Here is a 115,343-nt window from a genome sequence, read left to right as displayed (position 1 = left end):
ATAAAAAAGTTGTAAATGAGGTGTAAATGATGAATGGAGTAATTAGCTTTTTAGCAGCAGCAGTAGTTGCAGGAACTCCCCTTCTTTTTGCAACACTAGGAGAAATTTTAACTGAAAAAGCTGGAAATTTAAATCTTGGCGTTGAAGGATTAATGCTTATGGGTGCGGTTATGGGATTTAGTATAGGATATAATACTGGAAATCCAATTATGGCTATTTTGGCAGCTATGGCAGCAGGAGCTTTTGGTGTTCTCATATATACAATTTTAACGGTTAATTTAAAAGCTAATCAAACAGTTTCAGGACTAGCTATATCTATATTTGGAACTGGATTTTCTAATTTTGTAGGTAAAAGTATAGTTGGAAAGAATATACCAGGAGGTGTTAAAAGCTTTTTTGAACCTATAAGTATACCAATACTTTCCCACATACCTTTTGTTGGACCAATTTTTTTCCATCAGGATATTTTAGTTTATCTTGGATATGCAGCTGCAATTATTATGGGAATTTATTTTTACAGGACTTATAAGGGATTAAATCTTAAAGCAGTAGGAGAAAATCCGGCAGCAGCAGATGCCGCTAGTATAAATGTAAATCTCTATAAATATATTCATATACTTATTGGTGGTGCACTTTGTGGACTTGGTGGTGCTTATTTATCACTAGCATATGTTCCCAGTTGGCAGGATAATGTTACAGCCGGTAGAGGTTGGATTGCAGTAGCACTGGTTGTATTTGCATCATGGAATCCTTACAAAGCTATTTTTGCATCTTATCTTTTTGGTGGACTTGATATCATTAGTTTTAGAATGAAAAATATGTTTATTTCTCAATATTTTATTGATATGCTCCCATATTTAGTAACTATTATAATACTGGTACTTGTATATATGAGAAAATCAAATAAAAATGCTCCGCCTAAAGCATTAGGCAATGCTTATTTTAGAGAGGAACGTTAGAAAAACATAAGAAGACAATTTAGGATGGGAGATGTCCAAGCTATGAATAATATACTTATAAAAAATGGAACCATCGTAGATGGAACAGGTTCTACACCTTACAATGCAGATATGGCAATTGAAAATGATAGTATAAGCTGCATAGGAACTAGTTTAAAAGAAAGTAAATTTGATACTGTCATAAATGCAGAAGGCAAGGTTGTATGCCCTGGTTTTATAGATACCCACAGCCATTCAGATGTAGAAATACTTCTAGATCCATATGTGGAGCCAAAAGTTAGACAGGGAATAACTACTGAGGTTTTAGGGCAGGATGGGGTGTCTACTGCTCCAGTACCTAAAAATTATATAAGTTCCTGGAGAAAAAATATAGCTGGACTTGACGGTGACAGTAAGAGGCTTAAATGGGATTGGAAAAATACAAAAGGGTATTTAGGACTTCTTGAAAAGAATAAAACAGCTACTAATGTATCCTATCTTGTACCTCACGGAAATATAAGAATGGAAGCTGTAGGACTTGAAAATAAAGTTTTGGATAAGAGAGACATAGAAAAGATGAAAGAGATAACAGAGAGGGAATTAAATGCAGGAGCTTTAGGACTTTCGTCAGGGCTTATATATATGCCTTGTGCCTATAGCGATGCAAATGAGTTAATAGAACTCTGCAAAGTAGTGGCAAAACATGACAAGATATTTGTAGTTCACCAAAGAAGTGAGGCTGGGGATATAGTAAATTCAATGAAAGAAATAATAAAGATTGGAAGAGAAAGTGGAGTTAAGATACATTTTTCTCATTTTAAAGTATGCGGCAGGAAAGACTGGAATAAAATTGATAAAATGGGAGAGCTTTTAGACGAAGCTGAAAAAGAAGGATTAGAGATATCCTATGATCAGTATCCCTATTCTGCAGGAAGTACAATGCTTGGAGTTATACTTCCTCCCTGGGCTCATGATGGTGGAACTGACAAATTGCTTAAACGACTGGAGAATAATGAACTTAGAAAAAAGATGATTGAAGATATAGAAAATGGAATTCCGGGATGGGATAATTTTATAGATTTTGCTGGATTTGAAAATATATATGTTACCAGTATAAATACTGACAAAAACAAAGATTGTATAGGAAAAAATCTTATGGAAATTGCAGACATGAGACATAAAGATCCATATAATGCAGCTTTTGATCTTTTATATGAAGAAGAAAATTCAGTAGGTATGTACGATTATTATGGAAAAGAAGAACAAGTAATAAAATTTTTAAAGAGAAGAGAGCAAAATGTGTGTACAGATGGACTTTTAGCAGGAAAGCCACATCCTAGAGTGTATGGTACATTTCCAAGAATACTTGGGAGATATGTGAGGGAACAAAAAGTTCTTACACTGGAGGATGCTGTATATAAGATGACCTATAAAGCTGCAAAAGCCTTTAATATAAAGGATAGAGGAGTATTACAGGTAGGTAAGAAGGCAGATGCTGTCATATTTTCACAAGATAAAATAATTGATAAAAGTACATTTATAGAACCGGAGCAGTATCCTGATGGAATAGATGCAGTAATTATAAATGGAAGTGTTGTGCTTAAAGGTGGAAATAGAAGCAAGAATTTAACTGGAAGAGTAATAAGAATTTAATATTTAGGGGGCATAAAGATGTTATCTGAGGAAAGAAAAAGTGAAGTAATTGAATTGTGTAAAAAGCTTATAAGAACTAGAAGTTATTCTGGAGAAGAAGAAAATGTGGCAAATGTTATAAAAGTTGCATTTAATAATATGGGTTTTGACGACTTTTTTATAGATGATTACGGCAATATAATAGGCAATATAAAAGGTAAAGAAAAGGGAAAGTCCATATTGTTTGATGGACATATGGATACTGTACCTGTAGTGGATGAGAGTGAGTGGACATACCCCCCTTTTGCTGCCCAAATTCATGATGGCAAAATGTACGGGAGGGGAACATCAGATATGAAAGGCGCCCTGTGTGCCATGATATGTGGAGTTTCTTATTTTGCTAAGGATGTTAAGAAGAAGTTTAAAGGTGACATATATGTAGCAGGAGTTGTACATGAAGAGTGTTTTGAAGGAGTTGCCTCTAGAAAAATAAGCGCTAAAGTAAATCCTGATTATGTGGTAATTGGAGAAGCATCAAACTGCAATTTAAAGATAGGACAGAGGGGAAGAGCTGAAATTTTAGTTGAAACCTTTGGAAAGTCTGCCCACTCAGCTAATCCTGAAAAGGGAATAAATGCAGTATATAAGATGAACAAGCTTATAGAGGCTATAAGAAAGTTAAAACTCAGCAGCCATGATTTTCTCGGCGATGGAATACTTGAACTTACAGATATAAAATCTTCACCATATCCAGGAGCATCTGTAGTTCCTGATTACTGCAGAGCAACATTTGATAGAAGGCTTCTTGTAGGAGAAACTAGGAAAAGTGTACTTAAGCCTATACAGGATATTATTACAGAACTTGAAAAACAAGATGAAAATTTTAAAGCTAAAGTAAGTTTTTCAAGGGGTAAAGAGATGTGTTATACAGGGGTGGAAATAGAAGGGGAAAGATTTTTTCCTGCATGGCTTTATGATAGAAAAGATGAATTTGTTAAAAAGTCTTATGATGGTCTAGTAAAAGCTGGAATTAATCCTGAAATAACTCACTATTCTTTTTGTACAAATGGAAGCCATTATGCAGGGGAAGCAGGGATAAAGGCTATAGGTTTTGGACCTTCAAAGGAAAATTTAGCTCATACAGTAAATGAATATATTGAAATATCACAATTTGAAAAAGCCGTAGAAGGGTATTATTCAATTCTTAAAGCAGTGCTTTCCTAAGTTGTAGATTTTGGATATGGTCTTTGTGCTACAAAGTGTAAATTAGGGCAGATTTCTAGAAAGGGGATATTTATTATGGAAAACAATATAAGTGATTCTATAATTAGATTTGATGCAGAAGAAAAGATATTGGGGAAAGCTAAATATATCTCTGATATAGTATATAAAGACGTTTTATATGCAAAAACGCTTCGATCTACTAGAGCAAGAGCTAAAATATTATCTATAAAGTTCCCAGAGATTCCTGAAGGATATTTTATTGTGGACAAAAATGATGTACCAGGTAAAATTGGAGATTGGCCAATTTTTGTTGAAGACGAGGTAAAATATATTGGAGAGGGAATACTCCTTGTTGTAGGGCCTGAAAAGAAAAAAGTAGTAGATATTATTTTAAGAATAGAAGTAGAGTATGAGGATTTACCTTCAACTTTAACTATGGATGATGCTGAAGAAAAAAATGATACATTTGTAGAGTACAAGTATTCAAAGGGAGACATAGAAACTGCAGTTAGAGATGCTAAATATGTTTTTGAAAATGAATATAGTACGGCATACCAGGAACATGCATATATGGAGCCACAGGGAATTGTAGGAACTTATCATGATGGAAAGATTACAGTAGAGGGTTCTATGCAGTGTCCTTATTATATAAAAGATGCAATTGTACAGGCACTTGATTTTGACTACGACAGGGTTCAGGTAAAACAGGCAACTACAGGGGGAGGATTTGGAGGAAAAGAAGAGTTTCCATCTCTTTTAGGATGTCAAGTTGCAGTTGCAGCCTATAAAACTAAAAAAACAGTGAAGCTTGTCTTTGAGAGGAATGAAGATATAAAATCAAGTACTAAAAGACACCCATCAAAAATTAAGCTAAAAAGTTATATAGATAAAAATTATAGAATAATAGGAATGGATGCAGATGTTAGATTAGACGGTGGTGCCTACTTTGGACTCTCAAATGTAGTGCTTCAAAGGGCAATTTTTGGAATATGTGGAGTATATGATGTGGCAAATGTAAAAACGAAGGGATCTGTACTTAAGACAAATAAATTAGTTAGTGGAGCATTTAGAGGATTTGGAGCACCTCAATCTACTTTTGCAGTGGAAATGTTTATAGAGTATATGGCAAATAAGCTTAAAATAAATCCAGTTGAGTTTAGAAAAATTAATTACGTAAAAAAGGGAAGTAAGACTTCTACAGGAGGAACTTATAGGGAAGATGTAGTAGTTGATAAGCTTACGGATAAAGTAGAAGAAATGTCTGATTACAATAGAAAATATAAAGAATACATATCAGAAAATAAATTGAAAGGAATCGGTATGTCTGTATTTTTCCACGGCGGTGGCTTTACTGGAAAAGGAGAAAGAGACATTATAAAGACAAAGCTGAAAGTGAGAAAAAACAAGAATGACACTGTGGAAATATTAGTATCTAATGTAGAAATGGGACAGGGCTTAGGTACTACTTTAAGAAAAATAGCAGCAGAGACAATAGGAATACCCATAGATAGAATTATATACAATAAACCAGATACGGATAGGGTACCTAATTCTGGGCCTACTGTAGCTTCAAGAAGTATATTGATAGTTGGAAGACTCATTGAAGAAGCATGTCAGAAAATTAAAGATAAATGGAATGAGAAGGATGAATTTGAAATTGAAGCTAATTACAAACATCCTGAAGAAATTTTGTGGGATGAAAATAAATTTGAAGGAGACGCATACAATACCAGTGCTTGGGGTGCAAATGTAGTAGAAGTGGAAATAGATCCACTAACTTATGAAGTTTCAGTTAAAGGTATATGGACTGCTTATGATGTAGGAAATGCCATTGATGATAATATTGTTAAAGGTCAAATAGATGGAGGTGTAACTCAGGGTTTGGGATATGCTTCCATGGAGGTTTTAAACCCTAAACAGGGAAAACTGGAACAGTCAACTTTTACAGATTATATTATACCAACAGCTGTAGATTTCCCAAGGATACATAGAGAACTTGTAAATAGCCCCTATTATAACGGACCTTTTGGTGGAAAAAGTGTGGGAGAACTGACTATTGATGGAGCAGCTCCTGCTTATGCCATTGCAGTAGAGAATGCACTTAAAAGGCATCTAAATCAAATTCCTGTAACACCGGAATCGATAATGGAGGTAATGGACAATGAAGGTAAACTTTAACTTGAATAATAAAGATGTAGAAATTGAAGCTTCAGGTGTTAAGAGACTTTTAGATGTTTTAAGAGAAGACTTTAAATTAACTGGAGTAAAGGAAGGCTGTGGACAGGGAGAATGTGGGGCCTGTGCTGTTATAATAGATGGAAAATTGGTTAATTCCTGCTGCTTTCCACTGGCAAATGTAATGGGAAGCAAGGTCTTAACTATTGAAGGGTTGAGAAATACAAAAGAATTTGAAGTACTTGATCAGTGTTTTAAGGAAGCAGGTGCAGTTCAATGTGGTTTTTGTATACCTGCTATGATAATGGCATCTTATGTTCTTCTTATTGAAAATCCAAAACCAAAAGAAGAGGATATAAGACGTGGAATTTCAGGAAATATATGCAGATGTACAGGATATAATATGATAATTGATGCCATAAAATTAGCTAGTGAAAGAGGTGAGAAGTTGTGGAAAGCTTTAAGCCAGTAAATATTAAGGACACGTTAGATATACTAAATAAAGTAGATGCAATTGTAGTGGCTGGTGGTACTGATGCTATGATAAAGAAGAGAATGGAACCGGGCTTGCTGCCTGATTTTAAAAGTAATGTAGTTTTTATAAATGAAGTAAAAGAACTGAAGAATATTGAAAGAGATGAGGACTACATATATATTGGAGCAGCATGTACCTATAGTGAAGTTTGTGAAAGTGAACTGATACCAGATAGCTTTAGAACTGTAATAGATGGCATAGCCACACCTGCTATCAGAAATGTTGGAACACTTGGGGGAAACATATGTAATGCATCTCCTGCAGCGGATATGCTTCCACTACTTTATGCTATGGAGGCACAACTTATAATAGAAAGTAAAACTCAAAAGATAACTGTCCCTATAGATGAGTTTATAGTTGGACCTGGGAAAACTTCTTTAAAAAAGGATGAAATTCTTACCTGTATTAAAATCCCAGCAAATGATCATAAATTATTTTACTATAAAAAGGTAGGAACACGTAAAGCAGCAGCTATTTCTAAGCTCTCCTTTGCTGCATTTGTCAGCATCTCCGCGGGGAAAGTTGATGATGTGTGCATTGCATTTGGATCTGTAGGATCTACAGTTGTTAGAGTAAAAAAGGGTGAAGAGGAAATTAAAAAATTGAATTTAGATAAGGCATTAGAAATTTATGGAAGTTCAATAACTCCAATAGATGATCAAAGGTCCACAGCTGTTTATAGAAAAAAAGTTTCAATAAATTTGCTTAAAGATTTTATGAAGAAAGTAGAGGAAAAGTGTAATGAGTAAAAAGGATCACTTATATTATTTAAGAAGGGCAAATGAAATTGCTAAAAATTCAAGAGAACATGGAAATACTCCATTTGGAGCACTGCTTGTAGATAAAGATGGTAATATACTTTTAGAACAGGAAAATATAGAGATAAGCACAGGAGACTGTACGGGACATGCTGAGGCTTCCCTTATGAGAAGGGCATCTCAAAAATATTCTAAAGAATTTTTAGCAGAGTGTACACTATATACTACTTTTGAACCATGTGTCATGTGTTCTGGTGCTATGTATTGGGGTAATGTAAGGACAGTTGTATATGGACTTACTGAAAAAGAACTTCTAAATCAAACGGGAAATGACAAGCAAAATCCAACTTTTGACCTCTCTTGTAGGGAAGTGTTTAAGAAAGGACAGAAAGATATTACTGTAATAGGGCCTTTTAATGAATTAAAGGATGAAATATTAAAAACTCATGAGGGGTACTGGGGGAAAAGTGATTGAAAAGCTATTTGGAAATAAAAAAACTTATAGAATGTGGACTAGGTGAAGTATCCTGTGATTTAAAACTTTCAAATGTTAATCTTGTAAATGTCTATTCTGAAGAAATATATGCTACAAGCATCTATATAAAAAATGGCAGGGTTGTGTGTATTGATCCTGACGTTAAGCTTGAAACTAAAAAATCTATAGATTGCAGTGGAAAATATGCTATTCCAGGATTCATTGATTCCCATTTGCATATTGAAACTACATTGCTTTCTCCTGAAGCACTTTCAGATGTAATAGTACCTAAAGGTACTACAACTCTTTGTGCAGATCTTATGGAAATTGCAAATGTATGTGGAATAGATGGAATAAAAGCTCTGCTTAATTCTATAGAAAAACTACCTTATAGAACTTATATTGAAATTCCATCAAGAGTACCTACAGCTCCGGGCCTTGAAACTACAGGAGGGGTAGTGGAATTAGAAGAAGTCATAGAGGCACTTAGTTGGGATGAGACGTTGAGCTTAGGGGAACTTGACCCTTCAAAAATACTGTTTAAAAAAGAAGAATATTTAAAGAAAATTGAGTCTTCGCTTAGTAGAAGAAAAATAATTAATGGGCACGCTATTGGAATAACAGGAAGAGATCTTAATGTTTATGCTGCTTCTGGTATGAGTGATGATCATGAATGTGTATCATTTGAAGAACTTCTTGAGAGAATAAGACTTGGTATGGATGTATTTATAAGAGAAGGAAGTTCTGAGAGAAATGTAGAAAAGCTCATAAAGGGAATTGTAGATAAGAAACTTTCTTTTGAACATCTTATGTTTTGTACAGATGATAAACATGCCAGTGACATAAAAAATGAAGGACACATCAATTATAATGTGAACAAGGCTATTTCTCTTGGGGTTTCTCCTATAAATGCAATTCAGATGGCAACTATAAATGCAGCAAAGCATTTTAGAGTAGAAGATGAAATAGGAAGTATTACTCCAGGAAGAAAAGCGGATATTCTGGTAGTAGAAAGTTTAGAAAATATAGAACCATACATGGTATTTTTTGAAGGTAAGCTTGTAGCTGAGCAGGGAAATTTAATTTCAAATAAAGTAAATTCAAAATATCCAGGCTGGATAAAAAATACTGTAAAATTTAAAACTCCAATAATACCAGAATCTTTTAAGATAAACTCTAAATGTAATGATACAACCTGTGTAAATGTCATAGAACTTATTAAAGATCAGATAATAAACAAGTGGATAAAGGTAAAACTTCCGGTAAAGGGAGGACTAATTCAAAATGATGTAGAAGAGGACATTTTAAAACTTGCAGTAGTTGAAAGATACGGAAAAACAGGTGGAGTTGGAATTGGATTTGTAAAGGGATTTAATATTAAAGATGGCGCACTGGCTTCTTCTGTATCCCATGATCACCACAATATAGTTTGTGTTGGAACTGATGATTATAATATGTCTATAGCAGTTAATGAAATTAAGGATATACAGGGAGGCTTTGTATTAGTAAAGCAGGGTAAAGTTATTGGAAAGATGCTTTTACCTATTGGTGGGCTTATGAGTGACCATGATGCGGATTCTGTTATAGAGGAAATTACTAATTTAAATAATCTTACACATGAGATAGGCTGCACTTTAGCTGCACCTTTTATGACATTGTCATTTATTTCCCTGCCTACTGTGCCGGAACTTGGGCTTACGGACATTGGACTCATTGACGTACTTAAACATGAAATAATTTCTACGGAAATTGGAGATAATGAGAATTAATCAAGTGGTTCTTAGATTTAGATATTTGTCACATTATTGCAAAAAATATATAGTAACAATTTATAAGATTTCAAGCAAAAAAATGGCCATTAATACAGTAGAATAGTACTGATATATGGTCATTTTTTAATTTTCAAATTTATGGAGCCAAATTAAAACTTTATACGTCATATAATGTGAAAGGAATTTTGATGGTAAAATTAAGTATACTTAATTCCAATTTTTAAAAATTGTATAGCAGGAGGAAATGTCTTGGAAGAGATGTTATTGATATATGGATGAGAAAATAGAAGAGTTAATGAACAGCTATGGAAATGACGTACTTAGAATGGCCTATCTGTATTTAAAGGACAAGTATTTGGCTGAAGATGTTTTTCAAGAGGTTTTTATAAAAGTGTATAAAAATTTTAGCAAGCTCAAAAAAAGCAGCAGCGAAAAAAACTGGATTATGACTATTACAATAAATACTTGCAGGGATGTATTAAGAATTTCATGGTTCAAGAAAGTTATTCTGTCAAAGGATGTGTATGATAATTCTTTTGTAGATATTTGTGAAAATGTAGATGACAAAGTTATAAATAAAATTCAACATGAAGAATTATTAAAACAAGTCATGGATATGCCGCGCAAATATAAGGAAATTATAATTCTTTACTATTATGAAGAGCTATCTACAAGGGACATAAGTAAGGTACTGAAAATACCAGAAGGTACTGTGCGCAGCCGGCTTTTTAGAGCAAGGACAGTATTGAAATCCAATATAGATGGGAAGATTGAATATGAGAGATAATATGAAAAATTTTAGGGATGAATCAAATGAAATTCTAAAAAATATTTGTGTTACAGATGAATTGAAAAAAAAGACCCTAGAAAGATGCAGTAATAGAAGGTCATTAAAATTAAAACCGGTTTTAATTGCATCAGCTGTTTTTGCCATTTTAATTTTTACATTTAAGGTGTACAACTTTTCTCATAAAACCGATATTGCACGTAGTTATGTAAAACCAGCTCAAAAATACGTAGACAAATCAATAAATAACGATCATAAAGGGACTAAAGATAATGAAACGTTAAAGGAAATATCAAAGGCTAATAAAACAGAAAATCCAATAGTACAGAATAAATCAAATGCAAAAAATTCAACCAAGAATGTAAGCTCAAATAAGGATACAACAATTCAAAATAAAAATATTTTGCCGCAAAATATAGATGATCACAAGGTTGAATCTCCTGGTACTAACCAGGAAAATGAAAAAGAAGATGATAAAAATCATGGGGGAGATTTAAGTGCAGTAAGACCTAGTGGAGTAGCTTCTCCAGGAGGATCCTTAAGTATAGAAGATGCTGAAAAATATTTTGAAAGTAAGGTGCTGCTTCCATCATATGTTCCAGAAGGATTTGAACTTTCAAATATATCTATTCCATGTGAAGGAGTTAAAAGCATAAGCATAAAGTATAGTTTAAATTCTAAATATTTTATAGTACAGGAAAGCAAGAACTTATCAGGATTAAAAGGTGACAAAACCTTATATATTGGTGCTGGTAAGGCTTATGTAAATTACTTTAAAGATGAACAAGCAACAAGTGTATCATGGATAATGAATAATGTGGAATACTCTTTATATGGAAATATACAAGAAAATTCCCTAATTGAAATAGCAAATTCAATTAAATGAATTATGGAGCGAAGTTTAGAATCTATGCGTCTAATAATTGAAAAAGATATTTAAAAGAGGAGGAAATTATATATGTTTAAAAAGTTATTTATACCTATGTGTTTTGCATTAACTGTGGGAGCTGTATATATGCCGGCTTCAGTAAAAGCTCAAGGGGTAGGTCAGGTTCAAGTTGCAGCAGCTAATATCAATAAACCTGAGCCTATAATTTGCAATAAGATTGATTTTGAGACTATAACCTATGATAATGCACCAAAATCTTTAACTAATGGCATAGATTCCTGTAAATCCAGTGAAGGATTTTTGTACTATTTGGATAGCAGTACAAATTACCTATATGTAGCTGTAATGAGAGGACAAAAGCCTACAGGAGGTTACGATATTAAAGTAGATTCTGTAGAAGATGTAGAAGGAAGAGGAAATATAATTGTAAAGGAAACAGATCCAGACAAAGGTGCCATATTACCTCAAGTTGTAACTTATCCCTATACTATAATAAAGGTCAAATTACCTGATTTTAGTATAAGCGTAAAAAATTCTTCAGGTAAGGTATATGATTATTTAGGTGCAGGAGAAAGCAATATAATAGGTGCTTCCTGGGCAATTGGTAATTTAGAAAATAAATATACTGATAAAGACTATATATTTATAAAGGTTAAATATGAAAGTGGAGATACTGAGCTTTTCTATGTAAAAAATAATGATGAAGGAAAAAATCAAATAAAAAGTTTAAAAGTAAATAGTACCGTAAGTATAAGATATGCACTTGGAACCCCAGAAAAGTACAATGGGGAAGCTGCATTTCCTCTAATAGATGTAAAAATGCCTGTAGATAAGAGCGTGTTTACAGATAAGGGATGGGAAGATTTAAATTCAAAAGACTATTTGAATATTCTGCGAGATAAACAATGGACGATAAAGTTTAAAAATCAGCTTAATGAACAGAACGTAAATAGTTCAAATATATATGTAGTAGATAATTTTGGAAATGTAATTCCAACAGCATTGTCTCTACAAGATGATAAGAAATCTGTAAAAGTTATTCCCTATAAAACTTATAAACTGGGACAAAAATATTACCTATTTATATCAAGCAAATTAAATAATAATACATCTTCTTTAAAAGGATATAGGATGGGTTTTCAAATATCAGATAGTATACGCATGAAGTAAAATTAATTTGAACCTCATTATTTTAAACTATAAGAGTTAAGTTATTTAACATTGATAGATTTTCTAACTTAAAAATCAACTTATACACAGGCATATTTTTGAGTTAAGAATTAATAATAAAAAATTAATAGTGAAGGATGATTTTTAGCTGTCGCAAAAAATCTTTTAATTTATACGAACCAGCAATGTCTCGCTTTAGCGAAACGAACAATCAAAAATTTAATCAAAGATTTTTTGTAGTGTAACGAAAAAAATCCACATAAACTATTAATTCTTCATTCTTAACTATTAATTAAAAATGAAGAATTAAGGTTGATTTTTGTTTAAAAACTCTATAATCCTTCTGTAATTTTTTTTATACAGTCACAAAGCCAATCTACGTAAGCATTTTCTCTCATGATGGCTCCTCGTAAAACAATATAGTCACCAAAACCAGAAGAAGGCACTTTAGATATATCCTTTCCCTTTAAAAGCTCTTCCATAGAATTTTTAAGATAATTTAATCTTTTAGTATGTTTATCTAATTGACTTTTAAATTGTTTTAATAAAGTGTCAGTGTCCATTTCATCACAAAAATAAGCTTTAAGTCTAAAGACATCTTTGGGAGTTGGCTCCAAAGGTTCATCTTTTGCAAGCCATTTTTGTAAAGATTCTTTTCCTTTTTCAGTTATAGAATATAATTTTTTTTCTAATTTTTCTCCTTGTATTACCGTTTCATATGAAATAAGACCTTCATCTGTTAATTTCTTTAATTCAGGGTATATTTGACTATGCTTAGCATACCAGAATTCTACTAATGCATCATTAAATTCTTTAGTTATATCGTATCCAGTTGATGGTTTTCTATTAATAAGCCCTAAGATTGCGTATTTTAAAGTCCTCATATATGTTAGCACCTCGTTCTTTCCATATAATCATTTTATCATGCATGAATATAAAGTAAAGTAAAACATGAAAAATCAAACATGTAAACATTGACATGATTTGTAGTAATATATATAATATAGGTAATGATAAATATGTAATCGTATTTATTAATAATTACAACAGGAGCCAACATTTTAATACTTATATTATTTAAATTTAGGAGTGGTTTTATGAATAAGTATAAAAAATTATTTGAACCAGTTAAAATTGGAAAGTGCGAAATAAAAAATCGTTTTGCACTAGCACCTATGGGGCCACTAGGACTAGCTGACAGTGAAGGAGGATTCAACCAAAGGGGAATTGATTACTACACTGAAAGAGCAAAAGGTGGTACGGGCTTAATTATTACAGGAGTTACTTTTGTAGATAATGAAGTTGAAGAACATGGTATGCCAAATTGTCCTTGCCCTACACATAATCCTGTTCAATTTGTCAGAACTGCAAGGGAAATGACGGAGAGAATACATGCATACAATGCAAAAGTATTTTTACAAATGTCAGCTGGATTTGGTAGAGTAACTATACCTACTAATCTTGGTGAATTTCCACCTGTTGCACCATCACCAATTCAACATAGATGGCTTGATAAAATTTGTCGTGAGCTTACAATAGATGAAATTAAATCCATAGTGAAGAAATTTGGAGACGGAGCTTACAATGCAAAGAGAGCTGGTTTTGATGGAATTGAAATTCACGCTGTTCATGAAGGATATCTTATAGATCAATTTGCTATTTCATTATTCAATCACAGAACAGATGAATATGGGGGAAGTTTGGAAAACAGACTTCGTTTTGCACGTGAAATAGTTGAGGAAATTAAAAATAGATGTGGAGAAGATTTTCCAGTAGTTCTCAGGTATTCACCAAAGAGCTTTATCAAAGATTTAAGAGATGGAGCACTTCCAGGAGAAGAATTTGTTGAAAAGGGAAGAGACTTAGACGAAGGAATTGAAGCCGCTAAATTACTTGTATCTTATGGATATGATTCATTGGATACTGATGTTGGATCATATGATTCATGGTGGTGGAGTCATCCGCCAATGTACCAAAAGAAGGGACTCTATAGACCATATGCTAAATTAATGAAAGAAACTGTAGATGTTTCTATTATATGTGCAGGAAGAATGGATGATCCAGATATGGCACTTGAAGCCATTGAAAATGGCACTTGTGATATGATAAGTCTTGGAAGACCATTACTTGCAGACCCTGATTATGTAAATAAGTTGAGGGCAAATAGATGTCAATCAATTAGGCCTTGTATATCCTGTCAAGAAGGTTGTATGGGACGAATTCAACATTATTCAATGATAAATTGTGCAGTAAATCCACAAGCATGTAAAGAAAAGGACAATGCACTTCTTCCTATATTAAAGAAGAAAAAAGTTTTAATAGTTGGTGGTGGAGTAGCAGGATGCGAAGCTGCAAGAGTTTTAGCACTTAGAGGCCATGAACCAGTAGTTTATGAAAAGAATTCTAGACTAGGTGGTAACCTTATTCCAGGTGGAGCACCAGATTTTAAGGAAGATGATATTGCTTTAGCTGATTGGTATGCACATACATTAAACGAATTAAATGTAGAAGTAAATTTAAATAGTGAAATTACTAAAGAACAAGTTTTAGAAGCCAATTTTGATAGTGTAATAATTGCTACAGGATCTACACCAAAAGTATTCTCGCTTGGAGACGATGCTAAAGTATTTACAGCAGCAGATGTACTTACAGAAAAGAAAGATTGTGGAGACGCTACAGTTGTAGTTGGTGGTGGACTAGTTGGATGTGAAACTGCACTTCATCTTGCTAAAAAAGGCAAAAAAGTAACTATAGTAGAAGCATTAAATAAAATACTTGCATTAAATGGACCGTTGTGTTCTGCAAACAGTGAAATGCTTGAAAGACTTATTCCATTTAATGGAATTGATGTGAAAACAAGTTCTAAAGTTAAAGCATATAAGGATGGAAATCTTGAAGTAGAGACGGAAAAGGGAACAGAAAAAATAAAATGCGATTCAGTAATACTTTCTGTTGGATATAAAGAAGAGAATTCATTATATAATGAATTAGAATTTGAAATTCCAGAAATTTATCTTTTAGGAGACGCACGAAAGGTTTCTAATATTATGTATGCTATTTGGGATGCATATGAAGTTGCCAATCACATCTAGGGTTTGTAAATGAAAAATCAACTTATATTCTGGACATTATTGTAAAAATATGCCTGTATATAAGTTGATTTTTAAGTTAGAACCACCCGTAGGTGTAAAGTTAAAATAATATATAGTTGTAGGGAAGTGATAATTATGAGTGATGATGAAAGAGTTCTTGAAATTGTAAAAAGTATGAGGCTTCAAAAAGAAGCAAAAATAGAAAAATCCAGTATTGTAGGTAAAGAGGTTTTTATTCCAACTAGAGAGGGGAAAACTCGCTGCTTAATTTATAGAGCTAAAAATAAGAGAGCAATGGCTCCAGTATTTTTTGATGTCCATGGTGGTGGTTTTGTAATGGGATCGCCTGAAAATGACGATAAATTTTCTAACTTAGTTAGAAATGAATTAGATATAACTGTTATTTCAATTGATTACAGATTAGCTCCTGAGTATAAGTGCCCAACAGACAAAAATGATGTTTATGATGTTGTAAAGTACGTAAGCTTCCATAATGATGAGTTTGGAATTGATCCTAATAATATGGCAATTGGTGGACATAGTGCTGGTGGTAATATATCAACAGTAGTATGTATGATGGCAAGGAAAAAGAACGAATTTTCTTTTAAATGTCAGATTCTTGATTATCCACCGCTTGATTTAGCCACACCAGCCAGAAAAAAGTTCTATGTAGAAGGTGCAATACCACCTGAAAGAGCTGAAATATTTGATAAATGTTATAGAAGAGAAGAATACGCTAAAAATTCATATTGTTCACCAGTATTTGCAGCTGTTGACGAGCTTAAAGATCTACCACCAGCAATAGTTTTAACTTGTGAAATAGATTCTCTTAGGGATGAAGCAGAAGAATATGCTAAAAAACTTATAAAAGCAGGGGTCGAAACAACTGCAAAGAGATTTTATGGGGTATCCCATGGTTTTGCAATTTCTAAATTTGAATTGCCTCAAAGCAGTGAAGCACATAAAATGATGATTGATGGATTAAGAAAATATTTACTAAAATAAAAGTTTGAAATCTAGATTTAAGCAGCAATGTACATCTTTTGACTTATGTTATATAATAAATTAAAAATTTGAATTGAAAATAGGAGGATGTATGATGGAGTGTCCTTATTGTAACGGAAAAATGGTTAAAGGTCATATATATGGGGATAACTATAGAATGAAATGGCTGCCTGAAGAGAAGGAATTGTTTTTAGGAATATGGGCAAAAGGTGGAATTGGATTAGGCGAAACCGGTTGGATAGGAAGACCGAAAATTAAGGCATATATGTGTAAGACATGCAATAAAATTATCATTGATGTAGAACAAAATAAGGGATAATGAAAACCAGGGATTTCATTATCCCTAGCATCAAGATGTTTAGGAAATTCGAGTTATACAAAGTAAGCTGTATTGTGTAGTATAGGGGTTAAAAATAAAAAATTAAATGCTGGAGATTCATCATCTCCAGCATAAAGTAATACCAATATGTTAGAGAAAGAATATTATAGTTTGCATGAAACTTAGATATTTAATAACTTTAACATATTAATATCCTTATACTAATAGAATGTGCAGAACCTAAAATATTATGCTGGTAATTTGAGGAGAAACATCTTTTTGTTGTTAGAAGGTATAAAAAGTTTACTATATAAGAACCTATGTATATAGGAGGTGGTAAACTTGGATAAGAAAAGAGTAAAAGAAATAATTGAATCTAAAGGAGTTATAGAGGTAAAATATAAAGATAGTCCCGTATGGCTTGAAAGTATAAATACAGACGAAGATGGTAAAATACAAGTAAAAAATTTAAATACAAATAAACATTTTAATGTAGATATTGCAGATTTGAATGAATGAGTTTATTCTAGAATGTGCTAGGTAAAGCATAAAAAAATGAAGGAGAAATCCTAAGATTTCTCCTTCATTTTTTAGTTACTTACTCTTTTTCTGTCTAGATTGTTGATTTAATTTCTTAGTTTCATCTAAATTGTTGCTATTTAAAACATTTGAAAAAGAAGATGAACTTTTGCCTGAAACTTGGGAGTTTAATTGTCTAGCTTCTTGAACATCTGGACTATTATAACCGGTAGTGCTAGCAGCACTTGACATATTGCCATGTTTGGATTGTTTATTCAATTTTTTTGCTTCTTGAAGATTTTTATCATTTTTATTCATAATAATATCCTCCTTTAGTCTAATGGACTTATATAAACATTTTAGGTTTAATTCATATTGAATTATGCTACTCTAATATTTTGTCCTTGTAGCATTAATATATACTATAGAATATTACTGACTATTTTCCAGAAGAGGAAAATACATATATTCCAAATGTATTATGGTATATATATTATTACGGAAAATTATCACAGATTCACTTAATATATTAATAAGATTTTTATTTTTTTAAATTACGAAAATAATATATTATTGAAGTAATAAGGGCTGCTAGTACTTTTACAATAAGATCTGTTGCAGTGTCTTCGAGTCCACCTTTAACCATACTAGTTTCGAATAAATAATCTCCTATAAATTCAAACATTTCCCATAGGGTGCCTAAAGTGATTGAAAAGCTAAACGCAAATATTACAGTAAAAAGGGTAAATCGTTGTTTTGTAATTTTTTCATCTTTTCTAATAATTCCTTGTGTATAATACAATCCAATTATAACTGTATAGCTGCCAAATATAATATGAAGAAATAAGTCCCACCACCAAAATCTAAAATACAATTTCTTTATTTGTCCTAGATACTGTGCAAGAAATATAAATATTAATGTTACTAATTGAAAATTAGAAGGTAATACTATTTCCTTTTTATTAGCAATGTATGTAATTATAAAAGGAAGTGTAAGACATATAATAGTTAGTAGACACAAAAGAAAGTTTTTCCATTGACCTGATACAACGCTAATAATAGATGTAACCACTAGTAGTATTTCCAAAAAAACAACTAGTATAGTTGACAGCTTATTATTTTTCATATTCATTTGAATATTACTCCCCCTAGTATTTGTAATTATAAAAAAATTATAATTATTATTTTACGTATATAAGAAATTTATATACGTAAAATAAAAGCTTAGTATAGAAAACTAAAAATGATATAGTATAAAATAGATGTCCTAGTGGAAAATTATTTACTGCAGTAATGATTTTAAAATAACCAAAATTTGAATAGAAGGTAATATTATGCAATTAGCTGCTCATGAAGTACATGATCTACACGAATTAACTATAAGTTGTGTAAATTCTATAACAAATATGGCTATGTTTATAAATACAGTTCAGGACCAGGAATTAAAATCTATGATTCAAGCACACTTTCCGGCACATATCCAGGATTATAATATAAAGGTTGAATATTTAAGTAAAACTACAGGTCCTACACAAAAATTAAATGTACCATCTTTGGTTAAAACTTTACAGGATTATACTAAGTCACCAACTAATAATTTCCCATCAATTACACCGAGAACAGATATTCAACAGATGAACGATAGAGAAATAGCAACTGCATATCTGTTAACTCTAAAAAGGGCAGGAAGGGAATATGCGTGGTCTGCTATGGAAGCTAGCAATCCTGGTCTAAGAGAATTTTTAAAGGATGCGTTTACTATGAGCTGCAATCATGCTTATGAAGTTTGGCAGTACATGGTTAAAAAAGGGTATTATCCATTAGAGCCGGCACCTGAAAGTACAATAAATACAATGTCATCTATATATAAGGAAGTTCGTCAGCCTTCATTAGTTTAGTTTTAAAAGATCAGCGTGTTATTTAATGCGCTGATCTTTTTGTAACTATTTTTAAAGTTTTACATAACATAAATTGAAGTATTTAATTTGGAGGATATTATGCATTTTGACGAATATGAATGTCCCTTTATAAATCACAATTATTGTGGATATAGGGGTGATATGAATATGCATGCCACAAAAGCTATAGCTCATATAACTGGAGGACCTTTAGCTCCTAATATAAGAGGTACTGTAACTTTTACTCAGGTACGTGGAGGAACTGAGGTTTCTGTAGAAGTAAATGGATTACCTCCTTATAGACCTGCTATGAATGGAAATCCACCGATTGGACCTCATGGATTTCATATCCACCAAAACGGTACATGTGCTGTTGGTAATCCTGAAGAACCATTTAAAGCTGCAGGAGGACATTGGAATCCAACCAATCAGCCTCATGGCAATCATGCAGGAGATTTTCCAGTTCTTTTTTCAAATAATGGTTATTGTAGAATGACCTTCTTTACAAATAAGTTTAATGTTGCTCAGATTATTGGAAAATCGGTAATCATACATGAAAGTCCAGATGATTATAGAACTCAGCCTGCTGGAGCATCTGGTAAAATGCTAGCCTGTGGTGTTATTAAGGCAATGATGTAATTAAAAGAATGCTGCTAGAAGGGTAGAGGGATCTTTTATTTGTGTGAAAAGTTTACATATGAAATATCCCTCTTTTGACATATTACCTATTTTTCAAATTATTTTTAACACCTGTAACCATGTTGACTATATTCATATAAGCTTGTTGTGTACCTTTTGTTACTATTGGTCTTCCAAAACTTACCCAATGAAGCTTTCTTGAAGTATATCCTCCTATATTCATAAGTAAATTGACAGTTGGTTTGGTGTCTACAATAATAAGTTCATTAGTATTTTTGTTAAAAATAGAGTACATATCCATAATAGCAGGTATTACTATGTCTGGAGCATATTTTCTAGCTAAAGTGTATACGTCTGCGTTAAATTCATCTTTTCCAATATAAATTAGTCGTCCAAGATCCTTTTTTTCCATTTTATCAAAGGTCGGTAAATCAAGTAATTCTTTTTTACTTGGTATTCTATCCATTGGCAGGTTCCCAATATGTATATTGGCTGCTACGGCAGTAGAGTGGGCACCTCCCACGTCATGATATATGACTATCATAATTATTTCACCTACTTTTGTGATATCATAGATTTATTATTTTACAAAAGTATAAATATATTCACAATTACGTATTTTACAATGTATTTGGTGTATGATTTCTACATATATTAAAGAGAAACATTAAAAATAGGTAAAGGAGTATTAATATGCGTCAAAAGATATTAATCATTGTTTCTGCTGTATTTGCATATTTTGCCATGCTTTTTGTAAGTTCGGCAAAAATTAATGTAATAAAGAAAATTAAACCAACCCCTAAAAAAGTAATTCATAAAGAATCACCTTATGAAAAGTATGGATATAATATAAATGCAGGTTTGTTAAAATATAAAAATAAATTGAAAAATACAAGTACCCAAAAGGTAAGAATATATTGTATAGGTGAGTCCAATACAAGAGGAGAATATTCCAGCGATGAGATAAATAAATCTTGGGTTGGTGTAATGAAATCATCACTGCAAAATCAATTTGGAAATGCAGGAGAAGGCTTTATTAGTATTTATGAAGGTGCCCTTCCTTCTGGTACTAAACCTAGATGGAAACTAGGAACAGGTTGGAGTGTTTTTGGGGCCTCTAAAGAATTTACTTCTAATGTTGGTGGTTTTGGTGGATGCTTTGGAATTTCTAATAAAAGTATTTCACCGGCAACTTTAGTTTTTACTGGAACAAGTTTGGATTTGCTGTATTCTAAAGCAAAGGATGGAGGCACAGCTGTTGCAGCCATAGATGGGAAAAAAGTAGGCTCTATAGATTGTTTAGGAGAAACAGAAAGCTTTTCACACAAAGTTTCTTATTCAGGCTTAACTAATACAAGACATACATTAGTAATAACTCCAAATAAAACATCCAATATTTTTATAGAAGGTGCAATTGCCTCATCAAGCACTACAGGAATTGAGGTAGACAAGATAGCAATTTCTAGTAAAACGGCAAGTTATTTTACTACAGATACCACAAAGAAAATTTGGAATGTATTACCAAAGCCGGATTTAGTATTACTGTCTTTTGGAATTAATGAAGCAGGACGAGGTATTTCTGTTCAAGCTTACAAGGAAAGCATGATAAACTTAGTAAGCTATTGGAACGAAAGAGGTAGTGATGTATGCTTGGTGTCAAATCAAATGCCTGCTGAGACATGGACAACAAATTGGTCTGCTTATGTTATGTCTTTATACGAAATAGCAGATGCTTATAATACAGGTGTTATAGACATTTATAAAGCTTATTATAAGGATTATATTACTGCACAAAAGGAAGGTTTGTTTGGAATGGCTAAAAACGATTATTCAGGCGGAAGTGGAACAAATACAGCACATCCTAGTGACAAGGGTTATAAATATATTGGAGACATTATATATGGTAACCTGCAGTAATTTTAATGCTTTACAACCATTTAATCTGACTATATAATTGGATAAAGAAGAAGATAAAACCAGTTGTTAATGTTTACAAGGAGTGATAAAAATGGTTAAAAATATTTTAGTACTTACAGGAAGCCCAAGAAAAAATGGTAACAGTGAAATGATGGCAGATGCATTTATTAAAGGTGCTAGGGCCAAAGGGCATATTGTAACAAAATTTGAAACAGCAATGAAAAATATTAATGGTTGTAAGGCTTGTAATACCTGCTGGAGTAAGGGCAGCGCCTGTTCATTTCAGGATGACTTTAGTGAATTAGAACCACTACTTGAAAGTGCAGATGTGATTGTATTTGTAACACCTTTATATTGGTCTGGTATGTCATCACAAATAAAAGCACCAATAGATAGACTATATGCTTATGTATCACCTAATTGCAAACGTCCACTTAAAATAAAGGAAAGTGTACTTATGATTTGTGGAGAAGGTAACGAAGATGGTATGTTTAATGGAGCAATTGAAACTTACAAAGGTATTATTGATTATCTGAAGTGGAACAATCTAGGAATAATTACTGTTCCGGGAGTCGCAGATAAGGGTGATATTGCTAATACTAATGCTTTAGAAAAAGCCGAAAATCTTGGCATGGGTGTTTCTTTTACTTATTAGAGACAAGCCTTATTTATATAAAAATGGTATTAATTATTAACTCAACTTTCACAGTTTGAAAATATTGGAAAGCAATATTTTTGAGAGGACAGAGGACAGTGAAGGAGGATTTTTCTCCGCTGCACTACGAAAAATCTTTAATTAAATTTTTAATGACTCATTTCGCTAAAGCGAAATATTGCTGACTTATATAAATTTGCAGCTGTTTTGCATTAGCAAAACAAGCCTAAAAAATGCATTATAAAATGCATTATAATAGGTACTGGCAATTTGCTAGTACCTATCTAAGCTTACCTTTTAATATTAATACCAATCGTCATAATCACCATACATGATTACAGGGAATACGAATGGCATGAAAGGTCTATGCATCATTCTACGTCTTCTTCTACGTCTGCGCCTTCTACGTCTTCTTTTAGGTCTCCCGTGTCTGTATCCGTCGTCGTCAGGATCGAAGTCGTATTCATCAGGATCTTCGTCCTCGTATTCATCATCTATTGGTTCATCATAATAAGACATTGAGTAATATGGACATATATTTTGGGAAATATCGAAGTCTTCAGGATTTTCTTTACTACTGCTGTCGCTAGTAGAATTGATATTCATGTAATGCCTCCGTGAAAATATTTATATTATATACTATGTGTAAAATTGAAATTTGTTAATAAAATATAATTATTTTATTTAGAAATTATTGTCCTTATTCGCAAATCATATTTTGACGGAATGTAAACGGAATTTTCTCCACTGACATCTTTTTTACTTCTTATGTTAATATCTGTAGGGGACAATGCAGCATGAATGTCAATTTTATCTCCAGACTTTATAGAGCCGTCTTCAAATTTATAAGTTACATTTTTACTATTAACTGATACAGAGATAGGATTCAGTTTTCCACCAGTGCGTTCATTTGTAAATATAAAATCATCACAGTACAATCCATAAATACTATCGTCTATATCTTCATCAAATGCTATTGTTACAGAGTTATTTCCCGTGGTGCTGCTTGCAAACCACAAACTGAAATTAGTTCTTGGAGGAAGCAGCATACTGTATACCTTATCCAATCCTTCTTTTAGTGTACGTCCTGCTATATCTTTAGAAATCGGATTTTCAATTGTAAGTAGTGCATTAGCTCCAGCTGACTTCACCGTGTTTATTTTTACATTATCTTGAATTCCACTAGAAAAAGTAAGAATTACTTTACTTCCGTATACAGTACCACCATCAGGAGTCATCCCTGCAACTTTAAAGTCATTTAAGTTTAAATTGTCCAGATTAGAAGTTAGAATAAACTGTACTTTCAGGTCATCACCATTGTAAAAAAATTTTACAGTATTTGAAACAAGAGATGGCCCTGTACTATAATCTCTACTTATGTTATCAACATAGGCTATTCCTGATAAAGTATTTAGAGATTTATCCTTAACATATTCTACACCTACTTTGAGTACATTATTTTCTGAAGTCCCATAGCTTAATATATAATTAGATGGAAATTTAATTAGAACATAAGTATTATCTTCACCAGGAGTAATCACTGCATTATAAGGCAATGTTTCAGTATCACCTGTACCATCTAAAAAATAATAATTTGAAGAATTTTTTAGTGAATCTATATCCATGGGTTCATTGAAAAAAATAACTATTTCTTGAGGATTATCTGATTTTTCAACTATAGCTGTAACTTTGGGATCTATGTTATCTATTCCATTGAAAGTTATAGTATAATCATCCATCACATTAGGCTTTAAGTTAGTATCAATGATATTTTTAATAACTAAAGTGTATGTTACATATGTTAAGGCATTATCTCTTATAAATTTTATATTATAGGTATTTGTATTGTCATTATTAACTCTGGTAGCAGGTATTATTTCATCAATTTTATAGCTTATGTCTCTTCCATCAGAATCAAGCAATTTATAATTTGATTTATTGGTTGCATATATATTCATTACATATTGGTTGAATTTTATATTTATTGTTTGACTGTCGAGTATTTCAAATTGTGCAATTTGTGGTTTTACAGCATTATCTTCAACTTCAAAACTTGTACTGGAATTGTCATATATGTTATTGCCATAGGCGTCTTTAATATTGTTTGAGACACTTATAATATTACTTCCAATATTAAGTAAAGAATTTATAATTTTTATTTTAACAACTTTATCATTTGATCCCTGACAAAAATCTATGGAAGAGGAAGTTAAGGCATTTCCATTTATTTTATAATTATTTATATTAAGTGCGCTTTTAGTATCCATGGATCTATTGTAAGTTATATAAATAATTCCATCTGTAGTATAATTAGCTTCTGCAATTTGAGGATTGTCCTTTAATGAATTAACATTAAAATTTATAGAAGTTTCTTCTGTAGGAAATCCTGCAGCGTCATCGAACTGTTCACCTGAGATCCCCCGGGGAATTTTAAAAGTATTGACACCTTTTTTAAGGGGTGTATCAAAATAAAGTACTACTTTCATTGACCATATGCCTGATTTTTCATAAAAAGTACTTAAGGATGTATTTAATCCAAGGCCTACTATACTTTGACCATTGATTTTCATAGAAGATAGATTATCTGTCTTTATTCTTATTGGTTCTGAAAATTCGAGTATTAGTTTATTACTGCCGTACAACGTTAGTGCTTGTATTTTAGGTGCAGTTATGTCTAGAAAGATAATTTCCTTTTCAATTTTAGGTGTTATGACATTTAAATCCTTATCTAGCACAGTGCTTTTTACAGTAAAAATTATGTTTTTATATTGTGAATACGGGTTTGCAAGGGTAACTAGTACAGTTCTATTGTCATCTTGCAGCGAAGCTGAAGATATATTGGTGGTAAGGTCAATTCCGTCAATTTGATAATTCCCAACAAATTCAGCTGTTTCTTTATTGATTTCAGTATTGAATGTAATTTTAATTTGATTTAGTCCATTTGTAGTTATTGAAACAATGTCATTGGAAATTGCATTATTTATCTTTGAGATAATATTATCAGAAATAACGTTTTTGCCACCTATGGCATTTAAGTCTGTTAAATTAGTTGCTTTATTTTTTATGTAGTTTAATGCTTCCTCTGTAGATGGGGAATTATCACCATCTACAAGCACTAATGGTGATGACCATTTACCAGCTAAAGAAGAGGCTATAAGAGGATCTGGAAAATCTTCTCCACCTGCATTTGCTATAAACAGCTTATCATTTTTTAATATATCCTGGTATTCATTTAACATATTTAAATTGGTTCCAAATCTGTTAGCTCCACCATTTACTCTTTTCACAGCACCTATTTTATTATACATATTGTCATTTAATACATTTTGTGTACCAATAACTGTAACATTTGAATTGTTATTTTTAATAAAGGTTAAAACTGGTTGCATTGAGTCGTCATCATTGTTTCCAAGTAAAAGAATTTGTCCTTTGGCTGCTGCTATAGGTGCAGCTGATAGGGCATCTGAAAATCCTTTCCCTGAAACAAGCATTACATTTAGAGGATTCACACCTAATTTGACTAATTCATTAGCAACAGATACATTGGTTTCGTATCTATTTTTTCCACTTAATTCTATTAAATTGTAACCATAATTTTTAAGTTCATCTCTTATATTTTGTGATACACAGGAGACTCCTCCTATAATATATATGTTTTGGGGTTTTAAGATGTCTAATGCAGATTTAGTATATGAATTAAGTAAGTTAGAAGTAGTTAAAAGTATAGGAGCATCTAACTTTTTTGAAAGGGTTACCCCACTTACTGCATCTGCATATATTTCACCACACACCAATACTACATTTTTGCTGCTAGTCCAATTTGTAGTTGCACTTTTAGCAGCAGTTGCATATCTATTAAATTCTCCTATCCTAGAAACCTGCCCAGAAGCAGCGTGAACTGATTTTGGTATTAAGTTTAAGAAACAAATTAGAAATAAAAATACGATATTTATTATAAATCTTCCATAACTTTTCCACATTTTACAATGCTCCTTATAAGGCATTTTCAAAGAAATAACTAGTCAGTATGCTAGCCTATTTTCTTTCAAATGCCTAATTGATTCTAAATAGTGTAACTAATTTAATTGTAATTGTAATCTAGTATCTTCACAACTTATAAAATCTAGTATAAAATCTACTATTATGAAAATGATTATTTTTTATCCAGATTATTTTTTATGAATATTTACATAATGTATATGGTGTCATATTGTTAGAAATATTGGGTAATATAATAGTGTCCTAGGGAAATGACCTTAGCGAAAATGGGGATAGTATAATTATATGTATCTATTGAAAGAGGTAAGTGCTGGTAGCTAACGGTGCTTACTTTCTTATTACAAAGCAGTAAAAAATTTAAAAACATTTATGTTTATTAGCTTATATTGCAACAAGTACTAAATATTCATTCAATTACCTGGAGTAATTTTTTTAAAAATGTAGAAACTTTAAATGTAAGCAGTAAAGTTTACTATAAAAAGGAGTGAGTACTATGACAAATAGTAATAATCCAGTAGTTCCACAAGCTAAAGCAGCATTAGATCAATTTAAAATGGAGTCAGCTAAAGAAGTTGGAGTAAATTTAAAGAATGGTTATAATGGAGATTTAACTTCAAGAGAAGCAGGCTCTGTAGGTGGAAATATGGTTAAAAAAATGATTCAGGCTTATGAACAGAATTTAAAGTAAATATATGATAAAAAATCTGTACTCTAAATTAGGGTACAGATTTTTTATTAGAATTAAGACATATTGAAAAAATAACTAGACAGTATGCTAGCCTATTTTGTATCTTTGACTTGTTATTTTGCTTCATATACCTAAGTTAATAACATTTTAATTCATAAAGTATTAAAAAAGTAAATAAATATTTAATATATTTGACACCATATTGTCACATATAATAGTTAATATTAACAATATACCGATGAAACAAAGATAGCATAATATTTTGATCCCCAATTATTATATTATGAAAGATAGGCACTGGTTATTACTAGTGCTTATTTTTTGTCCGATGACTACCTGCTCTAATACTCCCACTTCTCCAAGTTGGAGTAAAGAGCAGTTACGTCCCTGGATAACGATTTCTCCTAAAGGATAACGCATTCTAAGTACTGAAGCACTAAGAATCCTGTTAATAAGCATCAGGTGGAGTCAAAACTCCATCTGATGCCAAGAACTCTGTTTATGTAGATAATTCAAAATATATTTTGAAAGTTTATGAAATTTAATTCATTTATATATTTAAATGAATATATTATAATAATGGTAGAGGGGAGGAATGGCTTTGAAAAAAACTTATGTTTTAGACACCAATGTTATTTTGTATTCACCAGGGGCTATATTGACTTTTGATGATGGAGATGTGGTTATACCTGAAGTAGTACTGGAAGAGTTAGATGGATTTAAAAAGAATAAAAATGATCTTGGTGCCAATGCTAGGTATGCAGCTAGGCTTATAGATGACTTTAGAAAAAGCGGTAAACTTAACCAAGGAGTGGACTTGCCAGGTGGTGGAAAACTAAGGGTTGAAATGAACCACTATGATGTACAGTTGCCCCCAGCTTGGGACAAAAGCAAACCGGATAACAGAATAATACAGGTGTGTAAAGGCCTTAAAGAAAGTGGTGAAAATGTATGTCTGATAACAAAGGACATATTTGAAAGAATTAAGGCTGATATAATAAATATAGAGGTAGAAGATTTCTATGAAAAAGTTGTTCCCGAAGATGAAAGTCAGTATACAGGAAGGATAGATGTATATGCTTCAGAAAAGGATATAACAGAATTTTATAGTAACAAATATATGAAAGTTGATAAAATAACTTGTTATAATGAGGATAATGCAGAATACTTTGATCCACCTCTTTATGTAAACGAGTTTATTATAATACATTGTTTAAGTAATCCTAAACAGACTGCCCTTGGAAGATTTGACGGTAAAGAAATAGTTTCACTTTGCTTTAAGGATAGTACACCTCTTGGAATAGTTCCAAGAAATGTGGGACAGAAATTTATGTTGGAGGCACTTTTAACAAATGCAGAAAAGGCTCCACTTGTCATAATAAAAGGTCCTGCAGGAACTGCAAAAACTTTATTTTCACTGGCAGTAGGTCTCCATAGTATAATGGAAGAAGACAAAGGAAAGTATAGAAAGATGCTGGTATGCAGACCTAATGTTACTATGGATGAAGATATAGGATTTCTTCCAGGTACAGAACAGGAAAAAATATCGCCTTTTATGAGACCGATATTAGACAATCTAGAAATATTAGTGGATTCTGATGAAAAAGAAAGATATAAAAATGAAAAGGAATTAGCTGATAAAATAAGAGAATTATTTGACAGGGGAATTATAACTACAGAGGCAGTAGGTTATTTAAGAGGAAGATCTATTGTGAAAAATTGGCTTGTAATTGACGAAGCCCAGAATCTAACTCCAAAACAGGTAAAAGCAATTATAACGAGAGTTGGATCGGGTACAAAATTGCTTTTAGTAGGGGATCCAGAGCAAATAGATCAAGCTTTTTTAGATTCAAGATCAAATGGGTTGTGTTATGCTTCAGAAAAAATGAAAGGAAGCAAGTTATGTTATCAAATAACTTTGAAACATGATGAATGTGAGAGGTCTCCTCTTGCATATGAAGCGTCAAAGAGATTGTAAATAGGAAATATAATTTTTGAAATAGATCGAAAATTAAAAAAACATATTTATAATTTAAAATTCTATTCAAGAGCACTTTGGTGTTAGAAAATGGTTATATACTGAACACCAAAGTGACTTTTTTATTTAGTCCTTTATCCGATGACTACCCGCTCTAATACTCCCACTTCTCCAAGTGTGGGTAAAGAGCGGCTATGTCCCTGGATAACGATTTCTAAGCATCAGATGGAGTTTAAAACTCCATCTGATGCTTAGAACTCTGTTTATATTATATAAAGTTTTTAGTATGTTCATAATTATTTCTATTTAAAAATTTTATCATTTATTGTACAATATTGAAGGATGTATTTTTTTTAGAAAGGAAAGGTTTTAACATATGAAGAAGGGGAAAATTGAAGGCAAAAAGAAACGGCCAGTTTGGAAACTCATACTGTATTTCATATTATTTGAGTTTATATTTACCGGGATGACTGCTCCATTTTTAGTATTTTACGGTCCTTTTGAAAATGTAAAGAAAACAGTAGTAGGCGCAGCCATGACTACTTTGAGCCATCAGTACATAGCAAAGATGTTTTTATCGGATAGTGAAATACAAAAAATACTAAGTGAAAACAAACCTAAAAATATAGAAAAAGATGATTCACCTTTAAAATTTGAAAATAAGCATGATAGTAGTATAGAAAGGGAAGAAATAAGTGATGGAAGAAAGTTTAAAGGTTATATGCTTATAATACACGATCCGACTAGAGTTAAGGTAGGATACAGTAAAAAATTAGGTGTAGCTGGAGAACTTACAAGTCAAATAGCAAAAGATCATAATGCTGTAGCTGCTATAAATGGGGGGGGTTTTACAGATAGTTCTTCTAGTGATAGTGACAGTAAGTGGACGGGTACAGGAGGAAAACCTACAGGTGTACTTATGAGCGATGGCCAGATTGTTGCCAATGATATAACTGATCCTGATGATAAATCAAGAGGTGTAATGGCACTTACAAATAAAGGAGAACTTATAGTAGGACATCACAGTTTAAACGAACTGAAAGAGAGGAATGTTACAGAAGCTATATCTTTTGAACCTGCCTTAGTAGTGGGTGGAGAAGGTACCATAAAATCTGGTGACGGTGGTTGGGGAATAGCCCCTAGAACTGCAATAGGACAAAGGTCAGATGGTGCTATTTTATTTCTTGTTATAGATGGACGACAAACTAAAAGTATTGGTGCTTCCCTGAAGGATGTTCAAAATATAATGCTTCAATATGGTGCAGTAAATGCTACGAATTTAGATGGAGGTTCTTCTTCAACTATGTATTATGAAGGAGATGTAATAAACAACACTTGTGATCCTCTAGGTGAGAGATCAGTGCCATCAGCTATTTATGTAAAACCATAGAAGATTATTAGACAATATTAAAGGGGAGTAAAGGATGAAAATTTTCAAGAAAATTACTGTTTGGATAATTATATCTCTTGTAGTACAGTTTGCAGGATTGTTTTATATAAATAATTATTTTTTATCCTCTCAAACAGAGATAAAAACCAAAAAAATTGTAAAGAGTGAGCCCAAAAAAGCAGATGTTGTTATAAAGGTACCAGAAGATGCTAATAATATTAGTGTTTCCTTTGATGGTAGGTATCTGGCATATTGTGAATCAAGTGTTTTGAAAGTAGTGGATACAAAGGACGGAAATGAAAAAAATATAGAATTTAAAGATGGAGTCAAGGTATCTTTTTATAAATGGCAAAAAGATAGGGATAGAATACTTATAGCAGAAAAAGAAAGTTCTGATGACGGTTCAAAATTTGAATTATCATATTATGAAGCTGGTAAGGATATAAAAGAAAATATAAAAGCACTGGATTGGACAGATGAAAAAGCTAAAATTGATGATATAGAAGAATCTCCTTTTACCAATGTTATATATGTTAAGATGGAAAGCAGCGGGGAAAGGACAAATATATATAGAATTGACATAATGAATGAAATGCAAAAAGTAACTACAAGATCTTATATGGTAGGTAATATGGGAATATTATCTTTAGATGATAAACTTATATATGAAGATAAAGTATACAGTAAGATATATGTTACAGGCGATGATAGGTCACTTACGATAAATGGGGTAGAAAATCCTGTTTGGGTAGGAGTAGATGAAAATGACAAAATATACATAGCTGATGAAAAGGATAATAAAATATCAAATATCTACTGTGGAACTATAAATGACAGTGGAAGTAATTATCAAAACATAAATTTGGGCCAATCTGTAAATAAGAATGACGTGTTTGTTATGCCTTCAGGCAAAATATACATAAATGACAATTTAAAAGGTATTGTTACAGAAGTTACAAGTGGAAAGCAATATGTATATAAAGGAAATTTTGTGCAAATATATGAAGGCGGAATTGCATCAGTAAATGGTGGAAAGTTGCAAAAAGTAACGTTAAATTAGTAAAAAGAGGGGATGAAATTATTTGAATGAAATGATATTGGATAAGATACTTATTATACCAGGAATACTTATAGGGCTTACATTCCATGAATTTGCTCACGCCTTTGTGGCAGATAGATTAGGAGATAAAACAGCTAAATTTCAAGGAAGGCTTACTTTAAATCCATTTGCACATATAGATATTATAGGCTTTATAATGATATTACTTGTAGGGTTTGGATGGGCAAAGCCTGTTGAGATCAATCCAAATGCCTTTAAAAATAGAAATAAAGATGATTTAAAAGTTTCTGCGGCAGGTCCTTTGGCTAATTTAATAACAGCATTTTTAGCTGCACTTTTGACAGTGTTTTTATATAAATTTATCTTTTCATCTAGTAATTATAATTTAGTTTCAAATATAGTAGTTAAAATTGTATTGTATGTAGTAAATATAAATTGTATGTTGTTTGTGTTCAATTTAATACCTATACCTGGATTAGATGGATTTCATATACTAAGGGATTTGTTTCCTTCGTTTTACTATAATATATCAGATACTTTATATAGGTATCAGCTTATTATACTTCTTGTATTTGTAGCTACACCAATTGCAAATTATGTGGTAGGTATTCCATCAATGGCTATATACTCTAAACTTATGACCATTGCAAATAGTATCATCAGATAAACAGAGTTCTTGGCATCAGATGGAGTTTTAACTCCACCTGATGCTTATTAACAGGATTCTTAGTGCTTCAGTACTTAGAATGCGTTATCCTTTAGGAGAAATCGTTATCCAGGGACATAGTCGCTCTCAACGTAAACTTGAAGAAGTGGGAGTATTAGAGCGAGTAGTCATCGGATAAACAGAGGAAGATTGTAAATTTGTTTTTTATTTACAATCTTCCTATTATTTTTTGCTGTAAAGTGCAAAGTAATTGTTTATTTCTTCAAATATGGCTTGGACTCCATTACCCCAATTTGAATCTTCTGCATATTTTTTGCCTATCCACATAAAGGGGTTGTTTTCCTTTGGCCTGTCTTCCGATAGATTTATGATAGTTCTGGCAGCTATTCTTGATGAATCTTTTATATCAGTATTATATTCCTGCCAACTGTGATATACGTTAAAAGGGTTATTAGCTATTTTAGAGGCACTTGGAGTATTTACAGGTACGAAGTTCTGTTCCTGTCCTGTTATAGCAAATAATAAAACTGGATTTAAATTGAACTCTCTTGCAGTACTCATTATAGTAGAGAAATATGGATCTTTGCCTAGAAGTGAATTGCGGCTGCTTAAGTAGGATTTCAATTTATCTTCATCTATTGTTTGATATTTTAAATATTCAGGAAGATATACATTTGGGAAATTTTTTTTAGCATTTTTTAAAGTTATTTGATTAGCTAAATCTTTTAAATAGCTATTCCCACTTTCAGAAGTACTGGCTATATAAAAAGGAGTTTTAAATAGGCTTTTTTGAAAAAAAACTTGTCCTAATACCTGAGAAATTAAAATAAAAAATATAATTGAGGAAAATATTAAAAGTTTTTTATTAAATTTTAACTTGAAAGGTATAGCTGGAGCAGCTGTAGTTTCAATAGTTCTATTGGGACTAACAGGCTCAGTTATTTTGTTGTTTAGGTTTTCATCTGTAACAGGATTCATTTTTGGACTTGTTATCCCTAAATAGTTGTTTAAATCTTTTTCTTCAACTGAATTTTCTATATTTGCATTTATCCAGCGGGTAATTTCTTTTGTAAAATTTTTCTTTAAAGGTTCGATTTTAATACAGCAGAGAAATATATCATACATGAAAATTGAGGCTTTATTTTTAGAGAAGGTATTTTTTAAAGTGTTTATTTTTACAGTTTGTCTATAACTTTCTGGTAGTTCCTTTAGATTTGTATCTAAAATATGGTGTATGGTGTTGGAAAGCATTTTTGCCTTTTCGCTGGACGGAATCTTAAAATATTTTTTATTAATGTATTCTTGCATTGTTTTTATATCATCAGTGTTAATTATCTTTTTGTTTTTTAGTTCTTCTATAAAGTAATCCATAATTTTCACAACCTGAATAGTATAATATTTTACTTATTATTATCGTATATTGTAGAAAAAACTTTAATAATGTATAGAAAACAATATTTATATAATAGCATTGACAGTTTTGTAATTTAAATAGATAATTTATTTTGTGATTAAAAATTTGGAAAGGAATTTAGGATATGAGACTTAGAAAAAAATGGTGGGCTAGACCTGAAATGGAGGCTAGTTCTTTAACTATAACAGAAGTACAAAAGTATAAGGGAAAATGGAAAGAAGAGTTTAAAAATCAGAATGATATATATTTGGAATTAGGTTGTGGAAGGGGAAAATTCTTGTATACTCAGGCGTTAAACAATACTAATATAAATTATATAGGCATTGATTTAAAAGATGAAGTTTTAATATATGCACTTAAAAAGCTTCAAGAAGATGAAGTTACAAATGCAAGGATAATGCCTATGAACATAGCTCAAATTGAGGAAGTTTTCGATAAAGATGAGATAAGCAGGATATATATAAATTTCTGTAATCCCTGGCCTAAAAGAAGACAAAAGAAAAGAAGACTTACCCATACTGTATTTTTGAATAGGTATAGAAAGTTTTTAAAATTAGGTAGTGAAATATGGTTTAAAACAGATGACAGGGAACTTTTTGAAGAATCTCAGGAATATTTTAAGGAAAATAATTTTGAAATAAGGTATCTTACTTATGATCTTCACAGCAGTGATTTTACTGAAAATGTAGTTACAGAATATGAGGAAAAGTTTACTTCCCTTGGAATGAAAACTATGTTTTTAATAGCAAAGATGTTGTAACAAAATAGATTTTAATACAAATATTAAAGTCTTTTAGTGATAAAGAAATGGTGATTAAACTTGCAGATGAGAATGAATTTATAGATTAACTAAGAGAAACTTTAAAAATGGAATCATATGCTTACAATTCTGTTTATCTCCTATTTCTTTGATATATGGAGGATTAAGATATGGATAAAAATACACTGAAAAGTTTTGCCATAGAAGCAAGAAATGAACTAATAGATAAAATAAAAGTGAAGGCTCGTCAATATGGTATAGAAAAAGATAGTGTAAAAAATTCAAAAATAGTTAGCAGTGATTCTATAGTTATTAATGGAAGGACTCTTAGCAAAGATGAAAAATTACAAAGAGAAAAGCTTATAAAAGAAATAGAAATTATAAATGAAAAAGGTGAGGATGGATATAGTAGTGTAATTGAGGAAGTTGCATATACTTGGTTCAATAGATTTACAGCATTAAGATTTATGGAAGTAAATAATTATATGCCTACAAGGGTTAGACCTTTATCATCTACAACTCCAGGAAGTGTTGAGCCTGACTTAATAAAAGAAGCAAGTAATGTGAACCTTCCAGTAGATAAACAAAAAATATATGAATTGAGATTAAATAATGATATGGAAGCACTATTTAAGTATATGATAATAGTTCAATGTAATTCTTTAAACACAATTCTTCCATTTATGTTTGAAAAGATAGGACATTATACGGAATTATTGCTTCCAGATGGTCTTTTAAATGAAGGAGCTTTTATTAGAAGACTTACAGATACTAATTTTATACCAGAAAGTTATTGGGAAAATGTAGAGATTATAGGATGGCTTTATCAATATTATAATTCAGAAGAAAAAGATAGAGTTATAAAAGCTAAAAAGAAATATAAAAAAGAAGAAATTCCATTTGCTACTCAGCTATTTACACCTGATTGGATAGTTAGATATATGGTTCAAAACTCATTGGGAAGGTATTGGGTGGAATCTCATCCGGAACATAATGAATTAAAGAAAGAGTGGAAATTTTATATTGAGAACCCTAATCCAGAATCAGATTTTGAAGAAAAATTAGCTCCATATATAAATAAAGAATTAAAGGTAGAAGATATTAAATGTTTTGACCCTGCTTGTGGTTCAGGGCATATATTAGTTTATATGTTTGATGTATTATATCAAATATATGAAAAATGTGGATATATGAATAGAGAAATACCAAGGCTTATTATAGAAAATAACCTTTATGGACTTGATATAGATGATAAGGCTTATCAGCTTGCTTGTTTTGCCGTTGTTATGAAAGGAATGAAGTATAATAATAGACTTCTTAGAAGTATAGAAAGAGAAGGAATGAGTATAAATATAGCGTCTATACAAGAAACTAATGACTTAAATGAAGGAGATATAGAGTATATAGCAGGAGAGTCTTCAGGAGAAAATTATGATAAGACAAAAGCTTTTATAGAGCAGTTCAAAAATGCAAAGATATGTGGTTCACTTATAAAGATAGAAGAGTTTGATAAAGAATTTTTAGAAAAAAGATATGAGCATATATTAAATGACCCTGTAGAGGATTTAATGCAAGAGGAAAGTAGAAAAAAGGTTGTTAATATATTACCTAAATTAATGAAACAGACAAGTATAATGGTGAAAACATATGATGTTTTATCAACTAATCCTCCATATATAGGGAATAAGTACTTAAATCCTATTTTAGGAGAATTTATTAGTAAAAATTATTCAGATGTAAAGTCAGATATTTTTTCAGCATTTATTGTATATAGTTTTTCTAAAGTTAAATATAATGGTCAATTGGCATTTATGACTCCATTTGTATGGATGTTCATTAAATCATATGAAAAATTAAGAAATATAATTATTGAAACAAAAAATATAAGCACTTTAATTCAGTTGGAATATTCAGGGCTTGAAGAAGCTACTGTTCCAGTTTGTACATTCACATTAAGGAATTATGAAAGCAACATATTAGGTAATTACATTAAGTTATCAGAATTTAAAGGTGTTAAAAATCAGTCAATAAAAACAAGAGAAGCAATAGTTAATCCTGAGGTAACATATAGATTCATAATTAATCAGACCAAAATGAACAGTATACCAGGAAAGAGATTTGGGTATTGGTTAACGGATAAGGAAATAGGTATATTAAATAAAGCAAAAATAATAGATGATATTTCATTCCCTTGTACTGGAATGCAGACAGGAAGTAATAGTAAATATACAAGAGAGTGGTTTGAAGTAAAAAATGAGTCTATAAATTTTATGAATGAAAAAAATAGTAATAAATATTGGATACCTTATCAAATGGGAGGAGATGCTCGTAAGTGGTATGGCAATATTTCGAAAGTTATATATTGGAAAAATAATGGAGAAAAAGTTAGAAGTGAAAAAAGTTCAGTTATAAGAAATGAAAGATTTTTTTTAAGTTACAATGGAATAAGCTGGAAAAGAATAACATCTGGTATAAATACTATAAGAGTATTAAACAAAGGATTTATTTTTGACCAATCTGCAGATTCTATATTTGTAAAAGATGAATCAGATTTTAATTATATATTAAGTTTTTTTAACACTAAAATAATTGCTAATATTTTTGAGTTCATATCTCCAACACTGAATTTGACGGCAGGAACTGTTAAAGAAATACCAATATATATGGAGAAGAATAATAACATAAGAGATAAAATAAATTTAATTTCTCAAGAATGTATAGATATATCAAGAGAAGATTGGAATTCTTTTGAAACTTCATGGAATTTTAAAAATCACCCTATATTAATGTATAAAAATAATAATAAGATAGAGCAAGCTTTTAATAACTGGGATAGTATCACGAAAAATCAATTTTATAAGTTAAAAGAAAACGAAGAAAAAATAAATAAAATTTTTATAGATATTTATGAACTTCAAGATGAAATAACTCCAGAAGTTGAAGAAAAATATATTACTATAAGAAAAGCAGATAAAGAAAGAGAAATTAAATCATTTATATCTTATGCAGTTGGTTGTGTATTTGGTAGATATTCTTTAGATCAGGAAGGACTGGTCTATGCTGGAGGCAAGTTTGATCCTTCAAAATATAAAACATTTAAAGCTGATGAGGATAATATAATACCAATACTATCAGATAGCTATTTTCAAGATGATATAGTAGCTAAGTTTGTGGAATTTGTTAAAGTTACTTTTGGAGAAGAAAGTTTGTCAGAAAATCTTAATTTTATAGCTGAAATACTTGGCAAGAAGAGTAACGAAACAGCAAAAGATACTATAAGAAGATATTTCCTTAATGATTTTTTTAAAGACCATGTTCAAACATATAGAAAGAGACCTATATACTGGTTGTTTACATCAGGAAAACAAAAAGCTTTCAACTGTTTAATTTATATGCATAGATATGATAAAACAACTTTATCAAGAATAAGAACGGATTATTTGCATGAGTTTCAAGATAGACTTGATACAGAGAGAAAATCTTTGTCAGATGTAATAGATGGAGATTATGATACTAAAGAAAAGAATGATGCTAAGAAAAAGCTTACAGCCATTGATAAGCAAATAGATGAGTTAAAGAAATATGATGAAGTTTTACATCATATGGCAGATATGCAAATAGAAATGAACTTAGATGATGGGGTAAAAGTAAACTATCAAAAGTTTAAAGGATTGTTAAGCAAAATATAACATAATAACGTAGTAAATGAGTATATATCATTTAAAATATATGATAGAAAAAGGTGAAAATAAAGTGAGTATTGTATGTATTGGAGATAGTATAACTTTTGGTTTTAGAGTCCGCAAAACGGAAAGTTGGGTTAGTGTGTTATCTAAGAAAATAAAGGAAAATATTATTAATAAAGGTATACCAGGTAATACAACAGGCGAAATGAAGGAAAGATTTCAAAAAGATGTTGTTGAGTTTAAACCATCCAAAGTTCTAATTATGGGGGGAACTAATGACGTATTTCTAAAGACAAATATTAATGATATTTTAAAAAATATAGATATAATGGTTCAGATGTGTGAAAAAAATAAATTTGTTCCTATAGTTCTAACGCCTCTTCCAGTTAAAGATGACATTGTAGAAAAGACATGGTTTAAAGATAGGGATTATGGAGAAGTTGACCAAGGTTTGTGCAAATTGCGAGAATTGTTAGTTGAATATGGCAAAAAGAAAAATATTGGAGTTATAGATGTAGGAACGATTTTAGCTGCAGATAGTAAAATGAAAGAATATTTCTTAGATGATGGAATACATGTGTCAAAAGAGATTCATAATGAAATAGCAAAAATAATAGTTAATTCAAATATAGTACAGTATAGTTAAATAAGTGTATTTTTATTGTTTTTAGAATAAAAGAAATCTACAATTATACTAGAATATGTTGTAATTTAATAAAAATTATAGGGGATGAAATTGACATGAAAATAGATAGACTGAGCAAGGTATTGGAAAAAATGGAATCTCAAAGTGTACCGCAGCTTATTGTATCAGATCCAGCATCCATATTTTATTTAACTGGAAAGTGGATACATCCAGGAGAAAGATTACTTGTACTTTATTTAAATATAAATGGGGACAAGAAGTTATTTATAAATGAGCTATTTCCTTTAGAAGAAGATATAGGATTAGAAAAGATTTGGTTTAAAGACACAGATGATGCTGTTCAAATCATCTCAAAATATACAGACAGAAATTTACCTATAGGTATAGACAAAAATTGGCCGGCTAGATTTCTTTTGAGATTAATGGAATTGAAAGCTAGCAGTAATTTTGTAAATGGTTCTGAAATAATTGATAGAATAAGAATGTGTAAAGATAATGATGAAAGAAATTTAATGAGAGAAGCATCCAGGCTGAATGATAAGGCTATAGGCAAGTTGATAAAACTGATTCCTGAAGGTTATACAGAAAAGAAGATGGGAAAAGCTTTAGAAAATATATATGAAAGTTTAGGAGCAGAAGGATTTTCTTTTGATCCTATTGTAGCTTATGGAATAAATGCAGCTGATCCTCATCATGAGATAGATAATTCTATACTTAAAGAAGGAGAAGCTGTAACTATAGATATTGGATGTGTTAAAGATTCCTATTGTTCCGACATGACGAGAACCGTATTTTATAAATATGTTCCTGAAAATAGTAAGAAGGTATATAATACAGTTTTAGAAGCCAATAAGAGAGGAATTGAAGCAGTTAAACCTGGGGTAAGATTTTGTGATATAGATAAGGCTGCTAGAGATTATATAGAAGGTAAAGGTTATGGTAAGTACTTTACACATAGAACGGGGCACTCTATAGGAATAGAATGTCACGATTTAGGTGATGTTTCTTCTGTAAATAGCGATAAGGTACAACCTGGTATGATATTTTCAATTGAACCGGGTATCTACATACCAGGTGAGATAGGAGTTAGAATAGAGGATTTGGTACTTGTTACAGAAGATGGCTGTGAAGTTTTAAATAAATACAGCAAAGATATTATAGTTGTTGAATAATAAAAAAAGATGTAGATTTCTAAATTTACATCTTTTTTTATTACGAATGTTGATAGGATTGTTGGTATGATTGACTAACTTACTTCAGTGCGTCCCTAGCTTTTTCCACTTCAAAATCGGCAATAAAATTCTTAATGTCTTTTAATTTTGTATCCTTTGGAATGGAATTAGGTATATTAAGTTTTTTATACAGTTCATTTAAATCAACTTTAAATGCTTCAGATATTTCTTGTAAAGTCATATAACCTTTTATTTCTTCAGGGTTTATTTTAATTTCAGAAGTTTTAGTGCCAGAAGCAGTTTTAGTTTCAAGAGATATTTTAGGAGGCGTATCCTGGTATATTCCTGTAAGTTTAGTAATGCCTATTCCTCCAAAGAATAATAAAATTACAAAGGTTAAAACAAATACTGGCTTAAGGGATTTACTTTTAATTTTAAATTCTAAAGCATTTTTTTCGGGACAAGATAGTATACAAATTTGACAATTAATACATTCAGCAGATTTAATTTCTTTAAGCTCAGAAACTTTAATATTAACAGGGCAATTTTTGCTGCATAGACCACAATTAATACAGTTATCATTATTTCTTACTATTTTTGATGGACTTATTTTTGAAATTATGCCGTAAAATGCACCCATAGGACAGAGATATTTACAAAAGAATCTGTCATATAATAGAGAGCCAACTATAGTGACTATGAGTATAATAAAAGCAATTAGGTACTCGCCAGTAAGGGACGATATGCCTTCAGATATATGTCCATATGCTGCCCATGGGTCATAGGGATTCATCCACAAACCAGCAGTTTTCCATGCGAAATATAGTGTTGCTACAAGAATAATGTACTTAAGGTATCTTAAAGGCTTGTCTATATTCGATGGAATATAAAGCTTTCTTTTAAAAATTTTTTTGCCTATAATGCCAAAGAACTCTTGAAGAGCACCAAAAGGACATATAAGACCACAAAAGCTTCTTCTGAAAATCAACGCTATTAATAATGTTATGATAAGGAGAATAAAGGTGCCTGAAAATATTTTTTGTATAAATGTTCCACCAAAGATCAAGCTGTAGAGTGATTCTAAGGCTCCATAGGGACACAGTGCATGTATAGATGGTGATTTGCCACCGCCAAGCAGTTGATGGAGGTAAGCCTCAATTGTAATAAGTATCAAGAATACTGCAAGTAAAATGTAGCGCAAATTTTTTAATAATTTATTGTTTTTCATTCATTTGTCCTCCCAACATTTTTAATTTAAATTTATCATAGGAAAGTTTTCCCTTTGCAAGTTCTTCACATATAGAAGCATTATAATTATTACTTTCAATTTCATTTTTGATATTCAAAAATTCTTTTGTAGTTATTTCACATTTCGCATATCTCTCAAGAAGTATAGGGGTATAAGAATTTGAATATTTAATATCCTCAATAATAGATTTCCTTTCTATAAATTCATCGGCAGTAAGGGTACCAGAAGCATATTTTTCTTTAAGTATATCTAGGACTTTTATTATAAAGGGATTTAAAGGAGGCTTATTTTTTAATACTAAAAATATTAAAATTGAAATAATTAATAGAAGAAATATTAAAATATAAGAACCATAAAACCCTAGTCCCATATGATAGCCATGTCTCATCATAATCTCACCTCATTTTTAGACTTTGTTGGAAAAGAAATAGTTATTCTTGTTCCTTTTGTAAGTTCACTTTCTATAGAAAAATGTCCATTTAAAACTTTTACTAACCTTTTTGCAATTGAAAGTCCAAGTCCAGTTCCGCCTGCATTTGAAGTCCTTGATTTATCAGCTTTGAAAAATTTTTCACCTAAATACTGAATTTCATCTTTAGGTATACCAATCCCATTGTCTTCAATAGTTATATAAATATTTTTACTATCGGAATATGAGGATATCTTTAATTTACCTTTATTTTGTGAAAACTTAATTCCATTATCTAAAAATATTATGAGTAATTGCTTCAACTTGTCGTAATCACTAAATAGAGAAGGCAAGTTATTCTGCAAAGATAGTTGTAAATCCAAGTTCTTATTATCTATTAAGGGTTTAAGACTTCTCAAAGTATCGCTAATGAGCATATTGATGTCAAGTTCATTAAAATCAATCTCCAATTTACCAGAGTCTAATTTGCTTAAATTAAGCAAATCTTTAACCATTCTTTCAAGCCTGTTAGTTTCATTTAAGAGTGTAACGCAGGTATCTTGTATACATTCTGGTTGAGTTATTCCATCTACAATAGATTCTAAGTTGCCTTTTATGACTGTTAAAGGAGTTCTAAATTCATGGGAAACATTAGAAATAAAATCTTTCCGCATTTGTTCAAGTTTTTCCTTTTCACTTACGTCTTGAATAAGAATTACACCACCTATAACTTGATTTAAATTATTTTTTATAGGAGATATAGAAAAATTTAATACTTTATTTAGATATTCTTTTACTATAGATTTTTTAGTATTACTAGATATAGCAGAATTAAACTCTTCAATTATATTTAAATTTAGTAATATTTCATTAACTTTTGTGCCTGATTCAATGTCTTTTAAAGACAGCAGTTCTAAGGTAGATTGATTAATATTTATAATATGAAAATTTGTATCTAGAGATAAAATACCCTCGCTCATACTTGTTAGTACATTACTTAACTTAGTTTTTTCTTCAAAAAGTTTGCCTATGGTGTACTGAAGTTTTAGAGATAATAAATCAAAAGAATTTGATAATTCTCCAATTTCATCTTTCTGATATATATTTGTCTTTATTCCATAGTGACCCCTTGCTAGCTCAAGTGCGGAAAAATTTATTCTCTTTATTGGTTTAGATATATTTTTGGAGAAATAATATCCCATAAATCCAGCAAGGCATATTTCGCCTATAAGAGTTAAAACTATATATATAAAAAATTTGTTCATAGAATTTGATAAATCATATAAAGAAGAATTAAGAATTACTGCACCTATTACAGTGCTGCTGCTATTTTTTATTGGAACTGCTGTAGTCATCATGTATTCTTTATAGTAAGGGTTGTATATCTCATCGTATGTTTCTGCACCAGTGAATACTTTTTCAGTAATAGAGTTGTATACTTTTTTTACATCTGCATCGTTAATGTTAGTGAGAGCAGTATCTTTATTATTTGACGCACTTATAATATTTTTATTGGAATCTAATATCCAAAGTTTTGCATTATCAATAGAGTCTATTAAATTTATAATATTTACAAAATTTTTTTCTTTAGTGCTTTGAAACATATAAGGCCTAATAGTATTTGAAATTTCCAAAGCATGTTTTTTCATGTTATTTCTTTTAATGTCATAGATGTTGTTTTTAAATACATTTAGTGCAATAATTCCAATTAAAAGAGTTGAAACGATAACGATTGTTAAGAAGCCAAGGGTAAGTTTAAAAGTAATATTTTTTTTAAACATCTTTCACCTCAAATTTATATCCTATACCCCAAATAGTTTTAATGTCCCAATTATATTGCCCATTAAGGTGAAGTTTTGCCCTTATCCTTTTTATATGGGTATCCACTGTTCTTGGGTCTCCAAAGTAATCCACACCCCATATGCTGTCCAGTAAATCATCCCTTGAAACTATTTTGTTAGGTGAACTTGAGAGCATCCATAAAACCTCGATTTCTTTTTTGGTAAGATTAATATTTTCACCTTTTATTTTAATCGAGTAATTGTCAATGTCTAATTCAAGAGACTCATATTTAATTAGTGACATTTTGTTATTTTCAGGAAGAGTAATTCTTCTTAAGACAGCCTTAATCCTTGCTACTACTTCTCCAGGGCTAAATGGTTTTACAATATAATCATCAGCACCGGAATTTAATCCTAAAATTTTGTCGGCGTCTTCACTTTTTGCTGTTATCATTATTATTGGAGTATTTGATTTTTCTCTTATTTTATTGCAAACTTCAATTCCATCCATTAAGGGCATCATAATGTCAAGTAAGATTAACTGTGGATTATAATGGTTAAATTTTAATAATGCTTCTTCTCCATCAAGGGCAAAAATTACGGTAAAGCCCTCTTTTTCTATATAAGGCTTTAAGATTTTAATAATTTCTATATTATCATCAGCAATTAAAATATTTTTATCCATCTTGTATCACCTCGTTATCTTGGTTAGATTATATCATCTGTAATAATTAGAAGTGTGAAATAATTGTGGACTGTATTTGTTATGATTGTGATTTCATTGTAAACATATTTAAGTAAATTTTAATAAATATAACACAATTAGGACACTTTTTTATATTGAAATTTGTTTATTATCATAGTATACCCAACAAATTGAAAGTAAAATTAAGGAGGAATGAAAAGTGAAAGGAAAGAATTTTTTAGCAGCATTGGCAGTGGTGTTGGTAGTAGGAGCAAGTGCCACCGTTTATGCAGAAACAACAACTAATTATACAAATCATGGATTAGGATTTGGAAGAATAACTTCCATGAGAGGCTATGATTATGTATCTTCTGTATTAAAGGACAAACTTGGAATGACGGACAAGGAAATAACCGATGGCTTAAATTCAGGAAAGACCATGTATGATTTGGCAAAAGACAAGGGTATGACTATTGATGAATTCAGAACAGCACTAATTGAAGAAAAGTCAAAATCTATTGATGAATCAGTATCAAAGGGAACAATTACAAAAGAGCAGGGTGATTCTTTAAAAGAAAATATAAAGAATAATATAAACAGCTGTAATGGTAATACTGGTCATATGCAGGGAAATGGTATGAGGGGAAAAGGGCATAAGTAAATAAGAAATAGTATAATATGTTGATTTTGGGTTAAAAATCAAATGTATTATACTATTTTTTTATTTTCAGAAAATGTTAATGTGACTAAGTCACTTAGATATTTAAATAATTAATTTATAATAAATTCATAAAAACTAAGCAATGGAGGGGTTTAACTTGAAAGAAATTTTTAAATTGTGGAAAAAGTATTCATTTACGTTATTAATCGTATTTATATTATTAGGATTAATTGACTTGAGATTTTCAATAGCAGCGGTCATCTGTATGGCAGCGCCTATAATCGTGTCTATATTTAAGGGAAGATTCTGGTGCGGTAATTTATGCCCAAGAGGAAACTTTTATGATAATATAGTTTCTAAATTTAGTAATAAAAGAAAAGTACCTAAACTTTTAAAATCTTATTATTTTAGAATTTTAGTTGTAGTATTTATGATGACTATGTTTACATTAGGAATTAAACAAAATTGGGGAAATCTTTATGGTATTGGAATGGTATTTTATAGGATTATTGTTGTAACGACAATAATTGGTATAGTATTATCTTTGTTCTATAATCATAGAACCTGGTGTAATTTTTGTCCCATGGGAACTATAGCATCAATTATATCAAAATTTAGAACTAATAAAAAAGTACTACAAGTATCATCGAATTGTGTTTCTTGTAAAATATGCGAAAAAAAGTGTTCATTAGGAATAGTTCCTTATGAATACAAAGGTGATCTTCTGAGTCATCCTGATTGCATACAATGTGGGAAATGTGTAAGTGCATGTCCTAAAAAGGCAATAGGGCATAATAAGATTGACTTAAAATAATTGTAAGTGTATTAAAGAGGGGATGCTATATAGCAATTCATCCTCTTTTTTTGATACATTATATGTGTGACTAAATAAAATATACTTGTCAAAGATTTATATATGACAAAATCGTGGAGGAAAATAAATGGTTAATCATGATGAAAACTTAAGCAATAGGTTAAAAAATATAAAATCTTTATATAAAGCATATCCAGTATTAGAGAAAATCGATATAAATAATAATGGAATATTAAAAAGGAAAGCAACTTTTAAAATTATGTATTTTAATGAGTATGCAAAATTAATAGAGGAAACATGTCAAGGAGTTCCATTTGTCATAAAAGGGACAATAAAAATACAAAAAATTAATGAAGATGGAGATGAAACTAATCTTTATAATATAAAACAAGGAGAATTTTGCCATGAAGCTTTGAGTTGTTTGTCAAACTTGAAATCTTTAAAAATATTAGGTAAGGCCATTCAGGATTCTGAACTATGTATAATTCCATTTAACATAGTTGAAAAGTACCTTATGGAGAATAATGAGTTTTTATCGTATATATATAAAGATTTATATAATAAATTTAGTATTGTTATAGAGAATAAAGAAAGAATAATTCATGAATCTTTAGAATCAAGGCTTATCAGGGTACTTATTAATAAAGATAGTAAGATAATTTATGCAACACACAGTCAATTAGCCTTTGAGGTTGATTCGGTTAGAGAAGTTGTTAGCAGGAAACTAAAAGATATTGAAAAAAGAGGATATATAAAATTAGAAAGAGGAAAAATAGTAATACTTAAGGATTTGAACGAAATATTAAAAGATTAGATGTATTTTATGGTGGGTTAAATGCTTCAGAAGTTTTATATGTTTCAGTAAAAACAAAGAAATAAAAGAAAAATGTTGGGTCAGTAATGATACACTGTTCCTAAATTACTTAATTAGTATTGACATAGTATATGTTAATATATATTATAAGTATATAAGTATTTAATTATAAGGTTATTATATTGTGGAGGAATATGATGGATCAACAAGAAGCAAGTGTTAGAATTTTTAAAGCATTGGGACACCCTATAAGATATAAAATAGTTAAGTTTTTATATGATGGTCCCAAATGTGTATGTAAATTAAATGAACATATAGAATTTAGTCAAGCTAATTTATCCCAGCATTTAAAAATACTTAAGGAAGCCGGTATATTGTCATCTGAAAAAGTTGGCATGAATATTCATTATAGGATAAGTAGTGAAGAAATAAAAAGTATTATTGATAGTGTTGATAAATTTGCTGTTAGTTATTTGCATGATTCAAAATAAAATATCAATAAACTCAGGAGGTCAGTTATGGAAATAAAAATTTTAGGAACAGGATGCTCAAATTGTAAGAAACTTGAAGCAAATGCTAGGGAGGCTGCTAAAGAGTTCAATGGAGATGTTAAAATTACAAAAGTAGAGGATATTAAGGATATTATGAAATATGGAGTTATGAGAACACCTGCTATAGTTATCAATGAAAAGGTTAAAATGGTTGGAAAGGTTTCAAGCGTTGATGAAATTAAAAAATACATTAATGATGAAAAATAAAAATAAACTACGTTAAAACGGGACTTGACCCTATTTTAATAGGATTAGAGTCCAATATTTTAAAAGGCTATATAAGTATTTAATTATAAGGTTACAACCTAAAGGGAGAGATACCATGTTTGCACCAGTACAAATTTTTGCTGATTGGCTTATTTATAATGTATTTGGAATTGCTAAAGAAAGTAGAATTGGCAGTGCTTTAAATTTCTTTGTATTTGATACTATAAAGATATTTATTCTACTATTAATTATAATTTATGTAATAACTTTTATAAGAAGTTTCTTTCCACCGGAAAAAACGAAAAAGATACTTGCAAAGAGTAAAGGAAGTACATTTATTGGGCATGTTCTTGCAGCATTGCTTGGAATTGTCACACCATTTTGTTCATGTTCTGCAGTGCCGCTTTTTATTGGTTTTGTTGAAGCAGGAGTACCTCTTGGAGTTACATTTTCTTTTTTAATAGCTGCGCCAATGGTAAATGAAGTTGCATTAGGACTTCTTTATGGTCTGTTTGGAATAAAAATAGCTGTGATTTATGTAGTTTCTGGTGAAATAATTGCAATAGTAAGTGGTATTATAATTGGAAAATTAAAAATGGAAAAGCATGTGGAAGGATACGTTTATGAAATGCAAATGAATTCTGATTTGGAATTGCCGGATCCAACTACAAAGGAAAGATTAATTGATTCCTGGAATTTCACAAGGGATTTAATAAAGAAAATATGGATATACGTAATAATCGGTATTGCTATAGGTGGCTTTATACATGGATGGATTCCAGCAGGAGCATTGGCAAAATATGCAGGAAAGAGTAATCCATTTGCAGTATTTGTAGCCGTTGTAATTGGAGTCCCATTGTATTCCAATGCTGCTGGAGTAATTCCATTAGTTAGTGAACTTACAAGAGCTGGAGTTGCAATGGGAACATCACTAGCATTTATGATGGCAGTTACAGCACTTAGTTTGCCAGAAGCAATTCTTTTAAGAAGGGTTTTAAAGCCTAAATTATTAGCAGTATTCTTTGGGGTAGCAGCACTCGGAATAGTGTTTACTGGGTATTTGTTTAATTTTGTAATAAGATAAGTTTTATAAAACAAAGAAATAGATCTGTACTATGCACATATTGACAAAATTTAAGTAAAACAATAATATAACTATATAGTAATGTGCTTATATAGTTACTCAACTTTCGCAGTTTAAAAAAATTACGACGTAATTTTTTTAGCTAATAGTTAAGAATGAAGAATTAATAGTTAATGTGGATTTTTTTCCGTTACACTACAAAAAATCTTTAATTAAATTTTTGAATACTCGTTTTGCTAGAGCAAAACATTACTAAGCACTGACTTATATAAATTTAAAGATTTTTTGCGATAGCTAAAAATCATCCTTCACTATTAATTTTTCATTATTAATTCTTAACTTGCTAAGCTTTGCTTCGCAAAGTTTTTATATTAAGTCAAAGTTTTATATGTGCGAAAGTCGAGATAGTTATACACAAAAATATGGGAGGGTATAAATGAGAGAAATAGAAAAAGCTAAAATAATATCAAAACTACTAAGAGTATTATCTAATGAAAATAGATTGGTGATAGTGTGCTATTTAATAGAAAAACCTATGACAGTAAGTGAACTTCATGAAAGAATGAGTTATTTGACTCAACCAGCTTTGTCACAACATTTATCAATACTTAAAGCTAACAGAATATTGGATTCAAATAAAAGTGGATTGACAATAACCTATTTTATTAAAGACGAAAGGATAGTTAATATAATTCAAGTATTGAAGGAAAACTATTGTAAATAAAATTTATGCTAAATATAATTTGCATATTGACAAAAATAAAATAGCATCTTAATATAAGTATATAAGAAAGTTATTATATATTTATTAGGAGGTAACATTATGACAAAGGCATCAGAATATCATAAGAAAGGATATACCTGTGGAGAAGCTATAATCAAGGCGTATAATGAAAAGAATGGTACTAGCATTCCAATAAGCCTTGGCAGTGGTATGGGTGCAGGGTTTACTGTTGGAAGTACATGTGGAGCTGTTGGAGCTGCAGCTGTAATCATAGGTTTTATAAAGGGAAGAGAGAACGGTACAGAGAAAAATGAAGCGAGAGGGCTTACAAACGAATTAATACAAGATGTAAAACAAAAATATGGCACAGAAACATGTAAAGATTTAAAGAGGAATGGTATAGGGTGTGCAGAAATTATAGAACATACTTTTGAAGGCTTAAATCATATTTTAAATAAGTAATAGGGAAAATTTTTTTAACTATTATATTGCTATATTTAAATATAGCAATATAAATTTAACTTAAAAAATAATTTGTTATATGTAAATACAAGTTAAGATAAAAATATTAAAGGAAGGTGAATTTACTATGGTTAAGGTTACTAAGCGGGCAGTTGAAAAGTTTAATAAAATTAAGCAAAAAGATGAGAGTATAGTAAATGCAATGTTAAGGATTAGCTTTGGAGGTTATGGCTGAGGTGGCCCAAAATTACAATTAGCTCTGGATGAGTTAAAAAATAATGACGATATACTTGTTAAAGTAGAAGGCATGAGTATTGTTTATAATTTGGATCTTGAAACATATGTAAATGGATCAGTTATTGATTATTCAAATAATTGGTTTAGCCCAGGATTCACTATAAGTAGTCCAAATTCTTCTTCATGTTAAAAATATAAACAACTGTGGAATGAAGGGAGTGGTTAAATGCATAAATTTGATATTAAAAAGTTAGAGAAATTGGATAATCCAAAAAGAAGAGAGAGTATGCCTCCTGAAGAAACTTTAAAAAAGTTTAAAATAGGGGATAAAGGTACATTGATTGATATAGGTTGCGGTATAGGTTATTTTACTATACCAGCATCAAAAATTATTACTAATGGAAATGTAATTGGTGTAGATATAATGACAGAAATTATTGATATTGCAAGAGAAAAAGCAGGAGATATATCAAATATAGAATTTAAAAAGAGTGAAGAATATTCTTTTCCAGTAGAAGATAGTTCTATTGATTATGTTTTTGTATGTAATGTTGTTCATGAAATAGAAGATAAGGTAAGATTTTTCACTGAAGCAAAAAGAGTACTAAAAAATAAAGGATATGTTTATATAATTGATTGGGATAAAAGAGATATGAAAGATGGACCGCCTGCAAATGAAAGAATATCAAAAGAAGAATTAAGGAATATAGTTGAAAATTTAGATTTTACATTTTTAGCAGAAGTAAATATTAATACTGAACATTATGGATTAAAATTTAAAGTATAATGAAAAAGATCTGTTTTAGTAAAAATTATGATAGTTATATCGCTATATCTCAATATATAAATACAATATCATACATGATATTTGAATAGAAGGGAAAAATTATAGATAAGAATTTTAATAGATATAATGCAACTGCTAAGATACTTAAATTATTAGCACATTTGATTGTATATAAAAAGGTCTTTTAGATAACGGAGAATGTAATGATTGGAGGAAATATATATGAAAAAAATAGTGATAGTTGGAGGAGTAGCTGGAGGAGCATCAGCTGCTGCTAGACTCAGAAGACTTGATGAAAGTGCAGAAATAATATTGTTTGAAAAAGGTGAATATATATCTTTTGCAAATTGTGGATTACCTTACTATATTGGAGAAACTATAAAAGAGAGAGAAAAGCTGTTAGTACAAACTCCTGAGGCCATGAAGGCAAGTCTTAATATTGATGTTAGGGTAAATAGTGAAGTAATAACAGTAGATAGTAAAAGTAAAAAAGTAAAGGTTAGTAGTAAAGACAAGGGAGAGTATGAAGAAAACTATGATTATTTAATTTTATCACCTGGGGCAACTCCTATTAAACCCCCTATTCCTGGAATACAAAGTGACAAGATATTTACACTAAGAAACCTCCCTGATACAGACAAAATAAAAGAGTATGTTGATAAAGAAAATATAAAGAATGCAATTGTTATTGGTGGAGGATATATAGGAGTTGAAATGGCTGAGAATCTTAAAGAAAGAGGCTTAAATACAGCTTTAGTTGAAGCGGCACCACACATATTAGCACCTTTTGATTCAGAAATGGTAACTTTTGCAGAGAAAGAATTAGAGGATAACGGCGTAGGAATTGTATTAAATGACGGGGTTAAGGAATTTAAAGAAGATGGAACAGGAGTAAATGTAATTCTAAACAGTGGGGAAATTTTGTATGCAGATATGATTATACTTGCTATAGGAGTAAAACCGGATACTGCCTTTTTAAAGGATTCAGGAATAGAGTTTGGACCTAAAGGTCATATAATAGTAAATAATAAAATGGAAACTAAAGTGGAAGGGGTGTATGCAGTAGGAGATGCTATTGAAGTAGTTGATTTTGTAAATGAAAGTAAAACTGCTATTGCACTTGCTGGACCAGCAAATAAGCAGGGAAGGATTGCAGCAGATAATATATGTGGTTTAAATTCAATTTATAAAGGAACAATGGGAACAGCAATTATTAAAGTATTTGGATTGACAGGTTCAAGCACAGGGAACAACGAGAGAACATTAAAATCAAAGAACATACCATATAAGGCTATATACCTTCATCCTAATTCAAGTGCTGGCTACTACCCAGGTGCAGCACCAATGACAATGAAGCTTATTTTCAACGATGAAGGAAAGATACTAGGAGCTCAAGCCTTTGGATATGCTGGGGTAGATAAAAGAATTGATGATATAGCTGTTACTATGAGGCTTGGTGGAACGGTTTATGATTTAACAGAATTGGAACTTGCATATGCGCCGCCTTATTCTTCAGCTAAAGATCCTGTAAATATGGCTGGATTTATTGCAGAAAACGTTTTAAGCGGCAAAGATGAAGTAATACTTTCAGAGGATATAGATAATAGAGATAAGGATAAAACACAGCTTGTTGATGTGAGGACTGAATTAGAATACAGCGGTGGCAGCATAGAAGGGTCTATAAATATATCTTCAGAAGATATAAGGGCTAGAATGAATGAACTGGATAAAAGTAAAGAAATATTAGTTTATTGTCAGGTAGGACTTAGAGGGTATATAGCTGCAAGAATTTTAAGAGCAAATGGATTTAAAGTGAAAAATCTAACAGGTGGATATAAAACCTATACTATGAGTAAGTTTAAACCAAGAGATGTTGTAATGAATAATAGTGGTGAAGGCGGTTCTATGGATTTAAGAGGGAGAAAATCTAATGTAAGTTTAGAGAGCAATTTAAATGAATATAAAGAAGCTGATGAAGCATATAAAAAAGGAGAATTTGACAAAAACCTTGATGCTTGTGGAATATGCTGCCCAGGACCTTTAATGCGTGTTAATAGTAATATACAGGATATGAAAGAAGGAGAAGTATTAAAGGTAATGGCATCAGATCAGGGATTTTATGAGGATATAAAATCTTGGTGTGAAAGAACTAATAATGACCTCCTTAGCAGAGAAAAAGATAAAGGTAATATAATAGCTTTTATAAGAAAAGGTAATAAAAAACAAGCAGTTTCAAATAATAATTCAGTTAATAATGCTACCATTGCACAGAAAGACAATAAAACATTAGTTGTGTTTAGTGGAGATTTGGATAAAGCTTTAGCGTCCTTTATAATAGCTAACGGAGCAGCGGCTATGGGTAAAAAGGTTACAATGTTTTTTACCTTCTGGGGACTTAATATTTTAAGAAAGCATGAAAAAGTTAGTGTTTCAAAGGGATTCATGGATAAGATGTTTGGCTTTATGATGCCGAGAGGAGCTAAAAGGTTAAAACTTTCCAAAATGAATATGCTTGGTATGGGTACAAAAATGATGAAAATGGTAATGAGAAATAAAAATGTTTCTTCATTGGATGAGCTAATTAAAGCAGCTATTGACAGTGGAATAGAAATAGTTGCATGTCAGATGAGTATGGATGTAATGGGACTTAAACAAGAAGAGCTAATAGATGGAGTTAAAGTAGGTGGTGTAGGATACTATCTAGGAGAAGCAGAAGACTCTAACGTTAACCTATTTATATAAACAGATTTTTAAGCATCAGATGGAGTTAAAAACTCCATCTGATGCTTATTAACAAACCTTTTAGTGTTTCAGCATATAAGAAGATTTTATTCTTCATGAAAAATTGTTATCCAGTGATGTAACTGCTCAGAGATATACTTGAAAAAGTTGGAATATTAAAATGGTTAGTTATCGGATAAAATATGAAAGTAGAATTGAAAATTAATTATGGATTGAAATAAGTGTGGGACGTAATTGTATTGCAATAGTATATAACAAAATATGGAGGTTAAAAGTAATGAATAATATTATTTTATTTATTGTTATAGGTTGTATTGCAGGTATTTTAAGTGGGTTATTTGGTATAGGTGGCGGAATTATAATAGTACCTGCATTAATTTATCTATGTGGATTCACCCAGTTAAAAGCCCAGGGCACATCTCTTGCAATTTTATTACCTCCAGTAGGCATACTTGCATTTATAGACTATTACAAAGAAGGTCATGTTGATGTTCAAGCAGGAATATTAATATGTATATTTTTAGTTATAGGGTCAGTTTTAGGTGCTAAAATGTCTCATGTCATACCAGTAGATACTATGAGAAAATTATTTGGAATTTTAATGATGTTAATAGCTGTTAAATTAATTTTTAGTAAATAAAAATTAATTCAATAAATATTTTGTGAATGAGAGGAATAAAGGAGAATGTTGCATTATTTCTATAAATGATATAAAATTTTCAGGTAAAGACATATGATGGTGTAGTAAATTTAATTTATAAATTTTTAAGAGGTGTTGTATATATTGAAAGAAACTAAAGATAATACATATTTAAAAACAAATGAGGCAAGTAAAATTGCAGGTGTAAGAAAGGAAGATGAACTTGAGAATTTTTCTTATGAAGATGAAGACGAGATAATAAAATCTGAATTAAAAAAAGAACTTAAAAGTTGGAAGCCTATTGAAGAAGATTTTTCACTGGAATATCATTTAAATAGACTAACAAAAGCTGAATTGCTGAATATAGCAAGAAATCTCTATATAAATAAAATTTCAAGTCTAAAGAAAGAGGAACTAAAAAATAGAATATTAGAATTCTATGAGGAAAAGGTACATTTCCTTATAGAAAATATAGATGTTGAAAGATTTGAATTCTTAATTGATCTTGCAAGAAAAAAATTTTGTAAAGTTCGATATACAAATATACAAATAAATGATATTGGTTATTTTAGGGATATGGCATTTCTTTTTACGGGAATACTAAATGGAGAAGATGTCATTATTATGCCAGAAGAATTGCAAAAAATAGTTTTAAATAAAGATAACAAAAGTTTGAGAGATAGAATGGAAAATAACGGACAAGTTATAAAATTATTTTGGGGAATGTGCAATTATTATGGTGTTATTCACATTGATGATTTTAAGCAATTGATAAAAAAATATATTGATTTTGATTTATCAAGTATGGATCTTAAAGTTGTACTAGAAAATGGAGCAGCTTATTATAATGAATTTGAGTATGATGGAAATATAGGTAATGATGCTTTAGTTGATAATGTGGATGCTATATTTTTAAAGCAGCATAAAAGAATTGATCTGGATTTTTATCCTTTCAAAAAAGAAGAATTGTTGGCAGCGGCAAGAGCAGATTTTCAGGATAAAACAAAAGCATATAAGAGATTTTATAGCTTTTTAATAAATAATTTTGATATAGATGTTGATGTAGCAGAAGATTTAATATTTTCCTTAGAGGCAGATATTAAAAATAATGAAAAAATTTCTGAGGCTATTTCAGATTTCTTAAGTAACTTTCAGCTTTCAAATGTTAATGAATCAAGTTTTATTGGAAGTGAAGTTATTAAATTTGCTAATAATATAAGGCAGTGGATTATAAAAGGATATACTCCAGCGGAACTTAGTTCCTCTACTGTAGTTAACAAAAAAAAGATAGGAAGAAATGATCCTTGTCCTTGTGGAAGTGGAAAGAAGTATAAAAAATGTTGTGGTAGAGGATAAAATCTTCAAATAAGAGGATCTATACCTGCTATTTTAGCTATAATGGCAGGTATTAGTACTTATTTAAGTGATTTATTGGTTTCATTTTTAAATATCTACATAAAGCTTTAACAGTTTCATCTAAAATACGATTCCTGTCAATTGAGCTTTTATAAAAAGAAACATCGTCTACTACAGAATTTATAATAAGTGATGTAACTATGGCGGCAGCTTCATAGTCATCTACATCAATGTATTCCTTATATAATTTTATAGAATAGAGTGCGGCATCTTGTACCTTTTTTCTTTGTTCATCTGAAAGTGCTGCAACTTCTGGATCATAATAGTAAAGTGTTTTTACTTCTCTTTGAAAATCCACAGACTTATCATGAATATCTATAAGTATTAACATGAATTCACGGAAACATTCTTCTGGTGATTTAAAAAGCAACATTTTATTCATAAATTCATCTCGAAGCTTATCAAATTGTGCCTGATATTTTTTAAGAATATCTAAAAAAATAGTATGCTTATCTCTAAAGTAAGAATAAAGACATCCTATTGAAACACCAGCCTCAGCTGCTATTTCTGAGGTTGTTGTCTTGTAATACCCATTTTTACAAATTAATTTATAGCCAGCCTTAAGTATTTTATCTTTTTTTTCTATACTTCTTTTTTGCTGCGGTTCTCTTACTTTACGTTCATTTATCATGTTATCACATCCCTTATATCAACATTTTAAAGAAATAGTAATAGGTTGTCAATAAAAAATATGAATAAAAGTTCTTATTTATATATTGACTTATGGATAAAATTGGCGTAATATAATCAACATAAACAAGAATAAACATTCACATTCTGATTTGGAGGTTATAAATATGAATTCAGTGAAAAGTAAAACGGGAATAAGTACAGTAATTATAATTATGCTTGGTACGTTTATATCTAGTTTTGATATAAATGTTGTAAATACTGCGCTGCCAATTATGCAGTCGTATTTTCATGCAAGTATGTCGTCTATAGAATGGATAATAGTAGGTTACTTAATGGTGCTTGGTGCAACACAGCTTACATTTGGAAGACTTTCTGATATGTTTGGTCATAAGAAAATTTATGTAGCTGGTTTAATCTTATTTACAATAAGTTCTCTTTTTTGTGCGCTATCAACGTCTATTGTCATGTTGATTGTTTTTAGAATTACTCAAGCAATTGGAGCTTCTATGATTTCTTCCAGTGGAAGTCCAATTATAATTGATGCAGTAGACCCTAAAAATAGGGGAAAATCCTTAGGAATGATAGCTATTTCGGTAGCTATAGCTGTTTGTACAGGTCCAGCATTAGGAGGACTTATGGCTTCTAGGGCAGGTTGGAGCAGTATATTTTTTATAAATGTTCCAATCGGTATAGTTGTTTCTATATTAGCTATTAAAGTTATTAAAAAAGATGATAAAAGAAGAAATGAAGTTCAGTTTGATTTTGCAGGGAGTACATTAATTATTGCTGCGATCTTTTTAATATTACTTCCATTAAACCTTTTGAGTAAGTCTTATTTTAATATTGGAAGTATTGTTTCTCTTTTAGGAGGTATTTTTGTACTCATATTATTTATTGCATTTGAAAAGAAATCTAAGCATCCAATACTTAATATGGAGCTTTTTAAAAATAAAGTTTTTACAGGAAGTACCTTTGCAGCTATGTTTTTTTACATGGGAGAATTTATTTTAGTTTTTCTAGCTCCCTATTATTTGCAAGAGATGAGAATGCTTACTCCTTTTATGTCTGGAGTAATGATGTTACCTATGTCAATAGCTATGATTATAGCAGCTCCGTTAAGTGGTGCAATCTCAGATAATTTTGATAGCCGATATATAGGATGTATTGGACTTGCAGTAATGTCATTAGCTACCTTATTCGTTGGAGGATTTAATGCTTCAACACCAATTTGGATGTTAACTGTAGTTTTCTTTATATATGGTTTTGGGGGAGGACTTTTTCAAACTCCCAATACTAGTGCAGTAATGGGAAGTGTAACTGCAGATAGAAGGGGAGTTGCATCGGCAGCTCTTGGGACAATGAGAACTTTTGGAATGATGTCAGGGGAGGCAATTTCTGCAGCACTTATTGCTTTTAGCATGAATAAGTCAGCACCTACATTTATATCAAAGGGGCTGAAAAGTACATTATTATGGCAGGCAGAATTTAGCTTTTCAACTAAGGTTACATGTATTGTGGCAGCAATATGTGTTATAGCAGCAATAGTATTGTCATTTGTGCGAGGAAAGTCTGCAGTATCATGTGAGAATGCTGTAGTTAAAACAAATTAGTTGCCTGATATAGTTATATTACCATTGTCTGAGAAAATTTTGATATTGTTGTCATGGACATAATGTAAAAATATTGCGTCGCAATATTTTTAATTAATAGTTAAGAATGAAGAATTAATAGTTAATGTGGATTTTTTTACGTTACACTACAAAAAATCTTTGATTAAGATTTTCACTACTCGTTTCGCTAAAGCGGAACATTCCTAATCTATATAAATTTAAAGATTTTTGGCGATAGCTAAAAATCATCCTTCACTATTAATTTTTCATTATTAATTCTTAACTTGCGAAGCTTTGCTTCGCAAAGTTTTTAAACTGCGAAAGTTGAGTCTGTAAATAATAGATTTTGTCTATGTCATTTAATCTAAGGCAAACTCAACAGCAGAAACAGCATGAATTGCTGTTGTATCAAATATTGGAATGTTTACATCCTCTTGTTTTATCAAAAGTGGTATTTCAGTGCAGCCAAGAACTATTCCCTCAGCACCATTTAAACATAACTTATTTATTATTTTTTTATATTTTTCTCTTGATGAACCCTTTATTATACCTTTGCATAATTCATTGTATATGATTTGGTGAATAACTTCTCTGTCATTTTCATCTGGAATACTTACGTTTATATTGAATTTATCTTTTAGCACTTTTTTATAAAAATCCTCTTCCATAGTAAATTTTGTTCCGAGGAGTCCTACAGTTTTTATATGTTTTTCAATTATTTTTTTACCTGTAGCTTCTGCTATATGTAAAACCTTGATTCCAACTTTACTTTCTATATTAGGGGCTAGTTTATGCATTGTATTGGTACATATTATGATAAAATCAGCGCCACCTTTTTTAAGACTTTGAGCAGCATTAACCATTATATTTGATAATTCCTCCCACTTATTTTGATGTTGAAGAATTTCTATTTCATTAAAGTCTACCGAATATAATATACATTCAGCTGAATGAAGTCCCCCTAAAGTCTTTTTAACAGTTTCATTTATAATTCTGTAATATTCCAAAGTGGATTCAAAACTCATACCGCCTATTAAACCAATTTTTTTCAATTTAAACATCTCCTTTAAATTATTTCAGATATACTAAGTTGCAATAACTTTATACCTTTTATAATTTCTTCATTTTTAGGATAAGTAAAATTTAACCTTATAAAATTACCTTTTTTATCTTTTTTAGTGTAGAAGGAGTTTCCAGTGACATAATTTACTCCATTTTTTAAAGATCTTTTTAAAAGTGACTTTAAGCAAATATTATCTGGAAGCTTACACCAAATGTAAAAGCCACCTTCAGGTTTAAAAAACTTTATACTTTTAATATTGCTTGTAAGTTCTTCAGACATCAAATCTCTTTTTAGAGAATAGCTTTTTCTTATTTTTTTAACATGCTTTTTATAATAGCCCTGTCTTAAAAATTCACATATAATATGCTGACTTAAGGTGTTTACATGTAAATCCGTAAGCTGTTTAAACAAACTCAGTTTAGCTATTACCCTTTCTGGAGCAGCGATCCAGCCTACTCTTAAACCGAGAGAAATTACTTTTGAAAAGGTACTTAAATATATTACGTAACCACTTTTATCTAATGCTTTTAAAGGCGGAAGATAGTTACCTTCATATCTGAGTTCACCATAGGGATCATCTTCAATTATGGGAATTCCATATTTTTCTGAAATTTTAATGAGGTCATATCTTCTTTCAAGACTCATAGTGATTCCTGTTGGATTTTGAAAATTTGGTATGGTATAAATAAATTTTGGGTTAAATTCGTTAATTAAATATTCTAGTACATCAACTTTCATGCCGCATTTATCCATAGGAATACTTATGATTTTAGCACCTAGTGTCTGAAGAAGTTGGATAGCTCCAAAGAACGTTGGGTTTTCCACTAATATTACATCATTATAATTTACAAAAGTTCTTACAACTAAATCCAATCCCTGCTGAGAACCAGAAGTAACAATTATGTCACTTGTAGATATTCTAACTTCTCTATTTAACATAAGTTTTTTAATTTCATTTTTTAAATCTTTGTTTCCAGATACGGGACTTTGAAAAAACATGTTCTTTGCTTCATTTTTTAATAAATCAATTTGTATTTTCTGAAATTCCAATTGAGGAAATAGATCTGGTGATGGCATACCACCACCAAAGGAAATCATTTTGCTATTGATATCAGTATTCATAATTTTACTTATTGTATTGTCAAAATTATTATTTGAACTTTTGCTGTATATTTCGTCCCAAAACAAGTACTTTTTATGATCATTTTCTTCATGGTTATCGTAAAAGCTAATATAAGTGCCTCTTCTAGCGTTTGAATCAATGAGACCTTTTTCTTTGAGCTCTTCATAGGCTTTAATTACGGTACTTCTATTAACTTTTAATGTATCTGCAAGTTGTCTTTCAGATGGTAATATGTAGTTTTTAGGAAGTATTTTGGAATAAATCATATTTTTTATTTGGTTTTCAATTTGAATGTATAAAGCAATTTTACTTTTCCTATTTATTTTAATTTCCATATAATCACTCACTTAGCTAAGGCATTTGAAAGAAAATAACAAGTCAAAGATGCGACGAATATTTTTTATCCGATGACTACCCACTCTAATGCTTACACTTTTCCAAGTGTGAGCAAAGAGTGGCTACGTCCCTGGATAACAATTTCTAAGCATCAGATGAAATTTAAAACCTCATCTGATGCCAAGAACTTTGTTTATCAGACAAGGAGGCAGGTTCCGCAGATAGTAAATCCTATCTAAGGGTTCTACCGACGCAGTATGATAAAAAATAGACTAGCATACTGACTTGTTATTTCTTTGAAAATGCCTAAGGTTGTTCTTAAACTTATTATATCAACTTGACTGTAATTCAAAAACATCCAGTTTAAATATTTATATTACCATCCAAAAAGTTAAGGAGATTTTATTGTGGAAAGTGTAGTAACATTATTGACAAATGAACTATCCTATTGTAGTATTATAAAAATGAATTATATGTTCAGTTTTATTTTAATAGGAGATAAAATGGTTCAAATAAAAAAGGATAAAATTAGACAAACAATTGAAAATGCCGCAATAGATATATTTTTAGAAAAGGGATATCTGAATACAAAAATGAAGGATATTTCTGAAAAGGCAAATATATCAGTAGGAAATATTTATATTTATTTTAAGAACAAGGAAAGTTTATTTTGTACTGTTTTACCACAATCTTTTGTAGATGCTTTTAGAAATTATAATTCCAATATATTCCCTATATTAACAAAAGCCTTTTTTAATAATGAACAAAATTTAGAAAGGTATATTCCAAATCATAAACAGGTAGAGGATTTAATTGCAAATCGTAAAAGATTATTAATATTGTTAAGGTGCAGCAAGGGTACAAAATATGAAAATTTGAAAGAAGAGATATTAGAAAATGTAATACAGCGGGAATGCAGTTATCTGCAAAAATATAATTTCGCAGATAACTGTAGGACAACTCAAAATTATAAAGTAATAAGAATGGTGTTTTATAATATGCTTAATATGCTGCTGGATTCCCTAGAAGGTGATATGAATGGGGATGAACGAAGAAATGTGGTAAGATTTGCGTTTAAATACAATTATGATGGATTTAAAAGATTACTTACAGAATACACTAAGTAAAATTGTGAATGGGAAAAGTGTAGAATTACATTGAAAAAGGAGTAAAAACTTTATGATGAATGTAAATAGTGAAAAGTGTATAGGATGCGGACAATGTGTTAAAGATTGTTTTGCAAGAGACATAGAGATAATAAATGGTAAAGCTAAAATTAATAATATTACTTGCATAAAGTGCGGGCACTGTATTGCAGTGTGCCCTAAAAATGCAGTATCAACGGACGAATATAACATGGAAGATGTAAAAGAATATAATAAAGAATATTTTTCCATAGATGCTGATACTTTATTAAATTCTATTAAGTTTAGAAGAACTATAAGGCAGTTTAAAGACAAAGAAGTAGAGAAGGAAAAACTGCTTAAAATTATAGAAGCTGGAAGGTTTACTCAAACAGCAAGTAATATGCAGGATGTATCTTATACAGTTGTAAGAGATGGAATACAGGATTTAAGAAAATTAATAATTGAAAGTTTAAATCAAATTGGAGAAAAAATACTTAAAGATACAAATGCGAAAAATATACTTTATCAAAGATATGCTAAAATATGGATTGATATGTATAAGGAATATAAAGAAAACCCTAAAAATGATAGATTGTTTTTTAATGCTCCAGTAGTAATAGTTGTTACAGCAAGACAGGAAGTAAATGGAGCTTTAGCATCTTCAAATATGGAACTTATGATTAATTCTTTAGGACTTGGAACGTTGTTTAGTGGTTTTTCTGTTGCGGCTGCCCAAATGGATGAAAAAATAAGTAAGTTTCTTGGAGTTAAGAAAGGAAGAAAGGTTGTAACTTTCATGATAGTTGGATATCCTAATGTGAAATATCTAAGAACTGTACCAAGGAGAAAAGCAGATATACGCTGGAAGTAAATATTGCAAATTACAAAGTAGTATATTGGAGGGCTTCAAAGAAGCCCTCTGTTACAAAGCAGATACCATAGATTTACTAAAAATACCCATTTTTTCTATACGATTAAATGCTTCATTCATTTTTTTGGTATTTACTGTCATGGCAAGTCGTATGTATCCTTCACCACATTTACCGAAAGCATTACCAGGAAGTACAAGAACATGAGCCTCATTTAGCATTTTATCTGCTACTTCTTTTGAACTAAGTCCTGTAGCTTTTATATTGACAAAAAGGTAAATACTGCCACGTGGTTTTAAAACTGACATATTTGGAATTGAACAAATTCTATCATAGGCGTAAAAAATCCTCTTTTTATATTCGCAAGCAATCTGTGGTTGTATTTTATCTCTATTTTTAAGTGCATGAATTGCAGCACGCTGGGATATTGAAGGTGAGGCAAATACATTATTTTCATTTATATTTTTAGCAGTTTGAATGATAAATGAAGGTGCAATAAGATAGCCTATTCTCCATCCTGTCATGGCATAGTTTTTGGAGAAACTGCCAATTGTAATTGTACGCTGGCGCATTTTTTCAAGAGTAGTAATTGGAATAAATGGCTCTTCGTAGCTAAATAATGTGTAAATATCATCTGCAATTATGATTAAATCATATTTAATAGCAATTTCTGCAATTGCTTTAAGTGTTTCCTTTTTAAAACATGTTCCTGAAGGGTTGTTTGGTGTATTTATTATTATTGCTTTTGTTCTGTTAGTAATTAAGTTTTCTAATCTTTTAGGATTTACTTGAAATCCTTCTTCTTCAAAGGTTTCAAGATGTACAGGAATACCTCTAGCTAGTTTTATTTGCTGTGGATATGGAGTAAAATAAGGATCATGTATTATGACTTCATCTCCATCATCTAGAATGGCTTCTAGAGCCAACCACATTGCATGACATCCACTTGTGGTGATCATACATTCATCACTTTTAACGTTATAATCATATTTATCTAAGTAAAATTTGCGTATTTCTTTACGAAGTTCTGGATCACCTAAAGAGTCTGTATAGTGTGTGTGACCATTCATGGCATCCTCAAATGCTTTTTTTATTATAATTTCGCTAGTTGTAATATCAGGATCTCCGAGACTGAAATCAATAATATCATCAAATTTTTTTAAAAGATCATTACTTTCACCCATTGGAGTGGATATACTATTCCAATACCTTTTAGATAAAAATTTATTTTTCATGCTAAATTATCTCCTTATAATGAAAATTGCTTCTGAAACGGTGTTTCAAAAACTATTATAGCATGTCTCAAAATATTTTCAATAAATATTCAACAATGTTTATAAATATTCAATAATAAATTGACGTAACTTATAGATAATATTATTATATTAACATAGTGTAATAGAGGAGGGAGTCCCTTTTGACTAATAATTCACAAAATTATGATAGTATTTCTATGGTTGATAGAGCAATTCAAATTATAAATGAAATATATAAATCAGAGGTTCCTATTGGTGTTTCTGAAATATCTTCTAATCTTGACTTACCAAAGGCAACAGCATATAGAATTTTAAACACCCTTTTTCAAAATTCTATTATAGAAAAAGATAAAAATGGAAAATATGGTTTAGGGTTAATCTTTATTCAGTATAGTGAAAAAGTGAAATCCAAAGTTGACTTGAATTTGATTGCAAAACCTTTTATGGTCGATCTTTCTGCAAAAACTGGAGAATCTACAAATTTGGGAATATTAGATGAGGATAATGTAGTGACAATTTCCAGTGTAAATGGAGAAAGCTCAGTACTTGTTTCAAGATTAATACCTGTATCTCCTCTGCATTGTTCATCTATGGGAAAAATATTTCTTAGTTATCAGAATGACGAAATGATTAAAGCTTATTTTAAAAGGCATAATCAAAAAAGAACAATAAACACTATATCAAATTATGAGGATTTTTTGTTAGAAAGAAAGAAGATAATAGCAGAGCAAGTTTCTTACGATATAGAAGAGTATGAGTATGGTTTAGGATGTATTTCTGCACCCATATATAATAGTAAAGGAAAGATTGCAGCAGGAATAAGTGTTTCAGGACCTATCAGCCGCATGAGGTTTAAAGGTATAAAGTGTATTGAAAATGAGTTAAAAAATATAGCAAATAGGATCAGTGAAAAAGTGAAAGTACTAGGAACTAATATTACATACTAGGGTGGTTGTGAAGTAGTTATGCAAAAAACGGATACTTATAAATGACAGGTGAGGTAAAGTGATTATAATAAAAATCACTTGTAATCCAAGGATTTTTTATATTAGGATCAAATGTTATATTTTTTCATACATTTCTTAAAATTGAAGATAATATGTATGAGAGGAGGAATTATTGTGGAAGGAGATAGAACTAAAGATGGTTCCATGGAACTGCCAATTGAAAAACACGATACTGCAGCATGGGCAAATATCCATAAGGAAAAATCAGTTTCAAAAGTACCAGTGCCAAGTGAATTTGATGTTAAGAATGCTAAAGAATATGTAGATTCTAATGAAAAATAATTCCTATTATAAAAGACCTAACTGACTAGTTAGGTCTTTTATCTGATAGCTACCTACTGTAACACTTCCACGCACTCTGTGAAAGCGACTATCATCAAATCAAAGATTTGAGATATCTGCTTTTCCCACTAAGTAAGATTCATTGATCGTAATCAATATTTTATTGATGATAATTTCTTGTAAATATCATATCTTTCACGGGCATTGTTTTCAGATTCTTTAAATGCTTTTTCAACTGCACCAGGGAAGATAGTTTTTAATGAAGAATAACGGAGCTCTCCATTAATAAAGTCTATATATGATTTTGTAGGTTCTTTGGAGTCTAATATAAATGGATTTTTACCTTCCTGTTTTAATAGAGGATTATACCTGTATAGGTGCCAGTAACCGGATTCAACGGCCTTTTTTTCCTCTGCCATACTAGTACCCATTCCAGTTTTAATACCATGGTTTATACAAGGTGCATAGGCTATGATTAGAGAAGGACCTTTATAAGCTTCTGCTTCTGTAATTGCTTTAATGGTATGGTTCATGTTTGCCCCCATGGCTATTTGAGTTACATATACGTATCCATAAGTCATGGCCATCAAACCAAGATCCTTTTTCCTTATTTTTTTACCGCTGGCAGCGAGTTTCGCAACTGCTCCTGTAGGAGTTGATTTTGACGATTGACCACCAGTGTTTGAGTAGACTTCTGTGTCCATAATAAATATATTTACATCATCGCCTAAGGCAAGTACTTGATCTACACCGCCAAATCCAATGTCGTAGGCCCATCCATCACCGCCGATTAGCCAATGAGATTTTTTGATTAAATAATCTTTTTTCGTAAATATCTCATTCAAAACAATATTATCTTTAAAGTTCTCATTATTCATGATTCTTAAAATTTTTGCAGAAGCTCTTTTTGAAGTATCTGCATCATTGAATCCGGTAAGCCACTCTTTAAAGGCTTCTTTCAGTTCAGAATTAATGTCCATTGTTATGGCTGTTTCCATCAAATCAGCTAATCGTTCTCTCATTTGTTTTACACCAAGGAACATACCATATCCGTATTCTGCGTTATCTTCGAATAATGAATTACCCCAGGAAGGCCCTTTGCCAAAATTGTTTGTAGTGTAGGCTATTGCAGGTGCACTTGCTCCCCAGATTGATGAGCAGCCTGTTGCATTTGCTATCATCATTCTATCTCCATAAAGTTGAGTTAAAAGTTTAATATAAGGAGTTTCTCCACAGCCAGGACAAGCACCATTAAATTCAAGAAGAGGTCTTGCAAATTGACTTCCTTTTACTGTATGCAAATCCATTAATCCTTCTTTAGGAGTGATTTTCAAAGCATATTCAAAGTTATCAGACTGCTCTTCTATTTCTTCTTGTGCAGGTTTCATTATTAAAGCTTTTCCTGGAGCAGGACATATATCTGCACAATTTCCACATCCGGTACAATCGAGTGGACTTATTTGAATACGATAATGTAAGTTTTCAAGGTCTTTACCAACAGTTTTTTTAGTTAGAAAACTTTTAGGAGCATTTTCTTTTTCTTTATCATCTAGTAAGCAGGCTCTTATTACACTGTGAGGGCAAACATAGGAACATTGATTGCATTGAATACATTTATCAATTTGCCATTCAGGTACGAAAACTGCAATTCCACGCTTTTCATAGGCTGTTACGCCAAGTGGGTAAGAACCATCTTCCATTCCATTAAAAGCGCTGACTGGAAGTTCATCTCCTTCATGCCTTGCCATAGGTTTTTCAATTCTATTTATAAAATCAGGAAATTCTTTTTTTGACATATCTGGATCTTTAGCATTTTTCCAGGATTCTGGTACAGTAACTTTATGGGCAGCATTTGCTCCTGCATCTATTGCTGCTTTGTTTGCATTAACTATATTTTCGCCTTTTTTACCATAAGCGTATTCTACAGAGTCTTTTAAGTACTGGATTGCCTGATCTACAGGAATTATATTAGCTAATTTAAAGAATACAGCTTGCATTACCATATTTATTCTAGAACCTAATCCAACTTTTTGTGCTATTGAAATTGCGTCTACTATATAAAATTGTATGTTATTTTCAGCAATATACCGTCTCATTGAAGCTGGAAGATGTTCATCTAATTCGTTTTCACTCCAAGGGCAGTTTAAAACGAATGTGCCATTTTTCTTCAATCCTTTTAATATATTTATATTGTAAATAAAGGACTTGTTGTGACAAGCAGTGTAATCTGATTCATAAACTAGATAAGGTGATTTTATTGGTTTATTCCCAAATCTTAAATGAGAAACTGTACTTCCACCTGATTTTTTACTGTCGTAGGAGAAATAAGCCTGACAATATAAATTTGTTTTATCGCCTATGATCTTAACTGCTGTTTTATTTGCACCTACAGTACCATCTGATCCCAAACCATAGAATTTACATCTTATAGTTCCTTCTGGTGTTGTATCTATTATTTCTTCCTCAGCCAGAGATGTATTTGTAACATCATCAACTATTCCAATTGTAAATCTATTTTTTGAATTAGGATTTTTAAGATTTTTAAATACAGCTAAAATTTGAGAAGGTGTTGTATCTTTTGAACCCAATCCATATCTTCCACCAACAATTACAGGTTTATCTGCATTATTATAAAATAGGTTTACTACATCTAAATAAAGAGGTTCTCCTGTAGAACCAGGTTCTTTTGTTCTATCTAAAACAGCAATTTTTTTAACTGTTTTAGGCAAATATTTAAAGAAGTAAGAAGAAGAAAATGGTCTGTATAAGTGTACTTTTATGAGTCCTACCTTTTCATTATTTTGTCTTAAATAATCTACAGTTTCTTCTACAGTATCACAAACTGATCCCATGGCAACAATTATAAATTCCGCATTTGGATCTCCATAGTAATCAAATGGATGATATACTCTTCCGGTAAGTTTTCCTATTTCTCTCATGTAGCCTTCAACAATATCTGGAACAGCATCAAAGAACTTATTTGAAGATTCCCTTTGCTGAAAATAAATATCGGGATTTTGAGCAGTTCCTCTAACTGAAGGATGTTCTGGATTTAAAGATTTGTCTCTAAATCTTTGGATTGCATTATAATCAACTAATTTTGCCACATCATCATGGTCAATTACTTCAATTTTTTGATATTCATGAGATGTTCTGAAACCATCAAAAAAATGTAAAAAAGGAATGCTCGCTCTAATTGCAGAAAGGTGGGCAATATTTGCTAAATCCATAACTTCTTGAACACTTGATGATGCTAAAAGTGCAAATCCAGTTTGCCTTGTTGCCATAACATCCTGGTGATCACCAAAAATTGATAGTGCATGAGTTGCAATTGCACGGGCAGTTACATGAAATACTCCAGGTAGCAGTTCACCTGCAATCTTATACATATTAGGTATCATAAGAAGTAGTCCTTGTGAAGCAGTGTATGTAGTTGTCAGTGCACCAGCAGCCAATGATCCGTGGACAGCTCCAGCAGCACCAGCTTCGGATTGCATTTCAACAAGTTTAACTGGTTGACCGAATATATTTTTTTTACCATGGGAGGATAGATCATCTACAAGTTCAGCCATCGGAGTAGATGGTGTTATGGGATAAACAGCTGCAACATCTGTGAAAGCATAGGAAGCTTCAGCAGCAGCTTGATTGCCATCCATGGTCTTTAATTTCTTTGTCATATCATGCTTCCTCCTCTATAAATAATTTTTAACATATTTAGTATTTACAAAGTATGCCTATTGAATTCATGAATTTAGGTTAAATCCTTAACTATTAATTCTTAACTTTTAATTTTTAATTATACTTTATCCCGCTTGCACTGAAAGCAGGTTTCATGAATGGAATTTTAGGAAGCATGAATATATTAACGTTTTCTTCTAAAATTAAACTACTCAATATATAAATTTTAATTCCACAATATTCATATTCATCATAAATTTCTTCTTTATTAAAATATTTTAAAACCTCAACACTGAGATTTGTGACTTTCGTCATCTCACCTGTTCAGCAGCTTATACAGTTAGAACGAGTTCTAATTAAAAAACAGCCTCGAATTTTTTTAGCATATTTAAGGGCTTTTTCTTGAATAGTTATCATATATTTATCACCTCCATAAATTTTGTAAATAAGTTTTATGTATACACAATTGAAATCTTAAAAAAAGTAACCTATACTATAAAATATACTAGTAGTTAATTAAAGGCAACTATTTATTAATATTCTTATAAATAATATATAACTCAGCTTTTGCAGTTTAAAAATAATGCGAATCAAAGCTTCGCAAGTTAAGAATTAATAATGAAAAATTAATGGTGAAGGATGATTTTTAGCTGTCGCAAAAAATCTTTAATTTATATAAATCAGCAATGTTTCGCTTTAGCGAAACAAGTGATGAAAAGCTTAATCAAAGATTTTTTATAGTGTAACGGAAAAAAATCCACATTAACTATTAATTTTTAATTCTTAACTATTAACTAAAGAAATTTTATATGTGCTAAAGTTGAGTATACAAAAAATAGTGTGGAGGAAAAATGCAGGGAATAAGATATTATTTCAGTGATTACAAAGGAAATGTAGAAATAAAAAAATGTGAAAACTCAATACATTCATGTAAAGAACATTTTCATGATGAAATCTCTATTGGATTAGTTGAAAAGGGAAGCTGCAGTACAAAAATGCAAAGTGGAAAATATGAAATCTCGGAAAATACAATTTTGATAATTCCACAAAATACAGTTCATAAATGTACTCCTTATAGCTATAAAAATTGGAATTTTAGAATGATTTATATAAATAAAGATTGGTTTAAAACTGTATTTAATAGAGATAACTTAGGTATAAAATTTTCATATAGAAAATTAAATAAAATTGCATTTAAAAATGCTTACAAATTATTTGCAGACATTGAAAATAACATAATGAATATTGAAAATGAGACTAAACTCATAAATTATGTTTCTTTTTTAGAATATGACAGGGATAAAAATTGGAATAGAGAAGCTGTTAAAGGTTCCAATTTAGCTGAATTAGAAAAGATTAAAAAATACATAGATAAAAATTACTTAAATAATCTGACGTTGAAGGATTTAGCTGAAATGTCACATATGAGTAAATACTGCGTAGTTAGACAATTTGAGAATTGCTATGGAATATCACCACACAAGTATATAACTAATCTAAGGATAAATTATGCCAAAAGGCTCATAAGAAAAAATAGAAGTTTTACGGATGCAGCGCTGGAATCTGGATTTTATGATCAAAGTCATTTTATAAAATATTTTAAAGATTATACAGGAGTTACACCAGGTATGTATAAACAATAACTGCAGCCTATAAATGGTGCAGTTATTATTAATGAAATTTTTTTATTTTAATGTTGGCAAACTACCGGTTAAGCTTGTAATTATTTTTTTACTGCCATATAAACACACTCCAAGATAGTTTAATTCTGATGGATTAGTGCAAGATAATTTTTGTATGTAATCATCATATATTTTGCATTTTTGAGCTACGTTATTAAAGTCAATTATGGTTATTTCTTTGCTGTATTTTTCTTTTACTCTATTATAAAAATCCCTTATTTTATTTTTAGTTGATGATAGTATTGGTATTGGTATTTTTACAATTCCCTTATGTGGAAAGTTGTCTATATCAGAAACATCTTCACCAACAATACTTCCTATAGATTTACCTAAGGTACAACCTAAGATAGCTGAAGTATTGGCAATTAATCCTAAAGGCAGTTCTTTATCAATTATAATAACGCATTTTTTATCAGTACAGTTCATATATAAATCCTCCTAAGTTTTTCTATAGTATAATATAATGATTTATTGATATATAGTAAAAAATTGCAGAGGTAAATTTAAAGTTTTGTAAATGGCATATTTAGTGGAAGATTATATTGAAAGGAGCTATATAAGCATGAAAAAACATTTAAATATTGCTTTTTCAGTTATACTTTCAGATGCTGGAGAAGCAACACGTGCTCTGGAGATAGCAGATGGAATTAGAAAATTTTGTCCTGAGAACTATGAAGTAGACATAGTTTTTTTATCTACAGGGAGTAGGTTTGAAGAAAAAGTAATTTCTAATGGATTTAAAATTTATAAATGTGATCCTAAACTTCCTGGAATAGGATTTCATCAGGATTTTAAACCAACTAGTTTTAATTTGATTGGTGATAAAAAGCTTGCTTTTGAATTGATTAAGGGAGAAATTGATGCACTTAATGAATTAAAGCCTGATGTAGTTATACATGGCTTTTACCCAATAGCAGGTATTGCACGTAGAATGCTTAATAAACCAGTGCCTAGTATTTGCTATCTTCCCATACCTTTACATGAAGACACTCTTAATAAATTGATGAAAGATATTCCGGACATGGTAAAGCCTCTAACCTATCTGCCATTAAAGCTTCGTAAAAAAATAATAAGGTCTATACCTAAATCTCTAATGCTAAAAAATCCATCATTTATACAGACTAATATTATAGAAGCTTTTAGAAAATTTAATTACCAAGGACAACCTATAAATAATTTATTTGATATGCTGAGAGCTGACTTTACAATTGTAAATGACTTTGAGAAATTTTATAAGGATATCAGGCTTCCAGATACTTTTAAAATTGTAGGACCATTGTATGCATCTTCTTTGAATGATAGAGTAGTAGATGAAAATATTTTAAAAGTTTTTAACCCTGATAATAAGAATTTGAAAATTTTTTGTACCCTTGGAAGTTCAGGAAAAAAAGAATACCTGTTTGAGGCTATAAAGGCGTTAACTCAAGGTATAGGCAAGAAATGGAGTGCAGTAATTCTAGCTCCTAAGGCTGTATGTCCAATTGATGAAGCAATTGCCTGTGCAAAAGATAGCACAAATATTTATATAACAGATGCATTTGTACCAGCGCCCCTAGTTAATTCACTTGCAGATGTGGTCATATCTCATGGTGGACAGGGTACAATACAAACTGCCATTGCGAGTGGGACACCTATTGTTGGATTTGCAATACAGCCGGAGCAGCAGATAAATCTTGATAATGTAGCAGCTAGAGGTGGGGCAATAAGAATTCCCATACAAAAATGGAATGCAAATAACATACAATCTGCAGTAAAAATTGTAGAGAAAAATCCTTCTTATACAGAAAGTATAAATGAGTTGAAAAAAATTTTGGATAGGGTAGATGGTAAGAAAAATTCTGCTTTTGCAATATGGAAATATATATTAAAGAACATATCTTATAGTGTTTAAAAAAGCAGCAAATTAAAATGAAGTTTTAGAAGGGAGCTTTTGTAATGAAAATAGTAGATGGTGAATACATACTTACAGATGATGTTGACAAAATTAAACTAGAAGGAGTTTGTAATTTACTATGGCAATCTCATTGGGCTAAAAACCGACCTGCTGAAGTTATTGCTAAGACAATTGAGCACTCCCTTTGTTTTGCAATTTATCATAAAGGCAAACAGATTGGATTTGCAAGAGTTGTAAGTGATTATGCTGTTTACAGCTTAATATTAGATGTAATTATTGATGAAAAGTATAGAAGAAGGGGATTGGGAAAAAAGCTAATTGAATTTATAAATAATTATCCAGCTATAAAAGATACAAGTAAATTTCTTTGGACAAAGTATGCTGAAAAATTATATTTGAAATGCGGCTTTAAGGAAGAAGATTGTTATAAGTATATGTTTAACAGACCTTTAAGTTTATGAAATAATATAGAAAGTGGAGATAAATATGGAATTTTTAATACAAATGTTAATTAGGACCTGTATAGAAACAGTATATTTGACAGGCATAATAATACTAGTTGGAATGTTACTTGGGATTATGAGAAACTACACTATAAAAAATTTTGCTAGAAGTTTTGGCATGAAATCCATAATGATAACGGGCTTTATAGGAGTCCCAGTGCATGAAATAAGTCATGCACTATTTGCAGCTATTTTTGGACACAAAATAACTGCCATAAAGCTTTTACAAAGACCTGATGAAAATGGGGTAATGGGATATGTAGAGCACAGTTATAATCAAAATAGTATTTATCAGCAGGTAGGAAACTTTTTCATAGGAACTGCACCTATATTTGGAGGTATCTTGTCTGTAGTTGCGCTAATGCGTTTTATGATACCTAGAGCTTATGATGAATTTATAAGTATTTTAAAAATAAATTCGCATGTAACTGTTATAAATAAAGTTGTGGCTGTACACATATTCAGTATGTATAAAGTCTTAGTAAAAACTATATTTTCTACTGCCAATTTTCATAATGCCTACTTTTACATATTTTTATTTATAGCAATCTGCATATGTTCCCATATATCATTGAGTTATGCAGATATTAGGGGAGCTTCAGGAGGATTAATTACTATATTTTTAGTATTGTTAATGCTTAATGTTGTTGGATGGACAAAATATTTATCCATTGAAAACATAGTTAAATATAATGTTCTCATAACGGTTTTTCTAATTTTGGCTGTACTGCTTTCTGCAATAACATTTTTAATAAGTTTAGTTTTAACTGTAATAAAACATTGACAAAAAAATAAAATTAGGTATTTCAATTTTAAATATGGTGAAAATATATACGGAATATTTGTATTGAAAGGAGATATCAAGTTGGAACGTTATGTTCTTGTATGTACTATAGGTGGTAATGCACTAAAATTTCATGAAAAGTTGAGAAATGATGTATGCTATAAATTTAAAAAGAGGAAAGCTAAATTACCGGCTCATTTTACAATAAAGGCACCTTTTGAAACGGATAAAATTGAAGATATGTTGAAGGTTTTAGAAAAGTTTCAAAAAAGCAATCATAAGACTCAAATAAAAATCCAGGGATATGGTAAGTTTAGAGAAGATGTAATTTATATGGATGTGAAGGTGTCACCTGAGGCAAAGAAAACACATGATGCACTTATAGATGAACTTAGTAAAATTCCATGGATAAATTTCAAATCCAATGAGGGTAAAAATAAAGTATTTCATTGTACTATAGTGTCAAAGAGGATACAGGACAAATTTAAAGAAATATGGGATTATGTGAACAAATATCCCTGTGATTTTGATGAGTATTTTGATAATATATCCCTTTACATATGGGATAAAAATACGTGGATGTTATTAAAAAAATATGATTTAAAATAAAAATCCAGTAAAATTTATTGACAGAGTTTTTAAAAGTTTAAAGAACAAATATCAAAGTCCAAATAATGATGATTTCCTTCATACCTCAGGGAATCTATAATTTTAATATTTTCTTACGTTAGAAAGAAAATTGTCATCATTTGTTATTTATTCTTTGCTATTTGTTCTTTAGTAAATTATATTAGACATTAGAGCTGAATTTTTTACTTAGAAATTAGTTCTTATTTGCCATGTTACTTAAGGTATCTGCTACTACGGAAACTTCTTGGACATTAGCAGATACTTCTTCTATTGCAGATGTCTGTTGTTCTGTAGTTTCAAAAGTGGAGCTGGAAGTTTCTAGTGCCTTATCTACAGATTCCTGTATTTTTTTAGTAAGATCTGTTATTTTAGAAGCAGTTTCTTTAGAATCCTGAGATAGTTTTCTTATTTCTGCAGCTACTACACTGAATCCTTTTCCAGCTTCTCCAGCTCTAGCTGCTTCTATAGAAGCATTTAAACCAAGCATTTTTGTTTGATCTGCAATACTCTTTATGGAATTTAATATAGAATTTATATCCATAGATATATTTTTAACTCTGCTTATTTCTTCATTTAAAAGATGTTGATTGTTGCTTACATTTACAGCTGAAGCAGCTAGCTCTTCCATAGTTGCTGAAATTTGACCAAAATTTTCAGATAAATTTTTAGTAGATACACCAAGTAAAAGTGCCTCATAACCTATTTTAGAAAGTGAATTTGCCACGATAAATAAAACTTCAGCAGCTGCTCTTACGCTTTTTTCACTTACTGTATAGACTTGATTTGATGCATCTACATATCTATCAGCATTTATACCCATTTCTGCGGCATTTTTTCGAACGACTGATTCATCTACTTTAGAATAAGCAACTTGTCCACCAAGTATTGTTCCTATTGATTTACCTTCTATTATTATAGGAGCAGCAAAATCAATCAAACCTGCATGGCAAGTATAAATATATGGTTTGCCAGTCCTTGTTGCTTCTGCACCTCCTCTACTGTGTGACTCTGCACAGCGGGAAGTCCCTTTGGAAGTTGACTGAGTGAGATTTAAACAAAAGTCAGTATAAGAGCTCGGTTTTGTTACAGGATGTCCGTTTTTGTCAACTGTAACACTTGCGATATTCATACTATCAGCAAAGTTATCCTGAAATTTTTGAAGTGTACTAATATCCAAAACATCCTGTATTTCTAATGAATCTAAGTCAATTTTATCATTATCGGTAAATTTTATCATAAATAATATCCTCCTATGTTATATAATGTAATAATGGTTTGTTAAAAGTAATTAAACCATAGTCTATAATACTATATCGTATATTAAAAGCAAGGATTTAGTGATTATTATATGGAACTGACGCTAATTATTAGTAAATGTATACAACTGTAAAACAAAATGTTATAAAAAGTGAACAAAAAGCTGGTTATTAAATAACCAGCTTTTTAACGTATAAATCTTTTTCTTTTTTTAAGTCAAGGAATCCATTGTCATCAAGTAAAAGAGGATTTCTCAAATCATTCATGTTAACTTGAATAACTTTACAACATTGCTCATTACTTAAAAGTACATTTTCACCCATGTAGTAGTTTACTATGTGATTTAAAAACATAGTACAATATTGGCAATCCAGTTTTCCAAGGCTTTGCTGTTGAATAATTTCTAAAGCTTCAAAAGGTCCGCTTAGTTCTTTACAATATCTGTTGGAACTCAAATCATCAAATAAATCTGCAATAGCTATTACTTTAGCAAATTTATGAATTTTATCTTCTTTAATACCTAGTGGATATCCAGAGCCATCCATTCTTTCATGATGCATCAATACACCATAACTTACGGAAGAATCTAAATAGGGAATTTCTTTTACAAAATTATAACCTATGGCAGGGTGAGTTTTGAAAATTTTGTACTCTTCTGGGGTGAGATTTCCATACTTATTTATAATATCCTTACTTATCTTGATTTTTCCAAAATCATGTAATACTGCTGAGTAAGTTAATAAGTTTATATCCCTTTTGCTAAACCCCAACCATTTTCCAAGTATAAAACTTACGGCTGCTACGTTTACACTGTGTCTGTAAATAGTATCATTGCCACTTCCATGGAATACTATATTTTTAATAACTAGTCCTGTAGAATTAAACTCTTCCTGTATTTTTTCTGAAAAAGTTCTTACTTCCTTTATTTCAGGAGCTTTTAAATTAGATATAGTATCAAATATATTTTCCAAGTTGTAAGAAAATTCATTAAAGGTATTCTCAAGTTCTTCTACAGTTTCGATTTTAGCGGTTAAAGGATCTTCGGAAGTATCTTCTACGTAAATTTCTACTTCATCTACAATAATATTTTGTTTTAGCTTTTCTATAGCCGATTCCGTAATGGCAATATCTTTAGCTAACAGCATTTTATTTTCAAAGGTTATATCACTTGCTGATATCATTCCTGGTTCTAATTCGCTTATTCGAACTAATTTCTTTTTTGACAACATACTATCTCACCTCATATAAATCATTAGAATAGCAATATATAGTAACTATGTATATGTTATCGTAGTATTATTGTATTTCTAAACATGTTTACAATAAAATTAAATTTTATTTATACCTATATTTAAACTTACATTCAACATGAAAAATATATGGGGTTTCTAAGTGTAAAATCTAATTCTTAAAGCTGTGAATTGGAGCAGGAATTCTTCCACCTCTAGCTATGAAACTTTCACTTGAAAATTTACTTACAGGCATTATAGGTGCTTTTCCGAGAAGTCCTCCAAAATTTGCTTCATCTCCAACATTTTTGCCATAAACAGGAATTACCCTTACGGCAGTTGTTTTATTATTAATCATTCCAATAGCAGACTCATCTGCTATTATAGCAGATATAGTGGACTCAGGAGTATCACCAGGTATACCTATCATGTCAAGACCTACAGAACATACACAAGTCATTGCTTCTAATTTTTCAAGGTTAAGGGATCCTGAATTTACTGCACTTATCATACCTTCATCCTCACTTACAGGTATAAATGCACCACTTAATCCTCCAACTTGAGATGCTGCCATTATGCCTCCTTTTTTGACTGCATCATTTAATAATGCTAGAGCAGCAGTAGTACCTGGGCACCCACAACTTTCAAGGCCCATTTCTTCAAGAACTCGTGCAACACTGTCACCTACAGCAGGTGTAGGTGCAAGTGATAAATCTACTATACCAAAAGGAACGTTTAATCTTTTTGAAGCTTCTCCAGCAACTAATTGACCCATTCTTGTTATTTTAAAAGCTGTCTTTTTTATTGTTTCTGCAACTACATTGAAATTTTGGCCTTTAACTTCTTCTAGAGCACATTTTACAACGCCAGGACCACTAACACCTACGTTTATTATGGAATCAGCTTCTCCAACTCCATGAAATGCTCCTGCCATGAAAGGATTATCTTCTACTGCGTTTGAAAATATTACTAGCTTTGCACAACCTATACTCTCATTTTCTCTAGTGAGGTAGGCAGTTTCCTTTACTATTCTTCCCATATCTTTTACCGCATCCATGTTTATTCCTGCTTTTGTAGTTCCTACATTTACAGAAGAACATACTTTTTCAGTGACAGCTAGAGCTTCTGGTATGGATTCTATAAGTATTTTGTCACCTTTAGTATAACCTTTATGAACAAGTGCCGAAAAACCTCCAATAAAGTCAATACCTAAAGTTTGGGTAGCTTTATCTAAAATTTTGGCATATTCTACATAGCTTTTATCAGAACTTGCCTGGGCTATGAGTGAAATAGGTGTAACGGATACTCTTTTATGTATTATTGGTATACCATATTCCGTTTCAATCTCCTTGGCAGTTTTTACTAGGTTTTCAGCCTGTTTAGTTATTTTATCATAAATTTTAGTTCTTGCTTTTTTGCCATCACTATCTATACAATCTAAAAGCGAGATACCGATAGTTATGGTTCTTATGTCTAGGTTTTCTTTGTCAATCATATTTATGGTTTCCATAATGTCTTTAGTATTTATCATTTAATTCAACTCCTTAGTTTAAATTTGGTGCATAGAAGTAAATATGTCTTCTCGTTGAAGCTTAATGACAACTCCTATTTCTTTAGCTTTATTTTCAAGGTCATTCTTTAATTCTACAAAATCTGTTTTCATTTTTGATAAATCCACTAGCATTACCATTGTAAAATATCCTTCTATGAGAGTTTGGTTTATGTCTAAAATATTTATGTTATTTTCAAATAGTACGGAAGTTACCTTGTAAATAATACCTGTTTTGTCTTCTCCAAGCACGGTTATAAATGATTTCATTTTATAATCCATCTCCTTTAAATAGTTTGTATTGATTAATTATATTTTTAGCAATTATAAAAAAAAAGACCAAATTAAATTAGTCTCTGGAAAATAAGATTTTAAACAATAACTATTAATTGACTCAATAATTATTATTTTGTATAAAATCCTCTGTCCCTTGTACCTGAGAGTTTCACCCAACTTTGGCTTTCCCCTTCGGTGCTCATAAGAGTCTCTCCAGAGGTTCGTCTAATAACGGTTTGAAAATTTAATCCCATTATTTTCATCCGACCCTTTTAAATTATCACAATTATATCATATTAAAAAAGCCAATTCAAATATATTATTGTAAATTTCACTTAATGAATATCGTAAGTTAAATTCATGTTAAAAAAAGTTTTATTTAACATTAACTTAAAAATACCATATTAAAATAAAGCATATAATTGATGCAAATTTATATGTTGGAGGAATTTTATGTTAAAAAAATTATTTTTAAACATTTCAAAGTTATCTTTTGGTAAGGAGAAAAAGTTTAATCTATCTTTTTTAAACAGTGTGGGAGTGAAAATAGTTTGTGAGATTGGAATACTTATAATATTCATATGCAGTATATTAGGAGCGACATCTTATTGCAGTGCTTATAGAGCTATGGAAGATAGTATAAAATCTTCGCTTGAAAGTAGGGCAGTAGAATCTTCTAAACTCATAGATGCAACTTTAAAACAGGACGTTAAAGCAATTGAAGAGTTAGCATCAAATGATATTATAAAATCCATGAATACTTCAATGCAGACACCTCTTCTTAAGATGAGAGCAAAACAATTAGGATATGTGAACTTAAATGTGATGGATTCAAGTGGTATGATTTATATGCAAACTGGTGAAAAGGCTAAAGCTAATTTAGACGATACCAAGAATTATTATCTTAAAAGTGCATTAAATGGGAAAATGTCTATTTCAGATCCAGTGATGAATACAGATGGGCAGCAGATAATGGCGGTGGCAGTTCCAATAAAAGATTCTGATAAAAAAATTGTAGGAGTATTATTTTCAAATATAAGTATGGAAAGTTTAAATAAATTAGTTCAAAATGAAAAACTGGGTAAAAGTGGATACTGCTTTATAATAAACAAGGAAGGGGTTAAGGTAGCACATAAGGATTTGAAACTGGTGTTAAATAAAGACAATACTATAGAAGATGAAAATAAAGATCATTCTTTAAATGAACTGGCAATTTTAGAAAAAAATATGATAATTGGTAAAAGTGGCTCGGGATACTATAAAAAAGATAATGAAGATATGTTTATGGCCTATGCTCCAATAGCTGACTTAAACTGGTCACTGGGACTTACTATAGATAAAAAGGAAATATTTAGTGAAGTAAATATGCTAAAATACAAAATAATTATGATAACTGTTCTATTTATTTTAATAGGATTGGTTGTAGGGTTATTTATAGCCGGAACTATAAAAAAACCACTGCATAAAATAAGAAAGTATGCCTTGGAATTATCAAAGTTTAATTTAAATTACAGAATACAAATTGATAAAAAGGATGAATTTGGAGATACGGCTTCAGCATTAAACTATGCAATGAATGAAATAGAGTATATTATAGAGCAAGTAAAACTAAAAAGTAGAGAAGCTTTGGAAGCTACGAATAATGTAAATAAAATGTTTGAGAAATCGCATTCTGAGATAAAGTTGGTTTCAGATGAATCTTCACAAATATGTTCTAATATGCAGGAGAACTTATCTTCTATAGAAGAAGTGAACCAAAAGATATCAAATGTAAAGCGTGAAATAAAAAATTCAGCAAAAGAGGCAAATGAAGGCTTGGCCCTTGCAAAAAACATAAGGGAAAGGGCTTTAAATATCAAAAGAGATACGGAAAGCTCAAAGCATGACTTTGAAAATTATTATACACAGTATAGTGATGAATTAAGACATGCACTGGAAAATGTGAAAGTAGTAAAAAATATTTCTATAATGGCTGAAGAAATAAAAACTATATCAGATAGAACAAATATATTAGCATTAAATGCTAATATAGAAGCCGCAAGGGCTGGTGAATATGGCAGGGGATTTATGGTGGTGGCAGAAGAGGTAAGAAAATTAGCTATGCAATCTTCTGATATGGTAAGTAATATACAATTAAATGTAAAAAATGCTTTAAAATCGGTAGAGAAACTAGCTCTATCAGCTGAAAGTATATTGAAGATTTTAGAGGAAAATATTTTGTCGGATTACAGAAAAATGGTGGATATAAGCAAAGATTATGAAAAGGATGGAATGAGATTTGAATCAGTATTAAAAAAGTTTTGTGGGCTTATGGAAAATATAGATGAGTCTTTTTTGGTAATAACTAAAATAATGTGTATTATAGTGGACTCGTCAAATAATGGAACTAAAGCATCCATAGATATATCAGATAATATAGATGAAATAGCAAGTGAAAATAGAGCCATATCTTTGTATACTATGAAAAATGCAAGTGGGTCTGAGGAACTTCTTCGTATTTTAAGTAAATTTAATGTATAATATTAATTGAAAAGTAAATTTTATGTTAATATAGGAAGTGTGAAGTTTATATGGAGAATTTAGGCGGAAAAGTAGCAATAGTAACAGGAGCTTCTAGAGGAATAGGAAGAAGTATTGCTGTAAATTTAGCAAAATGCGGTGCAAATGTAGTAATAAATTATAAAAAAGATGAAAAAGGGGCTTATCAAACTCTAGATATGGTAAAACAAGTTGGTTCCGTAGGAATGGTAGTACAAGGAGATGTTAGTTTATATAGTAATGCTGAAAGAATGGTGCAATATGCATTAAGTAAAATGGGAAAAGTAGATATACTTGTTAATAATGCAGGAATTTCTAAAATAGGACTTTTTATAGATATGAGAGAAGATGAATGGAATTTTATTATAGATGTGAATTTAAAGGGGGTACTTAATTGTACTCACTCTGTATTAAAACATATGATTTCTAAAAAAGCAGGATCTATAATAAATATTTCTTCTATGTGGGGAAATGTAGGTGCTGCTTGTGAATCCATTTATTCTGCATCTAAAGGGGGAATAAATCTTTTTACAAAATCTATTGCGAAGGAAATGGCACCTTCGAATATAAGGGTAAATGCAGTTGCACCAGGGGTAATTGATACGGAAATGAACTCCTGGTTAAAAGAGGATGAGAAGAAAAACTTAATGGAAGATATACCTATGGGCAAATTTGGACAATGTGAAGACATAGCAAAAACTGTATGCTTTTTGGCAGGTGAGTCATCTGAATACATAACAGGACAGATAATAACCGTAGATGGCGGAATGATATGAGAAATGAACCTTTAGTGTAATATACATATAAAATAATAGCAGTAGTGGACGATAAATAGAATATGGAAAAAATTAATTTTAATAAAAGGGATGGTTAAAATATTGATGTTATAGGATGAATAATTATGAACAAAGTTATAATATTAGATGATATGATATATGTAAGATATAGGGTGAGACGCGTATTGGAAGATGCGGGGATTGGGGTATATGAATGTGGAAATTCCTTTGAGTTCTTTAATAGATTATATGATAAAAAAGAAGAAATAAATTTGATAATACTTGAAGTGGGATTAAGCACTGAAGATGGATTTGAAGTACTTAAAAAGATAAAGGCTAAAAAATTAAACATTCCTGTAATGATACTTACAAAATTAAATTCTAGAGAAGCATTTATAAAAGGTATAAAAGAAGGTACTTCAGAGTATATATTAAAACCTTTCAATAGTAAAAATTTAGTTAAAAGAATAACGAAACTCATAAAATCTAGTAGAAATTCAGATAGACCAGAAGAAATAGTATACTTGAATTTTCAAGAGTATATTGCCAGACAAATTGTGAAATGTGGGGCACAAAATAAAAAGCTTTCAATTACCATGGTAAGCTTAGTAAAAAAATACTATACAGAACAAGATGAGAAAATAGAAGTAAAAGACAGTTATCTTATTTTACTTGATTTAGTTTATGAAAAATTGAGAAGTCTTTTTAAGGTACCAGATTTATTTGAAAAATATGGATTATCTACTTTTATAAGTGTAGTTCCAGACTGTAATTATAGAAAAATTGTTTCAATTGTTCATCAGATGGAATGTGCTTACAATAAAATAAAAATTATGAATGAAAAGTATAGTGAATACGATCTTAAATGCAGCTATGTTATTTTTCCTGATGATGGAACAGATAAAGATTATTTAATGGATAAATTAAATATTAAAATGAAAATGAAGATAAATAAAGAAAGGTAATGTTTCTTTTGACAATAAAAAAATAATATTGTGTAGAACCATCTACACAATATTATTTTTTTATTTTATCCGATCGCTACCATTGCTAATACTCCCATCTTCTATCAAAGTGGGGGATAAGCACTGCTACGCGCCTGGATAAGTTCTTCCCCTAAAGGATAACGTATTCTAAGTGCTAAAGACACTAAGAATACTGTTAATAAGGTTCAGCTGGAGAAAGTAATCCTTATAATCAAACTCCATCTGAACCTAAGAATTACTTGATGTAATCTGAATGAACATATCCTGTTAAGGAACCAACTGTCACTTTATACCAACGTCCATCTGTGCCTGTTATGGTTACTTTGGTTCCAGAAGATAGAGTGGATACAATACGGCCAGTCCAAGGGTTACTTCGTAAGTTTAATACTGAAGATTTACTACTTAATGTTACAGTACCAGTTTTTAAAGTTGTAGACTGAACTTTTGCAGCAGTTGCTACTATGGACTGTGAATTACTTATGTAGCTAGAAGAAACATATCCTGACTTCCCGTTTGCAGTTACTTTATACCAACTTCCACTAGTACCTAATATATTTACAGCAGTACCATTAGCAAGCGATCCTATTACAGAACCTCCTGGAGATGTTCTTAAGTTTAAAGATGATCCACTGTCACTAAGCTTAACATAACCTGATTTAGCAGAAGCTGGAGATAAATATTGCGCTCCCGAATTAGAAGAAGGCTGACTACTAGGACTAGCTTGGGAACTCGTATTTATAAAAGAAGAGCTCACATATCCGTAAGAAGAATTATATTTAATTTTGTACCAACTTCCAACTGATCCTACTATAGAAACGGATTGGCCTTTCTTTAAACCACCTACAACTCCAAAGGATGTAGCTGCTCCGCTTCTTACATTCAATGTGGAACTACTATTTGAAATGTTAACAATTCCTGTTTTAGAAACACTAGTAACAGGAGTTGAATTTGAATTACTGTTACTGCTAGGTGAAGGATTACTAGTTGGAATAGATTTCCTGCCACCGCCTACATATATGTATCCTTTAAGATATAAATTTCCTCTATTTTTTATAGCTTCTTTTGAAAGCGTTTTTTCACTTCCATCATAGTTACCTCTTATATTAAAGTTACCTTCGTTAAAATATACAGTATCTCCACTTACTTCTTCTACAAAACCAACGTGACCGTATCCATGTGGACCGCCACCCCATACAATTATGGAATTTGGTTTAGGTTCCGATCCGTAAGTGTATACGTTTGAACTGGCATTTGCATACCACCAGTCCACTGCATTACCGTAAAATTGTGATGGCAGTGCAATTCCTAATTTTTCAAGTACTCTTCCATAAGTAAACCAGGTACATTGCCCGGTGTATCCTGATTTTGCAAATATATTTCCAACAGCAGTATAAGCGCTACTGCTCATATTTGGTACATCAGCAGCATATACAGTACTTACCAAGCCCTTACTATTCATAAGAGATGCTGATATAAAAAAAGCAAAGATCAGTTTTTTGGACGTGTTCATGCTCTTTCCTCCTGAAATTATAGTATATTTAAAAATAACATTTTATATTCACATAAATTTTATATAATATACTTATTTTTAATATTATTAAAAAAATGTTTAATTTAATTATACTATGGTTTAAAATAATTTTCCATTAGTTTTAGCAAAGTTTTCATATTTTATACTATAAAAATAAATAAAACTGGAAACTTACTGTTGACATAAAGAATAAACATGTTATAATTGAGAACAAATAGATTAAGAATTAATTTATAAAATTATTGGCATTATTTGCAATGGAGGGTAAATTCAATGAAAAATATCATTAGAAAGGAAATAGAAGCAATAAGTGAAAAATATTATTTTAACTTTACTTTTAGCTGGGGCTATTTTTATTTTAGCGCTAGTTACTTTTGCTTCCCAAAAAAATTGAATCCTTTTCTAATGAGTAATATAATTGTAGATACATGATTGAATAATTTTACGTACACAAAATGTATTTGATTAATTTAGGCAGAGCTCATTAGGAGCCCTGCCTTTTTTATATTATTAATTAAAATTTCAAGGTAAATAACTTCTATAGCTAGCATAGAAGTTAAAATATAAAATTTTAGGAGGTACTAGAAATTGATAGTTATTATGAGACCACAAACCACACAGGAAGAGATAAACATGCTTAAACAAAAAATTGAAAGTGAGAATGACGTAACAGTGAATGTAATAAATGGAAAAGAATGTTCTATATTAGGACTTGTTGGAGATACTACAAAAGTGGATGCAGATAAAATAAGGGCTAATGAATTTGTAGAAAATGTTGAGAAGGTACAGCAGCCTTACAAATTGTCTAATAGGTTATTTCATCCGGATGACACTGTAATAAAAGTAAAAAATGCTTCTATAGGTGGGGATGAGCTGGCTGTTATAGCAGGACCGTGTTCTGTTGAAAGTGAAGAGCAAATTGTAAAAATTGCACAAGATGTAAAAAAAAGTGGCGCCAAATTTTTAAGAGGTGGGGCATTTAAACCAAGAACATCACCTTACAGCTTCCAAGGTCTCAGAGCTAGAGGATTAGATCTTTTAAAAATAGCAAGGCAGGAAACAGGGCTGCCTATAGTAACTGAAATTATGTCCGCGGATATGATAGACAAATTTGTAGAGGATGTAGATGTGATACAGGTAGGAGCAAGAAATATGCAAAATTTCGAACTCCTAAAACAGCTAGGTAAAACAAATAAGCCAATTCTTTTAAAGAGAGGACTTTCTGCTACTATTCAGGAGCTTTTGATGTCTGCAGAATATATAATGTCTGAAGGAAATGAAAATGTAATACTTTGTGAGAGAGGAATAAGAACTTTTGAAACTTATACAAGAAATACTTTAGACTTGAGTGCTATTCCTGCCATAAAAAGATTGAGTCATCTTCCCGTAATAGTGGATCCAAGTCATGCTGCAGGACTTTGGTGGATGGTAGAACCATTAGCTAAGGCAGCAGTGGCAGTAGGGGCTGACGGACTTATGATAGAAGTACACAATGATCCTGCTAATGCAAAATGTGATGGACAGCAATCCATAAAACCAAAGGTATTCGAACAGCTTATGAACGATATAAGCAAAATTCCAGGAAAAACAATTCATAAAGCATGTGATACTGTAAATGTGTAAAAATTCTAGGACAGGGGGAATATGGATTGGACGATTCTGATTTTAAACTTAAGGTAGCAATTGTGGGAATGGGACTTATTGGCGGTTCTTATGCCATGGCCCTAAGGCCTTTAAACACTGAACAGGTTATTGGAATAGATAATGATAAAAATACACTTGAAAGTGCTTTAAATATGGGGATTATAGATAGGGGCTACGAAAGAGGTGGAAGCTTTTTAAAGGAAATTGATCTTATAATAATTGCTCTTTATCCTAAGGATACAGTTAAATTTGTAGAAGATAATTTTAAGTATTTAAAAAGTGGTGCTATTATAACGGATACATCAGGTATAAAAAAGTGTGTGGTAAGTGAAATAAATTCATTTTTACCAGAGTGCTTGGAATTTGTACCAGGGCATCCTATGGCAGGTAATGAATTTAAAGGTATAGCTGGAGCTTCCAAAGATATTTTTAAAGGTGCAAATTATATAATAACACCTACTTCTAGAAATACCTCAAGGGGAATTGATTTAATCCATGAATTGGCTAGAAAAATAGGATGCAGTAATGTAACTTGTATAAGTCCAGAAAAACATGATAGAATAATTACTTTTACAAGTCAACTTCCCCATGTAATAGCTGTATCTCTTATGAATTCACAGGATCAGAATGAAGAAAACATAAAGTCATTTACAGGTGGAAGCTTTAGGGATGCAACTAGAGTAGCCCAAATTAACACTTCACTGTGGACTGAACTATTTACTATGAATTCGGATATATTAGTGGAAGAAATAGAAAAGTTTGAAGAAAGTATTAATTTATTAAAAAAAGCTATAATATCTAAAGATGTAGATTCCATAAAAAATATTTTTGAAAAAGCATCCTCAAGTAGAAGAGAATTAGTTAAAAGATAAGGATAGTGATTTTGATGAATACAATTTCTATAAATATAAATCTTAAAAAGAAACAATATAAAATTTATATGGAAAGGGGGATTTTAACTTCTATAGGAAAAAAATTACGGCAAGCTTATGAGGGGAGAACTTTAGTTGTAATTACAGATAAAAATGTTGAACGATTATATATGAAAGAATTGAAAGAATCTTTTTTGGATAACGGATTTAAAGTAAATGTCATATCTATAGAACCGGGAGAAAAAAGCAAAAGTTTAGATATGCTAAAGAAAATATATGAAAATTTGTGTGAATTGAAGATAAAGAGAAAGGATGTAATAGTTTCTCTTGGAGGAGGGGTAGTTGGAGATTTATCAGGCTTTGCAGCAGCTACTTATTTGAGAGGAATAAGTTATGTTCAAATACCAACATCACTTTTGGCACAAGTAGACAGCAGTATAGGTGGAAAGGTAGCTGTGGACCTTCCTTGGGGAAAAAATCTAGTGGGGAATTTTTATCACCCGGATGCTGTATTTATAGATCCGGAGGTACTTAAAACTTTAAGTGATAGATTTTTTAGTGATGGAATGGCTGAAGTTATAAAGTATGGTTTTATAAAAGATAAAACTATTTTAGAAGATCTAAATTCCTATAAAAGTAAAGAGGAAGCTTTGAACAATATAGAAAATATAATATATAAATGCTGTAGTATAAAAAAGAAATTGGTAGAAGAAGATGAAAAAGATTTAGGAAATAGGATGCTGTTGAATTTTGGACACACTTTGGGGCATGCTGTTGAAAGATATTATAATTATAGTAAATATAGCCATGGAGAAGCAGTTTCCATTGGTATGGCATATATAACAGGAAGAACGGAAGAGCTTTCTATTACTAAAGAGGGTACTTATTCTTATATGGTAAATATTTTAAAAAAGTATGGGCTTCCAGTTTATATACAGGGTGTGGATAAAAATGTTTTAGTAGACACCATAGCACTGGATAAAAAATCTTCAGATAAAAATGAAATTAATTTAATTATGATTGAAGAAGCAGGAAAGAGCAAGATAAGAAACACTAAATTGTCTGAAGCAGCTAATTTTCTGTTTCCTGAAAATCTGATCAAATAAATGGAAAGGGAGCAGTTTATGAAATATGTATCCATAAAACCTACCAAACTTAAAGGCCAAGTACAAGTTCCGCCTTCTAAAAGTGTATGTCATAGGGCACTTATATGTGCTGCCTTAGCCCAAGGGGAAAGCAGCATAAAAAATGTAGATTTTTCAGAAGATATAGAAGCTACTTGTAGTGCTTTGGAAGCTTTGGGAGTAGATATTAAAAGAGATGAACATACTTTAAATGTAACAGGCAGCTCTGTTATTAGAATGAAAAATTCAAATATACACTGCTTTAAATCTGGTTCTACTATTAGATTTTTAATACCTATAGCTGCTACTTTAGGAGAAAAGGTAACTTTTACGGGAGAAGATAAATTAATAGAAAGGCCTCTAGATGTTTACTATGATATATTTGACAGGCAAAAAATTTTTTACAGAAATTTTGAAGGTAAGTTACCTTTAACTGTAAATGGAAAGTTAAAGCCTGGGGAATACAGAGTAAAGGGAAATATAAGTTCTCAATTTATAAGTGGCCTTTTGTTTGCTCTACCCCTTTTAGATGGAAATTCAAAAATAGTAGTTACAACAGAACTTGAATCTAAATCTTATGTAGATATTACGCTGGATATGCTAGAAAAGTTTGGAGTTTATGTGGACAAAAAAGACTATAAAGAATTTTTAATTAAGGGAAATCAGACTTATAAAAGAAATAACTGTAGTATAGAAGGAGACTTTTCTCAGGCAGCTTTCTGGATGACTGCAGGAGCCCTTGGAGATGGAATTATATGCTCTGAGCTCAATATGAATTCTCTCCAGGGAGATAAGGCCGTAATAAGGATATTAAAAGATATGGGAGTTGAAATTGAAGAAAAAGGTGATACTTTAAAAGTTAATCCTTCTAAAACTCATGGAACGTACATAGATGCCTCCCAGTGTCCTGACTTAGTACCAGTACTTGCGGCACTGGCGTCTGTAAGCAGTGGTACCACTGAAATTACAAATGCAGCTAGACTTAGAATTAAAGAATCAGATAGACTCAAGGCTATATCTACGGAATTAAATAAACTTGGAGCAGATGTAAAAGAAAGAGAAGATGGACTTATTATAAATGGTAAGGAAAGACTCAAGGGAGGAAAAGTTACAAGTTGGAGAGATCATAGAATAGCAATGGCACTAGCTGTTATATCTTCAAAATGTGTAAATCCTATAATAATGGAAGAAGCTGAATATGTTAAAAAATCATATCCTGCTTTCTGGCAAGATTTTAGACAATTGGGGGGTAATATAGATGAGTGGAATGTGGGGAAATAAGATAAAGTTATCCATTTTTGGAGAATCTCACGGAAAAGCCATAGGCATTGTAATAGATGGACTAAAGGCTGGAACTGAAATTGATTTAGAGTACATAAGAAAGCAGATGAAAAGGAGAGCACCAGGCTTTAGTAAACTTTCCACTCCTAGAAAAGAGCAGGATGAATTTGAAATTTTAAGCGGATATTTTAATGGAAGAGCTACGGGAACTCCTCTTTGTGCAGTGATACAAAACAGCAATACTCATTCTAAGGACTATGAAAAAACAGCTTCTCTTTTAAGACCTGGCCATGCTGATTTTACGGGAAAAATAAAATATAGAGGATTTAATGATTATAGAGGCGGTGGACACTTTTCAGGCAGACTTACAGCACCTATAGTTTTTGCAGGAGCTTTATGTAGAAAAATATTAGAGAAAAAAGGTATATTTATAGGCAGCCATATAAAGAGTATAGGCATAATTGAAGACCCAAAATCCTTTAAATTTACATCTATAGAAAAAGGTAGTTTAGAAAAACTTTCTGAAAGTAAGTTTCCAGTTTTAGATGAAAACTGCGGCGAAAAAATGCAGCAGTATATTTTAAAGGTAAAAGAAGAAGGGGACTCATTAGGAGGAATTGTAGAAACTGGAGTTATAAATTTGCCGCCAGGCATAGGAGATCCTTTCTTTGATTCCGTAGAAAGTACTATATCGGGGCTTCTATTTTCTATACCTGCAGTAAAAGGGGTAGAATTTGGAGAAGGTTTTGATATATCAAAAATGAAGGGCTCTGAAGCAAATGATCAATATTTTATATCAGACAATAATGCTATAAAAACCTACACTAATAATAATGGAGGAATTTTAGGAGGAATTACAGATGGAATGCCGCTTATATTTAGAACTTGTATAAAACCTACTCCATCTATATCAAAAGCTCAAAAAACTGTAGATATTGAAAAAAGAAAAGATGCACTTTTAGAGATAAAAGGAAGACATGATCCCTGCATTGTACCTAGGGCAGTTCCAGTAATAGAAGCAGCTGCAGCACTTTCGCTGTTCAATTTAATGGAAGATTAAATTACTTGTGGAGGTAATATTTTGGAAGATTTAGAGTATTTAAGAAATGAAATAAATAAAATAGATAAAGAAATGATTGAACTTTTTGAAAAGAGGGCAAAAGTATCTCGCAAAGTAGCAGAATATAAAATAGAAAATTCTATGGATATACTTGATAAATCAAGAGAAGAAGAGGTAATAAAGGGTAACTTAAAAAATCTTAAAGATAAATCCATAAAAGATGAAACTAAAACCTTTTTGAAGAATGTTATGGAAATAAGCAGGAACATACAAAAAAGAGAATTCAAACAATCTTCTAAAAGTAGTGAAATTAAGCCTAAAGAGCAAAATAGTGATGTATTTAAAATTGGATTTCAAGGAGTACCAGCATCTTTCAGTCATGAAGCACTGTTAGAGTATTTTGAAAATGAATCAGAAGCATTAAACTTTGAAAGCTTTAAAGATGTATTTGAAGCTCTAAAAAATGGAATTATAAAATACGGCGTTCTTCCTATTGAAAATTCCTCTACAGGTGGCATTCCACAGGTTTATGATCTTATAGGGGAATATGACTTTTACATAGTAGGAGAAAAATGTATTGAAGTAAATCACAATTTATTAGGAGTAAAGGGAGCGTCTATTTCCGATATAAAAGAAGTTTATTCTCATAGTCAAGCATTTATGCAGAGCAGTAGATTTCTGGAAAAACATAAGAATTGGAAGCTAAATCCTTATTTTAATACGGCTAGAAGTGCCAAATATATAAGTGAGCAAAATGTTAAGAGTAAAGCTGCTATAGCAAGTAAAAATGCAGCAAAACTTTATGGACTTGATATAATAGAAAAAAATATAAATTATAACAGCAATAATTACACTAGATTTATAATAATAGGAAAAAATATAGAAAGTGATAAACAACGTGACAAGATAAGTATATTGATTACTCTGCCGCATGAACCGGGAACTCTTTATAATGTTTTGAAGTATTTTCATGAAAATAATTTGAATATGACTAAAATAGAGTCAAGACCTATAATAAATAAATCCTGGCAGTACTTCTTTTATATTGATTTTAATGGAAATATTATGGATAAAGATACTAGGTATGCTTTAAAGGGCATACAAGAAGAGAGCGTATATTTTAAACTTTTGGGGAATTACAAAGGAGATTGTTTTTAGATAGTAAATAAAAAGGAGGCGATTCATATGAGCAACTTGCAGGGACTTATAGGGGAAAAGTTATCACACAGTTATTCAGCTGTAATACACAAATTGGTTTTAGAAAAACTAGGTATAAATGGAGAATATAATTTATTCGAAATAGAACCTCAGAACTTAGGTAAAAGTATGGAGGCTTTTAAAGTTTTAGGATGCAAGGGAATAAATGTAACCATACCTTACAAAATTGCCGTTATGAGTTATATGGATGATATATCAGAAGAAGCAAAGAATATAGGTGCTATAAATACTATAGAATTTGATGGAAACAGACTAAAAGGATATAATACAGATTACTATGGTTTTGGTCTTACTTTAAAAAAGAATCACATAGATGTATTAAATAAAAATGCAGTGATACTTGGTACAGGAGGAGCATCTAAAGCTGTTGTCAGGTACATTTTAGATGAAGGTGCCTCAAATATTACTTATGTAAGCAGGCATCCTGAAAAAATTAAGCAAAGTGATTTTGAAGTTATTTCTTATGAAAAACTCAGAGAAATAAAAAGTGGAGATATAATAGTGAACTGTACTCCCTGTGGTATGTACCCTAATTTAAATAATTGTCCTATAAATAAAAATGTATTGTCTAAATTTAATACAGCTGTGGATTTAATATATAATCCTGAGTATACACTTTTCCTAAAGATGGGGAAAGAAATGGGACTTAAAATTGCAAATGGATTATATATGCTTGTAGCACAAGCTGTGGCAGCAGAAGAAATTTGGCACAAAAAGAATATATCGATAGAAACTATAAATGAAATATATGATGAATTAGTTAAAATAGAGTACAACAAATAGGGAGGGATATAATTATGGATACAGAGACTAAAAACATAGTTCTTATAGGTATGCCTGGATCAGGGAAAACTACTTTAGGTAATCTTTTAGCCTCTAGATTAAATAGAAAATGTATAGATTTAGATGATTATATAGAATTAGAAAACGGATGCAGTATTCCAGATATATTTAAAAATGGAGAAGAGTATTTTAGAAAATTAGAATCAAAAGCAGTAGAGAAAGTAAGTGTAGAAAAAAATATTATAATAGCTACAGGAGGTGGGGTGATAAAAAAGAAGTGTAATATACAAAATTTGAAAAAAAACGGAATTGTAGTTTTTATAGATAGACCTTTAGAGAATATAATTTCTGATGTTGACATATCAGGGAGACCTCTTTTAAAAAAAGGAATTAAAGAAATAGAAAAAATTTATAATGAAAGATATGATATCTACAAAGCGTATTGTGATTTTTCAGTTCACAATATACTAAATCTTGAAACAATAGTTGATGATATAGTTAAATCTTGTAATGAATACATTTAATAAATACTAAAACAAGTATTTAGTATTTATCTATATATGATTTTGTAGTAAAAAGCTGAAGGCAAAGAGATTTTGTCGTCAGCTTTTTAGCATATTCTTCGCCTTGCCAATAATATTATAATATGTACGGTGTATTATATACTTAATAGTATTTTTCTATTTTAAGGTAGGAGAGGATAGCTGTGGAAAGACTAAAATCAAAGTTAAAATCTATTTTGCTTGAAATTTCTATCATAATTATAATACTTTTAGTTGTTTGCATAGCAGCATTTGTAGATATAAGGTCTAGCAGGGAGTATTCAGCCAGTAATAGTACAACTAAAGAAATGTATTTAAGTATTCAGCAAAGTCAAAATGAAGTTCAAAATTTAAAAAATAACCTCCAAAAAGAGCAAAATGGTTTAGAAAAATTGAAGAGTCAGGTAGATTCTACAAAGTCTCAAGGAGAAACCAGTAAGTGGAATAATGCAGTTATAGCATATAATACTCAACTTGAACAATATAATACAGACATGAAAAATTATAACGATAAGTTTAAAGTATATAATCAAAGAGTGGAGCAGTATAAAAAAGTGGACAAGAAAAATAAAAATATAATAGAATGGATTAAGAGTATAATTGGCATAGATTGATAAATTAATGTAAAATATAATAAAAATACTACAAAAGGTAAGTGATGATTATGAAAAAGAAGCACATAATTTTCCCATTGTTATTTCTGGTTTTTGGCACAGTTGTAATAGCAACTATTTCTGGGTTATCTATAAAAAGATATATTAAGCAAAATGAATTTAAAAATATTTCAGCTAAGAATAGCGCAGCCCAAAAAGACATACAGGCGGAGAAAGGAAAGTTGTTTTTTCAAGCTCCAAAGCAAAAACCAGAAAAAACTTCAATAAAAATTTATAAGGGAAAAAGGACAATGGAGCTTTATGGAGATAATGAATTGATTGGAAGGTTTAAAGTTGGACTTGGAAGAGTTCCCTCAGGTAAAAAGGAAAAAGAAGGAGATTTAAAAACCCCAGAAGGAATCTATTACATATGTTATACAAATCCTAAAAGTAAATATGATTATTTTTTTGGAATAAGTTATCCAAATATAGATGATGCTAAAGAAGCTTTAGATAAGAAAGTCATAGGTAAAATTAATTATGACAGAATAGAATGGGCTATAAATAATAAAGAACAGCCGCCTTGGCATACTTCACTTGGAGGGGAAATAGGAATACATGGTGGTGGCTCTAAATACGACTGGACTTATGGGTGTATTGCTCTATCTAATAAAGATATGGATATACTAAAAGAATATGTTGGACTTAAAACTACAGTAGAAATATATAAATAAATATATTAAAAATTGAAAATTTGTTATAAATAAGAATATATATGGTAAAAAAGGTGCAAAATAAAATAAAGAAAACATATATGAGGTGGTGCCTATGACTCATCAGAAATGGTTTAAAGTTTTTTTTATTTTGTTTTTAGTAGTACTTTTTTTAAGCAGTGGATTTATAATAATGCAGTATAAGTCAAATTCTATGGCTAAAGATTTGGAGGAATATAGATCCTATTATTTTGTAATCACAGGCGATAAAACCATATGTAAGATTGACACGGTTACAAATCAAATTATAAGTAAAATTAATGTGGAGGGTAAACCAGAGGACATTCAAATTTCACCAGATGGTAAAATCCTAGTAGTAGTTGTCTCTAGTTCTAAAGATGAGGATGATACAGGATTTTTGTTATTTTATCAGATTAAGGATGATAAGCTTTTAAAAAAGTTAGAGGTAGGCAAACATCCTTCAAAAATTTCATTTACTCCAGACAAAAAATATGCACTTGTAGCAAATAAAGAAAGCAATGATATGTCTTTAATAGATTTTCAAAATTACACCGTACTTCAATCTATAGCTGTAGGAAGGAAACCTAAGAACTTTTGTATATCTTATGATGGAAGATATTGTTATGTTGCAAATACAGGAGAAGATACTTTAAGTGTAGTGGATATGAGAAATTTTAAAAGTGTAAAAAAAATAAGAGTAGGTAGATATCCTACTGATGTTACTATAGATAAAGCTAATGGGAATGTTATGGTAACTTTAAGCAGAGAAAAAGCTGTGGCTCTTGTGAATCCAAATACAGAAAATATCGAAAAAATAGATTTGGATGATAAACCTACCAAAATATATAATTGAATTTGTATTTAAAAGTTTTGGGCATATGAAAAGATAACTAGTTTATTTTTTCATATGCCTTATTTGCATTGATTATTAAGTTAAGCGGGAGTCTACTTTAGGTAGGCATCAAATAAATTTTGTTGACAAGAAAAGCAAATTAAATTATACTTAAAGCATAAACATATGAACACATGAACATATGTTATTAGATACCGGGAGGTGGATTAGAATGAACAATACTATGGAAGTAAAATTACAAGATAATAGAAAATTAAAAAATAATTATATTAAAAAAGAATTTATTCTCGAAGGACTTGATTGTGCACACTGTGCTGCAAAAATAGAAAACAAAATTAATGAAATGCCTGAAATAAAGAATGCTTCTGTGGATTTTTTGTCTAAAAAGCTTAAATTCGAGTTGTACGATGGAAAAAAATTTAATAACGTTGTGGAAAATATAAAATCTATAGTTAAAAGGTTAGAACCAGATGTAAAAGTTATATATGAAGTTAATGAAAAATCAAGAAAAATTCAGGATTTACCTAAGGAAAAAAATAGGAAAGTGGGATATATAATTGCAGTAATTGGAGTTTTTATTTATGCTGCTGCTGTAATATTTAAATTTGCATTTGAAATTGAATTTACACTTTTTCTTTTAAGTTATATTGCGATTGGAAAGGATGTACTCTGGAAAGCAGTTAAAAATATTTTCCGGGGACAGGTATTTGATGAAAATTTTTTAATGTGTATTGCAAGTATAGGCGCTTTTATAATTGGACAGTTTCCTGAGGCTGTCGCAGTTATGCTTTTTTATAAAATAGGTGAATATTTTCAAGATAGGGCAATAAATAATTCAAGAAAATCTATAGCTGCCCTTATGGATATAAAACCTGAATTTGCAAATGTAAAGACTGAATCAGGATTAAAAAAGATGAATCCTGAAGATGTAAATATAGGTGAGTTTATTTTAGTAAAACCAGGTGAAAAAATACCTTTGGATGGAGAAATTATAGAAGGCAAATCTATGATAGATACCTCTGCATTAACGGGAGAATCTCTTCCAAAAGAAGTAGGATACAAGGATATAGTGCTTGGTGGATATATAAATAAAAATGGAGTTTTAACTTTGAAGGTAACTAAAAGTTTTAAAGAATCTACTGTGGCTAAAATATTGGATTTAGTTGAAAATGCCAGCAGTAAAAAAGCGCCTACGGAAAATTTTATTACAAAGTTTGCTAGATACTATACGCCTGCAGTTGTGGCATTTGCAATAGGACTAGCTTTGTTGCCACCACTTTTAATGGAAGGGGAAAGTTTTTCTAAATGGATTTATAGGGCTCTTGTATTTTTAGTAGTTTCTTGCCCTTGTGCACTAGTTATTTCAGTACCCCTTGGATTCTTTGGAGGAATAGGAGCTGCTTCTAAAAATGGGATTCTTGTAAAAGGTGGAAATTACCTTGAAGCTTTAAATAGCATAGATACAGTAGTCTTTGATAAGACAGGAACACTTACTAAAGGAATATTTAAAGTTACTCAGGTAAAAGCTTTTAATGATTTTACAGATGAAGATGTTTTAAAGTATGCAGCTTTTGTAGAATCTTATTCTAATCATCCTATAGCTTTGTCTATAGTGAAACAGTACAATCAAAATATAGATAGAAATTTAATAAAGGATTATGCTGAGATTTCAGGCGAGGGTATTAAAGCAGCGGTAGATGGAAGAGAAATTATTGCAGGAAATTCCAGACTTATGGAAAAAGAAAAAATAAATTATGATATGTCAGAAGTTGTTGGAACTGTAATTCATGTTGCGCTCGATAAAATTTACATGGGTTATATAGTAATATCTGATGAAGTAAAAGAAGATTCTAAAGATGCAATTAAAATGTTAAAAGACATGGGAATAAGGAAAACAGTTATGCTTACGGGAGATAATAAAAAAATTGGAGAAGCAATAGGATATAAATTAGGATTGGATGAGGTTCATGCACAGCTTCTTCCAGATCAAAAAGTAGAAAAATTAAATGATATAATTGCCGAAAAGTCTTCTAATAGAAAAATGATTTTTGTAGGAGACGGAATAAATGATGCTCCTGTGCTTGCAAGAGCAGATGTTGGAATTGCTATGGGCGGTATTGGTTCAGATGCTGCTATTGAAGCTGCAGACGTAGTTATTATGACAGATGAACCTTCAAAAATAGTAACTGCCATTAAAATAGCTAAGAGAACTAAAAAAATAGTATCCCAAAATATAGTATTTGCCCTTGGAGTAAAACTGGTGATTTTAGTTCTAGGAGCTGTGGGAATAGCTAATATGTGGGAAGCAGTTTTTGGAGATGTAGGGGTAGCTCTTATAGCAGTATTAAATTCTATGAGGGCAATGAAAGTAGAAAAAGCTTAAGGATTAAAATAAACATGAGTAATAGAGTTTCTAAACAAAAAATAAACTTATGCTACCGGATATAATGCCAAATCTCATCACTATAAAAACTTTTTATAAGTCTAAAGCTCAGTATTTTGAAAATCTAAAGAAGTTCATATAAACTCGTACCTCAAACATATATAAACTTCTAAGATTTTCTAAAATACTGAGCTAAGACTTAATAAAAAGTTTTAAAATGTGATTTCAATTTTGGCAGCATATCCTCAAGTATAAGTTTATTTTTTTGTTAGAGAAACTATTTATTCGATGGCTACCAGCCGTAATACCCCATCTTCTTATAAAGTGTGGGATAAACGGCTGCTACGCCCCTGGATAACGATTTCTAAGTTTCAGATGGAGAAAAAACTCCACCTGAAACCAAGAACTCTGTTTATGTTTGAGCTTTAATTATAAAATGAATATAAATTGTACCTATAGGAAAACATTTATTATATAATTAATATGGAGATTCTAAGTTGAAACATACTTCAGTATATTTATGAGGATAATCTCAAATTTTACTTAGGATACATATGTGATATTTTTATTTAGGGATTTTACATATAAACTTTAGAAAAATAGGGGGAAGAACATGATAGAAGAATTACATAAATTACAAAATGGTACTGATATAAGGGGAATTGCAATTGAAAATCCTGAAAAGAAAGTTAATTTGACTACTGTAGAAGTAAAGGCCATAGCAGGTGGGTTTGTAAAATGGCTTAAAGACAAAAAAAATATAAAAAAAGAAAAAATAAAAATTGCAGTAGGCATGGATTCCAGACTGTCAGGACCTGAAATTAAAGAAGTTATTTTAAATGAACTTGTAAATTTGGGATGCAGTGTATATGACTGCGGACTTTGCACTACCCCAGCTATGTTTATGACTACTGTACTGGAAGATTATAAATGCGATGGATCTATTATGATAACTGCAAGCCATTTGCCTTATTATCACAATGGATTAAAATTTTTCACTGAAAATGGTGGATGTGAAAAAGAGAATATAAAATACATATTAGATAGTGCAGTGGAGAAAGACTTTAAATATCCTTCGTATAAAGGAGAAATTTCTAAAGTTGACTTCATTGACACATATTCAAGTTTATTAGTTGAAAAAATTAGGAAAGGTATAAATTCAAATGAAAATTACGAAATGCCTCTTTCTAAGTTTAAGATTATTGTAGATGCAGGTAATGGAGCAGGGGGCTTTTTTGCAAGTAAAGTTCTAAAAAAATTAGGCGCAGAAGTTGAAGGAAGTCAGTTTATTAATCCAGATGGAAGATTTCCAAATCATATTCCTAATCCTGAAGCAAAAGAAGCTATGGATTCCATTAGAAAGGCAGTACTTGAAAATAAAGCAGATCTTGGTATAGTATTTGATGCAGATGTAGATAGGGCAGCTATTGTAGATGCTGGAGGTATGGAGATAAATAGAAATTCCCTAATAGCTTTAATATCTTCTATAATTTTAGAGGAACATCCAGGCAGCACTATAGTAACTGATTCTGTAACTTCAAATGGATTAAGTGAATTTATTGAAAATTTAGGTGGAAAACATCATAGATTCAAAAGAGGTTATAGAAATGTAATAAATGAAGGAATAAGACTAAATGAGCAGGGAGAAAAATGCTACTTGGCTATTGAAACTTCAGGACATGCAGCACTTAAAGAAAATTACTTTTTAGATGATGGAGCTTATTTGATATCTAAAATACTAGTAAAAATGGCCAAACTTCATAAACAAGGTAAAAGTATAGAGGACTTAATAAAAAGTCTAAAAATTTCACCTGAAAGTTTAGAGTTTAGATTTAATATTTTAAACAGTAATTTTAAAGATTATGGATATAAAATATTGGATGATTTAAAGAACTATGTAGAAAAAATCAATGGATGGAATGAAGCACCTAATAATTATGAAGGAGTTAGGGTAAATTGTAATAAACTTAATGGAGATGGATGGTTCCTTCTTAGGATTTCCCTTCATGAACCAGTATTGTGTTTGAATATAGAGTCGGATTCCAAAGATGGAATAAAAGTGATTATGGATAATTTAAAGAACTTTTTAATAAACTATAATGAGCTTAATATTAGTAGTTTTAAATAGGGAAATGTGTTATTATATGCTATACTAAATATACAATTTGTACTATACATGTTAATAATGATATACTATAATATATTATATAGTATATCATTATTGCTTTCATAAATTAAATAAATTGTATAAATTAAAATTGTATATATTAAAAAGGAGAAAATGACCATGATTTTCTATGATGAGAATAATTTAGATATAATAGAAAAAGATTTAAGATATCTTCAATTATTATCTAGAGAATATCCCACAATATCTAGCGCCAGTACGGAAATTATAAATCTTCAGTCTATATTGAATTTACCAAAAGCTACAGAACACTTTATAAGTGACATTCATGGAGAATATGAATCTTTTACCCATATGCTTAGAAATGCATCTGGTGTAATAAAGAGGAAAATTGATGATGTGTTTGGAAATTCATTGAGAGAAGAACAGAAGGCATCACTGGCAACCCTTGTATATTACCCTGAGAGAAAAATAGAATTAATTAAGGAAAAAGAACACAATTTGGAAGAATGGTATAGGATAACTTTATATCAATTAATTGAATTGTGTAAGAATGTATCTTCAAAATATACTCGATCTAAAGTGAGGAAAGCACTTCCATCGGATTTTTCATATATAATAGAAGAACTGCTTCACGATCAGGATGATAAGGTAGATAAACAAGCGTATTATAACGGTATAATAAAAACTATAATAGATATAAATCGTGCACCTGAATTTATTATAGCTATATCAAATGTAATACAGAGGTTAGTTGTAGACAGGCTTCATATAATAGGAGATATATATGACAGGGGACCAGGAGCTGAAATTATAATGGATGCTCTTATGAAACATCATTCTGTGGATATTCAATGGGGAAATCATGATATGCTCTGGATGGGGGCGGCAGCTGGATGTGAAGCTTGTATAGCTAATGTGCTTAGAATATCACTTAGATATGCTAATTTGCATACTATTGAAGATGGATATGGAATAAACTTACTTCCTCTTGCTACTTTTGCCCTTGAATTTTATAGTGATGATCCTTGTAAGAATTTTATTCCTAAGACTTTAAACAAGGATATAAGTAAAAATGAACTTAATTTACTGGCAAAAATGCACAAGTCCATAGCTATAATGCAATTTAAATTAGAGGCTGAAATAATAAAAAGGCATCCTGAATTTAAGATGGATGATAGACTTTTACTTGATAAAATAGATACAGAAAAATGGGAAATAGATATATATGGTCATAATTATAAGTTAAATGATAGCAAGTTTCCTACTATAGATTGGAATGACCCATATAAACTTACAGATAGGGAACAAGAATTAATTGAAAAGTTGACTAGTTCTTTTGTAAACAGTGAGAAACTTCAAAGACATATTAAATTCTTATATGGTAAAGGGAGTATATACCTGGTATATAATTCAAATCTTTTATATCACGGGTGTATTCCGTTGAATAAAGATGGTAGTTTTAGAGAAGTGAAAATAGGAAAAATAAGCTACAGCGGTAGAGAACTTTTAGATAGGTACGACCGTCTAGCGAGAGATGCTTTTTTCTTTAAAAGTAATACTAATAATAAAAAATATGGTATGGATATGATGTGGTATATGTGGTGTGGAGAGGATTCACCTGTATTTGGAAAAGTTCGAATGACAACTTTTGAAAGATATTTTATTGATGATAAGCTAGCACACTATGAAAAGAAAAATTATTATTACCAATATAGGGATGATGAGAATGTGTGCAAGAATATACTGGCAGAATTTAATTTGCCACCCGAAAGCTCTCATATTATAAATGGCCATATTCCAGTAAAAACTAAGGAAGGCGAAAGTCCTATAAAGGCAAATGGGAAACTCCTTGTGATAGATGGGGGATTTTGTAAGGCATATCAGCCTGAAACTGGAATTGCAGGCTATACTTTAATATATAATTCTTATGGACTATTGCTGACTTCTCATGAACCGTTTGGTGCTATAAAAAATGCTATAGAAGAGGACAAAGATATTTTATCTTCTACGGTGATTTTGGAACATGTAACTAAGAGAAAAAGGGTAGAAGATACAGACATAGGAAAAGAGCTAAAAAAACAGATAGCTGATTTGGAAAAGCTCTTAATAGCATATAGAAAGGGATTAATTAAAGAAGATAGCAATCAAATTGAATGAAATTATCAATAGGGGCTTTGTTGCGCTAATTAATTAGTGTGTAAGCCCTTTTGATGTGTATATATGTTTTTAAATTTTAGGCTATAATAATGAAGAAAATATTTTGCAAAAAGCTTCAAAAAATTTAGTAAAAAGAGATAAATTATCAAAGTATTTGGCACTAGCTATCTTGCTGTTTTTAAGATCATGGAAAAATAAATCTTCAAGTTCAACGGTGGTATCCTCATCATATATCATTGCATTTATTTCATAATTTAATTGATAGCTTCTTATGTCCATATTAGCAGTACCTATAGTACATATTTTACCATCTATAGATGTGGTTTTAGAGTGAATAAAACAATTTTTGTTATAGAAATAAACATTAACACCACTTTTAGTTAAATCTGCTAGATAGGTTCTTGAGGCATAGTACACCAATATATGATCATATCTCCCCGGAAATAGTATACGTACATCTATACCGCTTAAAGAGGCGATTTTAAGTGCATTTAATATACTTTCAGTAGGTATGAAGTAAGGAGTTGTAATGTAAATATGATCCTTTGCCATACCAATCATCTTTAAAACGGCTTGTTCAATAGCTGGAAATTCAGAATCTGGACCACTCTTTACCAGCTGCATTATTTTATTGCAGTTTCTGTATGATGGAATTTCAGGGAATATTTCTTTAAAGTTTCCATCATAAAAGAAATATTCTTTATTGGCAGATTTTATTGTGACAAAGTCATCTATGAAGACTGCCTGAAGTCCTAAGACAAAATCACCTTTTACCATTATATGAGTATCTCTCCAGTATCCATATTTACTCTTTCCTATATATTCATTCCCTATATTTATGCCGCCTACAAAACCTACTTTACCATCAATAACTACTATTTTTCTGTGATTTCTATAGTTTATCTGAGTATTTATGTACTTCAAAATTGGTGCTAGGAAGTAAGAATATTGGACCACGTTAACTCCAGCACTTTTTAAATCATTTATATACTTTTTATCAAGTCCTATACAGCCTACCCTATCCAATATGAGACGTACGTCCACACCGCTTAAACATTTTTTTATCAATATATCTTTTATTTCATTTCCAATTTCATCACTTTTTATTATGTAATATTCCATATGAATATGATGTTTTGCATTTAGCAATTCTTTTTTAAGATATTTGAATTTTTCAGCTCCGTTTTTGAATATCTTTATGGAGTTGTTTGTAAACAATGGTGATTCACTGTTTTTAGAAAGAAGTTCAATTAAAGGGGTATAAGTCGTATCTTTTACATTTTTAATAGCTTCAGATATTAATTCTTTTATATTTACATTTGTTTCATTGTTAAGTTTATGTTTTTTCCAATTTCGCCCTAAAAATATGTAAGCTATTAAACCAAAAGGGGGCATAACTATAAAAATTAACAACCATGCAATTGTTTTTTCAGGATTTTTCCTTTCTAACATTATAACGGCTATGGACAATATGGCATTTATTACAAAAATTGAGTAAAAAATATTTCGCATAAAAAAATGCCTCCCATTAAAGTTTATGTTAATTGGTAGATTATCTATAATAATAGTTTGATTTTTATAGGTAGATAATATACGCTTTTTATATGAAAATTATAACATTTTTATAATTTTTTATAAGTGTAATACGATAAAACCTGTGCTATAATAATAGTATAAAATATAATAAAAATCCACTATAATATAATTAGGAGGGAATAAATTGTTAAAGTGCCAAATATGTGGTAAACCAGCGGATAAGCATCATATAGTTTATAGATCTCAGGGAGGAGTGGATTTCCCTTTGAACTTTAAATATCTTTGTTCAGAACATCATAGAGGAAAGAGCGGACCTCACAAGAATAGAAAATTGGACTTGTTGTATAAAGTGGAAATGCAGCAAAAGCTTGAAAAATTGCTTTACAAAGAGTTTTATACGTTGGATGAATTAGTTAATCTCCTACAAATAAATAAAGGAATGTTAAAAAAACTTCTAAAGGAATATAAATTATATAAAGAAGGATACAGAAGTTTTGATGTTATATATAGATTAATGGGAAAAAAGAAATACACAGAATACATGCTTGAAGAATATTATGATTTTATAGGAAACTTTTAACAACACAGCCTTTTGAAATGAATGTTTCATGCTGTTAAATATCTAGAGATAAGTGAGTAAGTATAAAAACTTATCATTTATTATAAATATAGATTTTTTTAATAAAAATTATCTCTCGATAAACGCTTTATATTAACTTAAATTTTACGAGATATATTAAAAGGGATAATGGATGTAAGTCGCTTTCTAAAAAAGATTAAGTTAGATAAGGGGGTTATTAACATGAAAGAGAATATACTTATGCTGTTAACGTTGGAGGAAATAAGTAATATAACTAAGGGGCTAAAACTTACTATAGAAGCTGTAAAGAACGATAATGTTGAAATTGATGAAAAATTAGAAGATGATATAGAGGAAGTACTTAAAAAGTTACTTCAAGTAGAGGCCGAATGTTCAAGATAGTATTGTGAAGGTCAATTATTATTTCTTCTTAAGATTAATAATTGACCTTGTAATTAAGTTATTTGATTCTAAGATTGCGTAATTTCAAATTTAAATAGTATATTTAAAATAAAAGTATTAAGGAGTAGAAAGACATATGAATATAGCATTTTTTCTAACACCTAAAGAGGAAGTTGTTTGTGAAACTCCGAATTCAACTATGAGACAGGCACTGGAAAGAATGGAAAGACATAGATATACAGCAATTCCACTAATTGATAGCTGCGGTAAGTACGTGGGAACCCTTACAGAAGGTGATTTGTTGTGGAAACTAAAAAATACTCCAGATTTGAATTTTAAAAATACCAGCAAAGTATTGTTGAAACAAATTTCTAGGCGTATGCATAATAAACCAGTGAAAATTAATTCTAACATGGAAGACTTGGTATCACTTGCGGTAAATCAAAATTTTGTACCTGTAATAGATGATAAGGATATATTTATAGGTATTATAAAAAGAAGTGACATAATAAACTATTGTTACAGACAAATATTTAATGAAAATGCTAACTCAGCTTATGGTGTTAAATAGTATAAATAAAAGTGAAAATACTTATTGACATGAAGAAGAATAAGTGATAACATATACTTAATTTAAAAATAAATCCTTTGACGAGGAATAGTAGCAACATTATTAAAGTTACAGAGAGTTGAGAATGGTGGGATCTCAATACTATTGTATGTTGTGAATGGACCTAAGAGGAGTAAATTGAAATTCGCAGAGCGAAGAGTAGTGGTTAACGTATTCCATACGTTATAATGGATAGGACATGTTAGTGTCTGAAAAAGAGATACTTTTTAAAGTATAATTTAGGTGGTACCGCGGATATCTCCGTCCTAGTTTTTAGGATGGAGTTTTTTTATTTTATTAAAAAATAAAGTTGGTTAGAAAGAAGTATAGGTGGTGTATGCTATGTTGTGAAAGAGAAATAAGGAAAATTTATTTATAGATAGTTGTGATAATATCAATTGTATTTTTAATTTAAAGAATATTCAAATTAGATGGAATATTCGAATTTAATTTTAAGGAGAGTGTAAATATGAACTTAAAAAAGATGATTATAAATTCTATACTACTTGCTATAGGTGCAGTGCTGCATCAGATTACACCACCGCTTATACTTGGAATGAAACCAGATCTTTCTCTTGCAATGCTTTTTATAATACTCGTGTTTAACAGGGAATATAAAACTTGTCTCTGCGCAGGTATTGTAGCAGGTATTCTGGCAGCCGCAACTACTGCTTTCCCTGGTGGACAATTTGCAAATGTAATAGACAAATTTGTAACTATAAACATAATGTTTGTACTTATAAAACCTCTTAGAGATAGGATAAACAACCAAATAACTATTCTATTAGTTACTGCTGTAGGTACAATTATAAGTGGTTCTACATTCTTAATGGTAGTATTGCTTACAGTAGGATTAAAGACAAGTTTTACAGCATTGTTCTTATCTGTAGTTTTACCTGCTGCAGTTATAAATACTATAGCAGGAGCAATTTTATTTAACATAATAAATGTAGCTTTAAAAAGAGGAGCTATAAGACAAGTATAAAATAATTAAGAATTAATAATTAAAAATGAATAGTTAATGAAAAATCTAAAATGCAGCACTTATTGAAGCAAAGCTTCAATAAGTGCTGCATTTTAGATTTTCTTTAGGTTAGCTAAAGAAAATCATCCATAACTATTAATTATTAATTCTTAACTATTAATTTAATATTATTTGTTATATTTTTTTAATATTCCTTCCAGTATTCGGGCATGTCGTCCTTCATCTTTGGAAGCTGAATTGAAAAATTCTTTTGCTGCATCTATTTTTTGTTCTTCTGCTTTTAGAGCATCTTCACGTTTTGAATTGTTTGCAAAAATTTCTCCTTCTAGCATTTGTTTTATATCCTGGAAACAATCATCTGTTATCATATTGTTCAATTCTGCACAAGTTGCAGCGTGCTCTACTTCTTCTTTTGCAAGGACTTTTAGTATTTCGGCAATATCCCCATATCCCTGTCTTTGAGCCTGACGTGCTATGGCAGTATATAATCCTGCTTCCTTGGTTTCACCATTAAAAGTTTGTTTTACAGATCTTTCCAAATTAGTTCCTTTAGTATCTCCTAAAGTTGTTTCATAAGATAATTTTACATCTTCCATATTAATACCCTTCCTTTTTTTAAATAATTAATTTTTATGTGATAAATAAGATTCCTGTATTTTGTCTGCTATTTTTGAATTGTCCAATTTTATATCATTCAAGTATAAGAGCACACTACCGTTATAATCTTTTGGATTCCCAAATAAAATTACTTCGCAGGCGCTTCTTAAAATATTTATTATACAATCTTCATCGTGATACGCATTACAATTTTTACATTGATTTAGTATAAAGCCAACAGTATCTATTACAGAGGATTCATCAAAAACTTTTGTGTCAAATAAAGGAATGTTTTCTATTTCATTTTCTAGAAATTGTTCGTTAGATTTAAGACAAGCAAGTAGATCTTTTTTACAATATCCTATAATGCAATTGGAAGTATCGCACTTACCTCCGCAGTTTTCCTTTCCTAAACAACAGGTTTCTACAGATGTTATTAGGGAATTGAAATCTATATCAGTTTCCATATCATATCATCTCCTCTTTATAATAATAATTATATAATATTTATTATTAATTGTAAAGGGATTATCTTAAATTTTCCAAAAAACTCAAGTTAAAATATAACTTATAATAATATTTCCTCCAATGCAAATAATAAAGAAAATAATAATTTTATTTAAGAGGGAAGTATGTACATATTAATTTTTGCTATAGGTTTCATTATAGGAATATTACTAAATATTGTAATAGAAAGTATCTCATATAATATTATTGAAAATAATAAAAAAATCGGGAGTATTTTTATACCTATTATTTGTAGTCTATCCTTTGAAGTTTTATTTTTACGATTAGGGTTTACTATTGTACTTGCTAAGGCAATAGTTATGACATCAATTTTAGTTATAATTTCTTTTATTGATCTGAAGTATAGGATTATACCTGATTTTATGGTCATTATAGGTTTGATTATGGGAATAATGCTTTCTTTTTTCATTAAGAGTTCATTTACAGATACAATACTTGGAATGATATTTGGAGGAGGAACAATGTTTTTATTATCCCTTGTTCCTAATGTTATGGGTGGTGGAGATATAAAGCTTATGTTTGCTATTGGATCCTTTTTAGGATTAAAGAAAACCTTGTGGGCAATTTTTTTAGCTTTTGCACTGTCTTCGATAGTTGGAATTATTTTAATATTATTTAAAGTAAAAGGAACTAAAGATTATATTCCCTTTGGTCCATTTTTATCACTAGGAAGTTTTATTTCACTATTAGTTTTCATGTAAATTTAATTTGGTTTGGTTGTACTTTAAATGAAGGGAGAATATGATGAATAATATAAACTTGGATGTTAATGCTATTAATAAAATAATCAAAAATGTAATAGATGAGATAAGTTCAAGTAGAGGGCAGGTACTCAGTATTGTTGATTATATAAGAAAAGATCACGAAGATTTAAAGCTTAAACTAGATGAAATTAAAAAGGATATTGCTAATGTTATAGATGAAGTTGATAAACTGGAAGAACAGGATAAGGCTGCTAGAAGAAGATTGGCTCATGTATCTGCAAACTTTAATAAGTATACTGAAGATGATATTAAGGAAGCTTATGAAGCAGCATCTGATATGAGAATTAAGTTTTATACGAAGATAAATGAAGAAAAGTCATTGAGAAAAGAAAGAGATAGCCTGGAAATAACCATAAAAAAGATAATGGATAATATTGAAAATGGTGAAAGGATAATTAATCAAATAAGTATTGCTATGGGTTATTTAGAAGGTGATGTTCTTTCTGCTTTAGAAGGATCAGATAAGAATTCTGAAATGTTTATTGGTATAAAAATTTTAGAAGCTCAGGAAAGTGAAAGAAAAAGAATTGCAAGGGATATTCACGATGGACCGGCTCAACATATGGCTAATGCAGTTATGAAAGTAGATATATGTAAGATGGTTATTGAAAAAAATTTGGAAGAGGGACTTAAGGAATTAGAAGATTTAAAGGAAAGTGTTAAGGTGGCATTAAAAGAAGTTCGAAGTATTATTTTTGATTTAAGGCCTATGTCTTTGGACGATTTAGGTTTAAGGCAAACTATAGATCAAACGGCAAATACTATTTTCAAAGAGTCAAATATTGATATAAAGATAAAAATGAAGCCAATCCAAATGGAAATAGAACCTATTATTCAAGTAGCAGTATATAGAATTGTTCAAGAAATATTTAATAATATCAGGAAACATTCTAAAGCAAAACATGCAAAGGTAAGAATGGATTTTGGAACAAAATATTTAATGTTAATAATAAATGATGATGGTGTTGGGTTTAATGTAGAAGAGACTTTAAAGAGAGTAAATACTAAAGGAGCGTCCTATGGACTTATTGGAATTTTAGATAGAGTAAAACAACTTCAGGGAGAAATTGAAATCAAATCCTCTGAGAAAGTAGGCACAACTTACACTGTTAAGCTTCCTATTAATCGAGAGGTGATAAAGAATGAAGAACAAGGTGATTAGAATATTAATTGCCGATGATCATGATATAATAAGGCAGGGGTTAAAAAGGATTATAAGTTTTGAAGAGGATATGGATATTGTATGTGAGGCAGAAAATGGAGAGAAGGCTTTAAAACTTTTAAATAATCATGAGTTAGATGTTGTTGTGCTGGATTGTAATATGCCAATTATGGATGGTATTCAGGTTCTTAAAAGTATAAAGGATAAGGACAATAAAATTAAGGTTATAATGTTAACTGTTGAAGATGATAGAAAGACACTTAATACGGCTATAAGTATTGGAGCCGATGGCTATATGCTTAAAGATTCAGCTGGAACAGATATTGCAGAAGCAATTAGAAGAGTGTATAAGGGTGAAAAATACATCGATAAGTCTTTGGTTTCCACACTTTTTTCTGACATAAAAATTAAGGCAAAGAAAGCATCTAATATTTTAGATAATCTCTCAAAAAGGGAAATTGAAGTGCTTGATAAAATTTCAAAAGGATTTAGTAACAAAGAAATAGGAGAGCAGTTGTACATTTCTGAAAAAACAGTTAAAAATTATGCTACAAATCTTTTTAAAAAAATAAATGTAGACGATAGAGTTCACGCCGCAATTGTTGCAATAGAAAATAATATTGATGAATATTATAGAAGTAAATATGAAATTTAATCATAGAGTATTTTTTAGTGATTGGGTAATTACTTATCAAGTGATTCTTAGGTTCACGTGGAGTTTGCTTATAAGGAATACCTTTTTCTCCATCTGAACCTTAGAAGAACTTATCCAGGTGCGTAGCAGTGCCTATCCCCCACTTTGAAGAAGGTGGGGGGTTAGCAATGGTAGCAATCGGATAAAAATAGGGACTTTGGTCTCTATTTTTTTCTGACTTTTTTACTTATGATATGTGACTTTTGCAATCTGCCAAGTTAAAGACGGTAGATTTATAATAAAATCAATAAGAAAATAAATTTAAAGGGGATGAATAATATGCTGCAAAAATTTAAAGGATATGCCTTAAATAAGTTAAAAGAAGAAAAAGGACAAGGTATGGTTGAGTACGCACTAATAATAGGACTTGTAGCAATAGTAGTTATTGCCGTATTAGTACTACTTGGGCCAGCGATTTCTGCAAAATTTCAGGATATAATAAATGCCCTTCAATAAAATAGAAAAAGTTCTGCTGAGGTTTTTCCAAAGTACTCTAATCACAAAAAAGGTGGTTAGAGTATTTTGAAAACTAATCAAAAGGAAGTGGTTATATTGAAAAACTTAAAGAATGAAAAGGGGCAGGCTTTAGTTGAATTTGCAATAATCCTTCCAATCCTTCTATTGATTGTAATGGGAATAGTTCAATTTGGAATGGTGATAAATTCCTATCTTACTATTGAAAATGCATCGAGAGAAGGTGCAAGGGCAGGAATTATAGGCAGCACTGATCAGGAAATTCAATATTTAATTGTAGCTACTTCTCCTAATTTAGATCCTAAGAATTTAACAGTAACTATAACTCCTGATGAAAGTAGCAGAAGATCCGGGGATAGCCTTATTGTAAAAGTAACTTATAAATATAATCTCACTGTTCCAATTATAAGTAGTCTTTTTAATAATGTAATAGTATTAAATGGACAGACAACTATGAGGGTTGAGTGAGGAGAGATATAAATGAGGAAGTTAAATGATAGAGGAAATGTTGCTATTATTTCCTGTTTACTCATTACTGTATTACTTGGGTTTACTGCTTACGTACTTGATGTAGGTATGGTTTATATAGAAAAGACAAAGTTAACAAATGCAATCGACTCAGGGGCCTTAGCAGCGGTACTTGAATTACCTGATAATGAGATGAAGGCAAGGACTGCAGCTGTAGATTATCTTCAAAAAAATAATGTAGATCCAAGTCTAGCCCTAATAACTGTTGGTGTAGATCATAAGAGCATTCAAATAGAAGAAGTTAAAAATGTAAAGCACCTATTTGCTCAAGTAATAGGAATAAACAGCAGCAATATAAAGGCTAAGACAAAGGCTGTAGTTGCCCCTGCAAAATCAGTAACAGGTGGGATAAGGCCTTTTGCTGTAGAAGTATATAAATTTTCTTATGGAGACTTAGTAACACTTAAAGAAGATGCAGGAGATGGATACTCAGGAAATTATGGTGCAGTTTCGCTTGGTGGGTCTGGTGAAAGTGTTTTTAGAGCAAATGCACTATATGGTTACAGTGGAACAATATCAGTAGGTGACTATATAGATACTGAACCGGGTAATATGGCAGGAGCTTGTAATGATATAAAAAAGTATATCAACTCTGAATACAGCACTTTTGATAATTTTCCAAGAGACTCAATAAGACTATGGATAATGCCTTTAGTAGATTCTTTAGCTGTAAGTGGACAAAAGTCAGTATTAGTAGTAGGATTCGCAGCGTTTTATGTAGAGGATGTAACTAATAATTCAGGAAAAATAGAAGTTAAAGGAAGGTTTGTTAGATTTGTTTTAAATTGTCCGGTTGATACAAATTTAAATGACACAGGGTTATATGGTGCAAAATTATCAAAATAAGTAGGATTACTGATATGGGATGAAGGAGGATAGTGATGAAAAGCAGAGGACAAAAATTGATATTGATATCTTTTATTTTAGCGCTAATAGCTGCAGTGGCTGCTTTTGCATATTTACAATCGTTGAAATCGTCAAGTGAAGCGGCTAAAAAAACAACAATTTTAGTAGCAGCTGAGACAATATCTTCAGGAACCCTTATAGATAAGAAAATGATAAAAAAGATACAGGTGCCTTATAATCCTATTTTTGATAACTATATTAAAGATTCTTCAAAAATTGCGGGAAAATATGCAACTCAAACAATTTCAAAAAATGAAGGGTTTCATATTGATAAACTTTTGGAGAAGGGTGGAGATGAACTTAATTTAAAAATGGATAATGATTATAGAGCAATTTCTATTAGTGTTACAGGTGATTCAGGGGTTTCAGGATTGTTAAAACCAAAAGATTATGTGGATATCATTGTGTATACATCTGAAAAGAGAGATGGAACAAAAGTAGTTAGACCAGATGAAGCAAAAATTGTATTACAGAACATCCAGGTATTAGCAGTAGATAAACAGATAAGTAGAGAGAATAAAGAAAGTAATAGTAATAAAAGCAGTGATAATGGAAAAGCACCAACAAATTTTTTAGTAACCCTATCAGTTAAAGTATCAGATTTGGAAAAGGTAGTACTTGCTCAAAGTATAGGAAGCATCAAGCTAGCTCTTAGACCATTAAAAGATGAAAGAACTACAGAAACAAATGGAATTACATGGGAAGAGATGTCTGTTAATACTGATGAAAAGACTTTCAATAAAGAAAATAATTTAAACATTACAAGTAGTGAAAATTATAAAAGCTATATAGTGGAACCTGGAGATACCTTAGAAAATATTGGTAGAAAGTTTTATGAAGATGAAGGCAAATATACTATTATAAAAGAAGCAAATAATATACAGGATGAGAATTTAATATTAACTGGAGAGACAATTAAAATTCCAATACTCGGACAGTAGGGGGATGAAAAATGAATAAGATCAGAGTGCTAATTGCAGATGATATTGAAGAAACTAGAAATGTAATAAAAAAAATATTGAATTTAGATAAAGAAAATATTGAAGTTGTAGGAGAAGCGGATAATGGTGAAGAAGTATTTAAAATTATACCAAAGGTAAATCCTGATGTGGTTTTGATGGATATTAACATGCCTGTTTTAAATGGCTTAGAAGCTACTGAAAAGATAACCATGGAGTACCCTTCTGTAATGGTAATTATTATGTCTGTTCAGGCTGAAAGTGAGTATTTAAAAAAGGCAATGTTTCATGGTGCTAAAGAATATATAATAAAACCTTTTAACTATAATACCTTAATTGAGACTATAACAACAACTTATGAAAAGTGCAGGGAACGACAGGTAAAGCTTACAGGAAGTGCAGAAAAAGTGAGAGATGCCAAAACTATAGCTTTCTTTAGTTCTAAAGGTGGTGTGGGAAAATCAGTTTTAGCGGTTAACACAGCTATTGTTTTAAGCAAGGAATCCTATAAAAAAGTACTTCTTATAGATATGGATTTACAGTTTGGTGATATATCTATGCTGGTTAATAAGTATAGTGAAAAGACTATTTTAGATGCAGTGGAGGATGGACAAATAGATTCTTATGAAAATATAAAACCTTATTTATATAAATATAATGATAATCTTGATATATTCTTTGCTCCTCAAAAACCGGAAGCAGCGGAATATATAACAAAAGAAGCTATTGAGAAAATAATGAAGGATGTAAGAAAAGAATACGACGTAATTGTTGTAGACACAGGTATTAATTTTAATGATAGTACCCTTTATATTTTAGATATGGCACAAAAAATACTTATGGTGTCAACTATGGAGATTATAGCTCTTAAGAATACTAAATTGGGTCTTAAAGTTATGGAATCCGTTGGATATGATAAAAACAAAGTTAAGCTTGTTATAAATAGATTTAATGTAAAGTACGGAATAAACAAAAAAGAAGTGGAGGAGGCCTTTAAGGATGGTGTCTTTGCATTTATACCAGATGAAGAAAAGACTGTTATTGCTTCAGTAAATAAAGGGATTCCTTTATGTCATGATGACAAATACTATAAATTAAAAGTAGTAAAGGCACTGGATGAAATGTGTAAGAGCTTGATTAAGGCATTTTGAAAGAAATAACAAGGGGCACTATGCGAAGAATATTTGACTTGTTATTTTCTTTCAAATACCTAAGCAGGAGGAATTACTATGTCTCTTATGAAAAGATTGGAAGAAATAAATGTAGATAAAAAAGCCAATAAATCTGTTAGGGAAGAAATAGATCCTTATTATGAATTGAAGATGAAAATTCAAAATAGGGTAATTGAAGAACTTGATATAGATTTTAATGAAATTTCTGAACATAATCAGGAATTAAAGCAAAAAATTGATTATATTGTTACCAAGCATATTGAAATGGAATCACTAAATATGACTAATAATCATAAGAAAAAAATAAAAGAAGAGCTGTTAAATGAAATTATAGGATTTGGTCCGATTACAGGATTGCTTTCAGATAACGGTGTTACTGAAATTATGGTTAATGGTCCAGAGCATGTATATATTGAAAAAAACGGAAAGCTAGTACTTACGGATGCTAAATTTAAAGATGATAATCACGTACTCCATGTTATAAAAAAAATTGTAGCACCAATTGGAAGGAGAATAGATGAAAGTTCACCTATGGTAGATGCTAGGCTCCCTAATGGCTCTAGAGTAAATGCTATAATATCTCCCTTAGCCATTGATGGTCCCTCTATCACTATTAGAAAATTTGCAGAAGATCCATTTAAAGTAGAGGATTTGGTTAGCTTTGGAACAATGACTCAAAGCATGGCGAAACTTATAAAATATTGTGTAGAAGGAAGATTAAATATAGTTGTTTCAGGTGGTACAGGAAGTGGTAAAACTACTACGTTAAATGTTCTTTCCTCATTTATACCTGAAAATGAACGTATAGTGACTATTGAGGATGCAGCAGAACTTCAGCTTTCTCAGGAGCATGTAGTAAGGCTCGAGACAAGGCCTGCAAATGTAGAAGGAAAAGGGGAAGTTACTATAAGGGATTTAGTTAGAAATAGTTTAAGAATGCGTCCTGACAGAATTATTGTAGGTGAGGTTCGTTCTGGAGAAGCTTTGGATATGCTGCAAGCTATGAATACTGGCCATGATGGATCTCTTACAACAGGTCATGCTAATTCACCAAGAGATATGTTATCTAGAATTGAAACCATGGTGCTTATGTCGGGAATGAATCTTCCAATTAAGGCTATCAGAGATCAGGTGGCTTCTGCTATTGATATAATAGTTCAGCAATCAAGGCTCATGGATGGAAGTAGAAAAATCACTTATATAACGGAGGTTCAAGGCATGGAGGGGGATGTAATTATACTTCAGGATATATTTAAGTTTGAGCAAAGGGGCGTTGATAATAAAGGAAAAGTAAGAGGAGAATTTATTCCTACAGGTATTATGCCCAAATTTGTACAGAAGCTTAAGGAGAAAGGTATAAATGTACCACCAGATATTTTGAGATAATTTCTTATTTTCTTTCAAATGCCTAAAGCAAAATCAAGGAGGAGGGCTTATGATATATGTCATAGTAACAGTGATATTTTTAATGGTGTGGCTTTTTATAAGCACTGTATTAATTGAATTATTTAGTAAAGATAAACCTATTCGTAAGCTTAAATATTTTGATGAGGATTATGCTATTTCCCAAAAGTATAAAAATAATAAGAAGGACAGGGTAAGCATATTAAAAACTCTATCAAATTTAATACCTAAGATCTGGTTAAATAAAAAGAAAGATAAAAAGCTTGAGGTTGAACTCATGAAGGCAGATTTATCTATTACTGTAGAGGAACTTCTGGTTATAAAAATACTATTTTCCTCTGCCTTTGCTTTTCTGGCATTTGCAGTTTTTAAAAATTATTTTGTTATCATTTTAATTTATATTCTAATATGGAACGTCCCCAAATTTATAATAAGAAAGAGAAAAAAAGATAGAATTAAGGACTTTGACAGTGAATTAAATGAAGGTATAACTATAATTTCAAACTCTTTAAAAGCAGGATATTCTTTCTTACAAGCTATAGCTGTAGTATCAGAAGAAACCAGTGATCCTTTTTCAAAGGAATTTAAGAAATTACTCAAAGAGATGAGTCTTGGGATTTCTGAAGAAGATGCTTTAAAAAATTTGCTTAGCAGAGTTGAATCAGAAGATCTTAGACTTATAGTGAATGTTATTTTAATACAGAAAGATATAGGAGGAAATTTGTCTGAAGTACTTGATAATATATCGGAAACTATAAGGGAGAGACAAAAGATAAAAAATGAGCTAAAAACACTGACAGCTCAGGGAAGATTATCGGGCATTATTTTAATGCTTATACCTATTTTTTTAGGGTCAGCAATTTACCTTTTTAACAAGGAGTATATACTTTTGCTATTTACAACTTCTATTGGTTTAATTATGGTAG

At 30.6% G+C, this 115,343-nt stretch carries 108 protein-coding genes, 1 riboswitch and 1 other annotated feature (2 of these 110 cut by a window edge); of the genes, 83 read left to right on the top strand and 25 right to left on the bottom strand.

Annotation, left to right across the window (positions count from 1 at the left end; genetic code table 11):
- The 12 genes from CLRAG_RS17890 to CLRAG_RS17835 form a co-directional block, all read left to right on the top strand.
- Positions 1-26: the 3' end of an ABC transporter permease gene (locus CLRAG_RS17890; protein WP_065079647.1), read on the top strand. Its footprint begins 1,069 nt before the window's first position; the window shows 26 of its 1,095 coding nt (coding positions 1,070-1,095); the start codon falls outside the window, past its left edge; the stop codon is at positions 24-26.
- 3 nt (positions 27-29) lie between these two features.
- Positions 30-959, top strand: a complete 930-nt coding sequence (locus CLRAG_RS17885) for an ABC transporter permease (RefSeq protein ID WP_065079661.1) — start codon at positions 30-32, stop codon at positions 957-959.
- A gap of 42 nt (positions 960-1,001) precedes the next feature.
- A complete protein-coding gene (locus CLRAG_RS17880; protein WP_065079660.1) occupies positions 1,002-2,591 on the top strand; it encodes an N-acyl-D-amino-acid deacylase family protein in 1,590 nt (529 codons plus the stop codon).
- 18 nt (positions 2,592-2,609) lie between these two features.
- Positions 2,610-3,794, top strand: a complete 1,185-nt coding sequence (locus CLRAG_RS17875; RefSeq protein WP_065079646.1) for a YgeY family selenium metabolism-linked hydrolase — start codon at positions 2,610-2,612, stop codon at positions 3,792-3,794.
- Positions 3,795-3,869: 75 nt separating this feature from the next.
- Entirely contained in the window at positions 3,870-5,972 is a 2,103-nt protein-coding gene (locus tag CLRAG_RS17870; protein WP_065079645.1) for a xanthine dehydrogenase family protein molybdopterin-binding subunit, read from the top strand.
- Complete coding sequence (locus CLRAG_RS17865) at positions 5,956-6,441, top strand: (2Fe-2S)-binding protein (RefSeq protein WP_065079644.1); 486 nt, start codon at positions 5,956-5,958, stop codon at positions 6,439-6,441. Before CLRAG_RS17870 ends, CLRAG_RS17865 begins: the two co-directional genes overlap by 17 nt.
- Positions 6,420-7,253, top strand: a complete 834-nt coding sequence (locus CLRAG_RS17860) for an FAD binding domain-containing protein (protein WP_065079643.1) — start codon at positions 6,420-6,422, stop codon at positions 7,251-7,253. Before CLRAG_RS17865 ends, CLRAG_RS17860 begins: the two co-directional genes overlap by 22 nt.
- Positions 7,246-7,737, top strand: coding sequence for a nucleoside deaminase (locus CLRAG_RS17855; RefSeq protein ID WP_065079642.1), 492 nt, complete (start codon positions 7,246-7,248; stop codon positions 7,735-7,737). The genes CLRAG_RS17860 and CLRAG_RS17855 overlap by 8 nt, the downstream gene beginning before the upstream one ends.
- Complete coding sequence (gene ade, locus CLRAG_RS17850; RefSeq protein ID WP_065079641.1) at positions 7,734-9,506, top strand: adenine deaminase; 1,773 nt, start codon at positions 7,734-7,736, stop codon at positions 9,504-9,506. Before CLRAG_RS17855 ends, ade begins: the two co-directional genes overlap by 4 nt.
- Positions 9,507-9,780: 274 nt before the next feature.
- Entirely contained in the window at positions 9,781-10,296 is a 516-nt protein-coding gene (locus tag CLRAG_RS17845) for a sigma-70 family RNA polymerase sigma factor (protein WP_013239626.1), read from the top strand.
- On the top strand, positions 10,286-11,182 hold the full coding sequence (locus tag CLRAG_RS17840; protein WP_065079640.1) for a DUF4367 domain-containing protein: 897 nt from the start codon (positions 10,286-10,288) through the stop codon (positions 11,180-11,182). Before CLRAG_RS17845 ends, CLRAG_RS17840 begins: the two co-directional genes overlap by 11 nt.
- Positions 11,183-11,254: 72 nt before the next feature.
- Entirely contained in the window at positions 11,255-12,355 is a 1,101-nt protein-coding gene (locus CLRAG_RS17835) for a protease complex subunit PrcB family protein (RefSeq protein WP_065079639.1), read from the top strand.
- Between the two features lie 332 nt (positions 12,356-12,687).
- Here CLRAG_RS17835 and CLRAG_RS17830 read toward each other — a convergent pair whose 3' ends face one another.
- Positions 12,688-13,239, bottom strand: coding sequence for a PadR family transcriptional regulator (locus CLRAG_RS17830; RefSeq protein WP_065079638.1), 552 nt, complete (start codon positions 13,237-13,239; stop codon positions 12,688-12,690).
- A 213-nt stretch (positions 13,240-13,452) separates the two neighbouring features.
- Between CLRAG_RS17830 and CLRAG_RS17825 the strand changes: the two genes are divergently transcribed.
- The 4 genes from CLRAG_RS17825 to CLRAG_RS17810 all read left to right on the top strand — a co-directional run bounded on the left by CLRAG_RS17825 (position 13,453) and on the right by CLRAG_RS17810 (position 17,290).
- Positions 13,453-15,447 carry an oxidoreductase gene (locus CLRAG_RS17825; protein ID WP_065079637.1) on the top strand — a complete coding sequence of 665 codons (1,995 nt, stop codon included), beginning with the start codon at positions 13,453-13,455 and terminating at the stop codon, positions 15,445-15,447.
- A 135-nt stretch (positions 15,448-15,582) separates the two neighbouring features.
- The gene (locus CLRAG_RS17820) at positions 15,583-16,452 is read left to right on the top strand and encodes an alpha/beta hydrolase (protein ID WP_065079636.1); all 870 of its coding nucleotides are present in this window, start codon (positions 15,583-15,585) and stop codon (positions 16,450-16,452) included.
- 94 nt (positions 16,453-16,546) lie between these two features.
- A complete protein-coding gene (locus CLRAG_RS17815) occupies positions 16,547-16,771 on the top strand; it encodes a PF20097 family protein (protein WP_065079635.1) in 225 nt (74 codons plus the stop codon).
- A 342-nt stretch (positions 16,772-17,113) separates the two neighbouring features.
- The gene (locus CLRAG_RS17810; RefSeq protein WP_065079634.1) at positions 17,114-17,290 is read left to right on the top strand and encodes an H-type small acid-soluble spore protein; all 177 of its coding nucleotides are present in this window, start codon (positions 17,114-17,116) and stop codon (positions 17,288-17,290) included.
- A 75-nt stretch (positions 17,291-17,365) separates the two neighbouring features.
- On the opposite strand, the gene CLRAG_RS17805 is transcribed toward CLRAG_RS17810, so the two are convergent.
- Positions 17,366-17,608, bottom strand: a complete 243-nt coding sequence (locus CLRAG_RS17805) for a hypothetical protein (protein WP_065079633.1) — start codon at positions 17,606-17,608, stop codon at positions 17,366-17,368.
- 223 nt (positions 17,609-17,831) lie between these two features.
- Positions 17,832-18,422: a DUF2238 domain-containing protein gene (locus tag CLRAG_RS17800; RefSeq protein WP_065079632.1), complete on the bottom strand. Its 591-nt coding sequence runs from the start codon at positions 18,420-18,422 to the stop codon at positions 17,832-17,834.
- Between the two features lie 202 nt (positions 18,423-18,624).
- Here CLRAG_RS17800 and CLRAG_RS17795 point away from each other — a divergent pair, with 202 nt between their 5' ends.
- Together CLRAG_RS17795 and CLRAG_RS17790 are read left to right on the top strand one after the other, a co-directional pair.
- The gene (locus CLRAG_RS17795) at positions 18,625-19,188 is read left to right on the top strand and encodes a spore coat protein (RefSeq protein WP_065079631.1); all 564 of its coding nucleotides are present in this window, start codon (positions 18,625-18,627) and stop codon (positions 19,186-19,188) included.
- Positions 19,189-19,287: 99 nt separating this feature from the next.
- Positions 19,288-19,827, top strand: a complete 540-nt coding sequence (locus CLRAG_RS17790) for a superoxide dismutase family protein (protein WP_065079630.1) — start codon at positions 19,288-19,290, stop codon at positions 19,825-19,827.
- 82 nt (positions 19,828-19,909) lie between these two features.
- Here CLRAG_RS17790 and CLRAG_RS17785 read toward each other — a convergent pair whose 3' ends face one another.
- Entirely contained in the window at positions 19,910-20,371 is a 462-nt protein-coding gene (locus CLRAG_RS17785) for a DUF3189 family protein (RefSeq protein ID WP_065079629.1), read from the bottom strand.
- A gap of 149 nt (positions 20,372-20,520) precedes the next feature.
- Here CLRAG_RS17785 and CLRAG_RS17780 point away from each other — a divergent pair, with 149 nt between their 5' ends.
- Together CLRAG_RS17780 and CLRAG_RS17775 are read left to right on the top strand one after the other, a co-directional pair.
- The gene (locus CLRAG_RS17780; protein WP_065079628.1) at positions 20,521-21,744 is read left to right on the top strand and encodes an SGNH/GDSL hydrolase family protein; all 1,224 of its coding nucleotides are present in this window, start codon (positions 20,521-20,523) and stop codon (positions 21,742-21,744) included.
- A gap of 91 nt (positions 21,745-21,835) precedes the next feature.
- The gene (locus tag CLRAG_RS17775) at positions 21,836-22,399 is read left to right on the top strand and encodes a flavodoxin family protein (protein WP_065079627.1); all 564 of its coding nucleotides are present in this window, start codon (positions 21,836-21,838) and stop codon (positions 22,397-22,399) included.
- A gap of 303 nt (positions 22,400-22,702) precedes the next feature.
- Here CLRAG_RS17775 and CLRAG_RS17770 read toward each other — a convergent pair whose 3' ends face one another.
- Both CLRAG_RS17770 and CLRAG_RS17765 read right to left on the bottom strand, forming a co-directional pair.
- Positions 22,703-23,005: a hypothetical protein gene (locus CLRAG_RS17770; RefSeq protein ID WP_065079626.1), complete on the bottom strand. Its 303-nt coding sequence runs from the start codon at positions 23,003-23,005 to the stop codon at positions 22,703-22,705.
- 74 nt (positions 23,006-23,079) lie between these two features.
- Positions 23,080-26,379: a cell wall-binding repeat-containing protein gene (locus CLRAG_RS17765; RefSeq protein WP_065079625.1), complete on the bottom strand. Its 3,300-nt coding sequence runs from the start codon at positions 26,377-26,379 to the stop codon at positions 23,080-23,082.
- 512 nt (positions 26,380-26,891) lie between these two features.
- Between CLRAG_RS17765 and CLRAG_RS17760 the strand changes: the two genes are divergently transcribed.
- The 5 genes from CLRAG_RS17760 (at position 26,892) to CLRAG_RS17740 (ending at position 32,181) form a co-directional block, all read left to right on the top strand.
- Positions 26,892-27,086 (top strand): alpha/beta-type small acid-soluble spore protein, encoded by a 195-nt coding sequence (locus tag CLRAG_RS17760; protein WP_065079624.1) that lies wholly within the window; start codon positions 26,892-26,894, stop codon positions 27,084-27,086.
- Between the two features lie 601 nt (positions 27,087-27,687).
- Positions 27,688-29,064, top strand: a complete 1,377-nt coding sequence (locus CLRAG_RS17755; RefSeq protein ID WP_065079623.1) for a PhoH family protein — start codon at positions 27,688-27,690, stop codon at positions 29,062-29,064.
- A 376-nt stretch (positions 29,065-29,440) separates the two neighbouring features.
- Positions 29,441-30,454 carry a phosphodiester glycosidase family protein gene (locus tag CLRAG_RS17750; RefSeq protein WP_065079622.1) on the top strand — a complete coding sequence of 338 codons (1,014 nt, stop codon included), beginning with the start codon at positions 29,441-29,443 and terminating at the stop codon, positions 30,452-30,454.
- A gap of 34 nt (positions 30,455-30,488) precedes the next feature.
- The gene (locus tag CLRAG_RS17745; protein ID WP_065079621.1) at positions 30,489-31,514 is read left to right on the top strand and encodes a hypothetical protein; all 1,026 of its coding nucleotides are present in this window, start codon (positions 30,489-30,491) and stop codon (positions 31,512-31,514) included.
- 31 nt (positions 31,515-31,545) lie between these two features.
- Entirely contained in the window at positions 31,546-32,181 is a 636-nt protein-coding gene (locus CLRAG_RS17740; RefSeq protein WP_207644838.1) for a site-2 protease family protein, read from the top strand.
- A 222-nt stretch (positions 32,182-32,403) separates the two neighbouring features.
- On the opposite strand, the gene CLRAG_RS17735 is transcribed toward CLRAG_RS17740, so the two are convergent.
- Positions 32,404-33,552 carry a glucosaminidase domain-containing protein gene (locus tag CLRAG_RS17735; RefSeq protein ID WP_065079619.1) on the bottom strand — a complete coding sequence of 383 codons (1,149 nt, stop codon included), beginning with the start codon at positions 33,550-33,552 and terminating at the stop codon, positions 32,404-32,406.
- A gap of 167 nt (positions 33,553-33,719) precedes the next feature.
- Between CLRAG_RS17735 and trmB the strand changes: the two genes are divergently transcribed.
- From trmB to CLRAG_RS17715, 4 genes are all read left to right on the top strand, one after another.
- On the top strand, positions 33,720-34,355 hold the full coding sequence (trmB, locus tag CLRAG_RS17730; protein WP_065079618.1) for a tRNA (guanosine(46)-N7)-methyltransferase TrmB: 636 nt from the start codon (positions 33,720-33,722) through the stop codon (positions 34,353-34,355).
- A gap of 170 nt (positions 34,356-34,525) precedes the next feature.
- Entirely contained in the window at positions 34,526-38,044 is a 3,519-nt protein-coding gene (pglX, locus tag CLRAG_RS17725) for a BREX-1 system adenine-specific DNA-methyltransferase PglX (protein ID WP_065079617.1), read from the top strand.
- Positions 38,045-38,108: 64 nt separating this feature from the next.
- Positions 38,109-38,687: a GDSL-type esterase/lipase family protein gene (locus CLRAG_RS17720; protein ID WP_167351588.1), complete on the top strand. Its 579-nt coding sequence runs from the start codon at positions 38,109-38,111 to the stop codon at positions 38,685-38,687.
- 95 nt (positions 38,688-38,782) lie between these two features.
- Positions 38,783-39,859 (top strand): M24 family metallopeptidase, encoded by a 1,077-nt coding sequence (locus CLRAG_RS17715; protein ID WP_065079615.1) that lies wholly within the window; start codon positions 38,783-38,785, stop codon positions 39,857-39,859.
- A 79-nt stretch (positions 39,860-39,938) separates the two neighbouring features.
- Here CLRAG_RS17715 and CLRAG_RS17710 read toward each other — a convergent pair whose 3' ends face one another.
- The 4 genes from CLRAG_RS17710 to CLRAG_RS17695 are packed head-to-tail and all read right to left on the bottom strand — an operon-like array spanning position 39,939 to position 43,983.
- Complete coding sequence (locus CLRAG_RS17710; protein ID WP_065079614.1) at positions 39,939-41,087, bottom strand: 4Fe-4S binding protein; 1,149 nt, start codon at positions 41,085-41,087, stop codon at positions 39,939-39,941.
- Positions 41,074-41,499, bottom strand: coding sequence for an SHOCT domain-containing protein (locus CLRAG_RS17705; protein ID WP_083985795.1), 426 nt, complete (start codon positions 41,497-41,499; stop codon positions 41,074-41,076). The genes CLRAG_RS17710 and CLRAG_RS17705 overlap by 14 nt, the downstream gene beginning before the upstream one ends.
- Positions 41,496-43,298 (bottom strand): ATP-binding protein, encoded by a 1,803-nt coding sequence (locus CLRAG_RS17700; protein WP_065079613.1) that lies wholly within the window; start codon positions 43,296-43,298, stop codon positions 41,496-41,498. The genes CLRAG_RS17705 and CLRAG_RS17700 overlap by 4 nt, the downstream gene beginning before the upstream one ends.
- The gene (locus CLRAG_RS17695) at positions 43,291-43,983 is read right to left on the bottom strand and encodes a response regulator transcription factor (RefSeq protein WP_065079612.1); all 693 of its coding nucleotides are present in this window, start codon (positions 43,981-43,983) and stop codon (positions 43,291-43,293) included. The genes CLRAG_RS17700 and CLRAG_RS17695 overlap by 8 nt, the downstream gene beginning before the upstream one ends.
- A 220-nt stretch (positions 43,984-44,203) precedes the next feature.
- Between CLRAG_RS17695 and CLRAG_RS17690 the strand changes: the two genes are divergently transcribed.
- From CLRAG_RS17690 to CLRAG_RS17635, 13 genes are all read left to right on the top strand, one after another.
- Positions 44,204-44,644 carry a hypothetical protein gene (locus CLRAG_RS17690; protein ID WP_065079611.1) on the top strand — a complete coding sequence of 147 codons (441 nt, stop codon included), beginning with the start codon at positions 44,204-44,206 and terminating at the stop codon, positions 44,642-44,644.
- Positions 44,645-44,801: 157 nt separating this feature from the next.
- On the top strand, positions 44,802-45,458 hold the full coding sequence (locus tag CLRAG_RS17685) for a 4Fe-4S binding protein (protein WP_242872174.1): 657 nt from the start codon (positions 44,802-44,804) through the stop codon (positions 45,456-45,458).
- 127 nt (positions 45,459-45,585) lie between these two features.
- Complete coding sequence (locus tag CLRAG_RS17680) at positions 45,586-46,272, top strand: Crp/Fnr family transcriptional regulator (protein WP_065079609.1); 687 nt, start codon at positions 45,586-45,588, stop codon at positions 46,270-46,272.
- 197 nt (positions 46,273-46,469) lie between these two features.
- On the top strand, positions 46,470-46,763 hold the full coding sequence (locus CLRAG_RS17675; RefSeq protein WP_065079608.1) for an ArsR/SmtB family transcription factor: 294 nt from the start codon (positions 46,470-46,472) through the stop codon (positions 46,761-46,763).
- A gap of 27 nt (positions 46,764-46,790) precedes the next feature.
- Positions 46,791-47,030: a thioredoxin family protein gene (locus tag CLRAG_RS17670; protein ID WP_065079607.1), complete on the top strand. Its 240-nt coding sequence runs from the start codon at positions 46,791-46,793 to the stop codon at positions 47,028-47,030.
- 115 nt (positions 47,031-47,145) lie between these two features.
- Positions 47,146-48,114 carry a permease gene (locus CLRAG_RS17665; protein ID WP_065079606.1) on the top strand — a complete coding sequence of 323 codons (969 nt, stop codon included), beginning with the start codon at positions 47,146-47,148 and terminating at the stop codon, positions 48,112-48,114.
- A gap of 436 nt (positions 48,115-48,550) precedes the next feature.
- Positions 48,551-48,838: an ArsR/SmtB family transcription factor gene (locus tag CLRAG_RS17660; protein ID WP_065079605.1), complete on the top strand. Its 288-nt coding sequence runs from the start codon at positions 48,551-48,553 to the stop codon at positions 48,836-48,838.
- Positions 48,839-48,937: 99 nt separating this feature from the next.
- A complete protein-coding gene (locus tag CLRAG_RS17655; protein WP_065079604.1) occupies positions 48,938-49,300 on the top strand; it encodes a C-GCAxxG-C-C family (seleno)protein in 363 nt (120 codons plus the stop codon).
- Positions 49,301-49,427: 127 nt separating this feature from the next.
- Positions 49,428-49,727, top strand: a complete 300-nt coding sequence (locus CLRAG_RS21330; protein ID WP_338030893.1) for a HesB/IscA family protein — start codon at positions 49,428-49,430, stop codon at positions 49,725-49,727.
- A 36-nt stretch (positions 49,728-49,763) separates the two neighbouring features.
- Positions 49,764-50,324, top strand: coding sequence for a class I SAM-dependent methyltransferase (locus tag CLRAG_RS17650; protein ID WP_065079603.1), 561 nt, complete (start codon positions 49,764-49,766; stop codon positions 50,322-50,324).
- Between the two features lie 222 nt (positions 50,325-50,546).
- The gene (locus CLRAG_RS17645; protein ID WP_065079602.1) at positions 50,547-53,066 is read left to right on the top strand and encodes a CoA-disulfide reductase; all 2,520 of its coding nucleotides are present in this window, start codon (positions 50,547-50,549) and stop codon (positions 53,064-53,066) included.
- A gap of 277 nt (positions 53,067-53,343) precedes the next feature.
- Positions 53,344-53,706 (top strand): sulfite exporter TauE/SafE family protein, encoded by a 363-nt coding sequence (locus tag CLRAG_RS17640; RefSeq protein ID WP_065079601.1) that lies wholly within the window; start codon positions 53,344-53,346, stop codon positions 53,704-53,706.
- 144 nt (positions 53,707-53,850) lie between these two features.
- The gene (locus tag CLRAG_RS17635) at positions 53,851-55,062 is read left to right on the top strand and encodes an SEC-C metal-binding domain-containing protein (protein WP_065079600.1); all 1,212 of its coding nucleotides are present in this window, start codon (positions 53,851-53,853) and stop codon (positions 55,060-55,062) included.
- A 52-nt stretch (positions 55,063-55,114) separates the two neighbouring features.
- Here the strand turns inward: CLRAG_RS17635 and CLRAG_RS17630 are convergent, their stop codons facing one another.
- The gene (locus tag CLRAG_RS17630; protein WP_065079599.1) at positions 55,115-55,753 is read right to left on the bottom strand and encodes a TetR/AcrR family transcriptional regulator; all 639 of its coding nucleotides are present in this window, start codon (positions 55,751-55,753) and stop codon (positions 55,115-55,117) included.
- Positions 55,754-55,919: 166 nt separating this feature from the next.
- Here CLRAG_RS17630 and CLRAG_RS17625 point away from each other — a divergent pair, with 166 nt between their 5' ends.
- Positions 55,920-57,365: an MFS transporter gene (locus CLRAG_RS17625; protein WP_065079598.1), complete on the top strand. Its 1,446-nt coding sequence runs from the start codon at positions 55,920-55,922 to the stop codon at positions 57,363-57,365.
- 359 nt (positions 57,366-57,724) lie between these two features.
- Here CLRAG_RS17625 and CLRAG_RS17620 read toward each other — a convergent pair whose 3' ends face one another.
- Together CLRAG_RS17620 and pdxR are read right to left on the bottom strand one after the other, a co-directional pair.
- Positions 57,725-58,417 (bottom strand): aspartate/glutamate racemase family protein, encoded by a 693-nt coding sequence (locus tag CLRAG_RS17620; protein ID WP_065079597.1) that lies wholly within the window; start codon positions 58,415-58,417, stop codon positions 57,725-57,727.
- A gap of 14 nt (positions 58,418-58,431) precedes the next feature.
- The gene (gene pdxR / locus CLRAG_RS17615) at positions 58,432-59,886 is read right to left on the bottom strand and encodes a MocR-like pyridoxine biosynthesis transcription factor PdxR (protein WP_065079596.1); all 1,455 of its coding nucleotides are present in this window, start codon (positions 59,884-59,886) and stop codon (positions 58,432-58,434) included.
- A gap of 408 nt (positions 59,887-60,294) precedes the next feature.
- Between pdxR and CLRAG_RS17610 the strand changes: the two genes are divergently transcribed.
- Both CLRAG_RS17610 and CLRAG_RS17605 read left to right on the top strand, forming a co-directional pair.
- Positions 60,295-61,014 carry a TetR/AcrR family transcriptional regulator gene (locus tag CLRAG_RS17610; protein ID WP_242872173.1) on the top strand — a complete coding sequence of 240 codons (720 nt, stop codon included), beginning with the start codon at positions 60,295-60,297 and terminating at the stop codon, positions 61,012-61,014.
- Positions 61,015-61,066: 52 nt separating this feature from the next.
- On the top strand, positions 61,067-61,885 hold the full coding sequence (locus tag CLRAG_RS17605; RefSeq protein ID WP_065079595.1) for a nitroreductase family protein: 819 nt from the start codon (positions 61,067-61,069) through the stop codon (positions 61,883-61,885).
- 51 nt (positions 61,886-61,936) lie between these two features.
- Here CLRAG_RS17605 and CLRAG_RS17600 read toward each other — a convergent pair whose 3' ends face one another.
- Positions 61,937-63,118, bottom strand: a complete 1,182-nt coding sequence (locus CLRAG_RS17600; RefSeq protein ID WP_065079594.1) for a pyridoxal phosphate-dependent aminotransferase — start codon at positions 63,116-63,118, stop codon at positions 61,937-61,939.
- A 182-nt stretch (positions 63,119-63,300) separates the two neighbouring features.
- Here CLRAG_RS17600 and CLRAG_RS17595 point away from each other — a divergent pair, with 182 nt between their 5' ends.
- A complete protein-coding gene (locus tag CLRAG_RS17595; protein WP_083985794.1) occupies positions 63,301-64,086 on the top strand; it encodes an IclR family transcriptional regulator in 786 nt (261 codons plus the stop codon).
- Between the two features lie 174 nt (positions 64,087-64,260).
- A complete protein-coding gene (locus CLRAG_RS17590; RefSeq protein ID WP_420808101.1) occupies positions 64,261-64,428 on the top strand; it encodes a CDIF630_02480 family spore surface protein in 168 nt (55 codons plus the stop codon).
- Between the two features lie 152 nt (positions 64,429-64,580).
- Here CLRAG_RS17590 and nifJ read toward each other — a convergent pair whose 3' ends face one another.
- Positions 64,581-68,105 (bottom strand): pyruvate:ferredoxin (flavodoxin) oxidoreductase, encoded by a 3,525-nt coding sequence (nifJ, locus tag CLRAG_RS17585; RefSeq protein WP_065079592.1) that lies wholly within the window; start codon positions 68,103-68,105, stop codon positions 64,581-64,583.
- An 852-nt stretch (positions 68,106-68,957) separates the two neighbouring features.
- On the opposite strand from nifJ, the gene CLRAG_RS17575 reads away from it, so the two are divergent.
- Positions 68,958-69,749, top strand: coding sequence for an AraC family transcriptional regulator (locus tag CLRAG_RS17575; protein ID WP_065079591.1), 792 nt, complete (start codon positions 68,958-68,960; stop codon positions 69,747-69,749).
- 42 nt (positions 69,750-69,791) lie between these two features.
- Here the strand turns inward: CLRAG_RS17575 and CLRAG_RS17570 are convergent, their stop codons facing one another.
- Complete coding sequence (locus tag CLRAG_RS17570; RefSeq protein WP_065079590.1) at positions 69,792-70,214, bottom strand: DUF2000 domain-containing protein; 423 nt, start codon at positions 70,212-70,214, stop codon at positions 69,792-69,794.
- A gap of 136 nt (positions 70,215-70,350) precedes the next feature.
- On the opposite strand from CLRAG_RS17570, the gene CLRAG_RS17565 reads away from it, so the two are divergent.
- The 4 genes from CLRAG_RS17565 to CLRAG_RS17550 all read left to right on the top strand — a co-directional run bounded on the left by CLRAG_RS17565 (position 70,351) and on the right by CLRAG_RS17550 (position 73,578).
- Positions 70,351-71,679 carry a nucleotide disphospho-sugar-binding domain-containing protein gene (locus CLRAG_RS17565; RefSeq protein ID WP_083985793.1) on the top strand — a complete coding sequence of 443 codons (1,329 nt, stop codon included), beginning with the start codon at positions 70,351-70,353 and terminating at the stop codon, positions 71,677-71,679.
- A gap of 44 nt (positions 71,680-71,723) precedes the next feature.
- Positions 71,724-72,143 carry a GNAT family N-acetyltransferase gene (locus CLRAG_RS17560; protein WP_065079588.1) on the top strand — a complete coding sequence of 140 codons (420 nt, stop codon included), beginning with the start codon at positions 71,724-71,726 and terminating at the stop codon, positions 72,141-72,143.
- A 25-nt stretch (positions 72,144-72,168) separates the two neighbouring features.
- Positions 72,169-72,969, top strand: coding sequence for a hypothetical protein (locus CLRAG_RS17555; protein WP_065079587.1), 801 nt, complete (start codon positions 72,169-72,171; stop codon positions 72,967-72,969).
- Positions 72,970-73,050: 81 nt separating this feature from the next.
- Positions 73,051-73,578: a 2'-5' RNA ligase family protein gene (locus CLRAG_RS17550; protein ID WP_065079586.1), complete on the top strand. Its 528-nt coding sequence runs from the start codon at positions 73,051-73,053 to the stop codon at positions 73,576-73,578.
- A 214-nt stretch (positions 73,579-73,792) separates the two neighbouring features.
- On the opposite strand, the gene CLRAG_RS17545 is transcribed toward CLRAG_RS17550, so the two are convergent.
- From CLRAG_RS17545 to CLRAG_RS17530, 4 genes are all read right to left on the bottom strand, one after another.
- Entirely contained in the window at positions 73,793-74,836 is a 1,044-nt protein-coding gene (locus tag CLRAG_RS17545) for a PocR ligand-binding domain-containing protein (protein ID WP_065079585.1), read from the bottom strand.
- 190 nt (positions 74,837-75,026) lie between these two features.
- Positions 75,027-76,085 carry an HD-GYP domain-containing protein gene (locus tag CLRAG_RS17540; RefSeq protein ID WP_065079584.1) on the bottom strand — a complete coding sequence of 353 codons (1,059 nt, stop codon included), beginning with the start codon at positions 76,083-76,085 and terminating at the stop codon, positions 75,027-75,029.
- A gap of 172 nt (positions 76,086-76,257) precedes the next feature.
- Positions 76,258-77,616 carry a PFL family protein gene (locus CLRAG_RS17535; RefSeq protein ID WP_065079583.1) on the bottom strand — a complete coding sequence of 453 codons (1,359 nt, stop codon included), beginning with the start codon at positions 77,614-77,616 and terminating at the stop codon, positions 76,258-76,260.
- 18 nt (positions 77,617-77,634) lie between these two features.
- Positions 77,635-77,904 (bottom strand): ACT domain-containing protein, encoded by a 270-nt coding sequence (locus tag CLRAG_RS17530; protein ID WP_063600686.1) that lies wholly within the window; start codon positions 77,902-77,904, stop codon positions 77,635-77,637.
- Between the two features lie 143 nt (positions 77,905-78,047).
- Positions 78,048-78,137, bottom strand: a riboswitch (glycine riboswitch).
- 226 nt (positions 78,138-78,363) lie between these two features.
- Between CLRAG_RS17530 and CLRAG_RS17525 the strand changes: the two genes are divergently transcribed.
- From CLRAG_RS17525 to CLRAG_RS17515, 3 genes are all read left to right on the top strand, one after another.
- The gene (locus tag CLRAG_RS17525) at positions 78,364-80,430 is read left to right on the top strand and encodes a methyl-accepting chemotaxis protein (RefSeq protein WP_065079582.1); all 2,067 of its coding nucleotides are present in this window, start codon (positions 78,364-78,366) and stop codon (positions 80,428-80,430) included.
- A gap of 50 nt (positions 80,431-80,480) precedes the next feature.
- A complete protein-coding gene (gene ymfI, locus CLRAG_RS17520; RefSeq protein WP_065079581.1) occupies positions 80,481-81,224 on the top strand; it encodes an elongation factor P 5-aminopentanone reductase in 744 nt (247 codons plus the stop codon).
- A 125-nt stretch (positions 81,225-81,349) separates the two neighbouring features.
- On the top strand, positions 81,350-82,189 hold the full coding sequence (locus CLRAG_RS17515; protein WP_065079580.1) for a response regulator transcription factor: 840 nt from the start codon (positions 81,350-81,352) through the stop codon (positions 82,187-82,189).
- A 256-nt stretch (positions 82,190-82,445) separates the two neighbouring features.
- Here CLRAG_RS17515 and CLRAG_RS17510 read toward each other — a convergent pair whose 3' ends face one another.
- Positions 82,446-83,720 (bottom strand): SH3 domain-containing protein, encoded by a 1,275-nt coding sequence (locus CLRAG_RS17510; RefSeq protein ID WP_065079579.1) that lies wholly within the window; start codon positions 83,718-83,720, stop codon positions 82,446-82,448.
- Positions 83,721-84,329: 609 nt separating this feature from the next.
- Between CLRAG_RS17510 and aroF the strand changes: the two genes are divergently transcribed.
- The 14 genes from aroF (at position 84,330) to CLRAG_RS17440 (ending at position 101,116) form a co-directional block, all read left to right on the top strand.
- Positions 84,330-85,364: a 3-deoxy-7-phosphoheptulonate synthase gene (gene aroF, locus CLRAG_RS17505; RefSeq protein ID WP_065079578.1), complete on the top strand. Its 1,035-nt coding sequence runs from the start codon at positions 84,330-84,332 to the stop codon at positions 85,362-85,364.
- A gap of 26 nt (positions 85,365-85,390) precedes the next feature.
- Positions 85,391-86,257: a prephenate dehydrogenase gene (locus CLRAG_RS17500; protein WP_065079577.1), complete on the top strand. Its 867-nt coding sequence runs from the start codon at positions 85,391-85,393 to the stop codon at positions 86,255-86,257.
- Positions 86,258-86,271: 14 nt separating this feature from the next.
- A complete protein-coding gene (gene aroB, locus CLRAG_RS17495) occupies positions 86,272-87,363 on the top strand; it encodes a 3-dehydroquinate synthase (protein ID WP_065079576.1) in 1,092 nt (363 codons plus the stop codon).
- 18 nt (positions 87,364-87,381) lie between these two features.
- Complete coding sequence (gene aroA / locus CLRAG_RS17490) at positions 87,382-88,662, top strand: 3-phosphoshikimate 1-carboxyvinyltransferase (RefSeq protein WP_065079575.1); 1,281 nt, start codon at positions 87,382-87,384, stop codon at positions 88,660-88,662.
- On the top strand, positions 88,640-89,722 hold the full coding sequence (gene aroC, locus CLRAG_RS17485; RefSeq protein WP_065079574.1) for a chorismate synthase: 1,083 nt from the start codon (positions 88,640-88,642) through the stop codon (positions 89,720-89,722). The genes aroA and aroC overlap by 23 nt, the downstream gene beginning before the upstream one ends.
- Positions 89,723-89,743: 21 nt before the next feature.
- Entirely contained in the window at positions 89,744-90,880 is a 1,137-nt protein-coding gene (gene pheA / locus CLRAG_RS17480) for a prephenate dehydratase (RefSeq protein WP_065079573.1), read from the top strand.
- A gap of 27 nt (positions 90,881-90,907) precedes the next feature.
- Positions 90,908-91,723, top strand: a complete 816-nt coding sequence (gene aroE, locus CLRAG_RS17475; RefSeq protein ID WP_065079572.1) for a shikimate dehydrogenase — start codon at positions 90,908-90,910, stop codon at positions 91,721-91,723.
- Between the two features lie 14 nt (positions 91,724-91,737).
- Entirely contained in the window at positions 91,738-92,247 is a 510-nt protein-coding gene (locus CLRAG_RS17470; protein ID WP_065079571.1) for a shikimate kinase, read from the top strand.
- A 182-nt stretch (positions 92,248-92,429) separates the two neighbouring features.
- Positions 92,430-92,879 (top strand): hypothetical protein, encoded by a 450-nt coding sequence (locus tag CLRAG_RS17465; RefSeq protein ID WP_065079570.1) that lies wholly within the window; start codon positions 92,430-92,432, stop codon positions 92,877-92,879.
- Positions 92,880-92,929: 50 nt separating this feature from the next.
- Positions 92,930-93,592 carry a L,D-transpeptidase family protein gene (locus tag CLRAG_RS17460; protein WP_065079656.1) on the top strand — a complete coding sequence of 221 codons (663 nt, stop codon included), beginning with the start codon at positions 92,930-92,932 and terminating at the stop codon, positions 93,590-93,592.
- A gap of 94 nt (positions 93,593-93,686) precedes the next feature.
- Positions 93,687-94,445 (top strand): YncE family protein, encoded by a 759-nt coding sequence (locus CLRAG_RS17455; RefSeq protein WP_065079569.1) that lies wholly within the window; start codon positions 93,687-93,689, stop codon positions 94,443-94,445.
- Positions 94,446-94,656: 211 nt separating this feature from the next.
- Positions 94,657-96,828 carry a heavy metal translocating P-type ATPase gene (locus tag CLRAG_RS17450; RefSeq protein WP_065079568.1) on the top strand — a complete coding sequence of 724 codons (2,172 nt, stop codon included), beginning with the start codon at positions 94,657-94,659 and terminating at the stop codon, positions 96,826-96,828.
- Between the two features lie 613 nt (positions 96,829-97,441).
- Positions 97,442-98,956, top strand: a complete 1,515-nt coding sequence (locus CLRAG_RS17445) for a phosphohexomutase domain-containing protein (RefSeq protein ID WP_065079567.1) — start codon at positions 97,442-97,444, stop codon at positions 98,954-98,956.
- 159 nt (positions 98,957-99,115) lie between these two features.
- On the top strand, positions 99,116-101,116 hold the full coding sequence (locus CLRAG_RS17440; RefSeq protein ID WP_065079566.1) for a fructose-bisphosphatase class III: 2,001 nt from the start codon (positions 99,116-99,118) through the stop codon (positions 101,114-101,116).
- 81 nt (positions 101,117-101,197) lie between these two features.
- Here the strand turns inward: CLRAG_RS17440 and cls are convergent, their stop codons facing one another.
- Complete coding sequence (gene cls / locus CLRAG_RS17435) at positions 101,198-102,628, bottom strand: cardiolipin synthase (protein WP_065079565.1); 1,431 nt, start codon at positions 102,626-102,628, stop codon at positions 101,198-101,200.
- A 208-nt stretch (positions 102,629-102,836) separates the two neighbouring features.
- Here cls and CLRAG_RS17430 point away from each other — a divergent pair, with 208 nt between their 5' ends.
- From CLRAG_RS17430 to CLRAG_RS17415, 4 genes are all read left to right on the top strand, one after another.
- On the top strand, positions 102,837-103,232 hold the full coding sequence (locus CLRAG_RS17430; RefSeq protein WP_063554014.1) for an HNH endonuclease: 396 nt from the start codon (positions 102,837-102,839) through the stop codon (positions 103,230-103,232).
- Positions 103,233-103,454: 222 nt separating this feature from the next.
- Positions 103,455-103,634 carry a hypothetical protein gene (locus CLRAG_RS17425; protein WP_013239540.1) on the top strand — a complete coding sequence of 60 codons (180 nt, stop codon included), beginning with the start codon at positions 103,455-103,457 and terminating at the stop codon, positions 103,632-103,634.
- Between the two features lie 136 nt (positions 103,635-103,770).
- A complete protein-coding gene (locus CLRAG_RS17420; protein WP_065079564.1) occupies positions 103,771-104,205 on the top strand; it encodes a CBS domain-containing protein in 435 nt (144 codons plus the stop codon).
- 68 nt (positions 104,206-104,273) lie between these two features.
- Positions 104,274-104,516 (top strand) — a binding site (T-box leader).
- Positions 104,517-104,713: 197 nt separating this feature from the next.
- A complete protein-coding gene (locus CLRAG_RS17415; RefSeq protein ID WP_065079563.1) occupies positions 104,714-105,229 on the top strand; it encodes a tryptophan transporter in 516 nt (171 codons plus the stop codon).
- 167 nt (positions 105,230-105,396) lie between these two features.
- On the opposite strand, the gene CLRAG_RS17410 is transcribed toward CLRAG_RS17415, so the two are convergent.
- Together CLRAG_RS17410 and CLRAG_RS17405 are read right to left on the bottom strand one after the other, a co-directional pair.
- The gene (locus CLRAG_RS17410) at positions 105,397-105,825 is read right to left on the bottom strand and encodes a ferritin family protein (RefSeq protein WP_065079562.1); all 429 of its coding nucleotides are present in this window, start codon (positions 105,823-105,825) and stop codon (positions 105,397-105,399) included.
- A 27-nt stretch (positions 105,826-105,852) separates the two neighbouring features.
- The gene (locus CLRAG_RS17405) at positions 105,853-106,293 is read right to left on the bottom strand and encodes a hypothetical protein (protein WP_065079561.1); all 441 of its coding nucleotides are present in this window, start codon (positions 106,291-106,293) and stop codon (positions 105,853-105,855) included.
- Between the two features lie 165 nt (positions 106,294-106,458).
- Between CLRAG_RS17405 and CLRAG_RS17400 the strand changes: the two genes are divergently transcribed.
- From CLRAG_RS17400 to CLRAG_RS17355, 10 genes are all read left to right on the top strand, one after another.
- Positions 106,459-107,055 (top strand): prepilin peptidase, encoded by a 597-nt coding sequence (locus CLRAG_RS17400; protein ID WP_207644835.1) that lies wholly within the window; start codon positions 106,459-106,461, stop codon positions 107,053-107,055.
- 43 nt (positions 107,056-107,098) lie between these two features.
- Positions 107,099-108,280, top strand: a complete 1,182-nt coding sequence (locus CLRAG_RS17395; RefSeq protein WP_207644834.1) for a sensor histidine kinase — start codon at positions 107,099-107,101, stop codon at positions 108,278-108,280.
- Positions 108,261-108,935 carry a response regulator gene (locus CLRAG_RS17390; RefSeq protein ID WP_065079560.1) on the top strand — a complete coding sequence of 225 codons (675 nt, stop codon included), beginning with the start codon at positions 108,261-108,263 and terminating at the stop codon, positions 108,933-108,935. Before CLRAG_RS17395 ends, CLRAG_RS17390 begins: the two co-directional genes overlap by 20 nt.
- Positions 108,936-109,253: 318 nt before the next feature.
- Complete coding sequence (locus CLRAG_RS17385; protein WP_013239524.1) at positions 109,254-109,430, top strand: Flp family type IVb pilin; 177 nt, start codon at positions 109,254-109,256, stop codon at positions 109,428-109,430.
- A 66-nt stretch (positions 109,431-109,496) separates the two neighbouring features.
- Complete coding sequence (locus tag CLRAG_RS17380; RefSeq protein WP_083985792.1) at positions 109,497-109,916, top strand: TadE/TadG family type IV pilus assembly protein; 420 nt, start codon at positions 109,497-109,499, stop codon at positions 109,914-109,916.
- Positions 109,917-109,928: 12 nt separating this feature from the next.
- Positions 109,929-110,822, top strand: a complete 894-nt coding sequence (locus tag CLRAG_RS17375) for a pilus assembly protein TadG-related protein (protein ID WP_065079559.1) — start codon at positions 109,929-109,931, stop codon at positions 110,820-110,822.
- 35 nt (positions 110,823-110,857) lie between these two features.
- On the top strand, positions 110,858-111,823 hold the full coding sequence (cpaB, locus tag CLRAG_RS17370; RefSeq protein WP_065079558.1) for a Flp pilus assembly protein CpaB: 966 nt from the start codon (positions 110,858-110,860) through the stop codon (positions 111,821-111,823).
- Positions 111,824-111,834: 11 nt separating this feature from the next.
- On the top strand, positions 111,835-112,992 hold the full coding sequence (locus CLRAG_RS17365) for a CpaE/TadZ family protein (protein ID WP_065079557.1): 1,158 nt from the start codon (positions 111,835-111,837) through the stop codon (positions 112,990-112,992).
- A 78-nt stretch (positions 112,993-113,070) separates the two neighbouring features.
- Positions 113,071-114,399: a TadA family conjugal transfer-associated ATPase gene (locus CLRAG_RS17360; protein ID WP_065079556.1), complete on the top strand. Its 1,329-nt coding sequence runs from the start codon at positions 113,071-113,073 to the stop codon at positions 114,397-114,399.
- A 49-nt stretch (positions 114,400-114,448) separates the two neighbouring features.
- Positions 114,449-115,343, top strand: partial view of a type II secretion system F family protein gene (locus tag CLRAG_RS17355; protein ID WP_065079555.1) — the 5' portion only. 68 nt of this gene lie beyond the right edge of the window; only the first 895 of its 963 coding nucleotides appear in the window; the start codon lies at positions 114,449-114,451; its stop codon lies beyond the right edge, outside the window.

This window comes from Clostridium ragsdalei P11, assembly GCF_001675165.1.
Lineage (GTDB): Bacteria > Bacillota > Clostridia > Clostridiales > Clostridiaceae > Clostridium_B > Clostridium_B ragsdalei.
The sequence above is the reverse complement of the archived record's forward strand: the minus strand, read 5'-3'. Positions and strand labels throughout refer to the sequence as shown.

Excerpts from the sequence above, each read along its gene's own strand:
- CLRAG_RS17885 (WP_065079661.1), top strand. The coding sequence starts at position 30 with ATGAATGGAGTAATTAGCTTTTTAGCAGCAGCAGTAGTTGCAGGAACT.
- CLRAG_RS17880 (WP_065079660.1), top strand. The coding sequence starts at position 1,002 with ATGAATAATATACTTATAAAAAATGGAACCATCGTAGATGGAACAGGT.
- CLRAG_RS17875 (WP_065079646.1), top strand. The coding sequence starts at position 2,610 with ATGTTATCTGAGGAAAGAAAAAGTGAAGTAATTGAATTGTGTAAAAAG.
- CLRAG_RS17870 (WP_065079645.1), top strand. The coding sequence starts at position 3,870 with ATGGAAAACAATATAAGTGATTCTATAATTAGATTTGATGCAGAAGAA.
- CLRAG_RS17865 (WP_065079644.1), top strand. The coding sequence starts at position 5,956 with ATGAAGGTAAACTTTAACTTGAATAATAAAGATGTAGAAATTGAAGCT.
- CLRAG_RS17855 (WP_065079642.1), top strand. The coding sequence starts at position 7,246 with ATGAGTAAAAAGGATCACTTATATTATTTAAGAAGGGCAAATGAAATT.
- CLRAG_RS17845 (WP_013239626.1), top strand. The coding sequence starts at position 9,781 with ATGGATGAGAAAATAGAAGAGTTAATGAACAGCTATGGAAATGACGTA.
- CLRAG_RS17840 (WP_065079640.1), top strand. The coding sequence starts at position 10,286 with ATGAGAGATAATATGAAAAATTTTAGGGATGAATCAAATGAAATTCTA.
- CLRAG_RS17835 (WP_065079639.1), top strand. The coding sequence starts at position 11,255 with ATGTTTAAAAAGTTATTTATACCTATGTGTTTTGCATTAACTGTGGGA.
- CLRAG_RS17830 (WP_065079638.1), bottom strand. The coding sequence starts at position 13,239 with ATGAGGACTTTAAAATACGCAATCTTAGGGCTTATTAATAGAAAACCA.
- CLRAG_RS17825 (WP_065079637.1), top strand. The coding sequence starts at position 13,453 with ATGAATAAGTATAAAAAATTATTTGAACCAGTTAAAATTGGAAAGTGC.
- CLRAG_RS17820 (WP_065079636.1), top strand. The coding sequence starts at position 15,583 with ATGAGTGATGATGAAAGAGTTCTTGAAATTGTAAAAAGTATGAGGCTT.
- CLRAG_RS17815 (WP_065079635.1), top strand. The coding sequence starts at position 16,547 with ATGGAGTGTCCTTATTGTAACGGAAAAATGGTTAAAGGTCATATATAT.
- CLRAG_RS17805 (WP_065079633.1), bottom strand. The coding sequence starts at position 17,608 with ATGAATAAAAATGATAAAAATCTTCAAGAAGCAAAAAAATTGAATAAA.
- CLRAG_RS17800 (WP_065079632.1), bottom strand. The coding sequence starts at position 18,422 with ATGAATATGAAAAATAATAAGCTGTCAACTATACTAGTTGTTTTTTTG.
- CLRAG_RS17795 (WP_065079631.1), top strand. The coding sequence starts at position 18,625 with ATGCAATTAGCTGCTCATGAAGTACATGATCTACACGAATTAACTATA.
- CLRAG_RS17790 (WP_065079630.1), top strand. The coding sequence starts at position 19,288 with ATGCATTTTGACGAATATGAATGTCCCTTTATAAATCACAATTATTGT.
- CLRAG_RS17785 (WP_065079629.1), bottom strand. The coding sequence starts at position 20,371 with ATGATAGTCATATATCATGACGTGGGAGGTGCCCACTCTACTGCCGTA.
- CLRAG_RS17780 (WP_065079628.1), top strand. The coding sequence starts at position 20,521 with ATGCGTCAAAAGATATTAATCATTGTTTCTGCTGTATTTGCATATTTT.
- CLRAG_RS17775 (WP_065079627.1), top strand. The coding sequence starts at position 21,836 with ATGGTTAAAAATATTTTAGTACTTACAGGAAGCCCAAGAAAAAATGGT.
- CLRAG_RS17770 (WP_065079626.1), bottom strand. The coding sequence starts at position 23,005 with ATGAATATCAATTCTACTAGCGACAGCAGTAGTAAAGAAAATCCTGAA.
- CLRAG_RS17765 (WP_065079625.1), bottom strand. The coding sequence starts at position 26,379 with ATGTGGAAAAGTTATGGAAGATTTATAATAAATATCGTATTTTTATTT.
- CLRAG_RS17760 (WP_065079624.1), top strand. The coding sequence starts at position 26,892 with ATGACAAATAGTAATAATCCAGTAGTTCCACAAGCTAAAGCAGCATTA.
- CLRAG_RS17750 (WP_065079622.1), top strand. The coding sequence starts at position 29,441 with ATGAAGAAGGGGAAAATTGAAGGCAAAAAGAAACGGCCAGTTTGGAAA.
- CLRAG_RS17745 (WP_065079621.1), top strand. The coding sequence starts at position 30,489 with ATGAAAATTTTCAAGAAAATTACTGTTTGGATAATTATATCTCTTGTA.
- CLRAG_RS17740 (WP_207644838.1), top strand. The coding sequence starts at position 31,546 with ATGATATTGGATAAGATACTTATTATACCAGGAATACTTATAGGGCTT.
- CLRAG_RS17735 (WP_065079619.1), bottom strand. The coding sequence starts at position 33,552 with ATGGATTACTTTATAGAAGAACTAAAAAACAAAAAGATAATTAACACT.
- trmB (WP_065079618.1), top strand. The coding sequence starts at position 33,720 with ATGAGACTTAGAAAAAAATGGTGGGCTAGACCTGAAATGGAGGCTAGT.
- pglX (WP_065079617.1), top strand. The coding sequence starts at position 34,526 with ATGGATAAAAATACACTGAAAAGTTTTGCCATAGAAGCAAGAAATGAA.
- CLRAG_RS17715 (WP_065079615.1), top strand. The coding sequence starts at position 38,783 with ATGAAAATAGATAGACTGAGCAAGGTATTGGAAAAAATGGAATCTCAA.
- CLRAG_RS17710 (WP_065079614.1), bottom strand. The coding sequence starts at position 41,087 with ATGAAAAACAATAAATTATTAAAAAATTTGCGCTACATTTTACTTGCA.
- CLRAG_RS17705 (WP_083985795.1), bottom strand. The coding sequence starts at position 41,499 with ATGATGAGACATGGCTATCATATGGGACTAGGGTTTTATGGTTCTTAT.
- CLRAG_RS17700 (WP_065079613.1), bottom strand. The coding sequence starts at position 43,298 with ATGTTTAAAAAAAATATTACTTTTAAACTTACCCTTGGCTTCTTAACA.
- CLRAG_RS17695 (WP_065079612.1), bottom strand. The coding sequence starts at position 43,983 with ATGGATAAAAATATTTTAATTGCTGATGATAATATAGAAATTATTAAA.
- CLRAG_RS17680 (WP_065079609.1), top strand. The coding sequence starts at position 45,586 with ATGGTTAATCATGATGAAAACTTAAGCAATAGGTTAAAAAATATAAAA.
- CLRAG_RS17675 (WP_065079608.1), top strand. The coding sequence starts at position 46,470 with ATGGATCAACAAGAAGCAAGTGTTAGAATTTTTAAAGCATTGGGACAC.
- CLRAG_RS17670 (WP_065079607.1), top strand. The coding sequence starts at position 46,791 with ATGGAAATAAAAATTTTAGGAACAGGATGCTCAAATTGTAAGAAACTT.
- CLRAG_RS17665 (WP_065079606.1), top strand. The coding sequence starts at position 47,146 with ATGTTTGCACCAGTACAAATTTTTGCTGATTGGCTTATTTATAATGTA.
- CLRAG_RS17660 (WP_065079605.1), top strand. The coding sequence starts at position 48,551 with ATGAGAGAAATAGAAAAAGCTAAAATAATATCAAAACTACTAAGAGTA.
- CLRAG_RS17655 (WP_065079604.1), top strand. The coding sequence starts at position 48,938 with ATGACAAAGGCATCAGAATATCATAAGAAAGGATATACCTGTGGAGAA.
- CLRAG_RS17650 (WP_065079603.1), top strand. The coding sequence starts at position 49,764 with ATGCATAAATTTGATATTAAAAAGTTAGAGAAATTGGATAATCCAAAA.
- CLRAG_RS17645 (WP_065079602.1), top strand. The coding sequence starts at position 50,547 with ATGAAAAAAATAGTGATAGTTGGAGGAGTAGCTGGAGGAGCATCAGCT.
- CLRAG_RS17640 (WP_065079601.1), top strand. The coding sequence starts at position 53,344 with ATGAATAATATTATTTTATTTATTGTTATAGGTTGTATTGCAGGTATT.
- CLRAG_RS17630 (WP_065079599.1), bottom strand. The coding sequence starts at position 55,753 with ATGATAAATGAACGTAAAGTAAGAGAACCGCAGCAAAAAAGAAGTATA.
- CLRAG_RS17625 (WP_065079598.1), top strand. The coding sequence starts at position 55,920 with ATGAATTCAGTGAAAAGTAAAACGGGAATAAGTACAGTAATTATAATT.
- pdxR (WP_065079596.1), bottom strand. The coding sequence starts at position 59,886 with ATGGAAATTAAAATAAATAGGAAAAGTAAAATTGCTTTATACATTCAA.
- CLRAG_RS17605 (WP_065079595.1), top strand. The coding sequence starts at position 61,067 with ATGATGAATGTAAATAGTGAAAAGTGTATAGGATGCGGACAATGTGTT.
- CLRAG_RS17600 (WP_065079594.1), bottom strand. The coding sequence starts at position 63,118 with ATGAAAAATAAATTTTTATCTAAAAGGTATTGGAATAGTATATCCACT.
- nifJ (WP_065079592.1), bottom strand. The coding sequence starts at position 68,105 with ATGACAAAGAAATTAAAGACCATGGATGGCAATCAAGCTGCTGCTGAA.
- CLRAG_RS17575 (WP_065079591.1), top strand. The coding sequence starts at position 68,958 with ATGCAGGGAATAAGATATTATTTCAGTGATTACAAAGGAAATGTAGAA.
- CLRAG_RS17570 (WP_065079590.1), bottom strand. The coding sequence starts at position 70,214 with ATGAACTGTACTGATAAAAAATGCGTTATTATAATTGATAAAGAACTG.
- CLRAG_RS17565 (WP_083985793.1), top strand. The coding sequence starts at position 70,351 with ATGAAAAAACATTTAAATATTGCTTTTTCAGTTATACTTTCAGATGCT.
- CLRAG_RS17560 (WP_065079588.1), top strand. The coding sequence starts at position 71,724 with ATGAAAATAGTAGATGGTGAATACATACTTACAGATGATGTTGACAAA.
- CLRAG_RS17555 (WP_065079587.1), top strand. The coding sequence starts at position 72,169 with ATGGAATTTTTAATACAAATGTTAATTAGGACCTGTATAGAAACAGTA.
- CLRAG_RS17545 (WP_065079585.1), bottom strand. The coding sequence starts at position 74,836 with ATGATAAAATTTACCGATAATGATAAAATTGACTTAGATTCATTAGAA.
- CLRAG_RS17540 (WP_065079584.1), bottom strand. The coding sequence starts at position 76,085 with ATGTTGTCAAAAAAGAAATTAGTTCGAATAAGCGAATTAGAACCAGGA.
- CLRAG_RS17535 (WP_065079583.1), bottom strand. The coding sequence starts at position 77,616 with ATGATAAATACTAAAGACATTATGGAAACCATAAATATGATTGACAAA.
- CLRAG_RS17530 (WP_063600686.1), bottom strand. The coding sequence starts at position 77,904 with ATGAAATCATTTATAACCGTGCTTGGAGAAGACAAAACAGGTATTATT.
- CLRAG_RS17525 (WP_065079582.1), top strand. The coding sequence starts at position 78,364 with ATGTTAAAAAAATTATTTTTAAACATTTCAAAGTTATCTTTTGGTAAG.
- ymfI (WP_065079581.1), top strand. The coding sequence starts at position 80,481 with ATGGAGAATTTAGGCGGAAAAGTAGCAATAGTAACAGGAGCTTCTAGA.
- CLRAG_RS17515 (WP_065079580.1), top strand. The coding sequence starts at position 81,350 with ATGAACAAAGTTATAATATTAGATGATATGATATATGTAAGATATAGG.
- CLRAG_RS17510 (WP_065079579.1), bottom strand. The coding sequence starts at position 83,720 with ATGAACACGTCCAAAAAACTGATCTTTGCTTTTTTTATATCAGCATCT.
- aroB (WP_065079576.1), top strand. The coding sequence starts at position 86,272 with ATGAATACAATTTCTATAAATATAAATCTTAAAAAGAAACAATATAAA.
- aroA (WP_065079575.1), top strand. The coding sequence starts at position 87,382 with ATGAAATATGTATCCATAAAACCTACCAAACTTAAAGGCCAAGTACAA.
- aroC (WP_065079574.1), top strand. The coding sequence starts at position 88,640 with ATGAGTGGAATGTGGGGAAATAAGATAAAGTTATCCATTTTTGGAGAA.
- aroE (WP_065079572.1), top strand. The coding sequence starts at position 90,908 with ATGAGCAACTTGCAGGGACTTATAGGGGAAAAGTTATCACACAGTTAT.
- CLRAG_RS17470 (WP_065079571.1), top strand. The coding sequence starts at position 91,738 with ATGGATACAGAGACTAAAAACATAGTTCTTATAGGTATGCCTGGATCA.
- CLRAG_RS17460 (WP_065079656.1), top strand. The coding sequence starts at position 92,930 with ATGAAAAAGAAGCACATAATTTTCCCATTGTTATTTCTGGTTTTTGGC.
- CLRAG_RS17455 (WP_065079569.1), top strand. The coding sequence starts at position 93,687 with ATGACTCATCAGAAATGGTTTAAAGTTTTTTTTATTTTGTTTTTAGTA.
- CLRAG_RS17450 (WP_065079568.1), top strand. The coding sequence starts at position 94,657 with ATGAACAATACTATGGAAGTAAAATTACAAGATAATAGAAAATTAAAA.
- CLRAG_RS17445 (WP_065079567.1), top strand. The coding sequence starts at position 97,442 with ATGATAGAAGAATTACATAAATTACAAAATGGTACTGATATAAGGGGA.
- CLRAG_RS17440 (WP_065079566.1), top strand. The coding sequence starts at position 99,116 with ATGATTTTCTATGATGAGAATAATTTAGATATAATAGAAAAAGATTTA.
- cls (WP_065079565.1), bottom strand. The coding sequence starts at position 102,628 with ATGCGAAATATTTTTTACTCAATTTTTGTAATAAATGCCATATTGTCC.
- CLRAG_RS17425 (WP_013239540.1), top strand. The coding sequence starts at position 103,455 with ATGAAAGAGAATATACTTATGCTGTTAACGTTGGAGGAAATAAGTAAT.
- CLRAG_RS17420 (WP_065079564.1), top strand. The coding sequence starts at position 103,771 with ATGAATATAGCATTTTTTCTAACACCTAAAGAGGAAGTTGTTTGTGAA.
- CLRAG_RS17415 (WP_065079563.1), top strand. The coding sequence starts at position 104,714 with ATGAACTTAAAAAAGATGATTATAAATTCTATACTACTTGCTATAGGT.
- CLRAG_RS17410 (WP_065079562.1), bottom strand. The coding sequence starts at position 105,825 with ATGGAAGATGTAAAATTATCTTATGAAACAACTTTAGGAGATACTAAA.
- CLRAG_RS17405 (WP_065079561.1), bottom strand. The coding sequence starts at position 106,293 with ATGGAAACTGATATAGATTTCAATTCCCTAATAACATCTGTAGAAACC.
- CLRAG_RS17400 (WP_207644835.1), top strand. The coding sequence starts at position 106,459 with ATGTACATATTAATTTTTGCTATAGGTTTCATTATAGGAATATTACTA.
- CLRAG_RS17395 (WP_207644834.1), top strand. The coding sequence starts at position 107,099 with ATGAATAATATAAACTTGGATGTTAATGCTATTAATAAAATAATCAAA.
- CLRAG_RS17390 (WP_065079560.1), top strand. The coding sequence starts at position 108,261 with ATGAAGAACAAGGTGATTAGAATATTAATTGCCGATGATCATGATATA.
- CLRAG_RS17385 (WP_013239524.1), top strand. The coding sequence starts at position 109,254 with ATGCTGCAAAAATTTAAAGGATATGCCTTAAATAAGTTAAAAGAAGAA.
- CLRAG_RS17375 (WP_065079559.1), top strand. The coding sequence starts at position 109,929 with ATGAGGAAGTTAAATGATAGAGGAAATGTTGCTATTATTTCCTGTTTA.
- cpaB (WP_065079558.1), top strand. The coding sequence starts at position 110,858 with ATGAAAAGCAGAGGACAAAAATTGATATTGATATCTTTTATTTTAGCG.
- CLRAG_RS17365 (WP_065079557.1), top strand. The coding sequence starts at position 111,835 with ATGAATAAGATCAGAGTGCTAATTGCAGATGATATTGAAGAAACTAGA.
- CLRAG_RS17360 (WP_065079556.1), top strand. The coding sequence starts at position 113,071 with ATGTCTCTTATGAAAAGATTGGAAGAAATAAATGTAGATAAAAAAGCC.